The organism is Paraglaciecola chathamensis S18K6 (assembly GCA_000314955.1).
Classification (GTDB): Bacteria; Pseudomonadota; Gammaproteobacteria; order Enterobacterales; family Alteromonadaceae; genus Paraglaciecola; species Paraglaciecola chathamensis.
In genome coordinates, this window is sequence record BAEM01000034.1 from 57,672 (window position 1) to 173,014 (window position 115,343).

At 44.0% G+C, this 115,343-nt stretch carries 101 protein-coding genes (2 of these 101 cut by a window edge); 46 read left to right on the forward strand and 55 right to left on the reverse strand.

Features of this window, described 5'->3' with window-relative positions; translation table 11 throughout:
- From cyoB to GCHA_RS12870, 3 genes are all read right to left on the reverse strand, one after another.
- Positions 1-809, reverse strand: partial view of a cytochrome o ubiquinol oxidase subunit I gene (gene cyoB, locus GCHA_RS12860; protein ID WP_007988873.1) — the start only. 1,186 nt of this gene lie to the left of the window's left edge; only the first 809 of its 1,995 coding nucleotides appear in the window; the start codon lies at positions 807-809; its stop codon lies off the left edge, out of view.
- A gap of 2 nt (positions 810-811) precedes the next feature.
- Positions 812-1,720 (reverse strand): ubiquinol oxidase subunit II, encoded by a 909-nt coding sequence (gene cyoA, locus GCHA_RS12865; protein WP_007988875.1) that lies wholly within the window; start codon positions 1,718-1,720, stop codon positions 812-814.
- A 216-nt stretch (positions 1,721-1,936) separates the two neighbouring features.
- Positions 1,937-2,338: a hypothetical protein gene (locus GCHA_RS12870; RefSeq protein ID WP_007988876.1), complete on the reverse strand. Its 402-nt coding sequence runs from the start codon at positions 2,336-2,338 to the stop codon at positions 1,937-1,939.
- Between the two features lie 330 nt (positions 2,339-2,668).
- Between GCHA_RS12870 and GCHA_RS12875 the strand changes: the two genes are divergently transcribed.
- From GCHA_RS12875 to GCHA_RS22625, 9 genes are all read left to right on the forward strand, one after another.
- A complete protein-coding gene (locus tag GCHA_RS12875; RefSeq protein WP_007988877.1) occupies positions 2,669-4,108 on the forward strand; it encodes an amidohydrolase family protein in 1,440 nt (479 codons plus the stop codon).
- Between the two features lie 44 nt (positions 4,109-4,152).
- On the forward strand, positions 4,153-5,490 hold the full coding sequence (locus GCHA_RS12880; protein WP_007988878.1) for a M20 family metallopeptidase: 1,338 nt from the start codon (positions 4,153-4,155) through the stop codon (positions 5,488-5,490).
- A 163-nt stretch (positions 5,491-5,653) separates the two neighbouring features.
- Positions 5,654-6,292 carry a TetR/AcrR family transcriptional regulator gene (locus GCHA_RS12885; protein ID WP_007988879.1) on the forward strand — a complete coding sequence of 213 codons (639 nt, stop codon included), beginning with the start codon at positions 5,654-5,656 and terminating at the stop codon, positions 6,290-6,292.
- Between the two features lie 86 nt (positions 6,293-6,378).
- On the forward strand, positions 6,379-7,662 hold the full coding sequence (locus tag GCHA_RS12890; protein ID WP_007988880.1) for an NRAMP family divalent metal transporter: 1,284 nt from the start codon (positions 6,379-6,381) through the stop codon (positions 7,660-7,662).
- A gap of 133 nt (positions 7,663-7,795) precedes the next feature.
- The gene (locus GCHA_RS12895) at positions 7,796-8,206 is read left to right on the forward strand and encodes a GFA family protein (RefSeq protein ID WP_007988882.1); all 411 of its coding nucleotides are present in this window, start codon (positions 7,796-7,798) and stop codon (positions 8,204-8,206) included.
- Between the two features lie 387 nt (positions 8,207-8,593).
- Positions 8,594-9,355, forward strand: a complete 762-nt coding sequence (locus GCHA_RS12900; RefSeq protein WP_007988884.1) for a PRC-barrel domain-containing protein — start codon at positions 8,594-8,596, stop codon at positions 9,353-9,355.
- 106 nt (positions 9,356-9,461) lie between these two features.
- Positions 9,462-12,185, forward strand: a complete 2,724-nt coding sequence (gene acnA, locus GCHA_RS12905) for an aconitate hydratase AcnA (RefSeq protein WP_007988886.1) — start codon at positions 9,462-9,464, stop codon at positions 12,183-12,185.
- A 302-nt stretch (positions 12,186-12,487) separates the two neighbouring features.
- A complete protein-coding gene (locus tag GCHA_RS22620) occupies positions 12,488-12,646 on the forward strand; it encodes an entericidin A/B family lipoprotein (protein ID WP_007988888.1) in 159 nt (52 codons plus the stop codon).
- 46 nt (positions 12,647-12,692) lie between these two features.
- Positions 12,693-12,869, forward strand: a complete 177-nt coding sequence (locus tag GCHA_RS22625) for a hypothetical protein (RefSeq protein ID WP_318248972.1) — start codon at positions 12,693-12,695, stop codon at positions 12,867-12,869.
- 102 nt (positions 12,870-12,971) lie between these two features.
- On the opposite strand, the gene GCHA_RS12910 is transcribed toward GCHA_RS22625, so the two are convergent.
- The 4 genes from GCHA_RS12910 to radA all read right to left on the reverse strand — a co-directional run bounded on the left by GCHA_RS12910 (position 12,972) and on the right by radA (position 18,208).
- On the reverse strand, positions 12,972-15,062 hold the full coding sequence (locus tag GCHA_RS12910; RefSeq protein WP_007988895.1) for a putative bifunctional diguanylate cyclase/phosphodiesterase: 2,091 nt from the start codon (positions 15,060-15,062) through the stop codon (positions 12,972-12,974).
- Positions 15,062-15,592 carry a YfiR family protein gene (locus tag GCHA_RS12915; protein WP_318248973.1) on the reverse strand — a complete coding sequence of 177 codons (531 nt, stop codon included), beginning with the start codon at positions 15,590-15,592 and terminating at the stop codon, positions 15,062-15,064. The genes GCHA_RS12910 and GCHA_RS12915 overlap by 1 nt, the downstream gene beginning before the upstream one ends.
- Before the next feature lie 7 nt (positions 15,593-15,599).
- Positions 15,600-16,667 (reverse strand): transporter family protein, encoded by a 1,068-nt coding sequence (locus GCHA_RS12920; RefSeq protein WP_318248974.1) that lies wholly within the window; start codon positions 16,665-16,667, stop codon positions 15,600-15,602.
- A 176-nt stretch (positions 16,668-16,843) separates the two neighbouring features.
- Positions 16,844-18,208, reverse strand: coding sequence for a DNA repair protein RadA (gene radA / locus GCHA_RS12925; protein ID WP_007988898.1), 1,365 nt, complete (start codon positions 18,206-18,208; stop codon positions 16,844-16,846).
- Between the two features lie 276 nt (positions 18,209-18,484).
- On the opposite strand from radA, the gene GCHA_RS12930 reads away from it, so the two are divergent.
- Positions 18,485-21,013, forward strand: coding sequence for a PilZ domain-containing protein (locus GCHA_RS12930; RefSeq protein ID WP_007988899.1), 2,529 nt, complete (start codon positions 18,485-18,487; stop codon positions 21,011-21,013).
- Between the two features lie 33 nt (positions 21,014-21,046).
- Here the strand turns inward: GCHA_RS12930 and serB are convergent, their stop codons facing one another.
- Positions 21,047-22,120, reverse strand: a complete 1,074-nt coding sequence (serB, locus tag GCHA_RS12935) for a phosphoserine phosphatase SerB (RefSeq protein ID WP_007988900.1) — start codon at positions 22,118-22,120, stop codon at positions 21,047-21,049.
- 240 nt (positions 22,121-22,360) lie between these two features.
- Between serB and tsaA the strand changes: the two genes are divergently transcribed.
- The 4 genes from tsaA (at position 22,361) to GCHA_RS12955 (ending at position 27,142) form a co-directional block, all read left to right on the forward strand.
- Positions 22,361-23,083 (forward strand): tRNA (N6-threonylcarbamoyladenosine(37)-N6)-methyltransferase TrmO, encoded by a 723-nt coding sequence (gene tsaA, locus GCHA_RS12940; protein ID WP_039992504.1) that lies wholly within the window; start codon positions 22,361-22,363, stop codon positions 23,081-23,083.
- A gap of 121 nt (positions 23,084-23,204) precedes the next feature.
- Positions 23,205-24,920 (forward strand): proline--tRNA ligase, encoded by a 1,716-nt coding sequence (locus GCHA_RS12945; RefSeq protein WP_007988903.1) that lies wholly within the window; start codon positions 23,205-23,207, stop codon positions 24,918-24,920.
- Positions 24,921-25,145: 225 nt separating this feature from the next.
- A complete protein-coding gene (locus GCHA_RS12950) occupies positions 25,146-25,985 on the forward strand; it encodes an MBL fold metallo-hydrolase (protein WP_007988904.1) in 840 nt (279 codons plus the stop codon).
- Between the two features lie 20 nt (positions 25,986-26,005).
- The gene (locus GCHA_RS12955) at positions 26,006-27,142 is read left to right on the forward strand and encodes a patatin-like phospholipase family protein (RefSeq protein WP_007988905.1); all 1,137 of its coding nucleotides are present in this window, start codon (positions 26,006-26,008) and stop codon (positions 27,140-27,142) included.
- A gap of 54 nt (positions 27,143-27,196) precedes the next feature.
- Here the strand turns inward: GCHA_RS12955 and GCHA_RS12960 are convergent, their stop codons facing one another.
- The 4 genes from GCHA_RS12960 to GCHA_RS12975 all read right to left on the reverse strand — a co-directional run bounded on the left by GCHA_RS12960 (position 27,197) and on the right by GCHA_RS12975 (position 32,542).
- Positions 27,197-27,940 (reverse strand): hypothetical protein, encoded by a 744-nt coding sequence (locus GCHA_RS12960; protein WP_007988906.1) that lies wholly within the window; start codon positions 27,938-27,940, stop codon positions 27,197-27,199.
- Positions 27,941-28,053: 113 nt separating this feature from the next.
- A complete protein-coding gene (locus GCHA_RS12965; RefSeq protein ID WP_007988907.1) occupies positions 28,054-28,527 on the reverse strand; it encodes a YehS family protein in 474 nt (157 codons plus the stop codon).
- Between the two features lie 122 nt (positions 28,528-28,649).
- Entirely contained in the window at positions 28,650-30,455 is a 1,806-nt protein-coding gene (locus GCHA_RS12970) for a carboxyl transferase domain-containing protein (RefSeq protein ID WP_007988908.1), read from the reverse strand.
- A 113-nt stretch (positions 30,456-30,568) separates the two neighbouring features.
- Entirely contained in the window at positions 30,569-32,542 is a 1,974-nt protein-coding gene (locus GCHA_RS12975) for a monovalent cation:proton antiporter family protein (protein WP_007988909.1), read from the reverse strand.
- A gap of 127 nt (positions 32,543-32,669) precedes the next feature.
- On the opposite strand from GCHA_RS12975, the gene GCHA_RS12980 reads away from it, so the two are divergent.
- The 3 genes from GCHA_RS12980 (at position 32,670) to GCHA_RS12990 (ending at position 36,356) form a co-directional block, all read left to right on the forward strand.
- Positions 32,670-33,533: a GGDEF domain-containing protein gene (locus GCHA_RS12980; RefSeq protein WP_007988911.1), complete on the forward strand. Its 864-nt coding sequence runs from the start codon at positions 32,670-32,672 to the stop codon at positions 33,531-33,533.
- Positions 33,534-33,695: 162 nt separating this feature from the next.
- Positions 33,696-35,342 carry a response regulator gene (locus GCHA_RS12985; protein WP_318248976.1) on the forward strand — a complete coding sequence of 549 codons (1,647 nt, stop codon included), beginning with the start codon at positions 33,696-33,698 and terminating at the stop codon, positions 35,340-35,342.
- A 120-nt stretch (positions 35,343-35,462) separates the two neighbouring features.
- Positions 35,463-36,356 carry a LysR family transcriptional regulator gene (locus GCHA_RS12990; protein WP_007988916.1) on the forward strand — a complete coding sequence of 298 codons (894 nt, stop codon included), beginning with the start codon at positions 35,463-35,465 and terminating at the stop codon, positions 36,354-36,356.
- Positions 36,357-36,365: 9 nt separating this feature from the next.
- Here GCHA_RS12990 and GCHA_RS12995 read toward each other — a convergent pair whose 3' ends face one another.
- The 19 genes from GCHA_RS12995 to rpsB all read right to left on the reverse strand — a co-directional run bounded on the left by GCHA_RS12995 (position 36,366) and on the right by rpsB (position 57,964).
- Entirely contained in the window at positions 36,366-37,151 is a 786-nt protein-coding gene (locus GCHA_RS12995; protein ID WP_007988918.1) for a lipase family protein, read from the reverse strand.
- A gap of 102 nt (positions 37,152-37,253) precedes the next feature.
- Positions 37,254-38,654, reverse strand: coding sequence for a tRNA lysidine(34) synthetase TilS (gene tilS, locus GCHA_RS13000; RefSeq protein WP_007988919.1), 1,401 nt, complete (start codon positions 38,652-38,654; stop codon positions 37,254-37,256).
- 93 nt (positions 38,655-38,747) lie between these two features.
- Positions 38,748-39,704: an acetyl-CoA carboxylase carboxyl transferase subunit alpha gene (gene accA, locus GCHA_RS13005; protein ID WP_007988921.1), complete on the reverse strand. Its 957-nt coding sequence runs from the start codon at positions 39,702-39,704 to the stop codon at positions 38,748-38,750.
- A 48-nt stretch (positions 39,705-39,752) separates the two neighbouring features.
- Entirely contained in the window at positions 39,753-43,220 is a 3,468-nt protein-coding gene (gene dnaE, locus GCHA_RS13010) for a DNA polymerase III subunit alpha (RefSeq protein ID WP_007988923.1), read from the reverse strand.
- Positions 43,221-43,814, reverse strand: a complete 594-nt coding sequence (rnhB, locus tag GCHA_RS22820; protein ID WP_007988925.1) for a ribonuclease HII — start codon at positions 43,812-43,814, stop codon at positions 43,221-43,223.
- Positions 43,815-44,981: a lipid-A-disaccharide synthase gene (gene lpxB / locus GCHA_RS13020; protein ID WP_007988927.1), complete on the reverse strand. Its 1,167-nt coding sequence runs from the start codon at positions 44,979-44,981 to the stop codon at positions 43,815-43,817.
- Positions 44,982-44,984: 3 nt separating this feature from the next.
- The gene (gene lpxA, locus GCHA_RS13025) at positions 44,985-45,755 is read right to left on the reverse strand and encodes an acyl-ACP--UDP-N-acetylglucosamine O-acyltransferase (RefSeq protein ID WP_007988929.1); all 771 of its coding nucleotides are present in this window, start codon (positions 45,753-45,755) and stop codon (positions 44,985-44,987) included.
- Position 45,756: 1 nt separating this feature from the next.
- On the reverse strand, positions 45,757-46,203 hold the full coding sequence (gene fabZ / locus GCHA_RS13030; RefSeq protein WP_007988932.1) for a 3-hydroxyacyl-ACP dehydratase FabZ: 447 nt from the start codon (positions 46,201-46,203) through the stop codon (positions 45,757-45,759).
- Between the two features lie 42 nt (positions 46,204-46,245).
- Positions 46,246-47,280 (reverse strand): UDP-3-O-(3-hydroxymyristoyl)glucosamine N-acyltransferase, encoded by a 1,035-nt coding sequence (lpxD, locus tag GCHA_RS13035; RefSeq protein ID WP_007988934.1) that lies wholly within the window; start codon positions 47,278-47,280, stop codon positions 46,246-46,248.
- A gap of 42 nt (positions 47,281-47,322) precedes the next feature.
- Positions 47,323-47,838 (reverse strand): OmpH family outer membrane protein, encoded by a 516-nt coding sequence (locus GCHA_RS13040; RefSeq protein ID WP_007988936.1) that lies wholly within the window; start codon positions 47,836-47,838, stop codon positions 47,323-47,325.
- 54 nt (positions 47,839-47,892) lie between these two features.
- Positions 47,893-50,367 carry an outer membrane protein assembly factor BamA gene (gene bamA / locus GCHA_RS13045; RefSeq protein WP_007988938.1) on the reverse strand — a complete coding sequence of 825 codons (2,475 nt, stop codon included), beginning with the start codon at positions 50,365-50,367 and terminating at the stop codon, positions 47,893-47,895.
- 62 nt (positions 50,368-50,429) lie between these two features.
- Positions 50,430-51,782 carry a sigma E protease regulator RseP gene (gene rseP, locus GCHA_RS13050; protein WP_007988939.1) on the reverse strand — a complete coding sequence of 451 codons (1,353 nt, stop codon included), beginning with the start codon at positions 51,780-51,782 and terminating at the stop codon, positions 50,430-50,432.
- Positions 51,782-52,975: a 1-deoxy-D-xylulose-5-phosphate reductoisomerase gene (gene ispC / locus GCHA_RS13055; RefSeq protein ID WP_007988943.1), complete on the reverse strand. Its 1,194-nt coding sequence runs from the start codon at positions 52,973-52,975 to the stop codon at positions 51,782-51,784. Before ispC ends, rseP begins: the two co-directional genes overlap by 1 nt.
- Positions 52,975-53,838: a phosphatidate cytidylyltransferase gene (locus tag GCHA_RS13060; RefSeq protein WP_007988944.1), complete on the reverse strand. Its 864-nt coding sequence runs from the start codon at positions 53,836-53,838 to the stop codon at positions 52,975-52,977. Before GCHA_RS13060 ends, ispC begins: the two co-directional genes overlap by 1 nt.
- A 49-nt stretch (positions 53,839-53,887) precedes the next feature.
- Positions 53,888-54,628, reverse strand: a complete 741-nt coding sequence (gene uppS, locus GCHA_RS13065) for a polyprenyl diphosphate synthase (protein ID WP_007988945.1) — start codon at positions 54,626-54,628, stop codon at positions 53,888-53,890.
- 14 nt (positions 54,629-54,642) lie between these two features.
- Positions 54,643-55,200 carry a ribosome recycling factor gene (frr, locus tag GCHA_RS13070; protein ID WP_007988946.1) on the reverse strand — a complete coding sequence of 186 codons (558 nt, stop codon included), beginning with the start codon at positions 55,198-55,200 and terminating at the stop codon, positions 54,643-54,645.
- A 15-nt stretch (positions 55,201-55,215) separates the two neighbouring features.
- On the reverse strand, positions 55,216-55,959 hold the full coding sequence (gene pyrH / locus GCHA_RS13075) for a UMP kinase (protein WP_007988949.1): 744 nt from the start codon (positions 55,957-55,959) through the stop codon (positions 55,216-55,218).
- 268 nt (positions 55,960-56,227) lie between these two features.
- Entirely contained in the window at positions 56,228-57,100 is an 873-nt protein-coding gene (tsf, locus tag GCHA_RS13080; protein WP_007988950.1) for a translation elongation factor Ts, read from the reverse strand.
- A gap of 132 nt (positions 57,101-57,232) precedes the next feature.
- Positions 57,233-57,964 carry a 30S ribosomal protein S2 gene (gene rpsB / locus GCHA_RS13085; protein ID WP_007988952.1) on the reverse strand — a complete coding sequence of 244 codons (732 nt, stop codon included), beginning with the start codon at positions 57,962-57,964 and terminating at the stop codon, positions 57,233-57,235.
- A gap of 311 nt (positions 57,965-58,275) precedes the next feature.
- On the opposite strand from rpsB, the gene map reads away from it, so the two are divergent.
- From map to olsF, 4 genes are all read left to right on the forward strand, one after another.
- The gene (gene map / locus GCHA_RS13090) at positions 58,276-59,067 is read left to right on the forward strand and encodes a type I methionyl aminopeptidase (protein WP_007988956.1); all 792 of its coding nucleotides are present in this window, start codon (positions 58,276-58,278) and stop codon (positions 59,065-59,067) included.
- A gap of 159 nt (positions 59,068-59,226) precedes the next feature.
- Positions 59,227-61,839: a [protein-PII] uridylyltransferase gene (gene glnD, locus GCHA_RS13095; protein ID WP_007988957.1), complete on the forward strand. Its 2,613-nt coding sequence runs from the start codon at positions 59,227-59,229 to the stop codon at positions 61,837-61,839.
- A gap of 419 nt (positions 61,840-62,258) precedes the next feature.
- The gene (locus tag GCHA_RS13100; RefSeq protein ID WP_007988958.1) at positions 62,259-63,077 is read left to right on the forward strand and encodes a UDP-2,3-diacylglucosamine diphosphatase; all 819 of its coding nucleotides are present in this window, start codon (positions 62,259-62,261) and stop codon (positions 63,075-63,077) included.
- A 110-nt stretch (positions 63,078-63,187) separates the two neighbouring features.
- Positions 63,188-64,957 (forward strand): bifunctional ornithine lipid synthase OlsF, encoded by a 1,770-nt coding sequence (gene olsF, locus GCHA_RS13105; protein WP_007988959.1) that lies wholly within the window; start codon positions 63,188-63,190, stop codon positions 64,955-64,957.
- Positions 64,958-65,133: 176 nt separating this feature from the next.
- On the opposite strand, the gene GCHA_RS13110 is transcribed toward olsF, so the two are convergent.
- From GCHA_RS13110 to gloA2, 12 genes are all read right to left on the reverse strand, one after another.
- A complete protein-coding gene (locus GCHA_RS13110; RefSeq protein WP_007988960.1) occupies positions 65,134-65,424 on the reverse strand; it encodes a YebG family protein in 291 nt (96 codons plus the stop codon).
- Positions 65,425-65,571: 147 nt separating this feature from the next.
- The gene (fdx, locus tag GCHA_RS13115) at positions 65,572-65,910 is read right to left on the reverse strand and encodes an ISC system 2Fe-2S type ferredoxin (RefSeq protein WP_007988961.1); all 339 of its coding nucleotides are present in this window, start codon (positions 65,908-65,910) and stop codon (positions 65,572-65,574) included.
- 47 nt (positions 65,911-65,957) lie between these two features.
- The gene (hscA, locus tag GCHA_RS13120; RefSeq protein WP_007988962.1) at positions 65,958-67,826 is read right to left on the reverse strand and encodes a Fe-S protein assembly chaperone HscA; all 1,869 of its coding nucleotides are present in this window, start codon (positions 67,824-67,826) and stop codon (positions 65,958-65,960) included.
- Between the two features lie 21 nt (positions 67,827-67,847).
- Positions 67,848-68,375 carry a co-chaperone HscB gene (gene hscB / locus GCHA_RS13125; protein ID WP_007988963.1) on the reverse strand — a complete coding sequence of 176 codons (528 nt, stop codon included), beginning with the start codon at positions 68,373-68,375 and terminating at the stop codon, positions 67,848-67,850.
- A 131-nt stretch (positions 68,376-68,506) separates the two neighbouring features.
- Complete coding sequence (gene iscA, locus GCHA_RS13130) at positions 68,507-68,830, reverse strand: iron-sulfur cluster assembly protein IscA (protein WP_007988964.1); 324 nt, start codon at positions 68,828-68,830, stop codon at positions 68,507-68,509.
- A gap of 24 nt (positions 68,831-68,854) precedes the next feature.
- Complete coding sequence (gene iscU, locus GCHA_RS13135) at positions 68,855-69,235, reverse strand: Fe-S cluster assembly scaffold IscU (RefSeq protein WP_007988965.1); 381 nt, start codon at positions 69,233-69,235, stop codon at positions 68,855-68,857.
- Between the two features lie 63 nt (positions 69,236-69,298).
- Positions 69,299-70,522, reverse strand: a complete 1,224-nt coding sequence (locus tag GCHA_RS13140) for an IscS subfamily cysteine desulfurase (RefSeq protein ID WP_007988966.1) — start codon at positions 70,520-70,522, stop codon at positions 69,299-69,301.
- 16 nt (positions 70,523-70,538) lie between these two features.
- Positions 70,539-71,024: a Fe-S cluster assembly transcriptional regulator IscR gene (gene iscR / locus GCHA_RS13145; RefSeq protein WP_006992093.1), complete on the reverse strand. Its 486-nt coding sequence runs from the start codon at positions 71,022-71,024 to the stop codon at positions 70,539-70,541.
- Between the two features lie 125 nt (positions 71,025-71,149).
- Positions 71,150-71,953, reverse strand: a complete 804-nt coding sequence (cysE, locus tag GCHA_RS13150) for a serine O-acetyltransferase (protein ID WP_007988971.1) — start codon at positions 71,951-71,953, stop codon at positions 71,150-71,152.
- Positions 71,954-71,955: 2 nt separating this feature from the next.
- The gene (gene trmJ, locus GCHA_RS13155) at positions 71,956-72,678 is read right to left on the reverse strand and encodes a tRNA (cytosine(32)/uridine(32)-2'-O)-methyltransferase TrmJ (RefSeq protein WP_007988973.1); all 723 of its coding nucleotides are present in this window, start codon (positions 72,676-72,678) and stop codon (positions 71,956-71,958) included.
- A gap of 148 nt (positions 72,679-72,826) precedes the next feature.
- Positions 72,827-73,543: a hypothetical protein gene (locus tag GCHA_RS13160; RefSeq protein WP_007988975.1), complete on the reverse strand. Its 717-nt coding sequence runs from the start codon at positions 73,541-73,543 to the stop codon at positions 72,827-72,829.
- A 28-nt stretch (positions 73,544-73,571) separates the two neighbouring features.
- On the reverse strand, positions 73,572-73,955 hold the full coding sequence (gene gloA2, locus GCHA_RS13165) for an SMU1112c/YaeR family gloxylase I-like metalloprotein (RefSeq protein WP_007988977.1): 384 nt from the start codon (positions 73,953-73,955) through the stop codon (positions 73,572-73,574).
- Between the two features lie 199 nt (positions 73,956-74,154).
- Here gloA2 and suhB point away from each other — a divergent pair, with 199 nt between their 5' ends.
- Positions 74,155-74,934 (forward strand): inositol-1-monophosphatase, encoded by a 780-nt coding sequence (gene suhB, locus GCHA_RS13170; RefSeq protein ID WP_007988978.1) that lies wholly within the window; start codon positions 74,155-74,157, stop codon positions 74,932-74,934.
- A 255-nt stretch (positions 74,935-75,189) separates the two neighbouring features.
- Here the strand turns inward: suhB and secF are convergent, their stop codons facing one another.
- The 6 genes from secF to GCHA_RS13200 form a co-directional block, all read right to left on the reverse strand.
- Positions 75,190-76,131 carry a protein translocase subunit SecF gene (gene secF, locus GCHA_RS13175; RefSeq protein ID WP_007988982.1) on the reverse strand — a complete coding sequence of 314 codons (942 nt, stop codon included), beginning with the start codon at positions 76,129-76,131 and terminating at the stop codon, positions 75,190-75,192.
- Between the two features lie 10 nt (positions 76,132-76,141).
- Positions 76,142-77,986: a protein translocase subunit SecD gene (gene secD / locus GCHA_RS13180; protein WP_007988983.1), complete on the reverse strand. Its 1,845-nt coding sequence runs from the start codon at positions 77,984-77,986 to the stop codon at positions 76,142-76,144.
- 77 nt (positions 77,987-78,063) lie between these two features.
- Positions 78,064-78,402: a preprotein translocase subunit YajC gene (gene yajC / locus GCHA_RS13185; RefSeq protein ID WP_006992085.1), complete on the reverse strand. Its 339-nt coding sequence runs from the start codon at positions 78,400-78,402 to the stop codon at positions 78,064-78,066.
- A gap of 30 nt (positions 78,403-78,432) precedes the next feature.
- Complete coding sequence (gene tgt / locus GCHA_RS13190) at positions 78,433-79,545, reverse strand: tRNA guanosine(34) transglycosylase Tgt (protein WP_007988985.1); 1,113 nt, start codon at positions 79,543-79,545, stop codon at positions 78,433-78,435.
- A 168-nt stretch (positions 79,546-79,713) separates the two neighbouring features.
- Positions 79,714-80,766, reverse strand: a complete 1,053-nt coding sequence (gene queA, locus GCHA_RS13195) for a tRNA preQ1(34) S-adenosylmethionine ribosyltransferase-isomerase QueA (RefSeq protein ID WP_007988988.1) — start codon at positions 80,764-80,766, stop codon at positions 79,714-79,716.
- Positions 80,767-81,122: 356 nt separating this feature from the next.
- Positions 81,123-81,431 (reverse strand): DUF6471 domain-containing protein, encoded by a 309-nt coding sequence (locus GCHA_RS13200; RefSeq protein ID WP_007988990.1) that lies wholly within the window; start codon positions 81,429-81,431, stop codon positions 81,123-81,125.
- A 186-nt stretch (positions 81,432-81,617) separates the two neighbouring features.
- Here GCHA_RS13200 and GCHA_RS13205 point away from each other — a divergent pair, with 186 nt between their 5' ends.
- The 9 genes from GCHA_RS13205 to GCHA_RS13245 all read left to right on the forward strand — a co-directional run bounded on the left by GCHA_RS13205 (position 81,618) and on the right by GCHA_RS13245 (position 88,265).
- The gene (locus GCHA_RS13205; protein ID WP_007988992.1) at positions 81,618-82,007 is read left to right on the forward strand and encodes a YjfI family protein; all 390 of its coding nucleotides are present in this window, start codon (positions 81,618-81,620) and stop codon (positions 82,005-82,007) included.
- A 15-nt stretch (positions 82,008-82,022) separates the two neighbouring features.
- Entirely contained in the window at positions 82,023-82,703 is a 681-nt protein-coding gene (locus GCHA_RS13210; protein ID WP_007988994.1) for a PspA/IM30 family protein, read from the forward strand.
- 164 nt (positions 82,704-82,867) lie between these two features.
- Entirely contained in the window at positions 82,868-83,917 is a 1,050-nt protein-coding gene (locus GCHA_RS13215; RefSeq protein ID WP_039992463.1) for a potassium channel family protein, read from the forward strand.
- Position 83,918: 1 nt separating this feature from the next.
- Entirely contained in the window at positions 83,919-84,566 is a 648-nt protein-coding gene (locus GCHA_RS13220; protein WP_007989000.1) for a YjfK family protein, read from the forward strand.
- Positions 84,567-84,593: 27 nt separating this feature from the next.
- Positions 84,594-85,010, forward strand: a complete 417-nt coding sequence (locus GCHA_RS13225; RefSeq protein WP_007989002.1) for a DUF350 domain-containing protein — start codon at positions 84,594-84,596, stop codon at positions 85,008-85,010.
- Between the two features lie 8 nt (positions 85,011-85,018).
- The gene (locus tag GCHA_RS13230) at positions 85,019-85,633 is read left to right on the forward strand and encodes a DUF1190 family protein (RefSeq protein ID WP_007989004.1); all 615 of its coding nucleotides are present in this window, start codon (positions 85,019-85,021) and stop codon (positions 85,631-85,633) included.
- Between the two features lie 8 nt (positions 85,634-85,641).
- The gene (locus tag GCHA_RS13235; RefSeq protein WP_007989006.1) at positions 85,642-86,805 is read left to right on the forward strand and encodes a glutathionylspermidine synthase family protein; all 1,164 of its coding nucleotides are present in this window, start codon (positions 85,642-85,644) and stop codon (positions 86,803-86,805) included.
- A gap of 67 nt (positions 86,806-86,872) precedes the next feature.
- A complete protein-coding gene (locus GCHA_RS13240) occupies positions 86,873-87,451 on the forward strand; it encodes a rhomboid family intramembrane serine protease (protein WP_007989008.1) in 579 nt (192 codons plus the stop codon).
- Positions 87,452-87,566: 115 nt separating this feature from the next.
- Entirely contained in the window at positions 87,567-88,265 is a 699-nt protein-coding gene (locus GCHA_RS13245) for a VC0807 family protein (protein ID WP_007989010.1), read from the forward strand.
- Between the two features lie 87 nt (positions 88,266-88,352).
- Here GCHA_RS13245 and GCHA_RS13250 read toward each other — a convergent pair whose 3' ends face one another.
- Positions 88,353-89,642: an alkaline phosphatase gene (locus GCHA_RS13250; protein WP_007989012.1), complete on the reverse strand. Its 1,290-nt coding sequence runs from the start codon at positions 89,640-89,642 to the stop codon at positions 88,353-88,355.
- Between the two features lie 408 nt (positions 89,643-90,050).
- Here GCHA_RS13250 and GCHA_RS13260 point away from each other — a divergent pair, with 408 nt between their 5' ends.
- The 3 genes from GCHA_RS13260 (at position 90,051) to GCHA_RS13270 (ending at position 95,132) form a co-directional block, all read left to right on the forward strand.
- Positions 90,051-91,652 (forward strand): isocitrate lyase, encoded by a 1,602-nt coding sequence (locus GCHA_RS13260; protein ID WP_007989015.1) that lies wholly within the window; start codon positions 90,051-90,053, stop codon positions 91,650-91,652.
- 264 nt (positions 91,653-91,916) lie between these two features.
- Positions 91,917-92,861 (forward strand): LysR family transcriptional regulator, encoded by a 945-nt coding sequence (locus GCHA_RS13265; RefSeq protein WP_007989016.1) that lies wholly within the window; start codon positions 91,917-91,919, stop codon positions 92,859-92,861.
- A 99-nt stretch (positions 92,862-92,960) separates the two neighbouring features.
- Positions 92,961-95,132 carry a malate synthase G gene (locus GCHA_RS13270; RefSeq protein ID WP_007989018.1) on the forward strand — a complete coding sequence of 724 codons (2,172 nt, stop codon included), beginning with the start codon at positions 92,961-92,963 and terminating at the stop codon, positions 95,130-95,132.
- A gap of 13 nt (positions 95,133-95,145) precedes the next feature.
- Here the strand turns inward: GCHA_RS13270 and GCHA_RS13275 are convergent, their stop codons facing one another.
- The 5 genes from GCHA_RS13275 to GCHA_RS13295 form a co-directional block, all read right to left on the reverse strand.
- Complete coding sequence (locus tag GCHA_RS13275) at positions 95,146-96,282, reverse strand: nucleotidyltransferase domain-containing protein (RefSeq protein WP_039992469.1); 1,137 nt, start codon at positions 96,280-96,282, stop codon at positions 95,146-95,148.
- Positions 96,279-97,190, reverse strand: coding sequence for an HprK-related kinase A (locus GCHA_RS13280; protein WP_007989022.1), 912 nt, complete (start codon positions 97,188-97,190; stop codon positions 96,279-96,281). Before GCHA_RS13280 ends, GCHA_RS13275 begins: the two co-directional genes overlap by 4 nt.
- Positions 97,180-97,443 carry a hypothetical protein gene (locus tag GCHA_RS13285; RefSeq protein ID WP_229816524.1) on the reverse strand — a complete coding sequence of 88 codons (264 nt, stop codon included), beginning with the start codon at positions 97,441-97,443 and terminating at the stop codon, positions 97,180-97,182. Before GCHA_RS13285 ends, GCHA_RS13280 begins: the two co-directional genes overlap by 11 nt.
- A 20-nt stretch (positions 97,444-97,463) precedes the next feature.
- Positions 97,464-98,018, reverse strand: a complete 555-nt coding sequence (locus tag GCHA_RS13290; protein ID WP_229816525.1) for a hypothetical protein — start codon at positions 98,016-98,018, stop codon at positions 97,464-97,466.
- 113 nt (positions 98,019-98,131) lie between these two features.
- Complete coding sequence (locus GCHA_RS13295) at positions 98,132-98,914, reverse strand: S1 family peptidase (RefSeq protein WP_039992474.1); 783 nt, start codon at positions 98,912-98,914, stop codon at positions 98,132-98,134.
- Positions 98,915-99,025: 111 nt separating this feature from the next.
- Between GCHA_RS13295 and GCHA_RS13300 the strand changes: the two genes are divergently transcribed.
- From GCHA_RS13300 to GCHA_RS13355, 12 genes are all read left to right on the forward strand, one after another.
- A complete protein-coding gene (locus GCHA_RS13300; protein WP_007989029.1) occupies positions 99,026-100,042 on the forward strand; it encodes an NAD-dependent epimerase in 1,017 nt (338 codons plus the stop codon).
- A 10-nt stretch (positions 100,043-100,052) separates the two neighbouring features.
- Entirely contained in the window at positions 100,053-100,808 is a 756-nt protein-coding gene (locus tag GCHA_RS13305) for a YdcF family protein (protein ID WP_007989031.1), read from the forward strand.
- A gap of 89 nt (positions 100,809-100,897) precedes the next feature.
- Positions 100,898-101,737, forward strand: a complete 840-nt coding sequence (locus GCHA_RS13310; RefSeq protein ID WP_007989033.1) for a patatin-like phospholipase family protein — start codon at positions 100,898-100,900, stop codon at positions 101,735-101,737.
- Positions 101,738-101,768: 31 nt separating this feature from the next.
- The gene (locus tag GCHA_RS13315; RefSeq protein ID WP_007989036.1) at positions 101,769-102,578 is read left to right on the forward strand and encodes a PEP-CTERM/exosortase system-associated acyltransferase; all 810 of its coding nucleotides are present in this window, start codon (positions 101,769-101,771) and stop codon (positions 102,576-102,578) included.
- A 250-nt stretch (positions 102,579-102,828) separates the two neighbouring features.
- On the forward strand, positions 102,829-104,472 hold the full coding sequence (locus GCHA_RS13320) for an FAD-binding oxidoreductase (RefSeq protein WP_007989037.1): 1,644 nt from the start codon (positions 102,829-102,831) through the stop codon (positions 104,470-104,472).
- Positions 104,473-104,606: 134 nt separating this feature from the next.
- Entirely contained in the window at positions 104,607-107,363 is a 2,757-nt protein-coding gene (prsT, locus tag GCHA_RS13325; protein ID WP_007989039.1) for an XrtA/PEP-CTERM system TPR-repeat protein PrsT, read from the forward strand.
- A gap of 217 nt (positions 107,364-107,580) precedes the next feature.
- The gene (locus GCHA_RS13330; RefSeq protein WP_007989041.1) at positions 107,581-108,537 is read left to right on the forward strand and encodes a GNAT family N-acetyltransferase; all 957 of its coding nucleotides are present in this window, start codon (positions 107,581-107,583) and stop codon (positions 108,535-108,537) included.
- A gap of 6 nt (positions 108,538-108,543) precedes the next feature.
- The gene (locus tag GCHA_RS13335) at positions 108,544-111,168 is read left to right on the forward strand and encodes a hypothetical protein (RefSeq protein WP_007989042.1); all 2,625 of its coding nucleotides are present in this window, start codon (positions 108,544-108,546) and stop codon (positions 111,166-111,168) included.
- A 30-nt stretch (positions 111,169-111,198) separates the two neighbouring features.
- Complete coding sequence (locus tag GCHA_RS13340) at positions 111,199-112,155, forward strand: glycosyltransferase family 2 protein (RefSeq protein ID WP_007989044.1); 957 nt, start codon at positions 111,199-111,201, stop codon at positions 112,153-112,155.
- A 12-nt stretch (positions 112,156-112,167) separates the two neighbouring features.
- Complete coding sequence (locus GCHA_RS13345) at positions 112,168-113,283, forward strand: glycosyltransferase (protein WP_007989046.1); 1,116 nt, start codon at positions 112,168-112,170, stop codon at positions 113,281-113,283.
- A complete protein-coding gene (locus GCHA_RS13350) occupies positions 113,283-114,296 on the forward strand; it encodes a polysaccharide deacetylase family protein (RefSeq protein WP_007989048.1) in 1,014 nt (337 codons plus the stop codon). Before GCHA_RS13345 ends, GCHA_RS13350 begins: the two co-directional genes overlap by 1 nt.
- Positions 114,293-115,343 carry the 5' portion of a GNAT family N-acetyltransferase gene (locus GCHA_RS13355; protein WP_007989051.1) on the forward strand. Its footprint extends 17 nt past the window's final position, so 1,051 of the gene's 1,068 nt are visible here — the first part of the coding sequence; it begins with the start codon at positions 114,293-114,295; its stop codon lies off the right edge, out of view. Before GCHA_RS13350 ends, GCHA_RS13355 begins: the two co-directional genes overlap by 4 nt.

Below are 115,343 nucleotides of genomic sequence, written 5' to 3' on the forward strand. Positions count from 1 at the left end.
CCGTCATTGGTGAAGAAGTGGAAATCTAAGTAGCGGTCAAGTGTCAGTAAACCCAGTACGGCGGTTAAAATCGGGAACGAAGCCACAATCAAGATATTCGCCCAAGTACAAGCCCAAGTAAAAATGGGCATTTGCATCAGCTTCATGCCAGGGGCGCGCATTTTAAACACGGTGGCTAAAAAGTTAACACCGGTAAGCAATGTACCTATCCCGGATATCTGCAAAGCCCAGATATAATAATCGACCCCCACCCCGGGGCTAAAGGACATCTCCGACAATGGCGGGTAGGCTAACCAACCTGTTTTTGCGAACTCACCTAAACCTAGCGAGATATTAATCAGTACAGCACCTGCGGCAGCTAACCAAAAACTCAAGTTGTTCATGAAAGGAAAAGCCACGTCTCGCGCGCCAATTTGCAGCGGCAATACAATGTTCATCAAACCAATCATAAAAGGCATGGCCATGAAGATGATCATGATAATGCCGTGGGCGGTAAATATTTGGTCATAGTGCTCTGGGGGCAAATATCCCGCAGCGCCGTTAGTCGCCATAGCGAGTTGTGTACGCATCATTATCGCGTCAGAAAAGCCACGAATAAGCATGACCAGTGCAAGAATAATGTACATGATACCTAAGCGTTTATGATCAACTGACGTCAACCAGTTGTGCCAAAGCACACCCCACTTTTGGTATTTAGTAATAAGGCCAACAATGGCCAAGCCAATGACGCCAATTACAGCCAGCGTTACCATGATAATAGGTTCGTGGTAAGGGACGGCGTCGAGGGTAAGGTTTCCTAAAAGCGACATAATTAATCCTCCGCCTGCATATGCATTTGAGCCGAATGCTCTTGATGCTCACCATGCATATCTTGTTGTTTCATGTTGCCCATGAACTGCATCACAACATGCTGGAACATCTGACTGTCCACTGAGCCGTAGTAGCTCACGGGGTTGTTTTCACTGTGTTTTGCCAACTGAGCGTAACTATCATCGTTGAGTGTCGCTGGGCTATGCTTAACCGCACTCACCCACTTTTCAAAGTCCTGCTCGCTGTCTTTAGCGATTGCTTTAAATTTCATTCCGGTGAACCCAGCGCCACTGTAATTTGCTGAAATTCCGTCAAACTCTCCGGCTTCATTAGCAATCAAATTAAGACGCGTCGTCATACCCGCCATGGAGTATATTTGGCTACCAAGTTGAGGAATAAAAAACGAGTTCATGGTGGTGTCAGATGTGATCTTGAATTCCACTGGCACATCTTTGGGGAACACCACTTCGTTTACCGTTGCAATGCCTTGCTCTGGGTAAATGAACAACCATTTCCAGTTTAAAGACACCACTTGAATAGTGATCGGTTCGTGCTCGTGATCTAGCGGCTTGTAGGGGTCGAGCTCTTGCGTCGAATACCAGGTTAAGGTCCCTAAAATCGCGATAATCACAATGGGGATCAACCACACAACCACTTCAATTTTGGTTGAATGCGCCCACTTCGGGTCATAAATTTCATGCTCGCGCCCTTCTCGGTAACGCCAAGCAAAATACAAGGTCATGCCAATTACAGGAATAACCACCAGCAGCATTAGCACCGTTGCTACAACGATCAAATACTTTTCATCGATGCCCACCTGACCTTTCGGATCAAGCACACCACCTTCACAGCCTGACAACAACAATATGCTTGCCGTCAACGCTGAATAACCTAACTTACGGATCAACAAAGGATTTCCCCTACCCACAGTTTTCAAAGCACTGCCTTAAGTGAATCAAGCAGCATTAAACACCGGCTAAGCCGGAATTATCGGGAGAATGGGCTCAAGGTGAATAAGTGTCGAAGTCGATTATCAACAGCAACATAACGGCACATGAACGAATGCCATATAGCGTAATGAACTTGTTAGCGACTTATTGATTGACTTATTTAACGACTTGAACCGCTATGAAAACAGAGGTGGAGCACGAGAGCCGTGTGCGCTGGGCACAGGGCTGATAACAGCAGGAACAATAAATAACGGCTTAGGCTTAGCCGTCAGGTTACGTAATACATAGTCAGGTACAAGATTCAGAAGCCACAATACGTGCTTAGCAAAATACCCGCTGAGCGCTAGCAACCAAACAAAAAACGCACTACTAAGTACTTCAAAAGAGGAAAAATCGAGCGCGAGGCCGACAAATTCAGCGCCTTCGTAAATACCACCAAGGAACACACTGAAGCTACTCAATAATGCCATGGCGCCAGAGACCAAGCACAGTTTCGCTAACAGCGACGTGCTTGATATGTTCATCAACGCTTTGCTGCGCTGAATGAAATCATGAGAATGGCGGTTAATTGGCTTCAACGTTTAATCCGAGGTTAATCACAAATAAGCTATTAAAAATTGACCGCTATCGAAAGCAACTCACTATAGCAACTCAATTTTTGATGCGCGGATACTAGCAAAAGCGATTCCTAGGCACAAAGCGCAGTTGCCGCTAAATTGTAAATATTCATTATGCAAATCATACATTTACATAAACAAAACATTTTAAGATCAATAAAACAACAAATCTCATAGATTAACGTTTACGATAACAGTATGACAATTTTGTGAATCCTGATTTACAAAATGTTATTCAACGAGGTACTATGCTGCTATTACAGTCAATAACCTGAATAGATTAATCCTAAAATGCCTTATTCAAAAAAACCGCTGTTAGCCTTATCTCGCTGTACATCGTTACTCGTGCTTCTCGGTGGAATATTCAGCTCTGTTAACGCTTATGGCGTTGATGAAGAATTTATCAACTACGATCAAAACGAGATTGCCATCGTTAATGTCACCTTAATTGACGGCACAGGCGCGCCACCTAAAACAAATCAGGCGGTGCTGATAAAATCAGGGCACATTGCAGCAGTCGATTCCGCGAAAGACATTAAAATTTCACAGACCACAACTGTGATCGATGGCACAGGAAAAACGTTAATACCCGGCTTGGTGATGATGCACGAGCACATGTTTTACCCCACTGGTAATGCGCATTACACTGAAATGCTATACAGCTTTCCTCGCTTATATCTTGCTGGCGGAGCCACCACAGTGCGCACAGCCGGCACAACAGCGCCGTACGGAGACTTAAATTTGCGAGATGCCATCAACAGTGGCAAGACAATGGGGCCAGACATAGATGTGACGGCGCCCTACTTGAATGGCCCGGGGCTGCCCATTCTTAAAATTAAATCATTACGTGATGCCCAAGACGCCAAAAACATGATGCAGTACTGGGACCAAGAAGGCGTAACGTCATATAAGGCCTATATGCATATCCATCAAGACGAATTAGCGCAGGTGTTATCTTCAGCGCATCAACGCAAGCGTAAAGTCACTGGGCACTTATGTTCTATCACCTACAAAGAAGCAGCTGAGCTGGGCATTGATAACTTAGAACACGGTTTTTTCGCCGCGACCGATTTTGTTAAAGATAAAAAGAAAAACCAATGCCCTGCGGCTGAACTTCATCAATCACTGGTTGATTTAGATATCAACGCGCCTGAAGTCGAGGCATTAATTTCTTTGCTCGTTAGCAAAAACGTGGCTCTCACATCTACATTAACCGTATTTGAAACCTTTACCCAAGGCCGCCCGAAAGCTTACCCACTTGCTCTTGAAGCGCTTATTCCACAAGTACGAGAACAATATGAAACTCGCTGGCAAAAAATCGCGCAGCAAGAAAATGCCACCTGGCCTATCGTATTTAAAAAGATGATGCAGCTAGAAAAAAGGTTCGTCGAAGCGGGGGGAACATTAATGGCGGGCACAGACCCCACAGGCTATGGCGGCGTTATCGCGGGTTTCTCAAATCAAAGACAAATCGAGTTACTGGTTGAAGCGGGCTTTAGTATTCAGCAAGCGATTAAAATTGCCACATTAAATGGCGCTACGTTTTTAGAGCGAGATACTAAAATAGGCTCTATTGAGGCAGGTAAACAGGCTGATTTAGTCTTAATAGACGGTGAATTGATTAACGACACTAGTGCCATTCGCGATATGGCGGTGGTATTTAAGCACGGTGTTGGTTACAACGTAAGTAAGATTGTTCAACAAACTAAGTCTGTCGTCGGGCTTCATTAACTGCGCTTGGCGATAAGTCTATACAGCATAATAAGGAACATGACATGAAAAACACACTTCGCCCCCTTCGCCCCACTAGCATAACATTTGCTATTTGTGCTGCTATTAGCAGCCTAAGTATCAGTGCAAACGCTAACGCGAGCGACACACTCACTAAACAACTCAAAGACGTTGAAAAAAGCGTGGTCGCTTGGCGCAGAGATATCCACCAGCACCCTGAGCTTGGAAATCGAGAAACACGCACCGCAGATATTGCCGCCACGCATCTTGAAAAACTGGGTATGCAAGTAGAGCGAAACATCGGCTATACAGGCGTAGTAGGTATTTTAAAAGGTGATTTGCCCGGCCCAACCGTGATGCTTCGCGCCGACATGGACGCCCTGCCCGTGACCGAAAAAGTTGATCTACCCTTTGCCTCAACTCAAACCACAAATTATCGCGGTGTAGATGTGGGTATTATGCATGCTTGTGGTCACGATACGCATGTGGCCATGTTAATGGGTGCAGCCGAAGTACTCGCGGGTATGAAGGCAGAACTGCACGGCACTGTCATGTTTGTTTTTCAACCTGCTGAAGAAGGAGCCCCTAAAGGAGAAGAAGGCGGCGCTGAACTCATGTTAAAAGAAGGCATTTTCGACAAACACAAGCCTGACGTGGCGTTTGGCTTGCACATCACATCTGGCTTAAATACAGGGAAAATCGGCTATCGCAGTGGCCCATTTATGGCCAGCGCTGACAGTTTCGAGATTGCCATTCACGGCACGCAGACACATGGCTCAACGCCGTGGAATGGAGTAGATCCTATTTCCGCAGCAGCGCAAGTTGTCACTGGTGTAAACCACATTATCAGCCGCCAAATTGATATAACCAAAGAGCCAGCGATTGTGTCTTTCGGTAAAATTTCTGGTGGTGTGCGGAATAATATTATTCCAGAAAAAGTCGAGATGGTCGGTACGATCCGCAACTTCGACATGGATAATCGTCAGCAAATCTTTTATAAAATTAAACATACGGCCACACATATCGCCGCAGCTTCAGGGGCCACAGCTGAGGTTGAAATAAACGAAGGCTACCCAGTCACCATTAACCATCCAGATTTAACCGAACAGATGCTACCCAGCTTAAATAAGGTCGCTGGGGAAGATAATGTTTTAGTACTGCCTAAAATTACCGGCGCAGAAGATTTCTCTTTCTATGCCCTTGAAGTACCCAGCGTATTTGTATTCTTAGGTGGTACGCCACAAGGGCAAGATGCCAGCAAAGCCCCTAGCAATCACTCACCGTACTTTTTCGCTGATGAAAAAGCGTTACCGCTAGGAACAGCCACACTAACCCAATTAGCACTGGATTATATGGCCTCTCATTCAAATAACGCACAATAAACAGAGAGTCACAAAAGGCAATATAAGAATTATCTCGCAACAGTTTTCGTATGACTGGGCGGATTCTTATATTGCTGTTTTTCACCAAAAGCGGCATGATTCTGTCGCTATTTTCTATGCAAACCCGTGATGTATAAGTGATTTAAGGTTAATAAAGTTAGCTATGCCAAGCCCAAGTGTAATTCCAGCAAAACAGCTACGCAGTCAAGACACCCAGCGAAAACTGATGGCTGCCATACATCACTGCCTACAAAATAAATTTTTTGAACATATCAGCATTAAAGAGTTATGTGATCATGCTGGCGTGTCGGTGGGGACATTTTATCGGCGCTTTAAAAACAAAGAGGCATTGTTACCTTTGCTGTACCAAGATTTCGGTAGTGAACTGAACGAATGGATGACTCAGCTAGAAAGTATACAATTTGCCACTTTAACGGAAGCGGTCAGCGGGGTAACCCAGCAAACGCATCACTTTTTCGCCGCAAATCGCAGTTTATTTCGCACCATTCATCTTAATTCTCGTTTGCATACTGACATAGTGGCAGGTGACGCCTTAATCGACCGACGACACTTGTACCGTCGTATCAGTAATATTTTGCTTAGGTTTAAAGGCGACATCATCGCCACAGATAAAACATCAACTGCAAATATGGTGGTTTTCACCATGATCACCACGCTACTTGATAAAGTGCTGTACCCCGACATCACCCCATCCATTGCATGTGAGTTAGATTCTATTGCTTTGTGTGATGAACTTACGAAAATGTTGATGCTGTATCTTATTCACGGACAAAACGAATGAGCCTACGTCTGCATTTTAAACAATGGCACTAGGCAAAAAGAGCCAGCTTCTCCTACAAACATAAAAACCATTTGAGTATAGGTAGTATGAAACTAACAAAAATAATGGCCTTATTAGGCCCTGGAATCGTTTGGGCCGCCACCAGTATTGGTGTATCGCATATCGTGCAGTCAACTCGCGCTGGAGCCGACTTCGGGTTTGCCTTATTGGGCTTCATTTTATTAGCTCATGTGGTGAAGTACCCCTTTTTCTTGTTCGGCCCTAAATATTCAGGCTTAACCGGCAAGAGCTTACTCGATGGCTATCGCAGCGTAGGTAAATGGGCCTTCTATTTATTTTTAGGGTTAACTTTTATCACCATGTTTTTTGTCCAATCTGGGGTGACAATCGTCACAGCAGCCCTTGCGATGAATTTATTTGGTGATGTGTTATCACTTTCTCAGTGGGCAGCCGTAATTTTAGGAATTGTATGCGCTGTGCTCATAATAGGTCACTACAAGCTGCTCAATACACTGTTGAAATGGATGATGTTAGTGTTAGTTATTTGCAGTATCATCGCTTGGTTTGCAGCTGTAGGACGTTTAGGATTTAGCCCAGCTGAGGGTGCAGCGACCATTGAAATCGGCTCTGTGGCGGGTATCGCCTTTATTGTAGCGTTAATCGGCTGGATGCCTACCGCAATCGAAGTGTCGGTTTGGCATTCACTATGGATACTCTCAAGAGGTGCAAAGCCTGGGCCAGAAAACGCTAAAAATGCTACTTTAGACTTCAATATCGGGTATGCAGCCAGTTTATTATTAGCGATTATTTTCTTATGGTTAGGGGCATTACTCATGTTTGGCCAAGGTGAAGGCTTTGCCAATTCAGCCGCTGCCTTTGCTGGGCAATTGGTTGGCATATACAGTAATGCGTTAGGTGACTGGAGCTGGTTACTTATGGCCATTGTGACTTTTGTGGCGCTTTTTTCTTCTACGTTTGCCGTCGCCGACGGATTCCCCCAAGTATGGAAACGCGCCTATCAACTCACTCAAGCTCATGATGCGCCCTTACCTCTTGATAGTGCCAATAAATCTCAACATGCGCGCAAAGGAAACCTCGTTTATATCGCTGCTATTGGCATACTCGCCCTAGGAAGTTGGTGGATAATTTCTGACTTCAGTGCCGATATCACAGCCCTTCTCGACTTTGTGACTACCGTCTCGTTTGTGAGCGCACCTATTTACGCGTGGCTGAATTACAAGGTGATGATGGGCGCTGATGTAGACGCACAATATAATCCCCAAGGCATATTTCGTATTTACACCTTATGTTGCCTAAGCATACTCACGCTCTTTAGCGGATATTATGTTTTTTGGAAGTTTTTAGCGTAAACCATTGGGGCTAATAGGCGTTAATGAGTATTAGCGCCCGACACTAATACGCCGCAGAAAAAGCTATAAAATTCAACGCTCTGCGCGTATTTATTAATCTATTTGAAGTATGTATTTATCCAAAGGACATAAAATGAAAGTAACTGGCCGTTGCCACTGTGGGGAACTCGCTTTTAACGCTATAGTCGATCCTGAAAAAACCATGATTTGTCACTGCACCGATTGCCAAGTGTTATCGGCAACGGCTTTTCGCACCGTAGTGGTCAGTGAAATAGATGGGGTTCAGTTCACTAAAGGTAAACCTAAAGAATACGTAAAGGTGGCACAAAGCGGTAATCACCGCGCCCAAGGCTTTTGTGAGCATTGCGGCACAGGAATTTATGCATCAGCAATAGGTGACGAACCTAAAGTGTATAACCTGCGTGTTGGTGCTATCGACCAGCGTAATGAATTAGTCCCTAAACGCCAGATTTGGTCACGCTCGGCGCAACATTGGCTGGCGGATATTGGCCAACTTCCGGCTGCCGAAAAAAGCCCAAAGTAATCACTTCCAAGGGCAACGAAATCCCCCCTTTCGTTGCCCTATAGGCTCGCTCATTCGTTTGCGGGTTTACTTCAGTTTATCAAGCATAAACACACTAAATTCAAGGCGTTGCAATGCCTGTAATTATTACATCTTAAGGGTAAGAGTTACTTTTTTTGCGGTATTTATTTCACCCACACACCTTCATAAATCTGCTCAAAGGACTGCCACAGCGCTGATCCCCGCGCTTCGATGAGATGGCGTGCTCTTTGCGTAATTCAGCTACAACAGCTAATTTTAACGTTATCAAGATGATATTTATGCAAGGCTGCAGGTGCCGTTTGTCAGCTGCAAACGTGTGGTCTAAGCGGTTGTCTTGTTTTGAAAACGACGAGTAGGGAGAACATCATGCTAGCAGGCTTACGAGACATTCAACGGTTCACTATTGCCGCCACAGATGGTGACATTGGCATCATCAAAGACTTTTTATTCGATGACCGCGCATGGACGATACGGTATATGTACGTCGACACCCACAAATGGTTACCATTGGGGGAAAAAGTGCTTATTTCACCTATCTCTTTGAGAGAGATTGATACCGAAGATGAGAAGATTCACGTTGCTTTGAGCAAACAGCAAGTCAAAGACAGCCCCTCTATCGACGAAGAAAAAACAGTGTCGCGAGAGTACGAAGAAATTCTCTTTTCCTATTTAGGTTATGGATATTACTGGACAGGCCCTGGCGCGTGGGGCGAATACGCTCATCCCACAGCCTTGGTCAATCAACAAGCGCTAGAGCAAGCAAATACCAATTTGCAAGAGCACGACAAAAGCAGTGCTAATCACCTACGCTCAATTGACGAGCTACAAGGGTACGATGTTATCGCTGGGGAAGAAACCGTGGGACATGTTCACGATTTAATTCTGGATACCGAAAATTGGGAAGTCCCGATGCTTATCATTGATACCCACAATTGGTTGCCCGGTGGTAAAAAGCTGTTACTCGCCCCTAAACATATCGATGACATTAACTGGTTAGAGCAACGTGTTCATTGCACATTGCCTGCACAAGACATTGAACATTGTCCAGAGTGTGATCACGACTTATTAAACGATGAAGACTACAAACTCAAGGTCAAACAGGCGCTACAAGCAGTACCTAAGTCATAGTCATAGTCATAAGTGCACTAAACTTACCCGTGCTGGTCATTAACAGAGCACGGTTTTCGTTTCTATTTTATAAACATGCGATTTCATTTTGCAGCCGGAGAATATCATGCAGCAAGCATCCCCTTATTTAAAAACTCTAACTCTTGATGGTGAACAGTTTTCTTACTATGCCTTAGATTCACTGTCAAAAACTCACGATATCGAACGCCTACCGTTCGCCGCCAAAATACTACTTGAAAACCTACTTCGCCACAGTGCTGAAGAATTTGTGCAAGAAGACGATATCAATAAACTCGCCACTTGGGATATTAACGATAGTGCCACTACAGAAATTGCCTTTGTGCCTTCAAGGGTGGTACTTCAAGATTTCACCGGCGTGCCAGCTGTTGTCGATTTAGCTGCGATGCGTGACGCTATGGTCGATTTAGGCGGCGATCCGCAAAAGATCAATCCTTTGAAACCGGTAGAACTCGTCATCGACCACTCAGTAATGGTCGACTATTTCGCTGAAGAAGACGCCCTTGATAAAAATACCGCAATGGAAGTTCAGCGCAATAAAGAACGCTATCAATTTTTACGTTGGGGTCAGCAAGCATTTGATAACTTCAAAGTGGTACCTCCAGGTAAAGGTATAGTGCATCAAGTTAACCTAGAGTACTTAGCACGCGTGACCTTTATTGAAGAGCAAGACGATCAAACCTTACTCTACCCAGACACACTCGTGGGAACAGATTCTCACACCACTATGATCAACGGCCTAGGTATTTTAGGTTGGGGTGTTGGCGGTATTGAAGCTGAAGCCGCTATGTTAGGCCAGCCAGTAACCATGTTGATACCTGAAGTGGTTGGCATGGAAATCACCGGCAGTTTACCACCAGGCACAACAGCGACTGATTTAGTGTTAACCATCACGCAAAAATTACGTGAGTTCGGCGTTGTAGGTAAATTTGTTGAATTCTACGGTGATGGAGTTAAACACCTCACCATTGCTGATAGAGCAACCATCGCCAACATGGCACCGGAGTACGGTGCTACGTGCGGTATTTTCCCCCTGGATGAACAAACCGAAACCTATCTTCGTCTAACCGGTCGTGATAATCGCAACATCGATCTGATCAAAGCCTATGCACAAGCCCAAGGCATGTGGGGCAGCGACGCCCAAAAAACGGCAGTTTATCACGCTAATTTACATATCGATTTAGGTGACGTTGTTACCTCTATTGCTGGCCCTAAGCGTCCGCAAGATAGGATTGCGTTGTCAGATGCCGCGGCCGAATTCGATACCTGGTTATCTGAACAAGAAAAGTTGATCATCACTACAGAAGATCCAGAAAAAGGACGTTTTGAATCAGAGGGTGGCCAACAGGTTGAGAAAAACGAAGAATCTTCACAAGTCGATTACAACGGCCAAAAATTTAGTTTGAACGACGGTGCGGTGGTGATTGCTGCAATCACCAGTTGTACTAATACTTCAAATCCGTCTGTGTTGATTGCCGCTGGCCTATTAGCGAAAAAAGCAAGTGAAATGGGGCTATCCGTAAAGCCGTGGGTGAAAACCAGTTTTGCTCCTGGCTCTCAGGTGGTCACCGAGTATTTAAACAAAGCGAACCTTACCCATGAACTCGAAAATCTGGGATTTCATCTTGTCGGTTATGGCTGTACGACGTGCATTGGTAACTCAGGCCCCTTACCCGAGCCGATTAGCGCGGCTATCCGTAAAGAAAAGCTCAATGTTACCTCGGTGTTATCCGGCAATCGAAACTTTGAAGGGCGTATTCATTCTGATGTCAAAGCCAATTACCTTGCCTCACCGCCTTTAGTTATCGCATATGCATTAGCAGGAAACATGCATATAGATTTGTTAAAAGAACCGTTAGGCACAGACAAAAACGGCAAACCGGTATATCTACGAGACATTTGGCCAAGCAATGAAGAAATTCAAGCGTTAGTGACTGACGTAGTCAATAGCGAAATGTTTTCTGAGCGCTACAGCCATATATTCGAGGGAGACGAAACCTGGAATAACTTAGATGTGGTTGACAGCGAACAGTACAATTGGCCCGAATCAACCTATGTGAAAAAGCCAACCTTTTTTGACGGCATTACGCAGCAACCTGAGGCTATTGATGCGATAAGCAATGCGCGCTGCTTGTTAAAGTTAGGAGATACAGTCACCACGGATCATATATCACCTGCTGGTAGTATTGCTCCAGATGGCCCAGCGGCTCAATACCTTAGAGCCCATGGCGTAGAAGAGCATGACTTTAACTCATTTGGTTCTCGACGCGGTAATCATGAAATCATGATGCGCGGGACCTTCGCCAATGTCAGATTAAAAAATCAGTTGGCGCCGGGCACAGAAGGTGGCTGGACACGTTTTCAGCCGTCAGCCGAGCAGATGTCTGTTTTTGATGCCGCAATGAAATATCAAGAACAAGGCACGCCAAGTATTGTCATCGCTGGTAAAGAGTACGGTACAGGTAGTTCGCGAGACTGGGCGGCAAAAGGCCCATTATTACTCGGTGTTAAAGCCGTTATTGCCGAAAGTTATGAACGCATCCACCGTTCCAATTTAATTGGTATGGGGATTTTACCTTTGCAGTTTAAACCTGGCGATGATGCACAAACACTGAAGCTCGATGGCACCGAGCAATACTCTATTAGTGCGATTGAAAAAGGACAGAAAGAGGTGTGCGTGTCGGTGAAGGGCGAAAACGGGGAGTTTACTTTTGATGCTCAGATCCGCATCGATACACCGAATGAGTTCAGCTATTTTAGCGATGGCGGCATTCTGCAGTACGTTCTTCGCAGTTTAAATAAGAAAGCATAAGACTAATTATAACAGTACCCTCATTATTCAAAGCCGACCTATATAGGTCGGCTTTTTTGTGGGCGAGCACTATTTTTTGGCCCGAGAGAGATAGCATGAGCGAAATACAACGAGTGGGATACCACCCAGTAAAATTTATCTTTTCATTGAGTAGCAATTACCCAAGTCACCCCCCCTCACAACCCAAAAACCATAACCAATTGATAAATATGCATTTTTAATTAACTTTAAAGTTGGCACGAGAATCGCTTAGTTATATGTAAGTAAAGTGTAAAATCACTTAACAATAAGGAACCAAGATAATGAAAACTCAAATTATAAGTTCGTTGAAAGCCTTGATGAATTCACTGGTATTAGTCGCTATCTTAATCACCGCTTTAACCTCTTGTGCCACGATTGACGGGGCCGGACAAGATATTGAAAGCGCCGGTGAAGCTGTTCAAGACGCAGCGAACGACTGATAACTGATAGTCAACGAGTGAGTTAATGAGTGAATAGCTCGCTCACATGCGTAACCGGCTCTCACAGCTGGTGTATGAAAAGTCGATTATTTTGTCTGCTAAAGAAGACACCCGTTATGATATTCGAACAGAAGCGGAGCCTTCTCCCTATCTAGGGCGAGCGATACTGAATCCTCCTACTCGCATCACAGTGGATTTTCTCGGCTGGGAGGGGGGTAGATAACCAACATCAAAATTTGGCGCTAAATACCGACGCCCCATAAAGGTGTTAGTGATAAACGGGGAAACGCGCAGTGCTTGTTTTAATAGTCGACACAGGCGCTGTTTAAAAATTGCGTAAGTAGATTTCAATCTCATCAACAGGCAAGGGTTTACTAAAGTAATAGCCTTGAATAACGTCACACCCCATAGATTTCAGCTTTGTCACTTGATATTCATGTTCAACACACTCAGCAACAGTACTAAAACCTAGGCTTTTTCCCAAGGTAATAATAGAGCGTACAATACCCTCGTCTCGCAACAAATGCGCATCGCTATGGGGTATTTCGCTGTGAGTCCCCTCAACTAAATCGTTAATAAAAATACCGTCGATCTTCAGGGTATTAATAGGAAGATCTCGCAGATAACTCATAGACGAGTACCCTGTGCCAAAATCATCAATGGCGATTTTAACGCCCAACGCTTGAATAGCACTTAATACTTCAACCACCAATTCGGTCGATGTTATAAAGGTGTTTTCAGTAATCTCGATTTCTAAAAACTGCCCTGCAAGTCCTGTTTGAGTTAGTGCCCCTTCTATCGACTCTAGGCAATGTGGCCCCATTAAAAAAGAGGCGGGAAGATTAACGGCGACAGGTACGATTTCAATTCCGGCGCGCTGCCAATCAGCATTTTGCTGACAAGCCTGTTTTAACACCCACACGCTGATGGACTCCATTAAACCTATGTCTTCAGCAATGGGTAAAAATACCGCAGGACTGACTAACGCTTGTCCATTATTCCATCGAATTAACGCTTCTAAGCCAACCGGCTTCTGGTTGTTAACCTCGACTTTCGGCTGATATACCAAGGTAAAATGTTGCTGCGCTGAGGCTTGACGTAGTTGTGTTTCCAGTTCTAAGCGCCACACTGAGGCGTTCAACATATCTTGGTCAAAAAATCTAAACTGCCCAGGGCCTAATTCTTTCGCTTTGTACATACTTGTATCAGCGTGTTTGAGCAAGCTAGAAGCGTCTTCACCGTCTTGAGGGAAACATGCAATACCAATGCTGGTCGAGATATGAAGCTGATGCCCTGCAGCAATCAGAGGCAAGCTCAGGGCGCTGATAATCTCCTTGGCTAACCCTTCTACTGAATTTAGATCGTTTGGGTTTTGAATAACGATTACGAACTCATCTCCCCCCCAACGTCCTACGACATCGTTCTTAGTCAGTTTGTGCTGGATCTTTTTAGCCACTTCAACCAATAGTCTATCGCCCACGAAGTGGCCTAAGCTGTCATTAATGACTTTGAAGCGGTCTAAATCTAAGAACATCAACGCCAAATTCGATTTATCATCACGCGCTTTTTCGATTGCTTGGGTGATTTTTTCAGTCAGTGAGTGCCTGTTGGGTAATTGAGTAAGCGCATCAAAATTAGCGCGCTCGTAAAGTTGCTCTGTACGCAACTCTACTAACCCCTCTAGATGCTCTCGATGTGAACGCAACTTTGATTGATGGTCTTCTATAGTATCTAACATAGAGTTAATACCATTGACTAAGCGCCCAATGTCATCTTTTCTTCGATTAAAGATCCGCTGATCGTAGCGGCCCTCTTTGGCCACATAATCCACTAAATGGATTAACCGCTTAACCGGGGATTGCAAGCGTTTTTGCATGCGCCAATTCAGCAGATAAGCCAACAATGAGCCTAACAGAAACACCCACAACACCATGCGCCCATAACGATATTGCTGTGCTTGCAACGAAAGCGTGTCAGCCGACAGAACAATAAACCCGAGCAGTTCGTTATCTAGGGTGATCTGTTGGGTGAGGTAAAGGTTGTCGTTCGCAAAAAAATAACCTGGTTTTATGTCCTGAGACATCGTTTCCCGTTTTGCTCCTTGGCGAGCATAAATAGCAAAAGGTGTTTTTTGTGCATCCAATAATTGCGCGTATCTTACGGCGGGTATTTTGGCCAACGACGCCAATATAGTGTGCCCTGCTTGCTCATCATGAAAAAGTAGCGCTGAACGACTCGCTGCAGATAGCAACGAGGCATTACTGTCCATGGTTTTCACCAAGTTATCTCGATAATCATCAACGAAAGCAGAGTAAATGAGCAACGCCGCGATAGCCAATATCAATAGGTTGGTTCCAATCACCGCCATCAATTGCTTTTGGAAAAAGGAAGCTCGATTGAATTTAGCCAGAATCATTAGCGAATAATCCTTGCTAACTTAAGCAATTCAGAGCTGGCAATGACGTCAATCTTGGCTAATTGCGCTATATCGAACTCGAAACGCACCTTTTGCGCTTGGGTATAAAAGCGAATTGCAGCGTGCACTTGCTTCACATCTAAAGACTCTAGTACAACAACTGCCCGCCTTAATTGACCCAAGGATTGCTCTATAGATGACTGAAAATAAGCTAGGTGGCAAAGTGGCTCTTGAAGTGTATGACCGATAACGATCCGCACTTTATTCGCCCCCTGATTATGCCGTGCAACAAGCGCTTGCATAAATTGATAAAACGGCTCATCACTGTGCACACATAACCGAAATTCGTTTTGCGCACCGCTGTTTACCGGCCAACTCATATATTTTATAAAATTAAGGACATAAGCAGCTTTAAGCTTGCGCTCTTTAGTGACTTCCTCTTCGGCGTGTCCCGATTGTGCAAACAATACACAAAACAAAAAAATACACTTGCAGAGTTTTACTACTTTCTCTTTCATCAAGTCAGACACATTCACACTACATTAAACGCGAAAGGGTTATACCAGACTGGAAATTTTCTTTCGGCTGGGGCCCATTCAAATTCTGATAAATTGGCTTTGAAAACGAAACGCTTAACGCATATGTTTCACTGAACTTCCATCTGACACCCATTTCCGCACTGACTTTCTTGCCGCCGTATAATCTAGGATTGGTAATACTTGCCGGATAAGGAAATGCGCCAGCCAGGGTAATCTCATCATCTTGACCATGGATCGCACTTCGATACTGGTAAGCCAAACCCAAGAATGGTTTTATATTTGCTGTCGCATTAAACCGGTATGTGCCTGATAAACTATAACTATTCCCTAGCCGATAATCTCTGTCATTCTTGCCGGTACGGATCATGGCTGACATGCTAAGGCTAAAATCATGTTTGCCCATGCTCTGATAACTAAATTCAACTGGAAAATCATAGGTTCCCGAACCCAGTTGCATTGTGTAGGGCAACTGCTGATTACCTACATCCCTTGGCGTATCCCCTTTTTCATCAATCGAGCCAGTGGGTAGGCTAACGCCAGCGGTAAACCACCAAATGTCTTCAGAGGTCGCGATAAGGCGATGACTAACGGACAACACTGCGTCGCCAGACCCGTCACTATCAATGGTGAACTGGTCATAGTCAGGCACAATGCTTATATGGTCCGTACTTTGGGTAATGTAAGGTATGGAAGCATGCACACGCCAATCTGCATTAATACGATATCCCATGGAAAAAACGTGCACTTGTTGATCGATAACAGTAGGCAGTATCGGGAAATTTTCGTCGCTTCTTTGCGTACCTTGACCCTGCCACAAAACCTCACTGTCAGCGCGTTTGGCATCACCATCTAAATAACCACGAAACTCGGCAAATTTAAAATTATAAGCGAATGTCCACGGGCTCCCAGCTACCGCCTTTGCGGTATCATCCGCAATATCCATTTCGAACAACTCATTCAGGCTGAGTTCGGCAAATTCAGAAGGCGTACTCTGTGCCATACAGAGCGAGGAATAGCTCCCCGCAGTGATACACATAACGATTGAAAAAGAAGAAAGTTTATTCATATTTTTGCTAGACCACGATTTGAAAAAGATAACAACGCTATCACAGATTAATATTTGCTATCTCACTGTAATATCTACCATTTTTATTAGGTTATGGAAATTTGATTGTGGACAGGGTTACACAAGTTACCCTGCACAAACGAGGTCATTATTTTTACCACACCAAGACCAACTAATCAAAGTACTTCAAGGGCTTCACTTAGCCTTGATACCCCGATAATTTCGATTCCATTGACCTTTTGTTTTGGCACATTGGCCTTGGGTACAATTGCCCGTTTGAATCCATGTTTCGCCGCTTCGCTAATACGCTCTGAGCCATTGGGTACTGGGCGAATCTCTCCCGCTAATCCCACTTCACCAAAAGCAATCAACTGCGCATCTAAGGTCTTATTCCGAAAGCTAGAAACTATCGATAACAACAAAGCTAGATCAGCACTGGTTTCTGTCACCTTTACACCGCCTACCACGTTAGCAAATACATCCTGGTCATTCATTTGCACATCGCCATGGCGATGTAATACTGCTAACAGCATCGCCATACGGTTTTGCTCAAGGCCGACTGCGACGCGTCGCGGGTTGGCTGTTTGCGAATAATCCACCAGCGCTTGTATTTCCACTAATAGCGGGCGCGTTCCCTCCCATACTACCATTACAATACTGCCAGGCGACTGCTCTTCGCCACGACTTAAAAAGATTGCCGAAGGATTACTGACTTCTTTTAGTCCACGCTCAGTCATACCAAACACACCTAACTCATTGACTGCGCCGAAACGATTTTTCTGGCTTCGCAAAGTTCGATAGCGACTGTCGCTTTCGCCTTCTAGCATCATTGAGCAATCAATACAGTGCTCTAGCACTTTAGGGCCCGCTAAACTGCCATCTTTGGTTACATGGCCGACCAATAACATAGCAATGTGATTTTGTTTGGCGAAACGCGTTAAATAGGCCGCGCTTTCCCTGACTTGTGACACACTGCCAGGGGCAGATTGTACATCAGCGACATGCATTACCTGAATTGAGTCAATGACCATAATCTGTGGTTTTAAGCTCAACGCCAGTTTACAAATGGTTTCCACGCTGGTTTCTGCCAACATATTGAGCTTATCATTCGGCAGGTTTAAGCGCTGAGCGCGCATAGCGACCTGTTGTAGCGACTCTTCCCCTGTGACATAGAGCGCATTGCGCTCAGTTGCTAACTGGCACATCACTTGAAGCAATAGCGTACTTTTACCTGCACCAGGAGACCCACCAATTAAGATGGCACTACCTGGCACGATACCGCCACCTAGCACTCTATCTAGCTCTTTAAAACTTGATGTAAAGCGAGGTAATTCGGCAACATCGATACTATTAAGCGTTTCGATTTTTGCCCCGGTTTGACCAGCGTAACCACGTAAATTCCGTTCAGGTTGGCTGCGCGCTGGGCTGACAACAAATTCAGTAATGGTATTCCAGGCATTGCAGTCATTACATTGCCCTTGCCAGCGCGGATATTCTGCGCCACAGTCACTACAGACATAGGCAGTTTTACGTTTGGCCATGTTGCTCCAATATTTAGTTCGCGCGATTTAGTTAATACAATCTAGACAATTTAGTTCGCACGATTCAGTCAACACGATACGTGCAATTAAGGGTCTTCACGTACTGGTATTAAAATAAAAATCTCACGATTTTTAGCCAGCCAACGCGAAAAGTGCAAATAAAGCCGCCTATATTAGGGGAACCTTGCACATATTGCATTATGAAAACCTCTGCGTGTGCCGATAAGACGTTATGGCGCTCGTGTTTCACAATAAAAAATAAAGTACGTATTCACTATGAACCAAGATTTTGAACAATATCATGACATTATCGAACAGCTAAAGCCCATGATAAATGAGCCAGAGTTTGGTCAGATCCTCACGCAGGTCGCAGGTTCAGTCCCTAAGCAAAAACGCTTTTTACTTAAGATGGAACTCAAGCGTCTAGCGCGACCTTGTACCCGCTTAATTGATTTACGGGGCTATGTAGATGGCAAATGCAAACTCTATGAGTACGAGGATCAGCAGCACTTCTTAGATGACATAGCCATAGAAGTATTTGAGCGCCAAGTGCGTTCCTTTGGTGAGTATTCCGTGGGCGTATATGAAGCGGTAATGAACACTGAAAATAACTATCGCGTCATGCATAAAAAAGAGCAACAAGCGTCCCTACAACCAACGCAGCGTGAAGAAGACACCACCCCAGCCAGCCAACAATACTTAGCGCCTATTATGCCTTTTGGTGAATATGCCCAGCGCAGCGAAGAGCGCATGAATTATTCCATGAGTGTTGAGCTATTTACTGAAACGAACAAGAGTATGCTAGCAACAACCGTTGACGTATCTCTTAGCGGCTTAAAGCTTAAAATCAGTAAAGAATATAGATTTAAATCAGGCGAGCGCTTAGCTGTTCAATTTCGTGGATTGGAACACGAGTATATGCTGGACAACCGCCAGGGTGTTCAATATGTCATAGAATCGGTTGAGCGTAATGCACAAGACCAACGATTGCATTTAAAGCGGTTATTCGACACCTTAATGCCTAGCTTTGATCGTTTTCTTGAGCGCTTTATTCATGGCAACAAACGCCGTTACAAAGTGAATTTAGACAACACATTTGACGCCATACATAAGAAAACGTATGAGCAGTATTACATCCCTAATTTCACCTCGATCCCGGTTTATATCGAGTCTACAGATGATCAATTTGCCCCCCGCTATGCCTTAGCAAATGATTGTAACCGCCAAGATATTTTCTATTGGAACAATGAGATTAACGACCTGAAGTTAGGTTATTTGTTCAGCGATGCCCGCATTAAGCAATGCCTTTCCTATCCTAAGGGTTCACAAGAAACTTACCTTTATGTATTTCACCATATTAAAAATGAAAAGGTGTACTTTTACTCAGCTTCGCATGAAGAGCTGATCGCCAATGCAAGTTTGCGCGATTTATATCTGAGCTACGGTTCTCGTAAAATAAGCTGGCGCGTTTATAAACTGCAAATACAAGAGGTTGAACCGAAACAAAGCCATCGCCCTTTATCCATTGCTGACAGCATCAGTGAGTCAGTTAAGCGCCAAAATCAACCCCCAACACCGCGTCTCATGTCTCGGTTGCGCCATCTAAGTCATATCGCCTTGTTGACCAATGTGACTGACGATGCCAATACCCTTTGCTATCAAAACTTACCCTTGGAGCGCGCCAAACTGCCTAGCCTGAAAGTGTTTGGACATCCTCGTAACCGCTCACCAGAAAACATTCAAGTATTTCGATTTAAATATGCTAATCAGCGCCGTGAGTCTCGTTTCATGCTGCGCACCGCAATTCAGCTTAAAGTTGAAGATATGATCATCGAGGGGCACACAGAAGACATTTCCATTCAGGGGATTAAACTTGAGCTAAAATCATTTTTTCATAAAAGTACCGATAGTCAGGTAGAGGTCAACTTCCCGCAATTGCAAAAGGTCACTCGCAAGTATGATTTGAGCAACTTATCCTATACGGTACGCCATATATCGAATGAGCGTAATGTACTTCACCTCAGTGTGGTAAACGATGAAAATAGCACCACGACCAAAGCATTTTTTGATGAGTTAATTAAAAACAACCGCTCTAAACTCAAGGCCTACCGGGATGAAGAAGACATCCCTGGCATTGGTGAAGCGTTGCGCAACATATACGCGAATAATGTACCGAATGTGGCGTTTTTCATTCGCAAAGAAGGGGCTAAATATCTGCCTGACGCCACGGCAACATGGGCAGGACAAACGCGCCTGACTAACTTACTGAGTTTTCAAGCACCGCTGGGTGAGTTCAATTTACTGCCGTTATTCGAAGGCTTTAACGGGCCAATGGATTTTATTCAACATACCCTTAGCCACATTAAGCCCCACCAGCGCCCCGTGATGAGCGAATTGTTTGTGGCATTTAATCCGAAAAAAGAAAGTGCCTCAGAGGCAATCAAAAGCTGCTATATAGAGCAGTTTGCAAATGACGACCAACGCCGACAGTTTATTTCCCAAGCGCTTGAGCAAGGCCAGTTTATTGCACTGAAAATATTTATCGCCCGTACCGGTCGCCCCGATATAGACCGTCTGCAATCTGAAATTAACTACGTCGGTGTATACGCCGTGCACAGGGCCAAACAACTTGAAGAAAAATTATGGAACGTCAATGGTGTAGGCGATATTTTGGATATAACAGACTTGGTCATGAGTCGTTATCAATTTGATGCTTTAACCATTCACGACAACCGAGAAAGGCAACAATACCAAGCGCATAAAAGTATCGAAATTGAACAGTTATTAAATTCAGACCAACCCTAAATTGAGCGCCCAATAAGGCGCTCTGGAGATACCTTATTTACGACTGGGAGTGGCTGCTGCCAATACCCAAAGTAACGAATCTAAGCCACCGTTGCGGATAGATATATCAGCTTGGGCGCGCACTACCGGTTTGGCATGAAACGCCACCCCAAGCGCTGCGGCGTTCATCATGACTAAATCATTAGCACCATCGCCTATGGCAATGGTTTGACAGTCCGTAACATCAAATTCATTGGCCATTTCAAGCAAAGTCGCAGCTTTGACTTGAGCATCAACCACGCTCCCTGATACTTGCCCGGTCAACTTACCATCAATGATTTCAAGTTCATTGGCCACAGCACCATCAAGCTCTAGTCTATCTGCGAGATAATCTGCAAAATAGGTAAAGCCACCAGATGCAATTGCGAGCTTCCATTGATGCTGCTTCAAGAATTTTACCAAGTTGAGCACGCCAGGCATGAGTGGCAACGCTCGGCGGACTTGTTGCAATATATCTTCGTTGGCCCCTTTTAGGCAGCCAACGCGGCTGCGTAAACTCTCTTCGAAATCAAGTTTACCTTGCATAGCCTTAGCAGTAACAGTGGATACTTCGTCCCCGACGCCAGCGAGCTTGGCAATCTCATCTATGCACTCAACACTGATTACAGTACTGTCCATGTCCATCACCAATAAGCCAGGCTCATCTAGACGAGGCGCACTTGAAAACAAGCAGATTTCTACTGCATGTTCTGTAGCAATTCGCTCGAGCAGCGGCCTTAAATCTTCAGTGCTCTCGCGCTCAACACGCAATACAACGCCGGCCCCTGTTAACGGGACATCACGTAGAATTTGATAACAAAGTACATTGAGCTTATCTGAAAATGCCATAGATACAGCAAAGACCTTGGCTAGGCTGAGACCTTCAGCAAAAATAACGACACTACTGTGCTCAGCGCTTAAGTCAAACCCCTGCAAGCTAAGCTTGCTTCGCGAGAACCCTTCGTGGGCCACCGTACTGACGATGCGATCATTGATAAAATGAAACTGATTAAACGTTTGATCGGCAATTAAACGTTCCAGAAAGAGGCTAGATGCCAGTTGTTTAGAGTGCGGACTAAATTCAAACACGTATTTGACCTGAATAATAAGTAGAGGTGAATGTTACCAAAGCCAAAGGTAAATGCCACCTGCATTCATCAGCAAAGCCTATATGGGCGGTTTACGTGGTGCAGTTTACATGCGCTAATGTTTAATACTGCGGTCTTGGCGAGTTCCAGCATAACCCAGTGTGAAATTTACTTTGGCTATCTCGCTTTAGACGCTTACCATAGTCAAACATCCAAGCTGTTAACTAACCGAACTGTCACCATGCTCAAGCAACACCCTATTAGCCTGCAGCCACTAGGCGTAATTCGCACTCCATATCAGCAAAAGTTTGCAATTCCTAGGCAACCTAACTTAGTTGATGCCGCCTATGGAGAAGTCGTTTTTAGTGATACGTTCAACGATCCAAACATGCTGCGCGGAATAGAACAGTTCAGCCATTTATGGTTGTTATTTCAGTTTCATAAAACGGCAGAACAAGGTTGGTCTCCTATGGTGCGGCCTCCGCGCCTCGGTGGAAACAAAAAACAAGGTGTGTTGGCCACACGTAGCACCTTTAGGCCAAATAGTATTGGTATGTCGGTCGTTCAGTATCACAAAGTGGAGCACAAAAACGGCCAGTTAAGCCTGCACGTCAAAGGCGTAGACTTACTTGATGGCACACCAATAATCGATATAAAACCCTACGTGCCTTGGGCTGATAACATTCCCCAGGCAACGGGTGGGTTTGCTGCCCAGCCACCACCAACGATGGCGGTGTACTTTGAAAGCCAATGTGCAGAGCAATTAGCCTACTGGCAAAGCAGATACCCTATGCTGAGCAAACTTATCGAACAAGTGTTGGCGCAAGACCCGCGCCCAGCATACAAGGCCAAACAAGAAAGCGATGCTCAGTACGGTATGAGCCTATATGATCTGAACATTCGCTGGCGAGTCAGCGGACAAGCCAATTATGTAACGAGTATCGTTCAGCATGCGCCTGATTAAGAAGAGCTATAAACAGATAAAGTTTAGCAAGATTTAACGTTAAGGGACTTTAGCCTAGCCAGAGTGGCTGGTAGAATAGCCGCCGATTTCTAACCTATACCTAATTGAGAAGCTCACGCCAATGCGCACAAGCCAATATTTATTATCGACCCAAAAAGAAACACCTGCTGATGCAGAAGTCATCAGCCACCAGCTTATGCTACGCGCAGGCTTGGTTCGCAAACTAGCATCAGGACTTTACACTTGGTTACCCACTGGCTTGCGTGTACTAAACAAAGTCGCGCAGATCGTGCGCGAAGAAATGGATCGAGCTGGCTCATTAGAAATACTCATGCCTGTAGTGCAACCTGCTGATTTATGGCAAGAGTCTGGTCGTTGGGACGAATACGGCCCAGAGCTTTTACGCGTAAAAGACCGTCACTTTCGAGATTTTGTTTTAGGCCCAACTCATGAAGAAGTTGTGACCGCCTTGGTCAAAAACGAAGTGAGTAGCTATAAGCAATTACCGCTAAACGTATATCAGATTCAAACCAAATTCCGCGACGAAGTACGTCCGCGTTTTGGTGTTATGCGTGGCCGTGAATTCACCATGAAAGATGCCTACTCGTTTCACTTAAGTGACGAATGTTTAAATAAAACTTATGACGAAATGTTTGCCGCATACTGCCGCGTGTTCGAGCGTATCAATTTAGAATTCCGTCCGGTTATTGCTGACAACGGCTCTATCGGCGGAAACGCTTCCCATGAATTCCACGTACTTGCTGAGTCAGGTGAAGACGATATCGCTTTTAGTAACGCTTCAGATTACGCTGCTAACATTGAAAAAGCCGAAGCAGCAGCGCCGCAATTTGACCGCCCAGCCCCAAGCGCTGAGCTAACCAAAGTTGCCACGCCAAATGCCAAAACCATTGAGCAAGTTAGTGCACTATTAAGCGTTCCTGCACAGCAATCAGTGAAAACACTTATCGTACTGGGTGATGCAGATGATAAAGGTCAACAAGGACTGGTTGCCCTAGTACTGCGCGGCGATCATCAGTTAAACGAGCTTAAAGCAGAAAAATTAGATGGCGTTTTTGCTCCGCTTACTATGGCCAGCGAAGCACAAATTGAAGAAGCTATTGGTTGTGGAATTGGCTCAATCGGCCCTGTTGGTTTAAACATTCCTGTGATTGCAGATCACAGTGCAGCGGTGCTAGCTGATTTTGTATGTGGTGCAAATGAAAATGACGTTCACTACAGCGGTGCCAACTGGGAGCGTGACGCAAAAGAATATCAACAAGCAGACATACGTAACGTGCAAGCGGGTGATCCATCTCCTGATGGCAAGGGTACGCTTGAAATAAAACGTGGTATTGAAGTCGGCCATATATTCCAGCTTGGAAGCAAGTATTCAGAAGCGTTGAACTGTGGTGTGCTAGATGAAAACGGCAAACACCAAGTGCTTAACATGGGTTGTTATGGCATTGGGGTTTCACGTATCGTGGCCGCTGCCATTGAACAAAATCACGATAAATACGGGATTATTTGGCCTGATGCAATTGCCCCATTCAAAGTCGCTATCGTGCCTATGAACATGCACAAATCTCACCGTATTCAACAGGTTGCTGAACAGATGTACGCCCAGTTGAAAGCCGCGGGAATCGAAGTGTTATTTGATGATCGTAAAGAGCGCCCAGGCGTTATGTTCAATGACATGGAGTTAGTCGGCATACCTCACACGATAGTGATTGGTGAGCGTAACCTTGATGAACAAAAAGTAGAATATAAGAACCGCCGCAACGGTGAAAAGCAACTGATTGATATTCCTCAGATTGCAGATTTCATCGCCACCTTATAAAGCGACTTTCAGTAAGTCTAGCTAAACTGACCAACACCCTCGGCCAGTTGATAATAAAAGCGCATGGATTGCGCTTTTTTCTTGCCCGCAATATACCCGTGTATAAGATTAAGGCTTATTGAACGCGCGCATTAGTGCTAATCTTGGTAGATGCGAAAAGCGTGCTATTAACTGTGCCACTCAATCACTTTGTACAGCCCTAGCGCCTAATAAATGAGTATATTAATGGAATTGACCTTTTATGGTGTACGAGGCTCTGTGCCCACGCCTGGCGCTGAGTATGTGAAGTACGGCGGCAATACTGCATGTGTCCACATTGAATTAAACGACGGTACCGACATCATTATCGACGCAGGTACAGGCATACGGGCGTTAGGTCAAAAACTCGTTAAGAAAGATGGAGATATTCACCTTCTTTTGAGTCACAACCATTGGGATCATATTCAAGGCTTTCCTTTTTTTGCACCTATTTTTCAGCCAAAACGTAACATTCACATTACCCCAGGACAAACTACCCTAGGGGAGCACGACAATATTTTAAAGCAAATGAGTGGTAGCTACTTTCCTGTACAATTTGATACCTTGCAATCCTCTATTTTGCTAGATGTAAAAGCCGAAAACATTCAGCAATGGCACATTGGCGAAGCAAAAATTACGCGTCAAAAAATCAATCACCCGGGTGGTGGCAGCGCCTATAGTATTATCGCTGATGGTAAGAAAGTCGTGTACATTACGGATAATGAACTTTACCCACCGTACAAGAAAAGCACTGACTTTTTAGACTGGGTTGAGTTTGCCCGAGACGCCGACTTGGTGGTGCATGATGCCCAGTATATGTTAGCGGACATGCCCGGCAAAGCTGGCTGGGGTCATTCGGTAGCAGAGGAAGCAGTAAAACTGACGATGGCATGTCGAGCAAAACGCTTGGCCTTATATAGCCATGATCACTCGCGAACTGACGATAACGTTGCCGCGGTAGAAGCTCACTGCCAAGAGTTAGTTGCCATAGCAGAGGCAGATCTTGAATTATTTGCTGCCGCTGAAGGGATGTGCATCACTTTATAGAAGAATGAGTAGGACCCAAATTGACCATACATAAACGTCATCATTATGCGTTGCTTTTATCAGGTGGTGGTGCGCGCGCTGCTTATCAATTAGGCGTACTTAAATCCATTAGTACTTACCTACCTCGCAACCAAGGTATTCCGTTTCCTATTGTTTGTGGTAGTTCAGCCGGTGCGATAAATGCCACTGGGCTTGCGTGCTATGCCTCATGTTATCACTTAGGCATACGCAAATTAGAGCATGTGTGGAAGAACTTCACCACGCGTCAAGTCTATGGCAGCGGTATTCGTGATGTGTATTCCCATTTAGCGCAAAGTTATTTTCGTAGCTTTCAGTCAACCCTTAATCAAAAACAAGCCAGCAGCTTATTAAATAACGCCCCCCTTCGAAAACTCATTCGTAATCGCTTAGATTTCAAACGTATCGATAACAATGTTGCCAGGGGCTACTTACGAGCGATTAGCATAAGTGCATCGAGCTATAGCACGCACGACTCAATTAGTTACTTTCAAGGTCATCACGACATTGCGCCTTGGCACAGGCAGCAGCGCCGTGGAATAAAAACCGCGTTGCACAGTGAACATTTGATGGCGTCATCTGCTATCCCTTTAGTCTTTCCACCGGTCAAATTAGACGGCGAATTTTTGGGTGATGGCTCCGTACATCAATTATCTCCTTTAAGCCCCGCCATTCATCTGGGCGCTGAAAAAATTATGGTCATTGGTGTTGAGCAACCCGAAAAAGCCCCTAGGTTCACTCAAGTTGCTCACTACCCAAGCAGTTTAGAAATTGCCGGCCATTTGTTAGACACCATTTTCGCCGACACTTTGCGCTCTGATTTAGAACGTATGCAGCGCATTAATCAAACGCTTGAACAATTAACGCCGCAACAGCGCCTACAGAGCCCTTTAAAAACCATAGAGTGTTTAGTCATCAACCCAAGTATCTCGTTTAATGACATGGCTGCACGACACTTTCATCAAATGCCGTCGGGGATTAAATCACTTTTGCGATTAATGGGCTTGCACAACAAAGCTGACTCGTCGTTACTCAGTTATTTAATTTTTGAACAAGAGTACTGTAAGGAGCTAATTGCCCTTGGGATGAAAGATGGGCTCGCCAGAGCAGAAGAGATCCGCACTTTTCTTGGTATATGAGGGCTCCCTTATTAATATAAAAACAGACCGTGAGACAGGAAACCGTGAACAGTGTTACAAAATCACTACTTCCTTGCCGCAATCATATTGAGTTTGTTGAATTAAACTGCGATCACTGTTTAACCAGCCCTGTTTGCGCATAGTACGTAAATTTTCTGCAAGTTTAGGGGCGAGTGCATGATGTTTACGATGAATGAAATGATAGCCATAGCGTACAAGCGATGCTTCTAATTTAAAAAAATAGGTGTCTTGGCTTGCTTGGCAAATAATTTGTTTACCTTCAAGCGTGGTGGCTAAAATTGACTGCACCAAACCTTTATCAAGTAATTTAACCAACGCTTTGGCAGACGACACATACTCACAACTCAGGGCAAATTGTGTGCATATATCTTTTGCTCGCTCAAACCCTACTAGCATCGCGATTTTTTGTTTTTTTGAAAGATCGCATTGGGCTAATTGAACACAGAAAAAACCTGTATTCCCTACCCCTATTGGTTCTTCAACCCGAATAAGATTTGCATAGCGTTGGCCCACAGAGGCAAAACGATAGGCCTCTGCATCGATCTCCCCTGTGTTAACCATCGCTAAACCGCGCTTTGATGGAAGGTAAACCAAGGTAGGATCGATATCGAGATTTTCATACAAACGTTTAAACAAACGCAGCGTACTTTTTTGCGGCACGGGGCCTGCTGCTTCAGTCACATTAATCGTGAACAAATCATGATTTGTATTTGAATTTGACTGCACTTGAAGAGAAAAAAGTAGCGTCATTAAAAGTACAACGTACGTCAGTAACATAGGCTTATTCTTATTTATAGTGTGTTTAATGTAGCACGCAAAAATAAAATCAGCAGTACTTTACACTTACACTTTAATCTAATGTAAGAACAGCAAAAGCCCGCAAAAACAGGTTAATCCTTTTGGGCTTCACCCCTTAATTTTAGCTGTAACCCCTTTAAAAAGTTTCTCAAGAACTGATCCTGACACTCTCGATAATGGCGATTTCCTGGCTTACGGAACAAAGCACTTAATTCGTGCTTGGAAAGACGAAAGTCACTTTTTTGCATAATATCTAGAATATCTTCTGCTTGCAGATTAAGCGCAATTTTGAGTTTCATTAAAATAATGTTGTTGGTTAACACTCGCTCTACTGGAGCAGGTGCGCCTTCTCGCTTGCCGCGTTTTAAGTTAATCAAACCATTTAAGAACAGGGCAAATTGTAAGTCGGTAATTCGAACAAACTCTGGCTCTTCTTCTTTACGCAACCAACTATGTAGTTGGGTTGTTGTCGCTGGGTATTCTGCCTGAGCAAATACGTCGAGCATTTGCTTATCATTAAAGTCAAAAATATAGCGAATACGACGCATCACATCGTTATTAATCATTTGTTATTCCTATTTGGGCACTGGCTCAAAGTCGTCTTTGAGCGTTGAATGGCGCTATCATACCCATGTTGCCAGTAAAGCACGATCAAAACCGCCTGTTGGCGTTAAAGAATAGGCAGCTTTTATGAAAATAACGTTTGTAGGATCGCCGTTCGAGTACTTGCAGGATCAATGACGGCATCAATTTCAAGTACACTCGCCACTTCCGTGGCTTGACCGTTTGCGTATTGTTTTGCAACGAGCTTTTCAAATAACTGTTGACGCGCATGTGGATCCTCTTGCGCCGCAAGCTCTTTACTGAACCCCAATTTAACCGCTCCTTCTAATCCCATACCGCCAAACTCACCGGTTGGCCATGACAACATATATTGCGGTTTCATCGTGCTGCCACCTAACAAGGCCTGTGCGCCAAGGCCGTAGCATTTACGTATCGCCACTGCAATTAAAGGGACAGTTAGCTTAGCACCAGAGGTGAATAACGCTGACAAGCGTCGTACTGCCCCTCGTTGCTCGTGCTCCGGCCCCACCATAAAACCTGGCGTATCGCATAAGCTTATCAGTGGGATTGAGAACGCATTGCATAGGCGCATAAACTCAGCGGCTTTTTCACCGGCTTCTACATCTATCGCGCCGCCTAATACCTTACAATCGCTGGCTAAAACCCCCACCGGCTTACCTTGCATGCGCATAAAGCCAGTAATAATCGCGCCCCCAAACTGGCGCTGTAGTTCTGTAAAGCTGTCTTCATCGCCCAAGATCGCTATTGCTTTTCGTATGTCGTACACAAACCGGCGGTCATCTGGTAACACATCTCTTAGCGCAATCTGCTGAGCGTCTTTCTCAACCTGTTCTTGCGGCGAATATTCAATGGGGCCTTGAAAGTAACCTAAGCAGCGCTTTGCCAATTCTGAGGCATGAATTTCGTCATCGGCAACAATATCCACCACACCGTTCGATGCTTGTGTTTCAATGGGGCCAATGTCTTTTGCGCTCACTTTACCAAGACCGCCTCCTTCAATCATGGCGGGCCCTGCCATACCAATCCAAGACTTTTTTGTTGCTATTCGGATATCTGCCGCACCAAATAATGCCGCGTTACCGGCAAAACAATAACCGTTTGCTATCGCAATGCGTGGCACCACATCACTTAACGCTGCCCAACTGGAAAACGACGCACACTGCAGCCCCGAATTAACGATAGTGATATCAGTATCTCCTGGCCTGCCACCTCCGCCTTCGGTAAACATGATAACCGGTAGAGATTGCGCTTGGGCCACGGCCAGAATACGGTCCAACTTTTGGTGATGAAAGAACCCTTGCGTGCCAGCCAGTACGCTGTAATCATTGATCACTATGGCCGTTTTATAAGCTTGAGTTGATGCAGATGCGCCCTGTGGTCGGTTGATCTCACCTACACCTGTGATGATGCCATCGGCGGCGGTGGCCGTTTTAAGTTGTTGATAATCGCGGCGCTGCCTCTGAGCGGCAACGGCAAACTGCCCATATTCCATAAATTGCTGAACATCGCATATTTGCGCTAGGTTTTGCCGCGCACTTCTAAAACCTTGAGCTTGGCGTTTCGCTAGTTGAGTGCTTCGCACCTCATCAAGAGTCGACGCTTTGCGCTTTTCAAACTCACTTAACGCTTTATCAGTACTGGACATCACTTGTGCTTCTGTTGCTTCTGCTACTGCCAGCTGGCTTTCATCCACAATCTCAAGTAGTTTTTGCTCAACCTCTACTTCATCATCGACCTTGACCCAAACACGTTTAACCCTGCCAGTATGGCTGGCAACAACCGGCAAATCCGTGCCCATGATATGTAAGGTTAAAACAGTTTGCCCTTTGGTGACACTTTGCCCTTGCAAAACAGAGATATCAGAAACAACAGCGATGGAACTAGCAGTGATAATGGACGAATGAGACATAGTACTTCTTAAAGTTAATATAAACGTTAATATAAAAGTGAATAAAAATAGCCAGTTAACTTTGCGAAGTGCAAGTGAACTGAGAAATCCAGAGGTTTTCTTAGCTAAACGGATTAATCGCCTTCCAGTAAAAACCGCTCAGCTCGCTCAACACGCCTGGGTTTTCCGCTGATCACCAGTACATCACCTATACTTAGCACTGTGTCTGATGGAGGGCTTTCTAATTCAATATTGTCTCTACGCAGACCCTTAACCTTCACCCCCGAACGGGTAATATTCAGCTCTGTTAGAGACTTACCTACCGCAAATGCGTTATTTGCAATAACCACGGCATGCATAAATTCCAATTTGTCTTGTTTTTCATAGCTTAATTCTGTGGTTTCACCGGGGAAGAAACCATGCATGTTGCCATAGTGCCCTTTGCGCTCTTTACGCACCCGTTTCAAAATGCGTGACATTGGAATACCTGACAAATGCAACACCTGAGACACCAACATCAAGCTCCCCTCTAGAATTTCAGGTACCACCTGACTGGCACCTGCACTGTATAGTTCGCTCATACGGTAGTCTTTACGAGTGCGCACAACGATAGGTAAATCTGGATACAAACTTGAGATAAGCTGAATAACTGCCATCGCTTTATTGTGCTCGTCAAAGGTAATAAGCACGAGCTTCGCTCTTTCTATCCCCACCGCTCTGAGGATATCTTTTTGCCGAACATCACCAAAATATACCGGCTGACCGGCACTTTGACTTTCGTGTACCCGCACTGGATCGGCGTCAATCACTAAATACGGGATCGCCTCGCTTTTCAGTAGGCGGCTAACGGACTGACCGACCCGACCAAAGCCCATGATTATCACATGGTCATGCATCTGCTCGTGTTGACTGGCAAGGGTTTCACTGGCCTCTAACGCCGGAGCTGGCGCATTGACAATTCGCTTGGCAAAATCAGAGCTTCGGGTCACTAGCCAAGGCGTCATCGCCATACTTAAGATACCAATACTGAGAATAAGCGAGCCAACTTGCGTAGAAAGAATGTTGTGATCCACTGCCAGAGCGGCGATCACAAAACTAAACTCACCCATTTGGCACAACTTAAAACCTGCTGCCCATGCGTCCTCTTTTGGCACACCGAACAACCCGCCTGCTAAACGAATGATGATCACTTTAATTAGCAGCATTCCGCCTAAGCCCAATAATGCCCAGTGCCACTGTGCTAATAAATCAGTGAGATTCAGCCGCATACCTATGGTAATAAAAAACAGCCCCATCAAAATATCTCGAAACGGCCGAATGTCCGCTTCTAATTGGTATTTATATTGACTCTCACCCAGCATCATGCCGGCTAAAAATGCCCCTAGCGCCATAGACAAACCGAACGAATAAGTCAGACCAGCAGCCATTAACGCGACCAAAATAGTGGTTAATACGAAAAGCTCATCAGTGCGCGTTTGGGCAACTTCGGTAAATACCCTAGGGAGTATCCATTTACCGACAGACATCAGAATAAATACCACCACTACGCCTTTAACAATCGATAAGGAAATAGCCACACCGAGACTTTGCCCACCGTCAATGGCTAAAAGCGGTACCACGATTAATAAGGGAACTACGGCTAAATCTTGAAAAAGCAGAATACTCACTGCCATTTGCGCGCGGGACGTATTTAAAATACCCATGTCATTGGTTTGTTTGATGACAATCGCGGTCGAGGAAAGCGCCACAATACTGCCAACGATAATCGCGGCTGGTAAACCAACTCCGAGCAGCATGCTAATGCCCATAAACGCCACTGTGGTCAGTAACATCTGGCCTAAGCCTACGCCAAATACCATTTGTCGCATGGCAATCATCTTCGGCAGAGAAAACTCTAGCCCCAGAGAAAACAGAAGAAAAACCACCCCCAACTCAGCAAATGTTTGCATGTCTTCAGGGTGTTCAAATAACGCAAGTAAATCGGGACCGGCAAGAATACCGCAATACAAGTAGGCCAAAATAGGCGGCAAGTTTATGCGCTTAAACAACCACACACTTGCCACGGCGACGGCCATTAATATTACTATATTTGAAAAAATCCCATGCATTACAAGGGTTACCACCTCTTATCCGATAAAATCCATTTTTGGGCACGAATACTGCTTAGACTAAGCATTACCGTAAATCAGAGTGCTATTTATAGCGAGTTCGCCAATTTTTTGGCAGGAGTCAGTGGTGGAACAACTTAATCAGCTTTATGAACAACACGTGGGTGAAAATGTATTTAATCCAGGTCATTACGCCCCTGTTTTAAATCAACATGAACTCAGTGCTTTCTTTCAAAAATGGTTAACCACTATTGACCTGACCGTACTTAGCGAGCTATTTTTTCAGCAACTGCAAAATACGTTACCCCTGTGTGGCTTAAAAATCCAGTGTAATCACAACGACATTCACTATGGAGAGCTAGCGAAAAGTCGACATCATAAACACTTAGCTGTGCGCCAAGATGAAAAGCAAATCGCTATGATCCACTATGCATTTTCTCGTACGTTGGCCGTGCGCGAATGGCAAATCGTACAGCAGTTGCACATGTTATTTAAAAACCCGTTAAAAAACGGCCTAGAATATGAACGCATAAAACTTGCAGCGACTAGAGATAACTTAACAGCACTAAGAAACCGCAGCAGCTTTAATGACACCATGCATCGCCTATTTAGTCATGCAAAACGCCAACCCAGTCAATTTGCGCTTTTAGTTATCGACCTTGATAAGTTTAAACAAGTGAACGATCAATACGGCCATTCACATGGGGATAAAATACTTATCGCCTGCGCTGACACTATTTCAGCCAGTTTGCGTGACACGGATTTTGCCTTTCGCTACGGCGGTGACGAATTCTGTTGCCTACTCACAGACACCTGTATTAATTCCTGTGCACAAATTTCACAACGTATCCAACTGGCGTTTAAACAAAATAACTTTCTCGCTCAGCACGATATTGGCTGCAGCATCGGCAGTGCTATTTATCAACAAGGCGACACAGAACATAGCCTGTTTAAGCGCGCAGACGCCGCCATGTATCGCAATAAAAAGTAAGCCCTCTGCTCATACTTCATTAGAATACCTAGTCCCTTTCACAGCAAGTTCACTTGCTGAATAGATATCTATACTTAAAAAGTGATTGAGCTTATCCATGGTTCAATATAACGTTGTGTCATAACAACAAGATACCTATGAACACGGTTAGATGGATTTAGTGTGATTAAGATACCTCCTCAGGCTCCCATCAGTGAGCTACATGTGTTAGTCATTGATGGCCAATCTTTAGTACAAGACACCATAAAGTCAGCATTTCATGAAGTAGGCATTGAACATGTTCGCTGTGCGCAAAATGCTTTTTACGCTATCCGTCTGTGTGAACATATCCGTTTCGACATTATCTTAGTAGCATTTGACGTGCGCAGTGATAAAGACGGCTTTAACCTTTTGGAAGAAATGCGCTTTAAAGGGTTTATTGCTAAAACCACCAGCGTCATTTTTCTCAGCGCTGATACCTCCCCAGAACTGGTCAATTGCGTAATGGAGCTTCAACCCGACGATTTTTGGGTTAAGCCATTGGATAAATATCGCGTTGCCCAGCGTATTAATCATATTTTAAAGATTAAAAGCCAATTGTATCGTTTGAACTATTGCTTCGATCATCAAGAATACCCAAGCGCTATTTACCTAGCACAACGTCAACTTGAAGACGAATCACTTGCTCAATATCGACCGCAAATCAATCGCTTAATCGGTCGCTGTTTATTTAACTTGCAGGAATATGCTGACGCAGAAACGTTTTACCGAACTTTGCTCAAAGAATGTGACTACGGCTGGGTGGCAGTGGGGTTAGTCAGAACCTTATTACAGCAAGATAAGATAGTAGAAGCACAAGCGCTAGCAGATGATTTATTAGAGCGCGACGATACCCGCTTTGCTACATACGATGCCCTCACCGAATATTACATTAGCCAAGAAGACTATGAGAAAGGGTATGAGCTGATAAAAGAAGCCAGCAAGCTAGCCCCGCGTAATATTCAGCGACACCGAAAAGCATGGGATCTTGCTCGCCTTAATCACGATCCTATGGGCCAATATCTGGCCACGCAGAATATGGCAAAATATGCTAAAAACTCAATTCATGACAGTCCCGAGCTTATTCTCAATGTGATACGCGCAGGCATAGACTTAGCCAGCACGGTCTCAACCACGCAAGCGAAGAACTTGCTAGCAGAGACTGAGCGCAAACTACTCAATGTCCAACAAGAGTTTGCTCATATCAATGGCTTTAAAAATCAATTGATTGTGATCCAAGCGCGGCTATTAAGCTTGAAAGACAAAAAACAGCAAGCAGAACAATTGATGCAAGAGCAAGCTCAGGTTAACAGCTGGCATTCGGTTGAAGACAATTTAGATAAGGTCAAAGCGTTTCATGAGATTGGTCAACGAGAGCAATCATTAGCGATTCTTGAGCGTATGAAAGAACAAATCAACGGCAATGATTTTACCAACCAAGTCATGGCTGAATATTTAGAGCAAGAACAATTTGAACGTACCGAGATCCACCACAATCCCAAGGAATTGGCGGAAATGGCCTCAGTACACTACAAAAACAAACGCTTTTCTCCAGCCTATAAGCTGCTCACTCAAGCACTACAGTTATCCCCTAAAAACACCAATATTGGCCTAAGTTTGTTAAAGGTACTGACACGATTAGCCCAAGATGATGGCCTAAATGAAGAGCAAGAAAGCGGTTTAAAGCACTGCAAGACCCTATTAAAAACCGCTGACCTAAGTACGCAGCAAAAGCTGAAGCAAGCGCAATACCTTGATTCAATAAAGCAACATCAAGCGACGCGTTATTAAGCACAATGCAAAAACTCATCACGACCTAAATATGAAACCTTTCGTTTTTCAGGTTAAAGGAGATTACTATTGTGTTAACTAACGCTAATTCACCTGCGTAATTCGGATGATCTCTTTGCTATGACGATAATTTCTCAAACTGCGTCCTTAGAAATGCTGATAGCGGTCGTCGATAACGGGGGCTTTAGTGCAGCAGCTAAACAACTCGACACCCAAGTTGCTCGTGTGTCGCGCGCTATTGCTAAGCTAGAGCAAGATCTTGATTGCACCTTATTAAATCGCACCACGAGGCGCGTGGAGCTAACCCAAGAAGGGCTGTTTTTTGTTAATGAGGTACGAGTTAGTTTACAACAGCTCAATTACGCAGAATCTAGATTACGCGAACTCAAGCAAACGCCTACGGGCAACTTAAGAGTCGATGCAGCCTCTCCTTTTATGCTTCACCAATTAACCCCATTAATAGCAGGTTTTCGAGAAGCTTATCCTCTGATCGAATTGGAGTTAATTTCCAATGAAAGCATCATCGATTTAATTGAAAAACGTACGGATGTGGCTATTCGCATAGGCCAGCTAGAAGACTCGAACTTACACGCCAGGTTATTGGGAAACAGTCAGCTGCATTTAGTCGCCAGCCCAGCCTACTTACAGAGTTTATCCGCCCCGATGACCCTAGAAACCCTATCGGAATGTAGCATCATTGGCTTCGCCCATTCAGCTAATCTGAATAATTGGCCTTTAAAGCACAGGTTACCCAAACCGCTCAAACCTAATATTTTAGGCAGCAGTGGTGAAACTATTCGTCAACTTTGCTTACAAGGCAACGGTGTTGCCTTGTTGTCTGACTTTATGATCGCTAAGGACGTGCGTGAGGGCAAGTTGCTCAAAGTACTCCAAGGAAGTGTGATAAGCCCGCACCCAAGAGAGCAAATAAACGCGGTATATTATAAAAACACCGCTCTATCTTCTCGTATCAGTGCGTTTCTGGATTATATACAGGACAAACTCACACTTTAAGGGTAGACCTTAATGCTTATCAAAAAAGTCTTTGTTGCGTATGTACTTGTGCATGTAATGATAAGAAATAGGTGAGATAAGCCAGCTAGTGAGAGTTTTGTATAAACGCACAGATGGTCGTATGTTTTCGTAAATTCGTTCATTATGCAGCCAAAGATTGCGCCCCACATGTTTGAATATACCCGGCAAAGGCGGCAAAAAGGTAATAATGTCTAAATCGCAACAGATACGATAAGTTCGACGGTGAAGCGTATAATGTTTGTTAAAGCTTCTAAACCCTGTAGATGGCTGGCCAAAGGTCACAACCCTGCGCACTGGCGTATCAAAGCGTCTTTCTAGCCAATCCGCCGTCAAAATTGCCATAGCACCGCCTGATGAGTGCCCTGTTAAACTAATTCTCTTTCCATTCGCTATCAATGGCGCTAATACTTTTTCAATCTGCTGATAGATACTCAGCGCTTCATCTTCGGGCTCGGCCCCCGCAACCTTTTGGTTGAGCAACCTATCGTAACCATAGTGAATGTAATAGACGATATTGCCGAAACGCTTTCGTTTGGGAAAACAACACAAGTTCGTTAACCAATCACTCAATACTTGCGAGCCACGAAATACCACTATCACTTCTTTCTTTTTTTCTTGCCATAAAATGCGCGCTAATACATGGCCTTGGCGATTTTTGATCGCCACGTGTCCGTGCTCTGAGAAACCCAGCTCTACATGATCAAAGGTTTTTGGGTAGGCCAATTTGCATAACACTGCATAGCGTTCATATTGGTAGCGTTTGAGTTTTTTCAAGTAGCGAAAAGAGGTAGTCAGACAATGCTTGCAGGCTACTGATGTTTTATGACACTCCCGTGACTAACATGGCAGAATTGTGTTAAATCTTATTACGAAACCTTATTCACCTGAATAACTTAAGCCGTACGCGAAGTCCCCACGCGCGCGTAAATCAGCACTGTGTTGGCTAGGCAAAAACGCGCCTTTTCGTAACAAACCCACAATCCGTTCATTCTGAGAGATAACCGCAATCTGACTGCGCTCCCAAGGCGCTATATGCCACTGCTTAAACCATTGTTTGAGGGGCTTAGAGTGCGGTGAATTTTGTGGGGTAAAGCGCCGCGAAAAGCCGCCGAAAGAGAGCGTAACTTGGCCAAACTCTGGGCTATTATCTGGGCTATCAATAGCCAAGAATGACTTACTGCCTCCCCAATCTTGTGCCCTAACAAGCTCAACACATCCTAACGACAGAGGGAGTTCGTATTTCTTCGATAAGCTTAGTATTGTGCTATACGACTTAACGTCTTTGGGTACAGTAATCACATACAAGGCGTCTTCAAACCGCCTGAACTGCCAGCTTTGCCACTGAATAATTGGGTTTGCATCTTGAGCTGAAAGCAATAACTCATTGCTCAACTGGGTCAATATTGCTTGGCTTGGGCTTAGAATATTCTGCTCATCTAGCCACAAACGCACTACTTGTAACCGCCAAGCCTCTGTCAGCGCCAAAAGCCCCTTAACACATAAGGTATTATTGGGTTTTCGCAACGGCTGTAACTTTTCTAGGGACACCTCATCTAACAAGGCTTGCTGCTCGGCACAAAGCTTGGCACTGCGTGATACCGACTGTGCAATATGCGGCCAACGCTCATTGAGCAAAGGCGCGACATCACGGCGAATAAAGTTGCGCTCAAAATCAGTATTTTGATTAGACTCATCTTCTTGCCACACAAGCGACTGCTCTTTAGCATAGTGCTGAATTTGCTGCTGGCTAATATCCAACAAGGGTCTAAAAAAGTGCACATTGTGCTGCGAGGCATCCAGTTTAGCACTGGTAAAATAAGCACCCATTCCGCTCAACCCTTTTGGGCCCGCGCCTCTTTTTAGTTGTAGCAACACGGTTTCTAATTGATCGTCTTGATGCTGAGCAAGCATGATGGTGCTGTCTGTGGGCGCCATTTCAACTAGTTTGGCATAACGCGCTTCTCGCGCTTGGGCTTCAATCCCTTTGCCATTTGAAAAATCTAGTGCCACCTTGGCGCTTGCGAACTCTACATTGAGAGCATCGCATACGTCGGCGCAATGCTGTTGCCACAAATCGGCATTCTCACTCAAACCATGATGAATGTAGATAGCGCTGAGTGTAAAGGGTGTTTTTTTTGCCTGCTGTAATCTCCACAGTGCATGCAGTAGCACGTGTGAATCAATGCCAGCACTGTAAGCGACAACAAAATGTCGTGAGGGTAAAAGAGATGGGGTAAGCCCAGATATTTGCCGTTCTAGATGTTCAAGTAAAGACATAGCTGCCAGCGGAGTTGCGATAACGTTAGCGCATTAACATACAAGTCAACGCGCTAAACGTGCGCTGCCTAGATTACAGGCAGCGAATTAATTTTAACAGTAACCAAACGACATGAGTCGCTCATAACGTTGATCGAGTAGTTCATCAACAGACAAGCTTCTTAGCTGTGCAAGTTGCTGTTTAATTGTCGCCTTTAAGTTCGCTGCAGCGATGTCGTGATCGCGATGAGCGCCACCTAGGGGCTCTTCAACGATCGTATTAATCAAGCCTAATTCTTTAATTTGCCCTGCAGCTACACCCATAGCTTCAGCAGCTTGAGGCGCTTTTTCAGCGCTTTTCCAAAGAATAGATGCACAGCCCTCAGGTGAGATAACAGAATAGGTACTGTATTGCATCATATTAACGCGATCGCCTACACCTATGGCTAACGCTCCACCAGACCCACCTTCGCCGATAACCGTGCAAATAATAGGTACTTTAAGTCCAGCCATGACTTTTAGATTGCGCGCAATAGCTTCACTTTGACCACGTTCTTCCGCGCCTACGCCAGGGTAGGCTCCTGGTGTATCGATAAAGGTAATGATCGGCAAGTTAAAACGCTCGGCCATTTCCATCAAACGTAAGGCTTTGCGGTACCCTTCAGGTTTTGGCATACCAAAGTTACGTTTTACTTTCTCTTTGGTATCACGACCTTTTTGGTGACCAATCACCATAATAGGTTGCTCGTCTAGCATCGCCAAACCACCGATAATCGCTTTGTCATCGGCAAACGCACGATCACCCGCTAACTCATCAAATTCGCTGAAAATACGCGGGATATAATCCAAGGTATAAGGACGCATAGGATGACGAGCAAGTTGAGAAACTTGCCATGCGCCTAAATCGGCGAATATTTTCTTGCTCATTTCCGCGCTTTTTTCGCGCAGCTTTGTGATTTCTTCCTCGATACTAATATCGAATTCACCGCCTTGATTAACCAAACGCAATCCCTCAATCTTCGCTTCAAGATCGGCAATTGGTTTTTCGAAATCCAAAAAGTTCAAGCTCATTCCACACCTAATTTGTTTATTCGTGAACAGATGTAATATCTGTCAAAATCAATGAAACACCAGCTCAACATGCTCTTTACCGAACTGCTGCTGTAATTCAAAAAGTAACTGGTCCTCAGGGGTTACATACCACTGGGCACCTAAAGCCAATGTCACCTCTGCATCCGGATGTACAACATGGGCTTGTACCGGACAGCTGCCACCTTGATAAGGCGTTAATATTGCTTGCAGTTTAGCGAGTGTTGATGCATTACACCAGCTCGAATCAAACTGCATGCTTAACCATTTTGCGTTCTTTTCCCTCGCCTGGACTATGTCCATGGCATCGCGGGCGCCTATTGTATTGCCCCCAGAAAATTCATCAAAGCTGACCTGTCCACTTACCACCAATATTCGGTCAGATTGCAGTATTTCCTCGTATTGTTCAAACAAATCGGGGAAAAAACGTACATCTATCCTAGCACTTTTATCATCCAATGTGACAATACCCCAGCGCCGTCCTCTTTTATTAGTCATGACGCGTACGCCCAGTACTAATCCTACCGCGTAGGACACGACATCTTTATTAGTCGGTTTCAGATCAACCAAGCGGCCGGTGCAGTAGTGTCTAATCTCTTGCAAATATTGATTAATTGGATGACCGGTTAAATATAAACCTAAGGTATCTTTTTCACCGTCCAACCATACTTTTTCTGGCCAAGGCGGCACTTTAACGAAGGCTTGCTCTACTTGCTCAGGCTCAGTGGTTAATAGACCAAACATATCACTTTGCCCATGAGACTCAGCTTTAGCGTGCTGATCCGCAGCGGCAATGGCTTCAGGCAATGTCGCCATAATTGATGCGCGGTGAGGGCCAAGGTTATCTAATGCCCCAGCGTAGACGAGCTTTTCAAGCACTCGCTTGTTTATACGCTTAGTATCTACTTTGGCGCAGAAATCGAACAAGTCTGTGAATTTTTCGTGATTCTCCCGCGCTTCAATGATGGCCGCAATAGGTCCTTCACCGACGCCTTTTATCGCGCCTATGCCGTAAACAATTCGCCCTTCGCTATCAACAGTGAACTTATAACTACCAGCGTTCACATCTGGAGGTAGCAAGGTGATGCCCATCCGCTGACATTCATCCACTAAGGTGACGATTTTGTCCGTGTTATCCATATCAGCTGACATTACCGCCGCCATGAACTCAGCAGGGTAATGTGTTTTCAACCAAAGTGTTTGGTAAGAAACTAACGCATATGCGGCAGAGTGAGATTTGTTGAAACCATAGCCCGCAAACTTCTCAACCAGATCAAAGATCTTTATCGCCAATTCTGGATCAATGTTATTATTTTTCGCGCCTGTCTCAAATGACTCACGCTGCTTGGCCATCTCTTCGGGTTTCTTCTTACCCATAGCTCGGCGCAGCAAATCCGCGCCACCTAGGCTGTAACCAGACATTTCCTGCGCAATTTGCATAACTTGCTCTTGGTACAGGATGATGCCGTAAGTAGGCTCAAGAATTTCTTTCAAGCATTCATGTTGGTAAGTCGCATCTGGATAGGAAATGGCTTCTCGGCCATGTTTACGGTCAATAAAGTTATCAACCATGCCTGATTGCAAAGGGCCTGGTCTAAACAGCGCCACCAATGCGATGATATCTTCGAAACTATCTGGGCGAAGTCGCTTGATCAAATCCTTCATACCACGGGACTCTAACTGGAATACCGCGGTGGTTTCTGAGCGTTGCAGTAACTTAAACGACTTTTTGTCATCCATTGGTATCGCCAGAATATCAATATCAATTCCCTTGCCACTGGAAATCATATCGATGGCCCATTGAATAATCGTCAACGTACGCAAACCCAAGAAATCGAACTTAACTAAACCAGCGGTTTCAACGTCATTTTTATCAAATTGGGTAACCGGGTTTTTGCCCTCATCATCACAATAAAGCGGAGCGAAATCGGTAATTTTATCCGGGGCGATAACCACACCACCGGCGTGTTTACCTGCATTTCGTGTTACCCCTTCAAGAATACGCGCCATGTCGATCAGATCTTTTACTTCTTCGTCATAAGCGTAAAGCTCAGGGAGACGCGGCTCTTCTTCAAACGCTTTGGTTAGTGTCATGCCCGGTGTAGGGGGGATAAGCTTAGAGATGCGATCAACAAAGCCATAAGGATGACCTAACACACGCCCTACATCACGCACTACGGCTTTTGCTGCCATGGTACCAAAGGTAATAATTTGCGATACCGCGTCACGGCCGTACATTTCGGCAACGTGATCGATAACCTCGTCTCGTCTGTCCATACAGAAATCAACATCGAAATCCGGCATTGATACCCGTTCTGGGTTCAAGAATCGCTCGAATAGCAAATCGAATTCAAGAGGATCCAAGTCGGTTATCCCCAAGGCGTATGCAACCAATGACCCTGCGCCTGACCCACGGCCAGGACCAACAGGAATACCGTTGTCTTTACTCCATTGGATAAATTCCATTACGATCAAGAAGTAACCTGGGAACCCCATTTGGTTGATAACCACCAACTCTACTTTTAAACGCTCGTCGTATTCAGGGCGTTTGGCGAGTCGCTCTTCTTCATCTGGAAATAAAAAGGCTAATCGCTTTTCCAATCCCTCTTCAGAGACCTTAACCAAGAAATCAGCAATCGACATATCCCCGGTAGGGAAATCCGGCAAAAAGTAAGTGCCCAATAACACTGACACATTGCATCGTTTAGCAATCTCGACGGTGTTTTCGATCGCCTGAGGAATGTCGGCAAATAGCTCACACATTTCCTCACTGCTGCGCATGTATTGTTGTTCACTGTATAATTTGGGCCGCCTAGGATCGTTCAGCGTGTAACCATCGTGAATAGCCACACGAATTTCATGGGCCTCAAAGTTATCAGGGGAGATAAAACACACTTCGTTGGTGGCGACCACAGGTAAATTATGCTGCCCTGCCCACTCAACGGCTCGGTGAATGTAATCCTCTTCACCGACGCGCGCTGTGCGTGTTAACTCTAAATAGAAACGATCAGGAAAATGCTCTTGGTAAAATGCAGTGGCTTTTTCGGCTAGCCCCACATTACCTTTGGTGAGGTATACGCCTAAGTCGCCCATGCGACCACCCGACAGAATAATCACGCCTTCACTGTGTTCGGCTAACCATTCTTGGTCTATCACCGCCTTGTCTTGCACACTTCCGCGTAAATAGGCTTTGGAAATGAGCAAGGTGATATTTTTATAGCCTTTGTTATTGGCCGCCAAAAGCGTTAGCCGAAAAACATGATCTTCAAGTGCTGATGATTGCACCCAAAAATCGGTTCCTATTATCGGTTTGATGCCATTTGCATGCGCTTGCTCGTAAAACTTCACCAAGCCACACATGTTCATTTGGTCTGTCAAGGCAACAGCGGGCATATTTAATGATTTCACTTGGGAAATCAGTGGCTTGACTTTATTCAAACCATCCAGCATGGAGTAATCACTGTGCACTCTTAAGTGTACAAATTTACAATCAGACATTTAGTTTCCTGCCAACTGTCCACCGCGTTGCACTAATGATAATTGCACGGGTTTAAAGCTCATTCGATACTCAGGTAAAGGGCCAAATTCAGCCAGTTTTTCAAGGTGTGCTTTGGTTGGGTAGCCTTTATGTTGGCCAAATCCATATTCAGGGTATTTCTCATGCAAAGCAGTCATTTCTGCGTCTCTAGTGACTTTGGCAATAATCGAGGCGGCTGATATTTCAGCATATAAGCTGTCCCCTTTAACCACAGCTTCACATGCGTAGTTCCACTTTGGGCAACGATTACCGTCTACCCGCACAAAGGTAGGTTGAGTCGCTAGCCCCTGCACTGCCCGCGTCATAGCAAGCATGGTGGCATGTAAGATATTCAACTCATCAATTTCTTCTGGGGATGCTCTACCTACGCTCACAGAAAGCGCATTTTGCATAATGAGATCAAACAAGGCTAAGCGTTTCTTCTCGGATATTTTTTTCGAATCGGCTAGCCCAGCGATCGGCTTAGAAGGGTCGAGAATAACCGCTGCCGTCACCACATCCCCCACTAGAGGACCGCGGCCTACTTCGTCGACACCTGCTATTAACTGAGTCATTTAGTTACTCTCTTGATTAGGTTCAATCAGTGCCAAGACAGCTCTGGCCGCTTGGGCATCGGCGTCTTGCTTGAGCACTTCGTGAAGCTGAGTAAAACGCGCGACGAGTGCGGTTTTATCTTCGTCACTCTGGGTAAAATAATGTAATAATTTTTTGGCAATATTTTGCGGGTTAACGTCTTCTTGCAGTAGTTCTGGTACTAGCTCTTCGTCCGCAAGAATATTTGGCAATGCGAAATATTTAGCGATATATAGGCGCTTCATCATCTGATGTGTCAACCAGCTCATGCGGTAAGCAACCACCATAGGCCGCTTACATAACATCGCTTCTAATGTGGCGGTGCCTGACGCTAATAACACTGCATCAGAGGCTGTCATCACCTCACGGGCATGGCCAATCACCACTCGATAATTAACATTTACCGTGTGCTCTCGCATATAGTCTTCGACTTGGCGTTTTCGTTCTTTATTCACCACAGGAATGAGTACAGATAAATCACTCACTTCTTTGGCTAGCAATTCTGCGCTTTGCATGAATATATCAAGCAACAAGTTCACTTCACTATGACGACTACCGGGCAGCAATGCGAGCACGCGCTCTTCTGTGCGAACTTTCAGTGCCCTACGAGCAGCTTCTTTGTCAGGCGCTATCGCAATGCTGTCAGCCATGGTATGACCTACAAACTGACATGGAATGTTGTGTTTATCGTAAACCTGCTTCTCAAAAGGAAACAAGCTTAGTACCAGATCCGTTGCTTTAGCAATCTTGAAGACCCGCTTTTCGCGCCATGCCCAAACCGTAGGGCTGACGTAGTGTACGGTTTTAATACCCGCGTTTTTAAGAGGAAGTTCTAGGCGTAAATTGAAATCAGGGGCATCAACACCGATAAAAATATCTGGCGGGTTAGCGATAAAATGCTGGTATAAACTTTTACGTACAAACAATAATCTGCGTATACGCGACAACACTTCAACAAGGCCCATTACGGACAACTCTTCCATGTCGAAAATTGTTGTGCAGCCTTGCGCTTGCATGCGGGGACCGGCTATCCCCTCAAACGTTGCATTAGGGTATTGCTGTTTGATCTTACTGATTAAACCAGCGGCTAGTATATCGCCGGATGTTTCACCGGCGACAATTCCTACTCTGATGTTTTTTTCGCTCATGGCTTAGCGCACGATACCTCGTGAAGAGGTCGCCACAAAATCCGCCATCATTTTAACTTCAGGCGTGGTTACTGCCATTTCATTTAGTAACTCTACGGCTTCGTCTGCGCGATGGCCGTTACGGTATAATACTTTATATGCACGGCGTAATTGCATGATTACGTCTTTATCAAAACCACGGCGTTTCAGGCCTTCGCTATTGATTCCATGAGGTGTGCTTTTATCACCACCAATCATGACATATGGCGGTACGTCACGCAGTACAATGGCTCCACCTGCGACAAAACTGTGTGAACCGATATGACAAAACTGATGGAACGCAGTCATACCGCCCAAAATCACATGGTCGCCAACGTGTACGTGGCCCGCTAATGTGGCATTATTTGCCAAAATACTGTTGTCACCCACGACGCAATCATGGGCAACATGGGCATAGGCCATAAACAAATTATTTGAGCCGATTTGGGTTAAACCTTTGTCTTGGGTTGTACCACGATGAACAGTCACAGATTCGCGAAAGACGTTGTTGTCGCCTACGACGAGGCGGGTCAGCTCGCCCGCATATTTCTTGTCTTGGCAATCTTCACCAATGGAGCCAAATTGGAAAAAACGATTGTTTTTCCCAATGACAGTATGGCCTTTAACCACCACATGAGATTCAAGCACAGTTCCTGCGCCAATCTCAACATTAGCGTCGATAAGGCAGTAAGGACCAATTTTTACACCCTCGGCGATAATCGCCGATGGATGAATAATAGCTGTAGAATGTATCACGTTATAATTTCCGCATTGCACACATGAATTCGGCTTCACAAACGTCTTTACCGTCTACGCTGCCAACCCCATGAAATTTCCAGATACCACGGCGCTCTTTGATTAGTCGCACATTCATATCTAAACGGTCACCAGGAACAACAGGTTGCTTAAAGCGCGCTTTGTCGATACCAGCATACAAGTATAAGTCGTCGCTGTTTCCTGCTGTTTTAAACCCTAAAACGCCAGCTGCCTGTGCTAACGCTTCTAAAATTAATACCCCTGGAAAAATAGGTTTACCCGGAAAATGCCCCGTAAAACACGGCTCATTGAAGGTGATATTTTTATAGGCTGTGATCGATTCACCTAAAGTGTAGTCAGTAACGCGATCAAGTAATAAAAATGGGTAACGGTGGGGTAAAAGCTCAAGAATCTCTTCAATTCCAAGCTGATTGATATTATTAACCAACAGGTTATCTCCTCAATAAAGTCACCTAATTGGCGAGGCGACTTATTTTAAATGCGATTTTTCGAGTGTTTTGACACGCTGATTGAGGGTGCTAAGGTTACGCAACGCCACTGCATTTTTTCGCCACTCTCGGTTTTCAATAGCGGGCATTCCGGAAGAGTAAACGCCAGGTTTGTCTATGGCCTTGGTGACCATACTCATACCCGTAATATAAACGTTATCACAAATTTCCATATGTCCGTTAATTGCCACCATGCCACCAATCGTACAATTGCGGCCAATAGTAACACTTCCGGCGACAACTGTGCATCCAGCGATAGCTGTGTTCTCACCTATAATCACATTGTGCGCCACTTGGCATTGATTATCGATAATTACACCATCACCTATTATGGTGTCATCAAGTGCACCACGGTCTATCGTACTACTGGCTCCTACCTCGACACGGTCTCCTAAGATAACCGTACCTAATTGCGGTATTTTTACCCAACGGCCTTTGTCATTTGCATAACCAAAGCCATCAGCACCAATAACAGTAGCAGACTGAATCAAACAATCTTGCCCCAGTACAACGCGATGATACAGAGTGACATTTGCCCACAGCTTAGTATTGGTGCCAACACTTACGTCTTTACCAATAAAACAGCCGGGGCCAATTTGTACGTTATCTGCTAGCTTAACACCCGATTCAATAACGGCATGCGCGCCAATACTAACGTTTTCACCCAATTCAACACCATCAGCAATCACCGCTAAAGGTGAAATGCCGTCGGCCGAACGAGGAGTAGAGTCAAGTAATTGTGCTGCGAGTGCAAACCCAACATAGGGATTGTCCATCACTAATGCTGAGCACTGACAATGCGATAAATCTTCAGATTTTAAAATAACGGCCGAAGCGGCCGTTTTTTCAAGCTGGCTACGATACCGACTATTCGACAAAAATGAAATCTGACCATTGCCCGCAGATGCCAAAGTAGACAGTGAATGAATTTTAGTATCAGCACTATCGTTTTGGGCTAAATGTAACGTGGCACCAATTTTATCAGCTAATTGCTGCAAGCTAACTATTTGCTTCAAAGCCAGACCTTTTTATCGATTTTATTTACAGTCCTAATGGACCTATTTAACTTTACTAACCTGCTCTAATACTTTCTTAGAGATATCGTCTTCTGGGTTAATAAATGCAACAGCATTGGCGTTTAAAATAACGTCATACTTTTCTTTTGCTGCAACAACGTCAATTGACTGCTTGATGAAACCTAGCAATTTATTTTGCTCTTCTTTCAAACGGCCTTGTACTTCTTGTTGAAGAGGCTGAGCTTTGGCTGCGTACTCTTCACGAAGCGCATTAATTTTGCCTTCAAGTTCAGTTTTCTCTTTGCTGCTCATCGTCGCAGCATCACGTTGATTTTTCTCGATGTAATACTTAATGTCTTTTTCTAAGCGGCTTACTTCTTCAGTTTGGTCTTTAAACTCCGCCGCTAAGTCCTGCTGAATTGTGGCAGCTTGAGGCATAGATTGGAAAATACCTTGTACGTTAACTGCACCGATTTTCTGTTCTGCCATAGCTGCACTACTGAATGCTGCTGCGCTAATTAACGCCCCTGCTACAAGACTTTTCGTAAATGTTTTCAAAAGATACTCCTGATTTTTAATCGTTATTTTTCTCAGCACTAAACAATACTGGATTTAGAATGTTTGACCAATGTTAAAAGAGAAAAACTTCGTGTCATCCCCTTCTCTTGATTCAATCGCTTTAGAGAAGCTGAATACCATAGGTCCCATAGGCGACAACCATTGTACAGAAAGACCACCTGAAGCTCTATACAACTTATAATCACTGTAATCTTCCAGTGGATCATTGTTAAATTGTTGATTAAGCGTTAGATCTTTATACCGGTCATACCTAAATTCAGTATCCCAAACGTTACCCACATCAATGAACAAGCTTGTGCGTACTGAGTTATCGAAGTCAGCTTCCACAAACGGAGTCGGCACGATGAGTTCCACTCCCCCTAAGATCATGGCGTTACCGCCCAATGAGCGAGATGAAATTGTTACTGTGTCATTTTCTGGGCTACCGTAAATAATATTGCCATCGATGTCGCGAATAGCCGAAGGTGTCAACTGAACACCACGAGGGCCTACAGTATTATTTTCGAAACCACGTAATGAATCATTACCACCTGCACCAAAGTTTTGGTTAAACGGTAGAATCTGGTCAACCCCATTGGCTGTACCATAACCGTTACCATAACCTAACTTCAAGCGAGCCAAGAACGACCAGCGTTGATTGCGTGATAATGGGAAATAAAATTTAGTATCCACTTCAGTTTTGAAATAATTCACGTCCGAGTTCGGCGTTGTGATGCTGAATGATGCTCGTTGCGATGAGCCTGCAGTCGGGAATACACCACGGTTCAACGTAGAACGTATCCAAGCAACTGATGCTAAGAAGCTGTCATATTTGATAGAATCATCAGGGTTGCTTTCGTCAACAAACTGATTATAAAAGCGCGTTGTTTGCTCATACGAGGTACTTTGGAACAACTCTACATTACTATAGGTTAAACCGAAGTTGATGCGATTAAACTCATCAATAGGGTAACCAACGTTGGCCCCCACAGAGTATTGCTTAGAGTTATATTGAATGAAACCTGCGCTTTCACCATCAAACTCACTGTAGCCAACTGAGCCACCTAAGCTAATACCATCGATAGTGAAATAAGGGTCGGTATAAGAAACTTGGGCACTTTTTTGATAAGAAGTCGTGCTTAAATTAAGTGCGATTCGTTTACCTGTACCAAGGAAGTTATCTTGCTGAATACCCGCTTGAAGGCTCAATTTGGTTCTATCGCCATAGCCGATACCCGCATTAAACGAGCCAGATGCTTGTTCTTTAACACTGAAATTAACGTCTACTTTGTCGTCTTCACCAGGCAAGCGGACCGTTTCGAAATCAACTGATTCCATATAGGTCAAACGAGAAAGTGCATTCTTAGATGACTCAAGCGTCGCATTTGATAACCACGCCCCTTCCATTTGTGTAACAGACTGACGTAATACTTCATCAGCGGTACCAATATTCCCTTCGAAGTTAATGCGTCTAACGTAAATTCGCTTACCCGGGTCAACCGACAAGGTCAACTTAACGGTTTTATCTTCTTCATTGATATCAGGAATTGTTGTAACGCTAGGGTAAGCATAACCAAATCGACCAAAATACTTGCTAATGAATTCTTCTGTGTAGGTCACTTCAGCTTGGTTATATAACTCACCTGGGGTAATAGGCAGAACGAGTTTTAGGTACTCTTCATGGCCTAATAACTCGCCCACTAATTCCACTTCGGAAACTTTATATTGCTCACCTTCATCGATATTTAATGTGACGTAGATACCTGACTTTTCGGGAGTCATTGACACCTGCGTTGAGTCAATATCGAATTTTAAATACCCGCGGTCTTTATAGTAACTGGTGACCGTTTCCATATCACCGGTTAATGTTTGTTTCTGATAGCGCGTTTCCGACATGAAATCCCACCAAGGCGCATCGAATTTTAATTCCATTTGCTCAAATAAGGTGGCGTCATCGAAAATGGTGTTGCCGACGATGTTTATTTGCTCAATTTTAGCAGCGTCGCCCTCTTCAAAGAGTAGTTTCAGATCAACACGGTTTCTCGGTAACGGCGTAATGATTGCGCTCACATCAGCATTATATTTACCAATACTGTAGTAGAAATCTTTCAGGCCATTTTCAATAGAGGTCAACACGGTTTTATCCAGTGGTTCACCCAAGCGAATATTGCTGCCGTCTAAACTTTCTTGAAGCTGCTCATCTTTAATGTCGTCATTGCCTTCAAGAATAATATTACTGATGGTTGGACGCTCTTTAACTTTGACCACCAACACGTCACCATCGCGCAACACTTCGATACTCTCAAAGTGTGTCGATGCATAGAGGGAGCGAATGGCTTGTGCAATACGGAAGCTGTTCATTTCGTCGCCGACTTTGACCGGCAAGTAGGTTAATGCCGCTCCGAGGGCCACACGCTGGAGACCTTCGATTTTAATATCAGAGACGACAAATTCACTTTCTTGGGCCGACTTTGCCATACCGGCAACGGATAACATCAATCCTGCAGCAACTAACTGTTTAAACTTCATTTATTAACATTCTTCCTAAGCGCACATATGTTTGTGCTTTTGACCAAACTGGCCGATAAAAATTATAAACGCGTAATGTCGTTAATAATGGCGATACTCATAAACAGGAGTAACAAAACACCACCTATTTTAAAACCAATCTCTTGTACAGAGTCCGGCACCGGTCGACCGCGTAAAAGCTCTATAAAATAATAGAGTAAGTGGCCGCCATCAAGCACCGGAATGGGTAAAAGGTTAATAATCCCCAAATTGACGCTAATTAACGCTAAAAAGCTCAGAAAATATACTATTCCTGAGCTCGCACTCATCCCAGCACCCTGGGCAATGGAAATCGGTCCACTGAGATTTTTAACTGATACATCACCGGTAATGAGCTTTCCTAGCATCTCGACACTCAACGTCATCAACCGCCAAGTTTTGTCGCTGGCTTGAACGATAGCGTCGAACAAACCATATTGGTGTGTAAATAAAACCCCTTTCGGCCATGGCGCTAGCGTTGGGCTTACCCCTAAATACCCAATTTCATTTTCACCATCTTGGCGTGAGCCTAACATGCCGTTTAACCTAACAACACGTTCATCTCGCAACACCTCGATAGCAATATCTGCATTGGGACGCTTTGCAACATAGCTCACTATTTGTTCCCAATTTTCCATGGGAGTTCCATCTACTTGCTGAATTTTATCTCCAACCTGCAATCCTAGCTGCTCCGCCGCCGATTTTTCGGCTACCAAACCAACAACATTCAGGATTTCAGGACGATAAACAGACAAGCCTAAACTATCGATTGCAGAGTCTTCATCCGGATTAAACTGCCAAGTGCTTAAATTTAACACTTTAGTTTGTTCAACTGGGCTATTTGGCAAGGTAACGGTGAGCGGCAGCGTATCATTACCAATATATGAAATCAGCTCAAGATTAACCGCTTGCCAATCAATGGTCTCTCGCTCTCCCACCCGCTTGATAACCGAGCCTTGAACGACTCCTGCTTGTCCGGCAATGCTATCGGATTGTATGTCCCCGATCATAGGCTTAATCGTTTGCACGCCTATCAGGTACATTACGAATAAAGCGAAAATAGCAAAAATAAAATTCGTCAGTGGCCCGGCGGCAATGATAGCGATTCGTTTGAGCACATGTTGGCGGTTAAAGGCGTGGGGTAAATCCTCTTCAGCGACGTCATCGACGCGCTCATCAAGCATTTTGACATAACCACCTAATGGGATCGCGGCAATAACGTACTCGGTGCCTAACTTATCCGTGCGTCGCCACAGCGCTTTGCCAAAACCAACAGAAAAACGCTCTACCTTAACGCCGCAGCGTCTGGCAACCCAAAAATGGCCCCACTCATGCACCGCGACTAAAATACCCAGCGCGATAACAAACGACGCTAAACTCCATAAAAAGCCCAACATCAGCTTGCCTCTCGTGAATAAGATGAAGTGAGCTGCTGTGCTTTGCTACGACATTCCTGATCCCAAGCAACGACCGCTTCAATATCATTAAGCTGACAACCGGCCATTTGTGCTAGGCACTCTTGATTAACTTGAGCAATTTGAGTGAAGCCAATTTGACCAGCTAAAAAAGCCGCCACAGCCACTTCATTGGCCGCATTCAATGCCGTTGTGGCGTATTGACCAGCATTTGATGCCTCGATGGCTAAATATAAATTGGGGTAACGTGCTTGCTCAGGTTCGCCAAAACTAAACTGGCTAACGGTTTGAAAATCTAGTGGTTTCACACCAGAATCGATTCGCTTGGGAAATGCAAGACCATGAGCAATGGGCGTTCGCATGTCAGGATTACCCATCTGGGCCAATACCGAACCGTCACAGTATTGCACCATGGAATGGATAATACTTTGTGGGTGCAATACCACTTTTATATCACTACTTTGCAGGCCAAATAACCAACGGGCTTCAATAAACTCTAAGCCCTTGTTCATCATAGTGGCTGAATCGACCGATATTTTTTGCCCCATATCCCAATTAGGATGAGCACATGCTTCAGCAGGCGTCATATTACATAATGAGGTTAATGGCGTTTCACGAAACGGCCCGCCCGAACCGGTCAATAAAATACTGCTGATGCCACTCGCGCTTAAATCGCCATACTGATAATCGTGAGGTAGACATTGAAAGATTGCATTGTGCTCACTATCAATAGGCAGAATCGTAGCGCTGTGCTCTTTCGCCGCGTTAATAAACAACTCGCCGGACATCACTAAGGATTCTTTGTTCGCTAGTAATACTTTTTTACCCGCTTTGACCGCTGCAATCGTAGGTAGTAGACCTGCCCCGCCCACAATCGCCGCCATAACAACGTCCACCTCATCGGCACTAGCCACATCGGCTAAGGCTTCAGCACCGGTTAACAACTCGGCTTTTATTTCGGCGTCAATAAGGGCTTGTTTAGCTTGCTGATAAGCCCGCGTATCAGACAACACAACATATTTAGGCTGACACAACCTTGCTTGCTCAATGAGCTTGTCTATCTGACTATGGGCAGTTATTGCGAAAACGCGGTATTCGCTGGGGTGACGCAACACCACATCAAGCGTACTTTGTCCAATTGACCCTGTGGCCCCTAATATACAAATATTTTGCATTAAGCCATCCAAGATACGTAGCAAAAGGCGAACACAGGAAAGGCCGCCGTCAGGCTGTCTATGCGGTCCAAAATGCCGCCATGCCCAGGAAGTATGTTGCCGCTATCTTTAATACCAGCACAGCGTTTGAGCATACTTTCGTTCAAATCACCTAATGCTGATACGGCAACGGTTAAACCGCCTATAAGTATGTTTATCCAGATACGGCTGGGATCCACGGCGTAATGAAGCGCTGCGAATGCGATGATTAATGACGATGCGCCTACGCCCCCCATTAAACCTTCAAAGGTTTTGCCAGGAGACACTCTAGGGCGTAATTTCGTACGGCCAAATTTCACCCCGACGAAAAACGCACCTATATCCGCAGCCCATACAATGCCAAGTACGTAAAAAATAAGTGAGGCACCGTAAAAGCTATCAACATCGTACAAACTGGTTCGTAACGATACAATCGCAACCCAGGTGGGTATTAAGGTAAGTAAACCAAAAATGCCTTGAATGCCGCGGCGCGTGCGCCAAAATGAGCTAAAACGAGGATACGCAATAATCATTAATAACGAGATAAACCACCACAAAGCGGCTATACCCAATATGTAATGATAGAGACTGTTTAATTGTCCTTGGTACCATATACTTTCAACATCAATAGCAAAGGTGAAGTAGCTACAAATAGCCACCACAATAAACGTATAAACGGCTTTAGTTTGGCGGGTAACGAAGCCAGACATGTTAGCCCATTCCCATGCACCTAGCCCAAGCACACCAATCATGGCAATTTCGAAGCCAAGCATTGGTAAAAATAAAATTGAACACAGTACGAGTGGTGCTAACACAAGCGCTGTTAGTATACGTTCTCTCAACATAGTGAGCCCTCAGAAACGGAAGTGGAGATAACTGCAAGCAGAACTGTCATTAACTGACCTGTTCGCCCGTCATCCCGTAGCGACGTTGCCTATCTGCAAAGTTATCGATGGCAAGTTGAAATGCATCTTCGTTGAAATCCGGCCAATAAGTATCGGTAAAATACAATTCTGCATAGGCTACTTGCCACAACAAAAAGTTACTAATACGCGTTTCACCACCGGTACGAATAAGTAGGTCAAGTTCAGGCAAATCTGAACAGCATGTATAACGATTTAGCATGGCTTCATCGATTTGTTCACTTTCGAGTGAACCTTCTTTTACCTGCTCAGCTAACGCTTTGGTTGCGTTGAGAATATCCCAGCGACCACCGTAATTTGCAGCAATGTTAAGGATTAACCCATCATTGTTTGCGGTTAACGTTTCAGCGTCCTTGATCTGTTCAACCAATTTTTTATCAAAACGACTGGTATCACCTATCACACGAAGTTTAACGTTATTTTTGTGCAGTTTTTTTACTTCACTGCTCAATACCATTTTAAACAGCTCCATCAGAACACCCACTTCTTCTTGAGGACGATTCCAATTTTCACTGCTAAAAGCGAATAACGTTAATACTTTAATCTTGTTTTTAAGAGAGAAAGACACAGAAGCACGAACCCCTTTGACACCAGCGCGGTGACCAAATGTTCGAATTTTGCCTTTCTTTTTGGCCCAGCGACCGTTGCCATCCATGATGATAGCAACGTGCTGAGGTACGAGTTTACTGGTCGATTGTGATTCTGAATTCATTTATCAGGCAACCACTATACTTCCATTAACTCTGTTTCTTTTGCTGCCAAGATTTCATCGATTTGTTTGACAAATTCATCGGTCAGCTTCTGGATAGCGTCTTCGCCGCGATGGGCATCATCTTCGCTGATTTCTTTTTCTTTCAATAACTCTTTAATGTCACCGTTAGCATCGCGACGGATATTTCGCACGGCAACGCGGCCGCCTTCTGCTTCGTTGCGTACTACGCGGATCAAATCTTTACGGCGCTCTTCAGTCAAAGCAGGCATAGGAATACGAATAACCGTACCCGCACTCATTGGGTTTAACCCCAAATCTGATTGCATAATTGCTTTTTCTACGGCTTGTGCGGCGCTTTTATCAAATACCGTTAACGCTAGCGTGCGCGAGTCTTCAGCAATCACGTTAGCCAATTGCTTTAAAGGTGTAGGCGCGCCGTAGTAAGGCACCATAATGCTGTCTAACAAGCTTGGGTGAGCACGGCCAGTACGAATTTTGGTAAATTGACCGCGTAACGCGACAACGCTTTTTTCCATGCGCTGACGCGCGTCTACATTGATTTCATCAATCATAAAATGTCTTCCTAATTAGTTATCTTGTTTTTCTGGATGGCAAATTACGGTACCAACATCTTCACCAAGCACCACTGCACGTAAGCAGCCAGGCGTATTCATATTAAAAACGCGAATAGGGATATTATGATCCCGCGCTAGGGTAAATGCCGCTAGATCCATCACTTTTAATTCTTTGTCTAGCACTTCAGAGTAAGACAGCTTCTTGTATAACACAGCATCTGGGTTTTTCGCTGGATCTGAATCAAACACGCCGTCCACTTTAGTGCCCTTAAGCACAGCATCGGCCTCAATCTCAATTCCGCGTAAACACGCAGCAGAATCAGTTGTAAAAAACGGATTACCGGTTCCCGCAGCAAAGATAACGACGCGACCTGATTTCAACAAACTAATCGCTTCAGCCCAGTTGTAAGCGTCACATACGCCGTTAAGGGGAATGGCTGACATTAAACGGGCATTCACAAATGCTCGATGTAGTGCATCGCGCATGGCTAAACCGTTCATTACCGTCGCTAGCATACCCATGTGATCGCCAACTACGCGATTCATGCCTGCTTTAGCTAGGCCTTCGCCACGGAATAGGTTACCGCCGCCTATCACTAAGCCAACTTCAATACCCAGTTCAACCAATTCTTTTATCTCTTGGGCCATACGCTCAAGAACTTTTGGATCAATACCAAAGCCTTCTTCGCCCATTAAGGCTTCGCCACTTAGCTTTAGTAAAATTCTACGATAGGCATGTTTAGGTGTTGTACTCATCGGCAGGCTGTTCCTTATTTAACGAATAATGGGGGTCAATAACACTCGGTATAACGTTGTACATCATGGCGTACAGGCATTATCTAAGTAATTCTTAAGCACTAATAGTTCAACGCTGGGCGCGAAACTTAGGTGCTAAGGACTCAGATGTACTGAATTTCACAGTATGTGCCGTTATACAGCTTGGTCCACATATAAAAAGGCACCTCTAAATTGAGGTGCCAATAGTTTATATGACATTAGCTTTACGCAAAAGCAAATGGCGCAATTATTTCTTAGCAGCGGCCATTTGTGCAGCTACTTCAGCAGCAAAGTCTTCTTCTTTCTTCTCAATACCTTCACCTACTTCGAAACGTACGAAGTTGATTACGTCAGCATTTTTTGCTTTAAGCAATTGTGCAACTGAAGTAGAAGGATCTTTGATGAAAGCTTGGCCAGTTAGGCTCACTTCAGAAGTGAACTTGTTCATACGACCTGAAACCATCTTCTCAGCAATCTCAGCAGGCTTGCCTGACTGCATTGCGATATCAAGTTGAATTTCTTTTTCTTTGGCAACAACTTCTTCAGGTACGTCAGTAGGCTTAACGAACTGAGGGTTTGCTGCAGCTACGTGCATAGCGATGTCTTTAGCTAGCTCTTCGTCGCCACCTTGAAGGATAGCGATAACGCCGATACGGCCGCCATGAACGTAAGCGCCAAGGTTATCACCTTCAACAGAGATAACACGACGCGGAGAAATGTTTTCGCCGATTTTAGCAACCAAAGTGTCACGTGCTTCGCTTACTTTAACGCCATCTACAGTTGCATCATTTAGTGCTTCGATATCGTTAAGTTTGTTTGCAGAAGCCACTTCGATTAGTTTGCTACCGAATGCGATGAAGCCTTCGTCACGAGCAACGAAGTCAGTTTCACTGTTCAATTCGATCATTGTTGCTACGCCGTTAGCAACTTTGGTCAAGATAACGCCTTCAGCGGCGATACGACCTGCTTTTTTAGCCGCTTTAGCTTGACCGTTTTTACGCATGTTTTCGATTGCAAGCTCGATGTCACCATTAGCTTCAACCAGTGCATTTTTACAATCTAACATACCTGCAGCGGTACGTTCGCGTAATTCTTTAACTAGGGCTGCTGTCACTGCCATTGTCGTTTCCTCAGCAATATAATGTACTAAAATTAGGATTAAAAAACAGGGGCATCAGCCCCTGTTAAATTTTCATGTCATGCACATTCGTGCATCAACAGACTGACTCAATAGGTAGATTAAAGTAGCTGATTACTCAGCAGCTTCAACAAACTCACCTTCTTCAGCCTGTACTTCAATGTTCTTCTCACGACCTTCGATAACGGCGTCAGCAGCAGAGTTCAAGTAAAGTTGAACTGCACGGATCGCATCATCGTTACCAGGAATGATGTAATCAACACCATCTGGGTTTGAGTTTGTGTCGACGATAGAAACAACTGGAATACCAAGGTTACGCGCTTCGGTAATCGCAATGTGCTCGTGATCAGCATCAACAACGAAAAGACAATCAGGAAGACCGCCCATGTTTTTGATCCCGCCCAAGCTGTTTTCTAGCTTAGCCATTTCGCGTTGCAACATAAGCACTTCTTTCTTAGTGATTTTGTCGAACGTACCGTCTTGGCTTTGTTGCTCTAGATCTTTCAAGCGCTTGATTGACTGACGAACTGTTTTCCAGTTAGTCAACATGCCGCCCAACCAACGCTTGTTTACGTAGAATTGGTCACATTTGATTGCTGCTTCACGAACTGAATCACTTGCTGCACGCTTAGTACCAACAAAAAGGATTTTACCTTTCTTAGAAGCAACGCTGCTGATGTAGTTCAACGCATTGTTGAATAACGGAACCGTTTTTTCTAAGTTAATGATGTGAACTTTATTACGAGCGCCAAAGATGAAAGGTTTCATTTTTGGGTTCCAGTAACGAGTTTGGTGACCGAAGTGAACGCCTGCTTGAAGCATATCGCGCATTGATACATTTGCCATTATATTAGTTTCCTTAATATGGGGTTAGGCCTCCATACATCCCAGGTCTCGATCTGTGCAGACGAATCTTGCACAAACACCCCGAAAACTGTGTCGATGTATGTGTGTTATTAAATATAAGTTAGTCGCTGTAAATAACCGTTTTATGACAACCTCAGAAGAACTTATCATTGAACACTTGTTTCAGCGGGGCGCTTTATATCACGGCGACAAGGGAAATTCAAGTTTACGTATAGATGCTATACACCAGCGCCTTGAAAAGTTAAGATACGGACACATTAATGAACACCCGAAAAAATTAGGACATTGCTTTGCCAGCTACTATAAAAACCGCACAAGAAATTGAAAAAATGCGAGTTGCCGGGCGACTTGCCGCCGATGTATTACAAATGATCGGTCCCCATGTCAAAAAAGGCGTGACCACAGATGAACTCAATCAGCTTTGTCACGATTATATTGTTAATGAACAACAAGCCATCCCTGCCCCGTTGAATTACGGTAACCCGCCGTTCCCTAAGTCTATTTGTACTTCGGTTAACCATGTGATTTGCCACGGTATTCCTGCAGATAAGAAATTGAAGGAAGGTGATAGTGTCAATATTGATGTCACTGTGATCAAAGACGGCTACCACGGTGATACATCAAAAATGTTTGTGGTTGGCAAGCCAAGTATTCTAACCGAACGACTTATTCGTGTTACCCAAGAAGCCCTTTACATTGGTATTAAAATGGTAAAACCGGGAATGCGTTTGGGTGACATAGGTCATGCAATTCAACAACATGCTGAAGGGCATAACTATTCAATTGTTCGTGAATATTGTGGCCACGGTATCGGCGCTAACTTCCATGAAGAACCACAAGTGGTGCATTATGGTCGCCCTAACACGGGTGAAGTATTAGAAGCTGGTATGTGTTTTACCATCGAACCCATGGTCAATGCAGGTAAACGTTACTCAAAAGTGTTACCTGATGATTGGACCGTTGTTACCAAAGATCGCAGTCTGAGCGCTCAGTGGGAACATACCTTATTGGTGACTGAAACTGGGGTTGAAATTCTTACCCTTAGAGACGACGAAGACATTGAACGGGTCATTAATCATTAAGCACTCTTCATAATGTATCCATCTAAGCTTATGATAAATAATTAATTCTTACCTGAATTAGTTATTTGTCATAAGACATCAAATAACGCAGTCTTAAGAGTGTAAATTTATAAGTAAATCGCCACACTATCGCCACAATATTGAATAAAGGATCGTATCTTGTCTTTGCAAACCTTAATAAATCAAGTCCAACTTATTCAATCCACTGACGACATTCCTGCATTTAAAGCCTGCATCAGTGACAGTTACGACTGGCTAGAGAATGAATTCACCCGCGTTGATGTAGACAGTCTTGTACTGGGTCGTGCTGAGTTTGTTGATGCTCTGTTGAGCCATGCCTGGCAGTTACTCGATTTACATAAAGAAACCAAGATTGCCTTGGTTGCGGTAGGTGGATATGGTCGTGGTCAACTGCAACCTTATTCCGACATCGATCTGCTTTTACTAAGCCCAAGTGCGTTAAATCAATCTCAGCAAAATACTATTGGTCAATTCATCACTTTTTTGTGGGACATTGGCCTAGATATCGGGCAATCGGTACGCACCATAAAAGAAACCGTTTCTCTCGCCCGTAGCGACGTCACCATAGCAACAAACCTAGTTGAAGCAAGGCTGTTGACAGGAAATCAAGACACTTTTCTTTCGTTAAATAAAAAACTGCATGGTCGTGGCAATTGGACCAGTAAAGATTTTTTTATCGCCAAGTCCAAAGAGCAACAAATACGCCATTCAAAATTCAAAGGTACCTCATATAACCTTGAACCCAACGTGAAAGAAAGCCCAGGTTGCCTGCGCGATATTCAAAATATTGGCTGGATTGCAAAGAAACACTTCAAGGTAATGAAAGGCACCGAACTGGTTCAGCGCGGATACTTCACCGAGCAAGAATTTGAAGAGTTGCTCGAATGTCGCTCTAATTTATGGCGCATACGCTTCGCGCTTCATCTGCAAGCACAACGCAGTGAAAACCGCTTATTGTTTGACTATCAAAATGATGTTGCCAGCCGCCTAGGTTACGGTGACGACGGTAAAGCATCCGTTGAGCGCATGATGAAATCATTTTTCAGAACGGTTAGGCGTATCAGTGAGTTAAATGAAATGTTACTGCAACGCTTTGGCCATGATGTGTTGCATATCAAAGTCAAAAATCGCGTCATCATCAATCCTAGTTTTGAAATTGCAGACGGTTTACTCGCCACCAGACATGATAATGTGTTTAATGAGCCAGAAGACATACTTCAATGCCTATTGCTCATCGCCGATACGCCGCAAATTGAAGGATTACACTCCAGTGTGCTGAGTCAGTTGCGCTTGGCGCGTCGCAAATTTCATAGTCAGTATTATTGCGAAAACCCGCGCTGTCGTACCTTGTTTATTGAGCTGATGCAGCATCCTGACTTCTTCGGTTTAGGCTGGGATATCATGCATAAGCACGGTATTTTGCAATCTTACCTGCCCCAGTGGGATCACATAGTGGGCATGATGCAATTTGATTTATTCCATGCCTATACCGTAGATGAACATACACATCGTTTAGTGAAAAATGTTTATCAATACAGCCAAGGAAACTCTGGTTTCCCACGTTGTAGCCGTATTGTACGTAACCTAGACAAACCTGAACTGCTGTATATCGCCTCTATCTTTCATGATATCGGCAAGGGCCGAAATGGTGATCACTCTAAACTTGGCGCCCAAGATGTCGCAGAATTCTGCACTATGCACGGCATCAATGATAAAGACGCCGAGCTAATAGCTTGGTTGGTGGAAAGCCATCTGATGATGTCTGTTATTGCCCAGCGCCGTGATATTTACGATCCTGACGTAATAAACGAATTTGCAGGAAACGTGCGCACCCACAACCACCTGAATCATCTTTACGTACTCACCTTAGCGGATATTCGCGCTACGAACGACAACCTATGGAATGATTGGAAGGCGACTCTATTACGTGAACTATATTTGCTCACGCAAAAAGCCCTAGATAACGGCTTAGAATGCAAAGTAGCGTTACAAGATCGAATCGATGAGCACCAGACTAAAGCTAAACGACTACTGGTAAACCGTGGTGTTAATGAAAGCCAAGTAGAACAGTTTTGGAAACGCTTAACGGATGATTATTTTGTGCGCTTCAAGCCCGACCAGATCGCCTGGCATGCCGGTGTTATTCTCGCGGCTCACCCTATGACAGATGATTTCTTGTTAGTTGAAGCCAATGAGCATACCGCTAAGTCGGGTACTGAGTTATTAGTTTACGGTAAAGACAAAATTAATTTGTTTGCTCAGGTGGCCTCCGTGCTTGATAGCAGAAACTGCTCTATTCATGATGCACAAATAATGAAAACCAATGATGGTTACGTTTTTGATAGCTTTATCGTATTAGAGCAATCCGGCGATAGAATTGACTCAACAAGTCGTTTAAGCAGTTTAAAAGAAGCAGTTACCAACCAACTCAACAAGCCAGGGGAAGAGCACCAGAATAGACGTAAAATGTCACGTCAAATGAAACAATTAGACGTTCCCACCAAAGTACGCTTTTACTCTAACCAACCTGACGAGACACTGGTCGAACTTGAAGCGTTAGATGCACCTGGGCTTCTGGCTAAGGTAGGTAACCTATTAGTAGAAATGGAGTTTTCCCTAAGAATGGCGAAAATCGCAACTATAGGTGAACGCGCAGAGGATTTATTCATTATCAGCAATAATGAAGACAAAGCCCTGACCCAAAACCAACAAGTTGAACTTAAAAAGCGCTTATCCGAAACCCTAGACTAATTTGCGATTATTCGAGGTAAGGCCCAATGACAGTGGGCTTCTTGCTGCATAAGCAGAGTAATACCAATCCGCATTAATAAGTGATCGTCTCAGAATGCGTCCAGCGGTTTTTGATTAAGGCGTCACTATGTAGTAATGGTTGTTCCCTTTCAAATAGTGAGAACGCAGAGCAAAAGCCGCTGGGGCATTCCTTGCAGGCGAGTTTTAAAAGGGCTTACACTGCGTTGCATGACTTCGAAAGAGAACAACTATTCATTCAGTCATCCGCCTTGTTTAAGCCCTTTTAAACTCTCGCTGAGTCATCACTTATTAACGTGGAATGGTATAAGAGCTCACTGTCATCATATTTTCAAATTACCGTCACCTTACTGTAAAGCCCTGCTTTTAGCCTAAGCGCTAAACAGCTAAAGGGTTGAAACATGAATAACGCACTGGTTTATCGAGCGCATTACCGCACAGTTTGGTTATCTGATATTCATTTAGGCAGTAAAGACTGTAAAGCAGAATACCTACTCGACTTTTTAAACCACTCGACCATTGAGACCTTGTATTTGGTCGGCGACATCATTGATATGTGGGCGATGAGCAAGCAGTTTCGCTGGCCTGAAACCCACAATCAGGTGCTGCACAAACTCATGTCTTTATCCAAAGAAGAGACTCGCGTTATCTTCTTACCCGGCAACCATGACGCGCCTCTACAAAAATATGACGGCATCACGTTTGGTGAAATAGAAATCGCCCGGGAGACGGTTCACACCACGGCCGATGGTAAAAAGCTATTAGTACTTCACGGCGATCAGTTCGATCAAGAAGTGTGTTTTGGCCCCTTGCAATCTTGGATAGGTGATAAGGCGTACGATCTACTGTTATTTATTAATCGTTGGTATAACCGTATTCGAGCCGCGCTTAAATTCCCCTATTGGTCATTGGCAGGCTACTTAAAAAGTCATATAAAAGAAGCCAATAAAGCAATTCAACGTTATAAAAATGCCTGTATTAACCGCGCTACCGAAATGGACTTAGACGGTGTTATTTGTGGCCACATACATCACCCTGAAGTGGCCAATATTAATGGCAAGACCTATTACAACGATGGTGACTGGATAGAAAACTGCTCGGCGCTCACCGAATTACCAAACGGCGAAATGAAGTTGATTTACTGGACGCAAACCGCTCATGCCAGCAATTTGTTTAATTTAAGAATGAGCAAAACAAAGAATCAAAACAAAGCTGCCTAGTGACGCAATAGCAGCTTATTTCTTGTAATCAAAATGCCACGTAACTGGCACCAAAGCGTCATATAGCCCAGCTAACATTGGCCCGAATTTAGCAATATACGGCGAGTTATATGTTCACGGTTAATGACGTTTTACACAAGCACTACCCCAAAGTAGCCGAAAAGCCTTGGTTGTTTAAATCTGCCGGTTTTGTGCTACGCCACTTGCTTCATGAGCGCGAAATGAATGAGTTTGCTCAAAGCTACCCACACCACCAAGGACTTGAGTTTGTTGAACAGGTACTCGAGTACTTTAATATTAGCTACTCGGTTCGTGATAACGAGCGTGAACATATTCAAAGCCAAGGCCGTTTGGTCATCATTGCCAATCACCCTATCGGCTCACTCGATGCCCTCGCCTTAATCAAACTGGTCAGCGAAATCAGAACAGATGTAAAAGTTGTCGCCAATCAAATGTTGATGACCATCGACCCACTTCATTGCATGCTATTACCGGTAAACAATATGAATGGGGGCACAGCGAAAGATCATATTCATAATATTCAACAACACCTAGAACAAGAAGGCGCATTGTTGATATTCCCGGCAGGTGAAGTGTCGCGATTACGCCCTCAAGGTGTGCGTGATACGCACTGGAACAGCGGCTTTTTACGCATTGCCCGTCAAGCAAAAGCACCTATTTTACCTGTGTTTATCGATGCGAAAAACTCGCCGCTCTTTTACGGTGTGTCCATGCTGTATAAGCCGTTAGCGGCGATGCTTCTGGTCACAGAAATGTTCAAGCAAAAGCGCAAACACTTACCTATGCGGGTCGGTGAAGTCATCCCGTTTGAATCTTATGCTAACGATAAAATCAATCGCCTGCAGCAGGTACGCTTACTCAAAAAACACCTGTATCGCATCGGTATGGGCAAGCAAGGCATTTTTGCTACACAAAAAGCGATCGCCATGCCAGAAAACCGCACCGAGTTGAGCCGGGCGATAAAACGCGATTGCGAGCACTTAGGTGAAACCACCGATGGTAAGGCAATTTACTTATACCAATACAACGGTAGCTCGCCTATCATGCGCGAAATCGGCCGTTTACGTGAAATCGCATTTCGCGCTGTGGGCGAAGGTAGCAACCGCCGCCGAGACATTGACCAATACGACGCCCACTACTTCCACCTGATTTTATGGGATGCAGATGACCTAGAAATTGCAGGCGCTTATCGCTTTGGTGATGCAAAAAAATTGTTAGCACAAACCGGGGTTGAGGGCTTGTATTCGGCGACTTTGTTTAACTATACCGACGCAATGCAACCGTATTTTGAAAAAGGTTTAGAGCTGGGCCGTAGCTTTGTACAGCCCAGATATTGGGGTAAACGTAGTCTCGATTACTTGTGGTATGGCATAGGCGCGTTCTTGCAGCGCCACCCAGACTACCGATACTTATTTGGGCCTGTGTCACTAAGTGACACCTACCCAAAAGCAGCGAAAGACTTACTGGTGCAATTCTACCGCTTGTACTTTACTCATACCGACACCATCGCCACGTCAAAAACCCCTTATCATTTGGCAGGCGACTTACCTCAAACCTTCAGCGGTGGAGATTACAAAAAAGATTTTACCTTGCTCAAACATTTACTCGCTAATATGGGGGTTGCTGTCCCTACCCTTTATAAGCAATACACTGAAACCTACGATGATGGTGGTATTCACTTTCTTGACTTTAATATTGATGCTGACTTTGGTGATTGTATAGACGGCCTAGTGTTAGCTGATATTCATAAGCTTAAAGCTAAGAAAAAAGCCCGATATATGCCGCAAAATGCAGGTAAAGAAGATGTAACGCAGGTCGCAGAAAAGACTAAAAAAGTAACCCTTAAGAAGGCGAGTTAATCGCAACCACTTTAAGGTTTAGGGTCTAGTGATTAATGTAGTGAACGTGAAAAGGCTATCTTTGGATAGCCTTTTTTGGTTTACATTAACTTTGGTGTTCATGGTGAAAACACTCTGTACAGCATCTGGTTTAAGCTAATTGTCTATAGTACTGTCTCTGTTCTATGCAGACTCAATTAGGCTTTCTTTTTGCCTAGAGCTACCACCTCAGCCTTTTCGTCGGACAATACATTTTTCGCTTCAGCACCTTTGAACATCTTGCCCACGGCATCTTTGTTTTTAGACAGCATGATGGCCAAATCTTCTAATACGTCAGCATCGAACTTCATTCCTTTAGCTTCAATGTATTCCGCTAAGTTGTCCGCTACTTCTAGCATCTTATCGTATTTATCGGCTTCTTTTTTATCTGCGGTCACAAACTTTTCAACCCCTTTATGCTCAACGACGTATCTGGTAATAATGGCCATATTTGTATCCTCAATTGCGTGTCTGTACAAAATATAACACAACACCTGTTTTTATGTACAGTTCATTTAATTATTAGCTTATCTCTTTACAGACATAAAAAAACCAGCACTTGGCTGGTTTTTTTTGATTTTGCTTAGCATTAACGCTTAATGCCCTTCACTCACCTGATTAACAGTGTAGCGCGGTATTTCAACTACGAGATCTTCGTCTTTAATAACCGCTTGGCAGCCCAAACGTGAATCAGGCTCAAGCCCCCAGGCTTTGTCGAGCAGGTCGTCTTCTAACTCATCGCTTTCATCAAGCGACTCAAAACCTTCACGCACAATCACGTGGCACGTGGTACATGCGCAAGACTTCTCGCAAGCATGCTCAATACCAATACCATTTTTTAAAGCGACGTCGAGTACGGTTGTACCTTCTGGCGCTTCTAACACGGCTCCGTCTGGACAAAGCTCAGCGTGGGGTAAAAAAATCACTTGTGGCATCTGTAGTTTCCTTAAATCGAAAAATTATGTTCTGACGCAATATAAAATTAAATACTGTCAACCGTATGGCCGGCTAACGCCTTTTTGATCGAATGATCCATACGTTTTTCAGCGAATATTTGACTCGCTGCATCTGCGGCGCTAATGGCTTTTTTGATGGCGTCAATATCATCGTTTTTACCTGCTGTATCAAGTACCGCTAAGCTGGCTTGAATAGTTTCAATCTCAGCAGCGCTCAATAACTCTGCGCCATCAGCATTCAGCGCAGCTTGCAGGGCTTCATGGACTCTTGCCGCTTCGACTTGCTGCTCTTTGAGCATACGAGCTTGCATATCACCTGTGGCGTTTTGCATCGACGCTTTGAGCATGTCGCTTATTTGTGATTCGTCGAGACCATAAGATGGCTTAACCTGAATCTCAGCTTGCACGCCACTGGACTTTTCCATCGCCATCACATTTAGCAACCCATCGGCATCCACTTGGAATGTAACCCGAATATGCGCCGCGCCCGCAGCCATCGGCGGAATACCATGCAAAGTAAATTTTGCCAACGAACGACAGTCATCAACCAGTTCACGTTCGCCTTGCAGCACATGGATCATCATCGCCGTTTGACCATCTTTAAACGTGGTAAATTCTTGGGCTTTGGCCACAGGGATCGTGGTATTGCGATGAATAACTTTCTCTACTAGGCCACCCATGGTTTCTAAGCCAAGCGATAATGGCAATACATCCAATAACAACATTTCACCGTCAGGCTTATTACCCACTAAGATGTCAGCCTGAATAGAGGCACCAATCGCCACGACTTTATCTGGGTCAATAGACGTCAAAGGATCACGGCCGAAGAAGGCGCCAACCTGCTCGCGCACACAAGGTACTCGAGTCGAACCACCGACCATCACTACTTCCAGTACTTCGTCTTTCTCTAGCTCAGAATCTTTTAGCGCTCTGCGACAGGCGCGAAGGGTATTCTTCACCAAGCCAGCGATCAACTCTTCAAACGCAGCTCTACTAAGCGATAAGCTACGCTCATTTTGCTCATCATCAGTAAACTCTACAGTCACCGAATCTTCGTCACTCAAGCTTTCTTTAGCAAATTTAGCCTTATCAAGTAACACTCTATGTAAACGTTTAGATAAAGTGCCTTCAAGGCCAAGTTGTTGCCGGAAATAGGTAACGATAGCGTGATCGAAATCATCTCCACCTAACGCTGAATCACCACCGGTGGCAAGGACTTCGAATACCCCCTTACTCAGGCGCAAAATAGAAATATCAAATGTACCACCGCCTAAATCATATACTGCGATCACACCTTCTTGAGCTGAATCCAAGCCATAGGCTATCGCAGCTGCAGTGGGCTCGTTTAATAAACGCAGTACTTTTAAGCCGGCTAATTGGGCGGCATCTTTAGTTCCTTGACGCTGAGCATCATCAAAATAGGCAGGAACTGTCACCACAGCGCCACTTAACTCTTCGCCTAAGCTTTGCTCTGCCCGTAAACGCAGGGCGATTAGAATTTCGGATGACACCTCGACTGGGTTCACCTGACGCCCTACTACATTTAACAGTGGCGAGTTAGGATTTGATTCATCAAAATCGTAGGGTAAATCTGGATAGCTACGACGGATGTCACTCAGGCTTCGACCTAAAAAGCGTTTAACCGAAACAATCGTATTGGTGGGATCTAGACTCGCGTCATGCTTGGCCTGTTCGCCCACAATAACGCTATCAGCTGCATATTTCACCACTGATGGTAGCAGGTGCTGTTTGTTGCCATCGCCCAGTGTTTCTGCCTGACCGCTGCGCACAGTCGCTACTAAGGAATTTGTTGTACCTAAATCGATACCCACAGCAAGCTTACGCTGATGCGGAGCTGCGCTTAGGCCTGGTTCTGCGATTTGGAGTAATGCCATTATAAAAACCGTTTAGTTATTTCAAAAGTCGCTTAATGCGTCTTCTTTGAGTTCAATTTCGTGCCGTAACTTAAATAAAAATTTTAGTTTACGTACCAGGTTTGCCGCGTTTTCATTTGACTCATCATCAGATTGCTCAAGTAATGCACCAAGCTCGCTCAACAAACGCTTAATGTCTGCCGCCACATCTTCATCCAAAGATTCAAGTGCACTGAGAGGATCGTCAGCGTGTTGCGCATCGTCTAATTGTTCACGCCATTCCATCTGCTGCATTAAAAAGGCGCCGTCTTGCATGGTTTTTTGCTCGTGCTGTAATTCTACACCACGCAGCTCTAACATATGCTCGGCCCGGCTCAGCGGTGTTTTTAACACCTGATATCCATCATTTACTTGAGCGTTTTTTTGCAATGCGATTAGTTTGTCGCGTTCACTCGCGGTAGCAAATTTATCTGGATGAGTGAGCTTTTGTAATTGCTGATACGTCGCTGCAAGCCCTGCTTTGTCGATTTCAAATGAAGGCGTTAGGTTGAATAGCGCAAAATAATTCATAACAATTAGCGTCTTTTGATGTTGGATCATACTAATGCAAACCGCGAAGCGGAATTACATCGTGATAAACGTTAGCGTTAGCTAATAAAAAGCAGGCTTGTTAGCCTGCTTCTTTAAGCCACGTATTGTCTTTATACGTTGAAACTCTCACCGCAGCCGCATTCGCCGTTTGCGTTAGGGTTATTAAACTGGAACCCTTCATTGAGACCTTCTTTAGCAAAGTCCAATTCAGTACCGTCCAAGTACACCAAGCTCTTGCCGTCAATAATGACTTTAACGCCATTATCTTCAAAAACATGGTCATCTTCGTTTAACTCGTCGACAAATTCCAACACATAGGCTAAACCAGAACAACCAGTGGTTTTGACTCCCAAGCGCAAGCCTAGCCCTGAGCCTCTGTTTTGCAGAAAGCTAGTAGCGCGTTGTGCCGCAGCCTCAGAAATTTTAATTCCCACTTTGGTCTCCTCTTCGTTTAACGTTTACAGGTGTTTCTTTTTGTAATCTTCAACTGCTGCTTTAATGGCATCTTCCGCCAAAATTGAGCAGTGAATTTTTACTGGTGGCAATGCCAACTCTTCAGCAATGTCGGTATTTGAAATCTTAACCGCATCGTCAATTGATTTGCCTTTAACCCATTCTGTTACTAATGAGCTAGACGCAATCGCTGAGCCACAACCGTACGTTTTGAATTTCGCATCTTCGATAATACCAGTTGCACCGATTTTCAATTGCAATTTCATGACGTCACCACATGCTGGTGCGCCAACCATACCGGTTGCGATACTAGGGTCGTTTTTGTCAAAGCCACCCACGTTACGTGGATTTTCGTAGTGATCGATTACTTTTTCGCTGTAAGCCATGGTGGTTACCTCATTTGTGAAGGCGTTTTCGCCTTACTGTCAATTCTATAATTTGTTCAAATACTAGTGGTGAGCCCACTCAACCGTATTCAAATCAATGCCTTCTTTGTACATATCCCACAAAGGAGACATATCACGTAATTTGTCGATTGCGTTACGTACTACACTGACCACATGATCAATTTCTGCTTCAGTGGTGAAACGGCCGATTGTGAAACGAATTGAGCTATGGGCTAACTCATCGTTCAAGCCTAGTGCGCGAAGTACATATGAAGGCTCTAAGCTGGCAGAAGTACAAGCAGAACCTGACGATACAGCCATATCTTTAAGGGCCATAATCAAAGATTCACCTTCAACGAAAGCAAAACTCACATTTAGGTTTGCTGCTACGCGCTGCTCTATGTCACCGTTAATATAAACAGCTTCAATGTCTTTAATGCCGTCCCACAAACGATTACGAAGCATTAAGATACGTTCATTTTCAGTGGCCATTTCTTCTTGAGCGATACGGAAAGCTTCACCCATACCAACAATTTGATGCGTTGCCATGGTACCAGAACGCATACCACGCTCATGACCGCCACCGTGCATTTGCGCTTCAAGGCGAACACGAGGCTTACGGCTAACGTAAAGTGCGCCAATCCCTTTAGGGCCATATGATTTATGGGCTGAGAAAGACATCATGTCTACTTTCAGCGCTTGTAAATCGATTGCAACTTTACCTGTGCTTTGCGCAGCATCAACATGGAACAACACTTTGCGCTCGCGGCATACTTCGCCGATCGCAGCGATGTCTTGAATCACACCAATTTCGTTGTTTACGTGCATAACACTGGCAAGAATGGTGTCAGGGCGGATAGCCGCAGTGAATTTTTCGATATCAACCAAGCCATTTGGCTCAGGATCTAAATAAGTGACTTCAAACCCTTCACGTTCTAACTGACGGCAGGTATCAAGTACGGCTTTATGCTCAGTTTTCACTGTAATGAGGTGCTTACCTTTTTTACCGTAAAAATGTGCAGCGCCTTTAATTGCAAGGTTATTTGATTCTGTCGCGCCAGAGGTGAAAACAATTTCACGAGGATCGGCATTGATCAAATCAGCAATTTGATTACGGGCAACGTCGACTGCTTCTTCTGCTACCCAACCGAAACGGTGAGAACGAGACGCAGGGTTACCAAAGTTGCCTTCGTTGGTTAAACATTCCGCCATCTTGGCAGCAACGCGAGGATCAACCGGAGTGGTTGATGAATAATCTAAATAAATTGGTAACTTAATGTCGCTCATTGTTTACTCCGCTTATTTACTGCAAGCTCACTTCGATTTCGTTGCCAGCAATATAATTAAGATGTTTCGTTTTATCTTGTCTGTCTGCTACTAATTTCACGTCGTGCTGTGCCATCAGCTCCCCAAGGGTAATACCATCGAGAAAAAGGCTGATACGCTCGCTTAAATCCTGCCACAAACTGTGCGTTAAACAGCGCTCACCGCCTTGGCAATCTGACTGACCTTGACAACGCGTTGCGTCAACTGACTCATCTACCGCTCGGATGACTTCACCAATAGGTATATCACTGGGTTGGCGACCCAACTTATAACCGCCACCAGGCCCACGAACACTGTCTACCAATTTTTCTCTACGCAGACGTGAAAAAAGTTGCTCTAAATAAGATAACGATATTTCTTGGCGCTCAGATATATCGGCTAACGACACGGGACCACGCTGTGAATGTAATGCTACATCCAACATTGCTGTAACAGCGTAACGACCTTTAGAAGTTAATTTCATTCTGAACACCTAGCTAAAAACTTGCAGCTATTGTCCCAAACCCGACTATTTTAGTCAAGTATTTATCCTACTGTTTTACTCAAGTATTACTGACGTTCGACTGTGCGTCTCTGATAGCGCTAACGTTAGATTTGTGGGTCGAAAGAGGCTTTCGCTGATTCTTTCTCCGCAGTCGTTAAATGATCGCCAAAACTATCAATTTCAAGGGTAGGTAATGATTTACCACAAACACTGCCTCCCATGTTATTGATCTCTTTGCACATTTCCTCAACCTTGGTGTCAATAAGGTGAACATGATCAAGCATTAGCCCAATCGCGTTAGCGACCGGGTCGGGGTTTTCATCTGAAATTGCATAGGCATCAAAGCCGTATTTACGGGCAATTTTAGCTCTGTGGCCGTTTTGTTCCTTGCTGGCGCTAGGCATAACGATACGCCCAGGAATTCCCACTACGGTCGCGCCTTCAGGCGCGTCTTTTACCACCACTGAGTTAGAGCCGACTTTAACCCCTTTATGCATGGTGATAGGCCCGAGAATTTTAGCCCCTGCTCCAATAACGACATTATCTTCTAGCGTCGGGTGGCGCTTGCCTGCGCTCCACGATGTACCACCAAGGGTGACACCGTGATAAAGGGTCACGTTATCGCCAATTTCTGCTGTTTCTCCTATCACGACGCCCATACCGTGATCGATAAAGAAACGACGCCCAAGTTTTGCCCCTGGGTGAATCTCAACCCCTGTTGCCCAACGAGAAAATGTTGATAAGCTGCGCGCTAGCCAGCGCCAATTTGCTTTCCACAACCGATGGCTTAAACGATGAAACCAAATAGCATGTAGCCCAGGGTAATTCGTTAACACTTCAAACGTATTACGCGCCGCTGGGTCACGATGGAATACACTTTGAATATCTTCTTTAATGCGCTCAAACATAATTATTTGTTTTCTTTGCTGGTCTTTTCGATGGATGCCAAAATGCCACGCAGTATGTTCAGCTCTTGGGTTTCAGGACGAGCGCGATTAAACAAGCGGCGTAACTTGGTCATGACCATACCTGGATGTTTCGGAATGATAAAATTCGTTTTGAATAGGGTTTGTTCCAAATGGCTATAAAAACCTTCTAGATCTTCTGCCAGCGGGTATTCTTCTTGTACGCTTTCTCGGCGAGTTTCATTCAGATGAGCCATGCGAATTTCGTAACAAAGTGTCTGTACCGCAGCCGCCAAATTCAAAGAGCTGTATTCAGGATTAGCAGGAATACACACGTGAAAGTGGCATTGCTGCAATTCATCGTTACTTAGCCCGTTATTCTCTCGCCCAAAAACTAACGCCACAGGATATTTTGGTACTTCTGATACTAATTTTTCGCCGCAACCACGGGGCTCTAACATTGGCCAAGATAGCGTACGTGACCGTGCGCTAGTACCTACCACTAAACCACAGTCCGCTACTGCTTCTGCCAAGGTAGAGACTATTTTTGCATTAGCCAGTACGTCACCCGCACCAGCCGCTAAGGCACTGGCCTTACCATCAGGAGGAGACACTGGGTCAACCAGCACTAACTGACTCAAGCCCATGGTTTTCATGGCTCTCGCTGTTGAACCAATATTGCCCGTATGGGATGTGTTAACCAGTACGATTTTAATATTTTCTAGCATAGCAAGGAATTATCTGACGTTTTGCGGATTTTAGGGCGCGGATAATAGCACATTTTGCGCACGAAAGTAGTATTGGCGCGGCCCGTACCCTGATGTAGTTACTACAAATTATGTGCGCGTTAACGTTGATGCCGAGTTCACCCTTGAATTAAGGCACCCTACCTTTATAAAACTGGCATAAATGAAAACGTTCGTAATCACTTAAAGGCTTAAGGTAGGTGTTCTCCACTGCTACTCCAAACTCAATTTCATCTTGCACCTGTGCCTCAAACGACGCAACCCAAGGATGGCTTTTCGGGCCACTCAACTGAACATAAGGATATTGAGTTACCTTCCAAAAACCTGAAAGCAGCGTTTCTTGTTTGTTATCAAAGGTATTAGCATCACTGTTTTCTTGAGGCGCGCTAACCAGGGTGTAAGTTTTGTCTAAATTTAGCAGCAACTGCACTTCTACATCACACGCTTTACTATAGTAGCGACCAACAAGTCCTTCATAGGACATCAATGCCCCCACATCTAGGCCTTCAGGAATTAAAAACAACCCTATAGAATCACGAGTGAAAGAATGATTATTACTAAAAAGAGGCACCTCACTTTCAACCGAATACCCTAATTTCGCCGTGCTTTGCGTTAAGCGTGTTAACTCACTCTGTTCGGGCAGCATTAGTGAGTAAACTAGGCTATTTCTTCTAATCGAAATAGGAAAAGTAAGCTGATTAACATCAACATCAAAATCATCTTTTTTTAATTGCTCGGATATTCTGTTTACCTCTGATTCTGAAAGGTACTTAGCGTACAAATGTACTTGGGTATGACCACAACCTGATAACCCCAAAAATATACCGCACAACAAAATCCATCTCATTTCCCATTCCTTATTGATTAAATACAATTTACCCTTGGTAAAGCTCTAGCGGCAAACCGTCAGGGTCGGCAAAAAAGGTAAATTGTTTTCCGGTATATTCGTCCGTTCTAATCGCCTCAACGTCAACACCTTTACCTGTCAAAAGTGCGACGGTTGCTTCCACATCATCTACAACAAACGCTAAGTGGCGTAAGCCTTGCGCTTCTGGACGACTGGGGCGCGCAGGTGCTCCGGGAAACGAGAAAAGCTCAATTTGTCCACCATCGGGTAGTGCTAAATCTAGTTTGTACGAGTCTCGAGGGGCACGGTAATTTTCGGCAATAACCCTAAACCCGAGTATTTCAGTGTAAAAGTGTTTCGAGCGCGCATAGTCGCTGCAGATAACGGCAACGTGATGAATTCGTTTTAACATTAGGTACGCTTAATCTGTTATTAAAAATAAGTAAACTGTGGCATGTACGCTAACATAGTTTGTGATAAATCCAGATTATGATTGCGAATATTCTGTGGTTTGATACACTGCGCGGCGATTTTTTGTTCACCTGTTACCTAAACCGTAACGGATGACAAATCCTTATCTTAACGTTCTTTTAAAAATTGGTGGTTTTACTATGCATCCTATGCTGAATATAGCAGTGCGCGCGGCGCGTTCTGCGGGCAACGTCATTGCCCGTGGTTTTGAAAATCAATCTGAACTAATGATTGAAGCCAAAGGCAGTAACGACTTCGTAACCCGAGTCGACAAAGAAGCCGAGCAAGCAATTATTCGCAAAATCCAGCAATCTTACCCTGATCACTGTTTTGTCGGTGAAGAAGGTGGCGTAGTAGAAGGTAGCAACACTGATTATAAATGGATCATTGACCCGCTAGACGGCACCACCAATTTTATTAAGGGTATTCCCCACTTTGCAGTATCTATCGCACTTATGCATAAAGGTCGTTTAGACCAAGCTGTTGTGTTCGATCCGATTCGCGGCGAACTATTTACTGCAAGTAAAGGCGCGGGTGCTCAATTAAACGGTTTCCGTATCCGCGCAAGTAAAGCCAAAGAGCTAAACCAAACAATCTTGGCAACAGCATTACCGTACAAGAACAAAGACACCTTGCCCACTTACCTTGAAAGCTTCCGCAATATCTTTTTTCAAGCCGGTGACGTACGTCGCAGTGGTTCAGCTGCCCTTGACTTGGCTTATGTTGCTGCTGGTCGCTATGACGGATACTGGGAAAGTGGGTTAAAGCCGTGGGACATCGCTGCAGGTGAGCTACTTGTGCGTGAAGCAGGCGGCTTGGTCACCGACTTTAAAGGTAATAACGATCCGATGCACAACGGTGACATCGTGGCCGGTAGCGCTAAAGTAGTGCAAACCTTGGTGAAAAACTTAAAAGGCTAAGTAGCCAAAAGCGCCGAACTGTGTGGCGTAAAACGTATAGCCCAGAAACATAGTGTAAAGTGAGCCCTTTTGGCTCGCTTTTTTTATGTGTGGCGTTTCGATTTAAAACCCGCTTTTCGTTAGAAGGCGCCTGCGGATTAAAACAAATGCGCCCAAGTCAAACAATGACTCTCGGCCATTAAAAAAGCCGCTTGATGGTTAATCAAACGGCTCTTGATGTACAACTCTGGTTACCCTTATGGGTAATCTGATTTGCTACAGCATTGACTCTTGGTCAGCACCTTCTTTCTCAATCTCAGTTGGCATCAAGTCTTCACGGCTTACACCTAACCATAGCGCCACTAAGCTGGCGACATAAATAGATGAATACGTACCGATAATAACGCCGAACAGTAGCGCCGTAGCGAAACCGTGGATCGTTGCCCCACCCAAGAAGAACAATGACATCAATACCAATATCGTCGTTAGAGACGTAATAATGGTACGGTTCAACGTTTGAGTCAGTGAAATGTTGATGATTTCTTCTGTTTCTGAATTACGTATTTTACGAAAGTTCTCACGGATCCTATCTGATACCACGATCGTATCGTTTAAGGAGTAACCAATAACAGCAAGAACAGCAGCCAATACCGTTAAATCGAATTCTAGTTGTAAAACCGAGAATAAACCTAGGGTAATAATGACGTCGTGGGCTAGCGCCACAACTGAGCCCAAAGCAAAACGCCATTCGAATCGCATTGCTACGTAAACCAAAATACAAAGCAAGGAAACCAACATGGCTAACCCGCCCTGCTCGGCAAGCTCATCACCAATATTTGGCCCAACAAAAGCGATGCCGCGTTTTTCAACGCTTGGATCGGCTGCTTGTAACGCGGCGACAACGCGGTCGCCAATTTCGACGTTTTTAACGCCTTCCATCGGCGCAATACGTATTAGTATGTCTTGGCTGCTACCGTAGTTTTGCACCGTCGGTTCAATAAAACCGGCCTGGGTTAACTCAGCACGCACTTCATCAAGGTTAGCGACACTTTGATAGCGCATTTCAATTTGTGTTCCGCCAGTGAAATCCAAGCCCCAGTTCAGCTGGTTAACCCCAAGGGAAACCAAAGAACCGATGACCAATATTGCGGAAAATATCGCTGCCGGAACGCGTAACGACATAAAGCCAACTGTGTTTTTCATGTTTAACAATTGCATGTCAGCGCTCCTATATAGATAGTTTTTTCAAAGGCTTACCACCACACCATGCATTTACAACAGCACGGGTAACAAAAATTGCGGTAAACATGGAAGTGGCGATACCAATCATCAGCGTGATCGAAAAGCCTTTAATCGGACCTGTGCCCACGGCAAATAAAATCAGGCCTGCGATGAAAGTGGTGATGTTGGCATCAAGTATGGTTGAGAATGCACTGTCGTAACCATGATGTATTGCCTGTTGCGGACTACGTCCTTCACGTAGCTCTTCACGAATACGCTCGAATATCAGTACGTTCGCATCAACCGCCATACCGACCGTTAGTACGATACCCGCCATACCAGGAAGGGATAACGTGGCCCCAGGGATCATCGACATAATACCGACTATCATCACTAAGTTGAGGGTCAGGGCAAGGTTTGCCACTACGCCAAATGCTTTATAATAAATCAGCATAAAGATAAGTACCGCGACAAAGCCCCAAATAATGGCTTGGGTACCAAGTGCAATATTCTCTTTACCTAAGCTTGGCCCAACGGTGCGTTCTTCCACGATTTGAATGGGTGCAATAAGTGCACCTGCGCGTAGTAAGAGTGAAAGGTTGTGCGCTTCTTGGGGCGAATCTAATCCAGTTATACGAAAGCTACTACCCAAACGAGCCTGAATTGTTGCGATACTGATCACTTCTCGCTTCGCTTCAAAAATCAGCTTGTCGTTAGCGTCTCGCTCACCGGTTGATTTGTATTCGATAAAGACGGTTGCCATCGGCTTGCCAATACTGTCCTTGGTAAACTGTGACATCTTGCTGCCGCCCTTTGAATCAAGGGAGATATTAACCTGAGGAATACCGTATTCATCAGCGCTAGAGTTAGCATCGATGATGTGATTACCGGTTAAGATGATTTTCTTTTTAAGCAATTGTGGCTGACCTTGTTGGTCAAGCACTAATTCAGACCCCGCTGGTACGCGCCCTGCAACAGCATCACGCACGTCATGGTCTAAATCTACCGAGCGAAACTCTAACGTTGCTGTCGCGTTTAGAATTTCTTTCGCTCGTGCAGTATCCTGGATACCTGGTAATTGCACGGCAATACGGTCAACCCCTTGCTTTTGAACACTTGGCTCAGCAACACCTAACTGGTTAACACGGTTACGAATAATAGTAATGTTCTGTTTAACCGCATAGTCGCGCGTCTCGGCCAGTTTCTGCTCAGACATACTGACAACAATTTTAAGGTCGTTTTTCTCAGTGAACACTAAGTCACGATTGCGGTTGCGTAAGAAAAACTCTGCTTTATCTAACGTGTCTTGATCGCGGAAGAATATTTCCACCCCGCCTTCAACTTGGCGTACAGTACGGTAACGAATGCCCTCTTCACGCAGCGCACTTCTGAAATCAGAGACCATGTCCTCAAATGACTTGTTCACTGCTGAGTTCATGTCCACTTCCATTAAAAAGTGTACACCACCGCGTAAATCTAATCCGAGTTTCATTGGCGCACCACCAATGGCTTCAAGCCAAGCTGGGGTGTCTGGGGCTAAGTTCATAGCAACATAGTAATCGTCACCTAAAGCGCGTTGTAAGGTTTCTCGGGCGATTAGCTGACTGTCGGAATTGGTTAAGCGAACTAAAATTTGTTCATTATCTAACGCGATATTTTTTGCTTCTATGTTTTCGCTAGATAAGGTTTCAGTGACCTTATTTAACAGTGACTCATCGACACTGGCATTACGGCCGGCAGAGATTTGAACGGCGTAGTCTTCACCGTACAAATTTGGCGTAGCGTATAGAGCACACATACCGACTATAAAAATCAGTACAAGATACTTCCATAACGGAGTTTGGTTTAACACGTGAAAATCCTTCCATTTTGAATGTCGTAAACATAAATAAAGCGGGCAATCGCCCGCTTTATTTAAGGTAACTCATTTTAAATCGCTTTCATTGTGCCTTTTGGCAACACAGCTGAGATAGCAGATTTTTGTACAACGATGTTGGTTGTATCGTTAAGTGCAATCTCAAGAAAATCCTTCTCTTCTGACACTTTCACTATGCGACCTACCATGCCGCCTTGCGTCAAGACTTCATCGCCTTTACTCAACGAGCTAACCAAATTTTTATGCTCTTTTACACGCTTTGCTTGAGGGCGGTATAACATAAAATAAAAAATCAATCCGAATACGCCAAGCATAATTAGCATTTCGAAACCGCCGCCTGTTGCACCACCTGGTGCTGCCTGTGCATGTGCATCAGAGATAAATAAGCTCATAAATTCCCCATAGTTTGTTAAGTTTTGTCGTTATAGCGCCGGTACCGGCATATCTTTTTGTGCGTAGAAATCCGCAACGAATTCATCTAATTTTTGCTCAGCAATCGCATCTCGTAAACCTTGCATAACACGCTGGTAATACCGCAAGTTATGAATAGTATTTAAGCGCGCGCCTAATATTTCGTTACATTTGTCCAAGTGATGTAGATATGACCGAGAATAATTTTTACAAGTGTAACAGTCACATTTATCGTCTAGTGGACCCGTATCGGTTTTATGCGCTGCATTACGAATTTTTACGATGCCGCTCGTGACGAAAAGATGTCCGTTTCGAGCATTACGCGTTGGCATAACACAATCGAACATGTCCACTCCACGGCGCACACCTTCGACTAAATCTTCTGGCTTGCCCACGCCCATCAAATAACGTGGTTTGTGTGCTGGGATTTTATCTGTGGTGTGATCCAAAATACGGATCATATCCTCTTTAGGCTCACCGACAGATAAACCACCAATGGCATAGCCGTCGAAGCCGATTTCTTCCAAGCCCTGCAAGGAGACATCTCGTAACCCTTCGTACATACCACCTTGTATGATACCGAATAGTGCAGAGGGGTTATCTCCGTGCTCAACTTTACTGCGTTTGGCCCAGCGCAACGATAATTCCATTGATTGACGCGCTTCGCTCTCGGTAGCCGGGTGCGGAGTACATTCGTCAAAGATCATCACGATGTCAGACCCCAAATCACGCTGCACTTGCATGGATTTCTCTGGCGTCAGTAAGATTTTTTCACCATTGATTGGCGAGCGGAAAGTAACACCTTCTTCAGTTATTTTGCGCAAGTCACCTAAGCTAAATACCTGAAAACCGCCTGAATCGGTCAGAATAGGCTTTTGCCAATGCATAAAATCGTGCAAATCACCGTGCTGTTTGATGATTTCGGTACCAGGGCGAAGCATTAAATGAAAGGTATTGCCGAGGCAAATATGCGCACCAGTGTCATCAAGCTCTTCTGGCGTCATGCCCTTAACCGTACCGTATGTGCCCACAGGCATAAACGCTGGCGTTTCAACTACGCCTCGGTCAAATTTAAGACGGCCTCGGCGCGCTTTTCCGTCTGTGTTGTCTAATTCAAATTGCATAAATACTTCCTGCTGGTAAGGCTTGCCCACCAGCGTTTTCTCGTCTTAGGTGATTTTCAATGCCTAACAAGCGAGTTGCTGACAAAAAGTGGCCGGATTATATACGAATTGCATGAATGAATAAAAACTAATAACGCACTAATTACTCACTATGCTTCTTCTTGCAGGTTAATCTCTATTCGCAGGCTGATTTTTTTCGATAAACATCGCATCACCATAACTAAAAAAGCGGTATTGCTGAGCAATCGCTTCTTGGTACGCGCTCATGACATTTTCTTTACCAGCAAAGGCACTGACCAACATAATGAGCGTTGATTCAGACAAGTGAAAATTGGTCAACATGGCATCGACTACCTGAAATTGATAGCCAGGGTAGATAAATATATCCGTATCACTGAAAAAAGGCGCAAGCTCAGTGCCGTTGCTCGACGCTGCTTTCGCTGCAGATTCTAACGATCTAACTGAGGTGGTTCCTACCGCGATAACGCGTTTACCCGCTGCTTTGGTTTTTGCGATAGCATCAATCACATTTTGCGGCACTTCTGCATACTCAGAGTGCATTTGATGCTCAAGAATATTGTCAACGCGCACAGGCTGAAAGGTACCTGCGCCCACATGCAAGGTCACAAATTCGGTACTCACCCCTTTGTCTTTTAATTTCTGTAAAATCGCATCATCAAAGTGTAACCCGGCCGTAGGAGCGGCGACCGCACCGGGCTTTTCATTATAAACGGTTTGATAACGTTCCTTGTCAGACTCTTCATCAGGGCGGTCAATATAGGGAGGTAAAGGCATGTGGCCATATTGCTCGAGGATCTCAAGGATCGGCTCAGGGTTAAGCAGCTTTAGTTTGAATAAAGCGTCTTGGCGACCCACCATTTCCATTTCGACTTTGTCTTCAAGCAGCAATTGACTGCCCTCTTTGGGTGATTTACTAGCACGCACATGCGCTAACACATGATGCTCGTCAACAATACGTTCAATCAGCACTTCTACTTTACCACCCGACGCTTTTTGGCCTAACAAGCGAGCAGGAATGACGCGAGTATTGTTAAAAATCAGCAAGTCGCCTGGATTGATCAAGTCAACAACGTCGGTAAATTGCAAATGCGATAAGCCTGTTTTGGCTAAATGCATTAGTCGACTAGCCGTTCGCTCTTTGGTGGGGTAACGCGCTATCAGGGCTTCAGGTAAATCAAACTGGAATTCAGAAACTTTCATATATCATCCTGGGAAATTAGCCCGTTATTTTACGTATATTAATTGATACCTGCAATTGCCTTGGCATACTCAAGTTGCCTTGTCACTTGGCTTTATGCGGCTAAAATGACGTCAACAGTTTATATATTATTGACGTTTCTCCTAACTGTTACTTTGCCCAGCGACTCTTGCGTTGGGCTTTTTTTTGTCTGCGATTTTTACCTATTCAGAGCATAACTGTATTGCTTAGCGCTAAATTGCGTCACGCTACGTTGCGTCGCGCTACATAAAGCAGCATTTTTTCGCACAAAATATTGTTGTATAGAACTGTGCGTTACAAAAAGGGGCTAGGCAGACATAGACAAATTATTGCATCGCTACTGAGATAGATCTTGCCCCATGTCGCTGAACATATCCACGATATCGTCACGCTCAATGCGACGCATATTAAGCACATACATGATTTGTAACAACAAATCAGCGCCCAAAATGCCTTTATTAACTTTGTTACGTAGGTTGTCTGCGCTTTGATTCACCCCAATTGAGACTAGGCGTTCACTAAGATCCTGATATTTAACACCACGCTTAGACATTTCTGCTTTTAGTAAGCGCTGGACAACTTGACGCCAATCCGCAGAGGCACTATTTGTCTGTTTTGCTGTCAGACCATCCGAATGATTTTGCATAACTATACCCACGCTATAAATGTGACGTATAATTTACATTAGTGATAAATAAATATCAAATGTTGAAAATAATATTTGACTAATTGTTTTTTAACTGACTACACTAAGCCCGAGTTTCGCTGAAGAGCTCAATGAAATATTGAGCCATATACGAATGACGGTCATTAGCCATACAGGAGAGTAGCCATGACATGGGATCTTAATCAACTTGAGGCCCTTTTTAGTGACAACCAAGATCTCGTTGTTACCCGTGAAGAGAATTGCTTATTAATTGCTAATGGTGACGGCGTAGATGCCTGGCTAGCGATAAGCGGAGAGCAAATCATTGTTGAGTCTTTACTTTTCTCGGTAAATGAAGTGAAAGACAAAACAGCGTTAAATGAAGAGATTTTAAAAACTCATATGATTTTCCCATTGACCACAGTAGGAATTTCTAACGTGGCAGGCGATGAATATTACACCGCTTTTGGCTCGTTGAGTTCACAATCGAAACCCGAGAGCGTGATGATCGAAGTGCAAACCCTATTTCAAAATGTAGAAGCATTTTTAGATGCTTATGCAGAACATTTACTTTAATCGAGGAGTGACATTATGTCGGTTTGGAGAAAATTAGTAACTGCCGTTAAAGGTGGTGCAACAGAAGCAGCACAGACAGTTGTAGACAGCCAAGCAATTCGCATCCTTGAGCAAGAGATCCGTGAAGCAAAAGACGAACTGCGTAAATCTGACCATGCACGCACGCAAATACTTGCCAAGTGTAAACTTTCTCAGCAGAAGGTCGCCAGCTTACAATCTTCTATCGAGCAATACGAAGAGCACGCCCGTAAAGCAATCGATTCTGATCGTCAGTTAGCGCTTGATTGTGCGCAAAAAGTCAGTGACTTAAAGGCAGAACAAGAAGGCGAGCAAAAGTATTTAGATCAATTCAAGCAATCAGAGAAGCAGTTAGCTAGCAACATCAGCCAAGCTAAAGCCAATTTACGTCGCTTAGAGCAGCAGGTTGATATGGTAAAGGCCACTGAGTCTGTGCAAAAAGCACAGGTCGCGGTCTCTTCACGTCACTTAGGCGCCAACAGTAAAATGAAGACGGCAACTGAATCGTTGCAGCGTATTCAGGACAAACAAACTTTGCGTGATGCAGAATTGCAAGCCGCTCAGGAATTGGCGACTGAAGAGTCAAGCGACGATTTAGAAAAACGTTTGGCACAAGCAGGTATCAAAGGTGGACAAACGTCTGCTGATGATGAGTTAAGCCGCATTCTAGGCAAGTAAGCCTCGATAATTTTGAATGGCCAGTCAGCGGTTGCTGACGGGCCATTTTGTTATTTGGCGACTTAGTTTATGCCACTGGATTTCACAAAGGAATCCGTTACATTGGCTAATGGCTTGGGATATGAAAGAATATGTCGAAATAACAATAACCTGAAATTAACGCCATGTTTATAAAAATACGTAGAATGCTGTCTCAGTATTTTGCTGAAATGCGTTGGTATACCCTATTAATCGCGTTAAGTTTTTACACCATTTCAAGTTGGTGCTTAATGGCCCTTGCTGGCGAAGACGCATTAACAAACACCACAGATTTTGTTTATTGGTTGGTGGTAACGGGTTCAACCGTGGGTTACGGAGACTTATCGCCAACAACGACTGCGGGTAAATACATAGTCTCTTTGTATGTTATCCCTGTTGGCCTAAGCTTTTTTGCACTTGTTATTGGTCGCGTGGCTTCATGGGTGTCATTTCAGTGGTTAAAAGGAGTAAAGGGTTTGCAAAGTTTATCGGTATCTAATCATATTCTGGTACTTGGGTGGAACGAACAACGCACCCTTAGATTATTAGATTTATTATTGCGTGAGCGTGACGCAGTAGATGAACGCCCCACCATAGTGTTATGTGTTCGGGCTGACATTACTAACCCCATGCCGGACAAAATTGAGTTCGTTAAAGTCAATAGCTTTAGCAATGACAAAGACATGGATAGAGCATGTATAGCCGATGCAAAAGTTGTATTGATGGACAACCCTGAAGACGATTTAACCATGACCACGGCGTTATATTGCAGTCAGCGTAACCCGAGTGCACAAATGGTGGCTTATTTCACCGATGAAACATTAGCCAACCTGCTTCAGCGGCATTGTCCGAATGTTGAATGCACTCCAAGCGTAGCAATAGAAATGTTGGCAAAGTCAGCGTTTGATCCAGGTTCAAGCGTGCTACATCACGACTTACTTAGTGTGGCCGAAGGTCAAGCGCAGTATTCAGACACCCTCCCCCTTGATATGCCTTCTATGCCGGTGGGCTTGGCATTTAATCAATTGAAGTCTCGTTATAATGCCACTCTCATCGGTACGTCTAAAAGCCACGACAAGTTAAACATACAAGTTAATCCCGACTTAGACGAGCAACTATCGCCAGGTGACAAAGTGTTTTATATCGCCGAGTCGAGGATCAAACATATCGAGTGGCAACGTTTTTCTGAGGAATAATATGTTCAGTAAATTATTTGGTAAAAAAGACACCACTAAAACCCCAAAAGCGCCTGAAATTATGGGGCTTTATTTAGGTGGATCATTTCAGATTGATCCCTTAAAACTCAAGCTTATAGAGCCAAGCCTTATTATCAACGCCCCGGCCAGTTCACATATTATTCAGGCCGTTGGTGAGGTCGACTTGGACTCAGGGGGCAAGATTCTACGTTTTTACACTGATGATGATGCGTTTTTGCAGGTTGTTTTAGATGGCGGCATGACAGAAAACCACATTACAGATGTCAAGTTATGGTATTTCTATGAAACCAAAACCGTTGGCTCAGATGCTCAGTGGCAAGACCTGCTAAAAAAGGACATATCTCAAGCCGAGTATTCCCTTGAAGGCCACACTTACCAGCGTGTTTGGGATGCCGTAGGTGATGTGTCTCCTGCTGTCGCGATGACCGAAAAAACTTATGAAGAAGATGGTGATGTCAGTGAAACTGACCAGTTCGTCATGCTTTACGAGCGTGAGCTAGATAACAGCGACATTGAAGCGCTGTTGGTAAGCGGTGAAGAAAAACTAGTAGGGCAAAATCTTGATCGCTGCTTAGTCATCAGCAGCGGCTTTAATATAGCGCAAGCCGACATCTCTATAAACGGCTAACGGTTCCCAATAAATAAAGGAAAAATGATGGAAACAATACTCAATTCAATTTCTGGGCTCGGCCACTTCGTTGCCTATTTCGCTGTATCAATCGTACTACTATTTGTATTCAAAATTGTCTATGCGTTTGTTACACCCCATGATGAATGGAAGTTAGTCAAACAAGAGAAAAACCTTGCTGCAGCCATCGGCTTTGGTGGTGCAATTATTGGTTTTGCTCTGGCGTTATCAAGCGCAGTGGCAAACTCTGCATCATTGCTAGATTTTATCGTATGGGGCGTGGTGGCAATAGTTGCCCAAGTGGTGGCGTTTTTGCTTTTACGTTTTACGTTTATGCCGAAAATTGCCGAACGCATCATTAATAATGAAATATCCGCAGGTACTATTCTAGCCGCCATTTCGGTTGCGGTAGGTTTGCTAAATGCCGCCTGCATGACTTACTAGGAGGCCATATGACTCAGCGTAAACGCTCATCAAATATCAACCTAGCGAGTATGCGTAAAGGATTTTCAGTCAAACCTTTGGCACTAGGTATTGCAGCAGTAATGCTTAGTCGTTGCGGTGAAGAAACTGAAAAAGCCACTGTGTATACCTCAGTAGACGATTGTACCAATCAAAATCCAGGGCAAGAAGAACTGTGTAAGACCGCCTACCAAGACGCGTTAGATGAAGCCCAGCGAACTGGCCCTAAATACGCATCACGACAAATATGTGAAGAAGAGTTTGGCGCGAATCAGTGCAATTATACGCGCACCGAGAGCGGTTCATTCTTTATGCCCTTTATGGCAGGTTACATGTTGAGTAACCTACTCTCTCCTAGGGGATATAACACTCAACCTATGTTTACCTCCTATTCGCCCTACTCGTCTTATCGACACCGTTGGATGGGCGCTGATGGCAGCGATTATGGAGACTACCGCCGCCGCAACATGAACGTCAGCAAAAAAGCGTTCAAATCTAAGCCCAGTGTATCGAAAACCATGAGCCGTGGTGGGTTTGGTAGCAGTGTACGCGCTAAGTCAAGCTGGGGCAGCTCTAGTAGAAAGTCCAGTGGTTGGGGTGGCTAACGCGTTTTATGTTTCGTATTCCTATACAGCAACGCCCCAATTGGCAACGTAAAGCCGCTGATTTCGGCTTCAAATTCCATACTATGCACGGGGAGCCCTATTGGGACGAAACAGCTTATTACCAATTTACGCTTAACCAAATAGAAAACGACATAGAACAGCCCACTGCTGATATTCACCAAATGTGTTTGGCAGTGGTCGAACGCGTGGTTCATGATGAAGCCCTACTGGCGCGTTTTCAGATACCTGAAACATTTTGGCTGCCTATTGCAGATTCATGGAAGAGTCGTGACCCAAGCTTATATTCGCGTTTGGATTTTAGTTACGATGGCAGCGGGCCAGCAAAGCTATATGAAAATAACGCAGATACGCCGACTTCCTTGTATGAAAGTGGGTTTTGGCAGTGGCTATGGTTAGAAGAGCAAGTCAACAAAGGGTTAGTGCATAAAAAAGCCGACCAATTTAATTCTCTCCAAGAAAAGCTTGTTATCCGATTGGGCGAAATAGCTCATCACTATCAATTAGATTTCATGCATTTTGCGTGTTGCAAAGACACAGACGAAGATAGAGGTACGGTGCAGTACTTGCAAGACTGCGCCAGAGAAGCCGGGATCGCAGATTACTTTGTCTATATGGAAGATATTGGATTAAGTGAAAGTGCTGCGTTTACCGATCATGACGACCAAATCATCGAAACGTTATTTAAACTTTACCCATGGGAATTTATGCAGCGTGAAGATTTTGCCCAGCATATTCAGTCCTCTGGTACTCACTGGGTTGAGCCACTGTGGAAATCGGTTTTATCTAATAAAGCGCTGATGCCCATGTTATGGAAAATGTTTCCCGGCCATCCTAATTTGCTCGCGTCATACTTTGAAGACGAACTGCACCTAGCAAACGAAACTCAGCTGGTAAAAAAACCCATATTTTCTCGCGAAGGCGCCAATATCAGTATTATTGAAAACGGAAAAACGGTGCTTGAAGCTCAAGGACCGTATGGTGAAGAAGGGTTTATTTATCAAGCCTATTCGCCATTGCCAAAATTTGGAGATAATCACACCTTGATTGGTTCTTGGTTGGTTGACGATCAACCAGCAGGTATATCAGTAAGGGAAGATACCTCCCTTATTACTCAAGATATGTCGCGTTATTTACCGCATATTATTTTGTGACAATTTGACATCTCATTTTCTATTCATTTAAGTCAAAATACTGTTATCACTTAATCAACGCAGTTTTATGAATAGCAAAAACTTCACATCGCGCACTTCTTCTGGTTTAAGCCAACAGTTAAAAATTGTTGGCTGCATTTTCGTTTTAATCACTGCCATCGAAATAATTAACCTCCTAACTGGGCGGGCATTAAACCATTTCGGTAATATTCCGCGCTATATCCCAGGACTTATTGGTGTTTTAACTGGGCCGTTTTTACACGGGAGTTTAAGCCATTACCTATCGAACATTATCCCATTGTGTGTGCTGAGTTTTCTGATGTTGCAATACGGCAATAAACGATTTTTCGGCGTCACATTTTTTTGCATCATACTAACCGGATTATTGGTGTGGTTATTTGGCCGCTCTGCCAGTCATATTGGCGCTAGCAGTGTGATATACAGTTATTTTGGCTTTCTTTTATTAGCTGGCTTTTTAAGCCGAAAGTTCAAGTTGATCATCATATCTTTGCTGGTGGCTTTTTTTTACGGTGGCCTAATATTCGGGGTGCTGCCCGCAAGAACCTTTGTATCTTGGGAAGGGCATCTATTTGGCTTTATCTCTGGTTTGATTGCCGCAAGATTGTGGGCTAAAAACGTGCCGTAACAAGTCAAAAACGAGTGATAACGCTTTATCCTTAAATTAACTAAATGTAGTGCTAGAGCGTGAAGTACAACTTCCCTATAATGCATGAGCAGTTTATAAACTAATCAAGGCCCCAATGAGTAATCAAGCCCCTAAAAAGCAAAACGGATTTTTTGGAAATCTGGCATTTAACATCGTTATTCCCGTGGTGATCATGAGCAACTTAAGCTCTGACCAGTACCTAGGCCCTGCATGGAGTATTGTGGCGGCACTTATATTTCCCATCGGGTATGGGCTTTGGGATCTAAAAGAATCAGGCAAAGTAAACGCCTTCTCTGTGTTAGGGATTGTCAGCGTAATTTTAACTGGCGGTATTAGCCTATTGGAACTTCCTGCGGAATATATCGCGATAAAAGAAGCTGCCATTCCGGCAGTTATCGGTATCGCAGTATTGATAACTCAGCGCACGACTAAGCCCCTATTAAAGGTCCTTGTACTCAATGAGCAAATTGTCAATTGGGATAACTTATCTCAAGCTCTCGAAGCAAAAGGGACCACCAGTGATTTTGAAGGTAAAATGGCGATCAGTTCTTATATCGTTGCCGGTTCGTTCTTCTTATCCTCAGTATTAAATTATGTGTTGGCGAAAGTGATTTTAGTTAGCCCGCCAGGAACAACAGAGTACACAGAAGAATTAGGGCGCATGACGGCCTTAAGTTACCCAGTGATTGTTATTCCCAGCATGATAATGTTAATGGGTGCCCTGTGGTACTTGTTCGCGCAAATCAAAAAGCTAACCGGTGAGGATTTAGAGAACTTCCTCGCGCAGCAATAAGCAACGAAAACTAATTCAGTACTGAAAAAAAACCGCTGACAACATACATTGTCAGCGGTTTTTTATTACATCATTCGCTAATCCTAACTACTTTCTACCTAGCAAACTAAAGATATTATCCGCGACTTGTGTGTTGTTTAACATTCCACGAAACATTTCACTACCTGGACCTTTAGCAAAAACTGGCACATCCACGCCTGTGTGGCCGCCTGTTGTCCAGCCAGTGTTGGTGCGCACATCTAATAAAGTTTTCACCGTTTGATAAGCTATTTCTTCATCTTGCGTGTCAATTGCTTCTATTTTGGATTTTTCTTCTTCATTGAGCGAGAAGCCCAGTAACTCTGCTGCTAATGCACTTTTCTTTTCAGCAGACATTAGCTGTTTAGCAATGGCGTATGGAGACGCTTGCAAATTATCGAGCCATTGAGGCTCCCAGCGATAAATTTTATTTGCGCCAATGGTGAAGCCACCCGTGCTGTGATCAGCGGTCAATACCAGTAAGGTATCAGGATGGGCATCAACATACTGCTCTAACCATGTCATGGTCTGTGCTAAGTCTTGCATTTCGGACATGGCGGCGCCAACGTCATTCGAATGCCCAGCCCAATCTATTTGACTGGCTTCAACAAGTAGAAAGAAACCTTGGTCATTTTCAAGATGTTCCACTGCAGCTTGCGTAAGCGTTTTTAAACGCTGCTTAGGGGGCATATCTAACGCCCAGTTTAAGCCTTGCTCTGCAAACAATCCTAATAAGGGCTGTTTGCTATTGGCTGTTTTCAAGTGTGCAATGTTATCAACGTACTGATAACCAGCCTTTTTGAATTCTGCCACCAAGTTACGGTCGTCACGTATGAAGTAGTCCCAACCACCACCGAGCATGACATCTAATACAAAGTGATCATTAATCTTTTCATCAAAGTAACTATCAGCGATTTGATCGTAGTTTTTCCGGCTTTCGTTGTGGGCCGAATAGCCTGCAGGTGTAGCATGGTTAATCTGTGAAGTCACAGCAACGCCCGTTTTCATTCCCTGCTCTTTCGCCCACTCAAGCACGGTAGAAACTGGTTTTTTATCCACATTAACGGCAATGGCGCCATTATATGATTTCACACCTGTAGCTAACGCAGTTGCGCCAGCGGCTGAGTCAGTCACATAACCTGAGATTCGAGCGGGATAGGTACTTGCCATCCCCACTAACATACGGTCAAAAACAGTTTGCTCTACGTCTAGGGTGTTTTTGTCATCAGCGAAATAACGATATGCCGTCGTATACGCAGGCCCCATTCCGTCACCAACAACCATAATCACATTTTTAGGCTCTTGCGCTACGACTCCCAAACTAAGAGCTGATAGCAAAATGGTATTCACAAACTTCATTTCATTCCTATATTTGCTTGTTATTCAAACGCTTGATTATACGCAGCCTTTTATGACATGGCGTACTACCAAGCATGTTTTTTTTAATACCGCGGCGTTTTTTTGTCGCAAAATATTTGCGAAGTTCACAGCGGGCAAAAAACAAGACGTGCATCCCACATATACCTCTCTCGACACTTTTATCGTTCCAGCAGCTTTATATATATGCTGATTAATATAACCGGCCACCACTCATCCCTTGAAATTCAAAGCGCGCCAATATTCATTCATAAAATAAATGACGAAAATCAATATCATTTTCTTTCGTTATTGAAATTCTGTTAGTAGGATTCAGTCATCGGTTAGCAGCAACATTCGGTTTACAAACCCGCTAATCAAATTTTACTTTCAAACATAAGGAACATCGTCATGTCTAACTATACAAATGACATTCAAGCTGCCCAAACCTTAACAGGCGAAAATAACCAAACGTGGAATGCAATCAACCCTGAATACGTTGCACGAATGAAAGCACAAAACCGCTTCAAGACAGGCTTAGACATTGCGAAATACACTGCGGGTATCATGCGTAAAGATATGGCTGACTATGACAATGATTCAAGCTCATATACCCAGTCTCTAGGTTGCTGGCACGGGTTCATCGGCCAACAAAAAATGCTAGCCATTAAGAAGCATCACGGTACCACTGATAAGCGTTATTTGTATTTATCAGGTTGGATGGTCGCGGCGCTGCGTTCTGAGTTTGGCCCACTACCAGACCAATCTATGCACGAAAAAACGTCAGTACCCGCTTTAATAGAAGAACTTTATACCTTCTTGCGCCAAGCTGACGCGAAAGAGTTAGGCGAATTATTCACAGCCCTTGATAAAGCAAAAGAAGCAGGCGAAAGCACGCAAGAGATTCAAGACAAAATTGATAACTACCAAACTCACGTAGTACCTATTATTGCTGATATTGATGCCGGTTTTGGTAACGAAGAAGCAACTTACTTACTTGCTAAAAAGATGATCGAAGCCGGTGCATGTTGTATTCAAATCGAGAACCAAGTGTCTGATGCGAAACAATGTGGCCACCAAGACGGCAAGGTAACCGTACCTCATGAAGATTTCTTGTGTAAAATCAATGCAGTACGTTACGCTTTCCTTGAGCTAGGTGTAGATGATGGTGTGATTGTTGCCCGTACTGATTCTCTAGGTGCAGGCCTGACGCAAAAAATCCCTGTGTCTCAATCACCTGACGACTTAGCGGCTCAATACAATGCCTTTTTAGAAACCTCAGAAGTGTCTTCTGTTGATGATCTAAAAGACGGTGACTCTGTGTTGAAACTAGATGGCAAACTTGTTAAGCCAGTTCGTTTACCGAATGGGTTGTACAAGTTCAAAGAAAACACTGGTTTCGACCGTGTGGTACTTGACTGTATCACCTCACTACAAAATGGTGCTGACTTACTGTGGATTGAAACAGAAAAACCTCACGTTCAGCAAATTGGTGAAATGGTAAGTGCCATTCGTAAAGAAGTACCAGACGCGAAGCTAGTTTATAACAATTCGCCTTCTTTCAACTGGACGCTTAACTTCCGTCAGCAAGTATTTGACGCATGGTCTGAGCAAGGTAAAGATGTAGCTGACTACAACCGTGATGAATTGATGTCTGCACGTTACGACGCCTCTGAACTGGCTCAAGAAGCAGACGAAAAAGTACGCACATTCCAAGCTGATGCAGCACGTGAAGCAGGTATCTTCCATCACTTGATCACACTACCAACTTACCATACGGCAGCACTTTCAACTGATAACCTAGCGAAAGGTTACTTCGGTGAGGAAGGTATGTTGGCATACGTTAAAGGTGTTCAACGTAAAGAGCTACGTGAAGGGTTAGCTTGTGTGAAACACCAAGCAATGGCCGGCTCTAACTTAGGTGATGATCACAAAGAATATTTCTCTGGTGAGCAAGCGCTTAAGGCATCAGGTAAAGACAACACTATGAACCAGTTCGACGTGGCCGTATAACGTTTAAGGCTTCATTTTATGAAAATAGCAGGGTCACCTGCTATTTTTTTGCCTGTCTGATAGCATTCACTTGTAAAATATATTTAGCCCTAACATCATTATATGATATTGAAATTTCGTTATATTCTATAGCCTAAACCAGCTAAAAATTAAAATTATCCATAAAATACAAAAGCTTAAATTTTTTCATAAACCCTCTGGTATCTTTTTCTCATCTAAGTACAATCTGATAATACAATAAAAAACAAGAAGTGCATTAATAGTATGAATATTTCAAAAGTGGACCTTAATTTATTGGTGTACCTGGATGTCCTTTTACGCGAAGGCAGCGTAACCCGCGCCGCGAACCAACTGAGTATCACCCAGCCAGCCATGAGCAATGGCTTGAAACGCTTACGTGATCTATTTAAAGATCCATTACTGGTGCGTACCAGTGATGGCATGACTCCGACTAAGCGTGCCTTAGAACTTCAACCGGTTATACGCGACGTGTTATCCAAACTTGAAGCATCTATTCAACCCGAAACAGACTTTGTGCCAGAAACCAGCAAACGTACGTTCAGGATTATGGCCAGCGATTACGCCGAATCAACTTTGCTGCTTGAGGTTATTCGCCAACTCGCTAAAGTCGCGCCCAATATTACCTTGGACATGATCACCCCAAGTGACGTGACCTTTCATGATGTTGAGCAAGGTAAAGTAGACATGGCAATCAATCGCTTTGAAGAATTACCGCTGTCCTTTCATCAAAAAGTAGTGTGGTACGATCGCTTTGCCTGTGTTGTTAGCAGTAACAATCCCATCGTGGAGAACTTTACTCTACAAAATTATATCGACAGTAAGCACATATGGGTCAGTAAAACCGGCTTTGGTGTAGGTGTAGGGATAGATCCAAATGAAGTCCAAAAGCTTGGATGGGTGGATGCTGAGTTAACTAAAATCGGCCAAAAACGCGATATAAGAGTGTTTACTCGTCACTATCACGTTGCGCTGCAATTGGCTAAAGTGCAAAACCTTGTGGCGACGCTTCCTAGTAAAGCCGCAGCGCTTTATGAGAATGATCCAAACATAGTAATTTTAGACCCGCCTTTTGATATTCCCCCTATCGGCCTAAAAATGGCTTGGAGCGCTTTGTTGCATCACGATGCTGGGCATATTTGGCTACGACGATTGATCACTGATGTAGGTGAAGCATTGTCCGCTCAGTAGTACATTCATACAATTTATAGCTGAGATAGAAACCATAAATTAAACAAAGTAAGCTTTACTTCGTAGACTGGGTTCATAGCCTTACAAATGGAGTAGATCATGCAAGCATACATTCAACGTGAACAATTACAGGTAGCAAAAGAACTTGCTACCTTCATCGAAGATCACGCTCTACCAGGCAGTGAAGTGTCCCCAGCAGATTTTTGGGCTAGTTTTAGTAACATTCTCGCCCAGCTCACCCCTGTGAATGACGCATTGTTGGCTAAACGAGATTCACTGCAAACAAAAATCGATGAGTATTGCCAGACACATTCACCTCTTGAGCCCAGCGCTTATAAAACCTTTCTACAAGACATAGGCTATTTAGAAACGCCACCAGCGGACTTTTCGATTACCACTGAGCAGGTTGATGATGAAGTGGCGGCTATGGCCGGTCCACAGCTCGTTGTGCCTATTAATAACGCGCGCTTTGCACTTAATGCTGCGAATGCTCGGTGGGGGAGCTTATATGACGCGGTCTACGGTACAGATGTTATTCCTGAAGATAACGGAGCGACACGTACCAAGGAATACAATCCGACACGAGGCCAAAAGGTAATAGACTACGCAAGAAAGTGGCTAGATGTTATCGCCCCACTGACAAACGGCTCACATACAAGCAGCCAAGGATACGATATTACATCAGGTCAGTTAGTGATCACCCTTAATGATAAACGCACTGCTACCCTGACAAACCCTAGTCAGTTCGTTGGTTTTAGTGGCGATAAAAACAGTCCTAGCGCAATCTTATTAGTCCACAACGGTTTACATATAGAACTTCAGTTTGATCGCTCACATCAGATTGGCCAACGTGATCCCTCAGGCATGAAAGATATTCTTGTGGAATCGGCGTTGACCACCATCATGGATTGCGAAGATTCAGTTGCCGCCGTAGATGCCGAAGATAAAACTCTGGTTTATCAAAACTGGTTAGGGTTAATAAAAGGCACCCTTGAGGTGAACCTTAATAAGCCAGGTAGCTCATCCATAAGACGCTTAAACGCAGATCGCCACTACACATCAGTTGACGGACAACCTAAAACATTAAATGGCCGCAGCATGATGTTTGTGCGTAATGTGGGTCATTTAATGACGAACGACTCGATATTGTTTCAAGACAAACCCATCTATGAAGGGATCATGGATGCAATTATTACCAGCCTAATCGCTAAGCACGATTTACTCGGAAATGGCGCGTACCGAAACAGTAAGGCAGGCAGCATCTACATCGTTAAGCCTAAAATGCACGGCTCGGAAGAAGTCGCCTTCGCTGACACCCTGTTTAGCCGAGTTGAGGATGCACTTTCATTACCGAAAAATACCTTGAAGATGGGTATTATGGATGAAGAGCGTCGCACTAGTGTTAATTTAAAAGCCTGTATTCATGCGGCTAAAGCTCGCGCAGTGTTTATTAATACCGGCTTTTTGGATAGAACTGGTGATGAAATTCATACTTCCATGCATTTAGGGCCATTTGCGTTAAAAGCTGAAATCAAGCAACAGCCTTGGTTAACTGCCTATGAGTTAGCCAACGTGAAAATTGGTGTAGACGCCGGTATGTCTGGCAAGGCACAAATAGGTAAAGGTATGTGGCCTATACCAGATAATATGGCGGATATGATGCAAAGTAAGACTAACCATCCGCAATCTGGTGCAAATACCGCATGGGTTCCCTCGCCTACTGCCGCAACGCTGCATGCTTTACATTATCATCAAATAGACGTATTCAAATTACGCCAACCTATTGTAACAAATGACTTTGATGGGCTAGACGACATTCTCACAGTACCATTGTTAGAAAACCGTTCAGCTCTTAATGAGCAAGACATACAACGGGAGTTAGACAACAATGTGCAGGGAATTCTAGGTTATGTGGTGCGCTGGGTACATCAAGGAATTGGGTGCTCGAAGGTACCCGACATTAATGATGTTGGGCTAATGGAAGACAGAGCGACTCTAAGGATTTCTAGTCAGCATATTGCTAACTGGCTGTTGCACGGTTTGATTAACGAAACACAAATCAATGACTCTATGTTGCGCATGGCTAAACTAGTAGATGAACAAAATCGTTCAGATAAGGAATACATCCCTATGATGCCTGATCCTATCGAATCGATTGCCTTTCAAGCGGCTCAAGAGCTTATATTACAAGGAACGGCTCAACCAAATGGTTACACCGAACCGGTTTTGCACGCTAAGCGCAGAGAAATGAAAGAGAAACTCGCTAACTAAAAATACTGTCAACCTACGGGCCTGGTGGTGCGTTATTTTTCGCGCTATCAGGCTTGTTTACGCCTTTACCTGCCACCCACTTCAACACATTTCTGTAGCCTTTGGCAGCTGTATGCATAAGCAAAATATGCACTGGCATCTTTATCCAATGCCCTCTCACCAACGCCATCATATTTGCCAGCGTTAACCCTGGTACATCACATAACTTATGATGAGGTTGAAGCACTCTTTTATACACCCAGTCATATACCACTAACTTAGGGCGTGACGGTAACCAGACTTGGCTTTTTTGCAACACTGTTGAAGGAACCGGAGTATCAAAAAGTGACGTTGTGTAACGCAATGCTAGGGCGAGCTCTAAACCGAAACCTGTCTTTTGCGCCAATATAAACAGCGCATCCCAAAACGTTTGTTGCGTGCCGAACTCGCTAAATAGTAGGTGTAAATCTGATAAATCCCGAAAACCATGGTGGTATTCTTCTTGATAAAACAAATGTACGGCACTGTGTAAGATCATAGCCTCTGGCGCTAATACGCGAGCACCGCAGGCTAGCGAGCGAGCTCCTTCGGTAAAATCAGTTATCTCTGGTGCCTTGCCACTGATAATTGGCACGAGATTATGGTGTAGATCTAATATTGTGCCTCGCCCTGAGTGCTTCAAAGGCGGAATTTCGTGGGCCCACTGACGATAATACATATCATCGTAGTCGTCATTTGGTTGACTAAACCAAGCGTAAACGCTTAGGCGCGCTTCAATCTCGCGTAGGTTCCCTTTTGACACTAACATATCAATATCTGAAAAAACTCGGCCTATGCCCGCGTCACACCCGGATAACGTATAAGCTGCGCCTTTTAGATAGTAGACATCTTCATGATGAAATTTGGTTAATATACGTTTGAATTCAGTCGCTTCGAACTGCACTTGCTGAGCTAATAATTTAGCATGATATTTAGCTGAAATAAGATGTGTTCTAGCGTATTCGGGTAGCGAATCGCCGTCAGTATCGAGGGCGTAAGCCATCCTAGGTAACACGGATGCGTCACGCGCTATTCTTATTAAGTATTCCCAATCTAATAGCGAAATAGACTGAGGTACATCACCCGACAGTAGTTTAACTAAATGGACAGTGTATTTGGCTGTCGTGCTCATGCTGAAAACTGCCCTTCATTCAAAAACGCCAGTACCTCAGCTAAATCGTTATAGTGTATTTCCACTGCAGTGGTATTCTCGACTAACCTTTGCAATGCTAGAAAACCGTCTGCGCCTAATACAAAGTCGTTAAATGCATTGTCTGACAGCGCTTGAAAAGCATCAGCTTTGGTTAAGCTGTAAATGTCTAACGAAACATCAGGTGTGTATTTGGGTAACACAACAGCCATCACCTTCACTGTTTGCTTAATATTATCAACACTTGCAATAGGCGGCTTCACATGAGCCACATCACCTTTATTGGTATCTCTGGCAATATTTGAAATAGACACATCTGGGAACCAAGATTTCACCAAATCTATTGAGTTATTCTTCAAACAAATGGGGCGAACAAAGGGGTGAACTAGGCCTGTCTCTAAATTAATAACCGTCATTTCGTCTGAGAGTAAACGCCAACCGGTATGGGCCAAATAAGCCGTTAATGTGCTCTTACCTGAGCCAGGTGGCGCGGGGAAAATAATCGCTTTACCGTCTTTTTCCAGCACTGCACCATGAAGTAAAAGGTATTTGTGCATATGTGACGCCATGCACCAGTTCATCCCCCACTCTAACACCGGATACGCTTGTGAACGCGGTAGAGGTAGAAATGGCACGAAGTCATCGAGTAAGAAGTGGATCTGCGGTTTATACCAGCGCCTCAAGGATTTAGGTGATTGCACGGCAACTCGAAAATCCGCAGGAGATGCTTCATCAAGTAATTCATAGTCACCATATAGCTGGTAAAACACGCGCTGCACATCGGGCAAGGCCGATTGAACGCCAAATGCTGCCACGCCTAGATCAATATTGATATCTCCTGCTATCAATCTCGCAGCGGCTTCAGATGCCGATATATCTCTAAGCCTCAAGTGATTCCACCTTATCAATGATACGCTCAGTTAACAGGTGCTTAATTGATTGCTCTATTTCATCTAATGAATAATCAGGTAGCGCTGCGCGCATTTGTTCTTCGCTGAAATACGAACCTAGTCGATATTGCTCGATAAAGGCGTGAAACTGATAATTTAACCGAAGGGTATTCCCTGTGATAGGCACAAACACAAAAACGCCAGACGAATCGCTGGCGTTATAGAATAAAACATTTGAGTTAATTGTGTACAAATGAAACTGCAAAAAATCGATTATTGCGTGTACGTCTGGCTCAATGCATCCAAAAGCGCACCTTGATTTTTCATCGCTTCATCTTCAAGCATAGTTGCGTACATTGCAGGCGTTACACCTGACGACAACGGATATTTACCATACAGAGCGTTTAAATATCCGGCAACTAAGTTCTTATCGACATCAGAACCTTTAGCTAAAATTTTCCACAAATTAGACCCAGAGCCCACTTCACTGCCTGTCGGTGAATAGCTAAAAATGCTATTCCACTTTATAGCTTTGAGTTCATCTTTAAATCCTCTGTTATTCCGTGCAGTAGACTTCCAAGACGCAGGAGCAAGCCCGGAAATAGACGTCGTTTCGCAGGCTTGTGATAAATTTCCTGACAGATTACCTGAAACCGTACAACCATTGGCCGTGGTCGCCCAAGTTGATTTAGCCGGAAGACTAACAATTAATGCTGCAGCGGATCCTTTAACTAGAAACTTACGTCGGTTTGAAACAGCTTCTTTGCTATTCTCTGGTTTATTGTCGACGACATTCATTATTTTTAATACTCCATTTGTAACGCTCATCAGCCAAACCAAGCAATACCTAGGCCACTATGTAACCATTTGATTTTTATATATATAATAAGCTCTGTTTAAAAAACTGTAAATTTTAGTGACAGCGTTTATGTAACTGCGATTTAGTTTACGTCAAAGCCTTTCTTATTGCTCAGCATTCTCAAATATTTAACGGGAATAGCATAGCTTATGCCGCTTGGTTTTTCTAATACTGCTTCTTTCGTTTCCTTAATAAAGACTTTATTTATGATGCCTACAACATCACCTGTTTCTGCGTCATATATAGCGCTGCCACTATTACCTGGATAGGCTGTCATATCTAATTGGTAAATCATAAACGGGCTTTCTAAGCGATTACGCATGGTCATGGTTAAATTCCGCGCATTTGCACTTGGTATCACATCTGGTGTCAACGCAGCGATCATTCCCTTATGAGTTGCAGGGTATAAGCCTAGAATTGAGCCAATCGGAAACCCTGTCATCAATATATCCTGTCCATCTTCAGCATAGGTGTCGGAACCAAGTTTGAGTGCAGGTAAGGTATCGCGAATTTTTAATATAGCGAGATCGTGTACTGGGTCTTTTGCTACAATTTCAGCCTTATGAATTTTAGGCTGGCGCCCCGTTCCTGAAAATATAATATGATACTGAACAATTTGTGGGTCTAGCGGTTCTGATACCACATGGTAGTTAGTAGCGATTAATGTTCCGTCTCCAAATACAAAGCCGCTTCCTCGTAACTGATGGCTAACGGCCGACATAGCATCGTACAAACCCACTCCCACCACTGATGGCTTAATACGCTTTACGAGATTTGTTTTAGGTGAGGCGTTGGCTGTTGCCAAAAATGTTATACAAGAAAAAACAACACAAATGATTTTATAAATAGAATTTTTCGTTATCATAATAAGCTACTTACTATTTCGTAGGGCTAATGTGAAAATAAACGTTGTCACAACAATAGTCTAACGTGATTAATACCTTAGGGTTATACACAAAATATCAGGATTAATGAAATGAAAGTATTAGTCACAGGCGCAGCTGGGTTTATCGGTTATCACGTTTGTCAGGTGTTATTAACACGAGGCGATGAGGTTGTTGGTATTGATAATATCAATGATTACTATGATGTTAATTTAAAACACGGTCGTTTAAATGAGTTGGCGGCGCACTCAAACAGCAAAAACTTCAATTTTATCAAATTGGATATTGCTCAGCGCAGTGAAATGGAAGCTTTGTTCGCTGAGCACAAATTTGACAAAGTAGTACATTTGGCAGCGCAAGCAGGTGTGCGTTATTCCATAGAGAATCCCCACGCCTATATCGACAGCAACATAGTGGGCTTTACCAATATTTTGGAAGGTTGCCGACACAATGCAGTGCAACACTTGGTGTACGCATCATCAAGTTCTGTATATGGTGCCAATGAATCAATGCCTTTCTCGGTATCTGACAACGTGGATCATCCAGTGTCGCTTTACGCGGCAAGTAAAAAAGCCAATGAATTGATGGCGCACACTTACAGTCATTTGTACGACTTACCCACCACTGGGCTGCGCTTCTTTACCGTTTATGGGCCATGGGGCCGCCCAGATATGGCCTTGTTTAAATTTACCAAAGCAATTTTGGAAGATGATCCCATTCAAGTTTACAACTTCGGAAATCATAGACGAGACTTTACCTATATTGACGATATTGTCAGTGGTGTTATCTCAACACTAGATCACAATGCTCAAAGAAACTCTCAGTGGCAAGGTAAAACACCTGATCCTAGCAGTAGTAAAGCACCGTGGCGCGTTTATAACATCGGCGCACAAACTCCAGTCAACTTGCTTGATTTTATCACGACCTTAGAAGCTGCATTAGGCAAAGAGGCCGTCAAAGAACTATTGCCAATGCAACCAGGTGATGTGCCAGATACATTTGCCAATGTTCAAGCACTGGTTGACGATGTGGGTTATCAACCAACGACACAACTAAAAGAAGGCATTACGAATTTCGTAAATTGGTATAAAGACTTTTATAACCTTTAAAGGAAGCGAAATGCTGCAATTTTTAGCGAACAGTTTGAGCTCGCCCATGGTTCATGGGCCGTTACTGTTTCTTATATTGCAGCTACTTTCTCGTATTGTCCCCAAGGGCAAGCGAGTTTATCAATGGCTTTCTTGTCTACCTATTCTTTGGGTATTTTTTTGCAGCTTGGTTTATCCAAGTGTTTTACTCATTAAACCATTGGAAGACCAATACCCTACCGTCAAAGTATCATCAAAACTGTGGCAAAACGCCGATGCTATTGTTGTATTAGCCTGTAATCATTTTGATGACGAAGGCTTACCCTTCGTCAGTAGGTGGCCACAGTGCACAATGCAGCGTAATTTGCACGCTGCTTTGATGTACAAAGAAAAACACCTTCCGATTCATTTAGCTGCTGGTATTCTTAACGAGTTAGACTCAGCTTCGCAAGCGCACTACAACAAAACATTTTTAATGACATTAGGTGTTAGCCCTAACGACATCTATACCCATCCTCAGGGCCATGATACTGAGTCCGAAGTAGACGCTTTAGCACCGCATCTAAAAAATAAATACGTTGCATTAGTCACCTCTGCTAGCCACTTACCTCGAGCTGTACAATACTTTGAGTTGCATGGTATTAAGGTTTTACCTATCCCTGTGGAGCACTTAAGTAGAAAAAATGTGTCATTCACTATAGGGTTACCAAACGCATTTAGTTTATATCGCAGTGAACGCGCTATTCATGAGTACTTAGGTCTAATATACCAGCGATATTTTAAGTGATAAAACAGTTAATATAATGTGAAAATCGCGCACATATAATTGATTCGCGTGCTCATTAAGTTCAGCAAAGGAAAAGCAAGGGACTAAAAATGAAGTCAATAGTGCCCATTTTTTCAGGTGGTGGAACTCGGTTAACAGTTCACATCGGTGTGTTTGACGCACTACAAAAGCTCGACATCCATTTTCAGCACATGGTAGGTGTATCCGGTGGCTCAATTGTCGCTGCACTATTTTGCTGTGGTGTACCTTTAGCTGACATAAAACACTTGGCGATGACAACAGACTTCAAAAAATTTAAGGGTTTTTCGTTGTTTAGATTGTTACGACAAGGAGGGTTAAGCTCCGGCGATCAATTTGAAGCCTGGATGGACAAACATCTTAAAGGGCAAACATTTTCTGACATCGAAAAAGACTTACATATTTTAGCTACAGACGTAAATGGTGGCGGCCCTGTGGTCTTTAGTCGCAAAACGAGCCCTGACTTAAAGATATCGAAAGCGGTGCGCTTTTCTATGTCTATACCACTATTTTTCAGCTTTCAAGCCTATAAACACCACGTGCTTGTTGATGGTGCTATTCTATCTGAAGATGCGTTATATCAAGACTGGGCAGGTGATGGTTCACCCGTTATGTGCTTTAAGCTAAAAAGTGAACACGTGACTGACTCGAGCTTCAAAAAAAGTTGGCTGCCATTACGCCAATATGTGATGATGCTAATTAGAACCTTCATGACGGCAATGTCGCGAGAGTACGTACATGCAGAGTATTGGCGGAATACTATTATCATTAATACGGGGAAATTATCTCCCGTTGATTTTAATATTACCCCTTTGCAAAAAGAGGAGTTGTACAATATCGGGTTTAAAACCGCTTTTGAATTTGTGCCTAAACGAATGCAGTTTTATACCGATACACAACTAAGGAACTAGATGTGGACTACCGTTTTAAAGATCAAAGCCTATGAAGCAATTTAGAAAATACGCTGACCTGCCTATTATCGGGCCAGTGGTAAAAAAATTAATGAACGTTGTGGTGAGCCAAAAAGCGAACCAAATTTCTAAGCATTTTGCCGAATACCTTAGTCCGGTCGTAGCGCTTAGTGATGAGCTGCGTAATGAATCTTATAAAATTAGACACAAGGTATACTGCGAAGAGTTGAAGTTCGAAGATTTACGTCCTGACGAGATGGAAACAGATCAATTCGACAGTCACTCTACCCATTGCTTAATCAAACACATTCCTACTGGCGAATATGCTGGCACCGTTCGAATAGTTCGTTCGACCAGTGAAGAACAGTTGTTACCCATTGAAAAGTACTGTATCAGCTCAATTGCTGACGACGCTGTGCACCCAAGCGACTTTCCGCGAAGTGAAATATGTGAAATATCACGCTTAGCTGTTCCCGCTCAGTTTCGAAAACGTGCGACGGATAAATTTAAAGGGTCAGCAACAGGTGCGATTAACGAACACATATATTCAGAACGAGAGTTACGGTGCTTCCCTTTTATTGCTGTGGGCCTTTACCTATGTGCCGCGTCTACTTCTCGAAAGCATGACATTAAACACTGTTTTGTCATGATGGAACCCAGGTTAGCTCGCAGCTTACGTTTTGTAGGCATTCCCTTTCAACAAGTGGGCCCAGTGGTCGAATATCACGGAAAACGCGCTCCGTATTACATCAGTCGCCATTTATTAATGAGCGGCCTGACGCCAGGATTTAAGCGCATGCTTAAAAACATTGAAAAGAAAGTCGCTACGCAGTTTAGATAAGGACATAACACCTCAGGTAAACGGTTTATATTAAAAGTGAGTATATTGCTGCTTGCGCATTATAGCGCTCGCTATTAGGCCGATAAACCAAACGACACCCCGCATCTATGCCAGCATTGTCATGTAGATTTGTGGAAATCTTTCTACTTGACAATAAAGATTCATTTCCCAGAGAATTTTGCGTTTACTCACGGTACCGCCACTTTGTATAGTATATTCACCATGCTAAATGTTTAACCTAGGAATGAAAATGGTCGTAAAGGAACTTATCCAAACAGCTTTAACTAAAAATGAAGCTTGTGTATTTGACGAAGTTCACGCCTCCCAAGAGTATGGAAAAACCACATTTTCCAGCAATGTGAGCATTGATTGTGCTGTGCAAATCCTCAACGAATCAGCCATTCCCAAGTTACTTAAGTTAGCAAATGAACACCAATTTTATCTTTACCCGATCAGTACTGGAAATAACTGGGGTTATGGCTCAATCCAAAGTACGCCAATTGACGGACCTAGAGTGGTGGTTGACTTAGGCCAGCTAAACGCGATTATTCCAAATAATAAAAAAGCAGGTTTAATCACCGTTCAACCTGGTGTCACCCAGCAAGATTTGTACGATTTTTTGCAGCAAAATGATTGGCCTTTCATGGTGCCAGTTACAGGTGCAGGTCCAAATTGTAGCATTTTAGCCAATGCCCTTGAGCGAGGATATGGCATCACCCCTCGAACTGATCACTTTGCGGCAGTGAATGCGTTAAAAGCATACCTTCCTCATCCTGACTTATGTCATTCGAAATTTGAATCTGCGGTATCAGCACTCGATAGCTCCTCAAATGACTACATTGATAAAACGTTTAAATGGGGCTTAGGCCCTTATATTGATGGCCTTTTTACCCAAAGTAATTTTGGAATAGTCACGGAAATGACCATTCGCCTAGCGCCTAAACCTGCGCATTTTAGTGCGTTTTATTTGCAAGTATTTGACGCCAACAATTTCAGCGAGGCAGTCACACTTATCGAGGAAACCTTATTAGAGTCCGAAGGTATCATTGGCTCCATCAACCTAATGGATCGCCGCAGACTCGTATCTATGGTGGCTCAAAATCCTAATGGTCAATCCCAGCATACAGTGATGACTGATGCACAAATTGAAACGATAGCCAAGGACCAGCGCTTACCCCAATGGATGATAGTGGGAACCATATATGGTTCTAAAAAGGTCGTAGCTGCCACTCAAGCGCAATTCAAGAAACGTGCTAAACACATAGGCCAGCTCAACTTCTCAAACAGCTGGTTAATTAATTTTGCCAAATTTATTGCTGACTTGCCCCTTCCCTCTCTTGCTGCTATTGATAAAATAAGAGCCCAACTACGTACCTTGGACGAAGGTATCGATATCATGCTCGGGAAACCAAACCAAGTAGCGCTTCCCCTTGCGTATTGGCGAAACCCGCGAGTTGCAGCAAATAAAGAACAACGTTTATTGCCGGATAAAGACAGGTGCGGTTTACTCTGGTATGCGCCATTGATAAAGATGTCGCCACAAGTATTGTCAGATTTTGTTGCTTTCGTTAGACAAACCACTCCCAAATACGGAATTGAGCCCCTAGTCACGTTTACAAATCTGAAACATGACTGCATCGATTCCACTGTTCCTTTGGTGTTCGATTTAGAGAACCCAGAAGCTGTCGCCGCTGCACATCAATGCCTCGAAGAATTATTCACTGAAGGCTGTAAAAAAGGGTATGTCCCTTATCGAATAAATACCCATCAACAAGCAAAATTGTCAGCCGACGGAATTTTTTGGCAAACCACGAAGGTCTTAAAGCAAGCCATTGACCCAAATGGCATTTTGGCTCCGAATAGATATAATCCCCAAGCTCAAAACAGAGATTAAAAACTCATGGTTTTACGCGCTCATATTGTTCCTAATATGATTATGCAATAAAGTGGTCAACGTAATTCGCCTCAGCTTGGCCAAAACAGCGCATAAACACAGCGCAGTATTAAGAATCAACTAATGGAGTTAGTATGCGTATTAAACTTTTATCATACCTTGTCGCGGTTTCAGCCTTTACGTTAGTCGGTTGCGATTCTAAATCTGCAGAAGAATACATCGCAGCTGCGAAAGTGCAGTATCAAAAAAATGACACGCAAGCCGCTATTATTGATTTAAAAAATGCTATTGCGCTAGCTCCTAAGAACAAAGAAGCCCGTGCCAACCTTGGGAAATATTACCTAGGGGCCGGTTCATTTGTTGAATCTGAGAAAGAGTTACGTAGAGCAATAGAGTTAGGGGAGGCAAAAGAAAGTGTTTATCCTGATTTAGTTAAAGCGATCTACTATCAAAATGATTTTGACCGCTTAATTTTATTAACGAAAGATTTCAGCAGTTCCGATCCTCAGGTACAGAGTAGCGTTGCTTTATTTTCATTTCTTGCGGCCTTGAAACAGACCAATAGTGAAACTGATTTGAGTAACGACTTTTCGCTTATGCTGGGTGACGACAAGATACTGGCGCAAGTTTACTATGAATTTTCACAAGGCAACCTTGAGGAAGCGGATCAATTATTAACCCGTTTTCAAAACCCACAGCAAAACCATATTGAAAAACTCATCGTCACAGGCTTATTAAAAGCGCAATTAAAACAGTATTCACCTGCCATTAGCGCGTTGGAACAAGTGGTCAACTTGTCTCCTGAATATTATGTGATTCAATTCCAACTAGCCGATATATTGATCAATGCGCAAGAATATGCAAAAGCCAGAACGCTAACCGATCAGTTATTAAAAATAAACGCTAGAAGTGCATACGCCAACTTACTGATGGCAAAGATCGAATTACACGATGAAAACTATAAAAAGGCATTTGATGCGGCTGAAATTGCTGTACAAAACGGTATCGACAGTACCCAAAGTAACTTATTGGCTGGCGTCAGTGCGTATAAAATAGAACGCACTGAAAGTGCTTATAAATACTTATCGAAGGCGTCAAAAGGTCTACCACACGACCACATGGCAAATCGATTGTTAGTCGACGTGAAAATAAGGCTAGGTGAAACAGAGAATCTTGCTGAAATGCTTGAAGGTATTTCAGGCCAAGACGCACAAAAATCATCTCTGTTAGAAAGTGCCGCCATGTTGAAATTTAGAGAAGGTGATTTGGAAGGCTCTAAAAGTTTATTTTCTCAAGCAAAAGAAGGAGCACCCGACAACGCAGTCACATTGCTACGTGAAGGGTTGGTAAAACTTTCCTCGGGTGATCAATCGGGTATTGAAAGTTTAGAGTCGGCTGTGGAGCTTGACAACACACTAAATGAAGCATGGAGTTTATTAGCACAAGCGCATATGCAAGCCAATGAACCTCAAAAAGCACTCGCAGTGGCGAAACGCTGGCAAGCGGTCAATGAAGTCGACGGGTTGGTATTAGAATCGTATATCTATCAGCAGCTTAATGATGATACACAAGCAAGAGGCCTGCTCGACAAAGCGCTTTCTATGGAGCCTGATAATTTTGCTGCCATGCGTTTTCTTATGCTTTTGAATGCTCGGGAAAAACGTTTTTCTGAAGCTCGAGAGTTAGCTGAAAAGTTAATAAAAACATCTGATAATCTAGACGGTAAATATCAGCTTGTACTGACGCTGATAAATATTGCCATCGCGCAAAATGACATGGCTTCAGTAGAATCTTTATTTAAATCTTTGCTAAACGAGCACAAAGATGAAGAAACAAGCTATACCCTACAATTGAAGGTCGGCCTTGCCACTTTGTACAATTATCAAGGGGAGTACCAAAAATCCCTCGAATTACTTGAACCACTAGATGATTCAAAAGACTTTTTTGTATTATCTGCATTGGGGGAAACGTATTCAGGAATGAATGATTTCAACAATGCAAAAGCGACCTTTCAACGCTTAATAGACGTTTTTCCTCGCGATACCAGAAGTTGGGTTCAATATGTAAATTTGCTTAACAAGTTTAACCTTCAACGCGACGCGGTAGATTCTGCCGCTCGTGCTGAGCTCGCGATCCCTAATGATCCCCGCCTAACCGTGCTTAGCATAAGAGCGCTTATTCGCTCGAAAGCCATAGAAAAAGCCCAACAAAAAATGAAGGCGATGGAGGCGAAAGGTAACAGCTCTCCTATGTTTACCCTATTTGAGGGTGAAATTGCACTGTTTAACAAAGATTATGAAACCGCTAGCAACTTACTGACACAATACTACAATGACTACCCCTCATGGGATTCAGCAGTACCATTGGCAAATGCCTTAGCGATGCAAGACAACGCTGAATTAGGTGGAAAATATCTAGTCCAACAAACTGCCAAAAGTCACTCTAAATTGCGTAAAATTCATTATATTGCAGAATATTATGCGAAAAATGGCGAACAAGACGCAGCAAGCGAATATTATCAAGCACTATTGGAACTCATTCCTGAAGACTTTGTTACCTTGAATAATTACGCCAATCTGGCGATCGCACAAGGCAATACCGGTAAAGCGGTCGAACTTGCACAAAAGGCATTAAAAATTCAGCCTAATTCTCCATATGCCATGGATACACTTGGGTGGGCATTATTTCATGAAAATAAATATTCTGACGCACTCACTTATATTAAAAAGGCTCATGCTGAATTGCCCAAAAACAATGAAGTTACCCTTCATCTCATTGAATTACTAATAGCGACAGGGAGTAAGGATAAAGCGAATGGACTCATTAATAGATTCAAGCCCAGCAACGATGCAGAAAAAAGCACGCTAGCTCGTTTAAGCGCAAATATTTAATTTATGACTAGTTACAGACCTAGCAAATATTGTTTGCTGGGTCTGTTGTGTTTAATTCACACGAGTAAACCGTATCTATACCGTTACACACTATCCTCTTGAAGATACTGCTCGGCATCAGGCGCTGTGGGAATGTCTCTATGATCGTTCTGATGCCAGTGTTTTTCTGAGCTGGTCTTGGATCCAAGCTTGGCTAGACTCTGCAAGCAGCTTACCCATGGTAATAGCAGCATATCAAGGTAGCGATTGTGTTGGATTGGCATTGGCTGCTCAGCGCAAAACGCCCTCCTCCACTGGATGTAAAATCAAGCAATTGTGGCTACATCGAAGTGGCGAGCAGGCAATAGATCAAGTGTGGATTGAGCACAACGACTTCCTTGTGCAGCGAGACAACAAAGCCCAAATCCGTTTAGCTATGTTTGAATACCTGTATGCGCAAAAAACACTGTGGCAGGAGCTCTATTTTGGTCTAGCGGAGTCCAGTGTAATCGGTACGCTTACGGCGAAGTCGACTTTTTATAGAGAGGTTATAAGCTCACCAGATTTTGAAGTGGATTTGCTTAACAAAAGTCATTTAAATGATTATCTCGCCGATTTATCCAAAAATACCCGTTCTCAAATTAGACGAACTGAAAAAATCCTTTCTCAAACAGGCGATTTGATTCTAGCTTTAGCAGAAAACGACACTCAGAAAAAACAGTTTTTGGATGATATAGCGCAGCTACACAAAGAGAAGTGGCGAAATACTGAGTTTGGTAGCGGGTTTGATAACCCTATTTTTGAACGCTTTCATCAACAATTAATATTTGAAGAAAAAGAAACAAATAAAACCCGTATTTATTGTCTCATGCTCGACAAAAAGCCAATGGCATACATATATATTTTGATTCATGATAAGACTTGGTATTTTTATCTGTCAGCGATGAAAAGCCATCATGATAATCGTGTAAAAGTAGGGTTACTCGCGCATGCGTATATTATTCAACAAGCCATATCTGAGGGTGTAGCAAAATACAGTTTTCTAGCAGGTGAAGCTCGTTACAAGCGCTCACTATCGAATCAGCCTGAAGCAAGCCAGAAACTGATCTGCTTTTATCAACCAACCCTATTTATGCGTACAAGAGAATTCGTTCGAAGTGCAAAAAGCGTATTAAAAAATTTACTGAGACATTGATAGACAATGATAACCTATGCCAACAGCGCCGACAGAATCCCGATTAACTTAACCAATACGCCCCTTGATGGTATGGTTAAAACGAGTGTTCCTCTAGCCAAAGGGCTGCTTTACGATATTCACCAAAGCCTATTGATGGCAAACGGTCAAGTCATCGACTGCGGAGCAAAAGTGTTAGCGACCTGGCCAGACAAAAGCGTTAAATGGCTACATTTGTCTTTCACTGCCCCCTCTAGTGATGATGGCGAAAGTGATGATGACGAGCTCACTCTTACTTTAGAGAAAAAAGCAGATGCCAACTTAATCAGCAGGCTTAGTGGTTTTCATTATGAGTCTAACAATTCTCAAACTACTGTTTCTAACTCACATTACACATTTACACTTAATCACGAAAATGGCCAGTTTTCCATAACACCTTCAGCAAACGAGAACTGTGATGCCAACCCGATAACAGGTGAGTTAACATTACTTGATGCGAGTGAACAAGAATGTGCTATTTCCTCTTGTAGAGTATCAAGTATCACTACACCAAATCTGTTAGACGCATCTATTTTCACTTTGTCATTGCAGGTTATGGTCAACTACAAAACTGCGGTTAACGTTAGTAAATCAGGTATTTCGTCTCGTTTTGAGTTTCACTTTGATTCAGCACAAAGTGACATTCAATTAGATATCACCCTACACAATTCAAAAGCTGCTGTACACACAGGTGGCAGCTGGGATCTTGGCGATCCAAATTCATTTCAATTTTCAGAATTCAGCTTATCACTACACAGTTCAGAAGACTTGCAAGGCACTTCATCACTCAGCTATCAGCTAGACAGAAATGCGCATTGGCAAACACCGCAAGAACTGCCAACGTCTATCTTTCAACACTCAAGTGGTGGAAAAAATTGGCAAAGCCCAGTACACCTAGATCACCAGCAGAAAATTCCGTTTGATGTAAAAGGCTATATTGTTGAGCAACAAGGTAAGCAAATTTTCAGCGGAGAGAGAGCGGCACCGCAGATCAGTTGGGTGAACGGGCTCAATCTCGCCGTAGCCGACTTTTGGCAAAAATTTCCTTCCGCGATCACGATATATCCACAGACTATTTGTCTTGGCTTATTCCCCAAACAAGATAACAAACAATATGAGCTACAAGGTGGGGAAAAAAGCACGCACTCAATATACTTTGGTGTTAAAAATGCGCCTAATGGCGCATACTTTTTCACTGATGGTAACTATGCCAAGCCACACATTAGTCAATATGCCCATACCGACATACCACTGTACACTGAATTTCAGCAGGTTAATGGTGAACTGCAATCATTGATAAATAACGGTTTACATTCACAACGCAATTTTTTTGAAAAACGCGAAATGCTAGATGAATATGGTTGGCGGAATTTTGGTGATATATATGCTGACCATGAAACGGCAGAACACCAGGATGATTCGATTTTCGTTTCACACTATAACAACCAGTACGATCCAATTTATGGTTTCTTGCGGCAATTTATACTAAGCAATGACCAACAGTGGTTTACGCTAGCCGACGATCTAGCCAAGCATGTTATGGATATCGACATTTATCATACCAAGGACGATAAAGACGAATACAATGGCGGGCTTTTTTGGCATACCGACCACTATTTACAAGCATTCACCTCAAGCCATCGTTCTTACTCAAAACACCAAGGTAAAGGTGCATATCAAGATCATGCCGGAGGTGGTGGCCCAGGAGGGCAGCACTGTTACACATCAGGTTTAACCCTGTACTATTTGTTGACCGGAAACCAACGCGCAAAAGAAGCTGTTTTAACGCTAACCAATTGGATTACTTATGTATATGAAGGTGGCAACACTTGTTTTGAGCTTTTACTCGCACTCAAAAACCGTCATGTCCCGGGGTTAAAGAACCACTTCAACGGACAATACCCGCTCGACCGAGGAACGGCTAATTATATTAATGCTCTTTTAGACAGTTATGTCTTAACGACTGACGATACGCTTCTACGTAGGGTTGAACATATCATTCAACATACAGTGCACCCAAACGAAGATATAACACTGCGCAACCTAGAAAACATTGAAGAAACGTGGTTTTACACGGTTTTCCTGCAATCAGTCGTGCGATACTTAGACATTAAGCGTGCTAATAATGAGCTTAATCAGGAATTTTACTATGCACGAGATTGCCTGATGCATTTCGCCCACTGGATGCACAACCACGAATATATGTATCTAGATAAGCCCGATATTCTTGAGTATCCGAATGACACTTGGACCGCCCAAGACTTACGCAAAGCACATGTGCTTAGTGCTGCATACTATTACGCAAACAAAACCGACAATGCACTCTTGGAAAAGGCAAAGTACTTCGAACATGAAGTGGCAACGCGCTTAGCGCTCAGTGATACCAAGACGTACACACGTATTATGGTTCTGCTGATGCAAAATGATGGCCCCACACATTATTACGAGAACCTACCACTTGAACAAACATTCGTAACGGTAAACCCTAACTGGGCGAAACCTAAAGGTGAAAGCAACTCAGTCATTGGCCAAGTATTCACAGCGTTTTGTAAGCGTTTACTAGCACTTTCAATAAGCAATGAAGTAAACTGGCTCAAAAAAAGGCTAGGATAGCCAATGGCACTTTTAGGATCGCTTAACTAGATGCACGTATCATTTATCATTCCCCATAAAGGGCGGTTTGAAATGCTTATTCAAACCATCGAATCGGTTGCCAAACAGGCATTCGATTTAACTCAAATTGAAGTCATTGTTGTCAGTCAGACGCCTGAGGCCTTGAACCAAACTTTAAACGAAAATGCTAAGCTAACGATAAAGACCTACTTGCGCCCTGAGAGCGAGACGATTTCGGCCCTGAGAAACTACGGTGAAACACAGGCGAGTGGTAAGTACTTAGCCTTTCTTGATGCAGACATAGATTTGTCGACCAACTGGATTGAGCAAATGCTACACACTTTGCAAAACGATCCAAATAGAATTATTTCCAGTGCGATGCAGGTATGCAAAGAGAACGCCCCCCCGTTGGAAAAAATTCGCACCAGTTTAAGTAATGCTGAGCTAGATACTGAAGTGGCTTTTTTACCAGGTAGAAACCTATTTCTAACGCGTGAAGCGTTTCATCGCATCGATGGGTTTCCCGAGCACCTACTGACCTGCGAAGACTATTACTTTACTGATAAAGCAGCGCAGCTAGGAACGTTATTTTACACCTCATCTGCAAATTATATTCATTTAGGTGAAGACAAAACCTTAAAAGGTATGTTTGACAAAGAGATATGGCGCGGACAGTCGAATTTAAAATCCATTGAGGGCCGCCGAATTCCGCTTAGGGAATGGCCGAGCTTTGTGGTGCCCCCAGCGATATTTTTATGCCTTTTTTGTAGTCTCATAGCACTGTGCTTTGGCCAAGCTGCAGCCGCAATTATCTTTCTAACGTTGGCTTTAATCCCTTTGCTTGCCTATACATCTCGACTCTATAAACTAGATAAATTGCACGTTTCTTTTTTACACGTTCTTGCCTTTTACACTGTGTACTTCCCAGCTAGGGCCATTGGTACATTTGCTGGCATATTCAAATCCATTCGCACTAAAAATATTTAAGGCATTTAATTCATGAAAACAAAGCGTAAAGTTCTTCAATTTATTTGCCCAACAGGTTTTTACGGTGCAGAGCGTTGGGTACTTGCCTTAGCGAAACATTTAGACCCCGAAACAACAGCATGTGATTTAGCAGTCACCATGGAGCCTGGACAAAAACCGCTAGAGCTTGTTAACGAGTATAGAAAGCTGAACTTGCCAACCCATATCATTGACATGAAAAATAAGTTCGATTTGGGCGCAGTAGATAGGTTAGCGACACTCATTCGCGAACAAAATATCGATATCATCCACACCCACGGCTATAAATCAGACATTATTGGCGTACTGGCTGCACGGCGGGCAAACATTCAATGTGTAGTGACCCCTCACGGGTTTGAAAACGCAAAAGATTTCAAATTAAAAACATTTATTTGGTTAGGCTGTCAGTCGATGCGCTTTGCCCACAAAGTAGTGCCTCTTTCGCAACAGCTCATGCAAGACGTATTGCGTATTGGCGTAAAACCACACAAAACACTGTATATACAAAACGGCGTTGATTTATCTGAGGTCGAAGCGGAACCTGTCCCCACTCGCGCTGAGCCAAACAAAAAGCGCATTGGCTTTGTAGGGCAAATGATTAGCCGGAAGAACATTCGCGATATTCTCGATATTTTTGAGGTGTTGCACAAGGAGCACCCAGATACAGAGTTAATTCTGCTTGGTGATGGGGACGCCAGGCAAGAGCTGGAACTTCACAGCCAATCATTAGCGAGCCAAGACGCCATCCAATTTCTAGGTTTTCGCGATGACAGATTAAGCCTTTTAAAGTCATTTGACTTATTCGTTATGACATCCACTCTTGAAGGTATCCCTAGATGTCTCATGGAAGCCACTGCTGCCAGCATTCCGGTGGCCGCTTATGATATCGCCGGTATAGATCAATTAATTAGCCATGAAGAAACAGGATTACTTGCCCCGTTAGGTGACAAGCAAACCCTAAAAACCTATTGGGAAAAGCTGTTATACAACCAAGCATTTGCTTCACAAATGGCTGAAAACGCGAAAAAATTCGTATACGATAACTACTCGGCTCAGCGTATGGCAGCCCAATACAGTGATTTGTTTGAAGAAATGACAAAGGATAGTTAATGCAACAAAGCAAATCGAAGCCCATTATTTTCATATTATCTATAGATACCGAAGAAGAGTGGGATTGGTCAGGTGCGTTTCCGCAGCACAATGCTGACGTGAATAACGTTGCGTTGCTGCCCTCTTTTCATAAACATTTGGCCGCCCTCGGGCTTCGCCCTACATATCTTGTAGATTATGCGGTCGCGGACTGCCCCACTGCAGCATCAACCATGCGAGAGATTATTGCCAAGGAAAATTGCGAAATTGGTGCTCATTTACATCCCTGGTGTAATCCGCCTTATTTTGGACCGGCGACAGATGAGAGCTCGCATGTTGTGAACTTGCCAAAAGAACACGTATCTCAAAAACTCAATTTGTTAATGCAGCGCATTGAAGAGCAGTTTTCAGTTAAAGCAAAATCTTTTCGTACTGGGCGCTGGGGAATTGATTCAACCGTTATCAAGTTATTAGCCGAAGCAGGCATTACCGTCGACTCTAGTGTGTACCCGTTTTACAGTAACGATTACTTCAGCTGCATTGGGGCGCCGTCGCTTCCATACTGGCCGGATTTAGCGTCTCCCCTTGAAACATCTAGCCAAAGAGATCTTTTTGAATTACCGGTAACCGTTGGTTTCAACCGTCCTAACTTCTCTATGTGGAACGACATACACAGTAAGTTTGCGACACCTCCCTACAGTTGGACGCGTTTTAACGGTATCGCATGGCATACGAACTTTTTACGCAAACAGTATTTATGCCCCGAACTATCGGCGCCTAAAGATATGCTTTCTCTATGTGAAACGGTCATAAATAAAGACTATCCAGTACTGCACATGTACATGCACATGCACAGCTCAAGCTTGCTAGATAACAATAACAGCTTATTGGGCAACCGAAACGCCTACGAGTTTATCTGTGAATCCATCAGTGAGGTCGTTAAAACCTTGAGTGAAAAATACGCACTAGACTTTTGTACTTTGTCCGAGGCTGCAATCAAATTACAGCAGCAAACGGAGCAAGAAAACACATGACGATACAAGTTCGCTTCGTCAAACAAACCGAACACTTAATTTGGAATGAATACGTCAAAGCCCATCCAAACGCCACGCCTTATCATCATTTCGGCTGGTTGCAGAGCGTTGAACAAGCTTATCAGCACAAAAATATTGGCGCCATAGCATTCGAAAATGGGCGCGTGGTGGGCGTGTTACCTAGCATAGAAATGCGTAGGCCTCTGCTACGGCCGTTCATTTGTGCACTTCCTTATTGCGATCTAGGATTTGTCTTAGCAAATGACAGCGCAATAGTAGATAAGCTATTAGCTTTTATGCGTGAACATTTAGCGCATATAAATGGCCAGTCTCTGGCGCTTAGAGACTATATAAATGAGCCTGCTTCTGATACTCAAATGGAAGGCCAAAAAGTCCGCATGCTGCTACCTTTGCCCTCGAGCAGTGACGAACTACTAAGTGGATTTAAATCAAAGTTACGCAGCCAAATTCGTAAGTCAGAAAAGAATGGCTTACGTTATGAAATTCATAGAAATGGTTCAGGGTTAAATGATTTTTACCACATTTTTGCAATAAATATGCGCAAGTTAGGATCACCAGTGCACAGCAAAAAGTGGTTTGAGCGTATATTTGAAAACTATAAAGAAAACAGTATATTATCCGTGGTTTACAGTGAGAACGTCCCCGTAGGTGCTGGCATCACTTTGTCATCAGGAGGGGTCACTTGTATTCCTTGGGCATCGACGGTTGCAGAATATAATAGGCTCGCTCCCAACATGATGTTGTATTGGTCACTGTTAAAAGAAGCCTGTGATAATAATATGCAGTGTTTTGATTTTGGCCGTTCGACATTTAACGAGGGTACCTATCGCTTTAAGGCGCAGTGGGGAGCAGCACCGCAATTGCTAAATTGGTATGATGCGGCAAGCGAATCTAGGCAAGACTTCACCAATCAGGAAAACGACGAGTGCGAAAACGCACCACAGGGTAAAATAAGGCCCATGGTTGAAAAAGTCTGGGCGAAATTACCTTTGAATGTAACGACCACTCTGGGTCCTAAAATTCGTA

Bases quoted from the DNA above. Each gene is read 5' to 3' on its own strand.
- GCHA_RS13160 (WP_007988975.1), bottom strand. From the start codon at position 73,543: ATGAGATGGATTTTGTTGTGCGGTATATTTTTGGGGTTATCAGGTTGT.
- uppS (WP_007988945.1), bottom strand. From the start codon at position 54,628: ATGAATTCAGAATCACAATCGACCAGTAAACTCGTACCTCAGCACGTT.
- GCHA_RS12910 (WP_007988895.1), bottom strand. From the start codon at position 15,062: ATGATTCTGGCTAAATTCAATCGAGCTTCCTTTTTCCAAAAGCAATTG.
- GCHA_RS13315 (WP_007989036.1), top strand. From the start codon at position 101,769: ATGAAGCAATTTAGAAAATACGCTGACCTGCCTATTATCGGGCCAGTG.
- GCHA_RS12875 (WP_007988877.1), top strand. From the start codon at position 2,669: ATGCCTTATTCAAAAAAACCGCTGTTAGCCTTATCTCGCTGTACATCG.
- GCHA_RS13305 (WP_007989031.1), top strand. From the start codon at position 100,053: ATGCTGCAATTTTTAGCGAACAGTTTGAGCTCGCCCATGGTTCATGGG.
- GCHA_RS13210 (WP_007988994.1), top strand. From the start codon at position 82,023: ATGTCGGTTTGGAGAAAATTAGTAACTGCCGTTAAAGGTGGTGCAACA.
- GCHA_RS13230 (WP_007989004.1), top strand. From the start codon at position 85,019: ATGACTCAGCGTAAACGCTCATCAAATATCAACCTAGCGAGTATGCGT.
- GCHA_RS13200 (WP_007988990.1), bottom strand. From the start codon at position 81,431: ATGCAAAATCATTCGGATGGTCTGACAGCAAAACAGACAAATAGTGCC.
- prsT (WP_007989039.1), top strand. From the start codon at position 104,607: ATGCGTATTAAACTTTTATCATACCTTGTCGCGGTTTCAGCCTTTACG.
- GCHA_RS13300 (WP_007989029.1), top strand. From the start codon at position 99,026: ATGAAAGTATTAGTCACAGGCGCAGCTGGGTTTATCGGTTATCACGTT.
- hscB (WP_007988963.1), bottom strand. From the start codon at position 68,375: ATGAATTATTTTGCGCTATTCAACCTAACGCCTTCATTTGAAATCGAC.
- GCHA_RS22625 (WP_318248972.1), top strand. From the start codon at position 12,693: ATGCGTAACCGGCTCTCACAGCTGGTGTATGAAAAGTCGATTATTTTG.
- GCHA_RS13060 (WP_007988944.1), bottom strand. From the start codon at position 53,838: ATGTTGAGAGAACGTATACTAACAGCGCTTGTGTTAGCACCACTCGTA.
- GCHA_RS13350 (WP_007989048.1), top strand. From the start codon at position 113,283: ATGCAACAAAGCAAATCGAAGCCCATTATTTTCATATTATCTATAGAT.
- GCHA_RS13215 (WP_039992463.1), top strand. From the start codon at position 82,868: ATGTTTATAAAAATACGTAGAATGCTGTCTCAGTATTTTGCTGAAATG.
- tsf (WP_007988950.1), bottom strand. From the start codon at position 57,100: ATGGCAGTGACAGCAGCCCTAGTTAAAGAATTACGCGAACGTACCGCT.
- GCHA_RS12975 (WP_007988909.1), bottom strand. From the start codon at position 32,542: ATGCATGGGATTTTTTCAAATATAGTAATATTAATGGCCGTCGCCGTG.
- GCHA_RS13335 (WP_007989042.1), top strand. From the start codon at position 108,544: ATGATAACCTATGCCAACAGCGCCGACAGAATCCCGATTAACTTAACC.
- GCHA_RS13330 (WP_007989041.1), top strand. From the start codon at position 107,581: ATGGTAATAGCAGCATATCAAGGTAGCGATTGTGTTGGATTGGCATTG.
- tgt (WP_007988985.1), bottom strand. From the start codon at position 79,545: ATGCAATTTGAATTAGACAACACAGACGGAAAAGCGCGCCGAGGCCGT.
- GCHA_RS12960 (WP_007988906.1), bottom strand. From the start codon at position 27,940: ATGTTACTGACGTACGTTGTACTTTTAATGACGCTACTTTTTTCTCTT.
- tilS (WP_007988919.1), bottom strand. From the start codon at position 38,654: ATGTCTTTACTTGAACATCTAGAACGGCAAATATCTGGGCTTACCCCA.
- cysE (WP_007988971.1), bottom strand. From the start codon at position 71,953: ATGTTTGAGCGCATTAAAGAAGATATTCAAAGTGTATTCCATCGTGAC.
- GCHA_RS13140 (WP_007988966.1), bottom strand. From the start codon at position 70,522: ATGAGCGACATTAAGTTACCAATTTATTTAGATTATTCATCAACCACT.
- secF (WP_007988982.1), bottom strand. From the start codon at position 76,131: ATGCAATTGTTAAACATGAAAAACACAGTTGGCTTTATGTCGTTACGC.
- olsF (WP_007988959.1), top strand. From the start codon at position 63,188: ATGTTCACGGTTAATGACGTTTTACACAAGCACTACCCCAAAGTAGCC.
- tsaA (WP_039992504.1), top strand. From the start codon at position 22,361: ATGCTCAAGCAACACCCTATTAGCCTGCAGCCACTAGGCGTAATTCGC.
- GCHA_RS12885 (WP_007988879.1), top strand. From the start codon at position 5,654: ATGCCAAGCCCAAGTGTAATTCCAGCAAAACAGCTACGCAGTCAAGAC.
- acnA (WP_007988886.1), top strand. From the start codon at position 9,462: ATGCAGCAAGCATCCCCTTATTTAAAAACTCTAACTCTTGATGGTGAA.
- queA (WP_007988988.1), bottom strand. From the start codon at position 80,766: ATGAAAGTTTCTGAATTCCAGTTTGATTTACCTGAAGCCCTGATAGCG.
- rseP (WP_007988939.1), bottom strand. From the start codon at position 51,782: ATGTTGGGCTTTTTATGGAGTTTAGCGTCGTTTGTTATCGCGCTGGGT.
- rpsB (WP_007988952.1), bottom strand. From the start codon at position 57,964: ATGGCAAATGTATCAATGCGCGATATGCTTCAAGCAGGCGTTCACTTC.
- GCHA_RS13345 (WP_007989046.1), top strand. From the start codon at position 112,168: ATGAAAACAAAGCGTAAAGTTCTTCAATTTATTTGCCCAACAGGTTTT.
- GCHA_RS13295 (WP_039992474.1), bottom strand. From the start codon at position 98,914: ATGATAACGAAAAATTCTATTTATAAAATCATTTGTGTTGTTTTTTCT.
- GCHA_RS12945 (WP_007988903.1), top strand. From the start codon at position 23,205: ATGCGCACAAGCCAATATTTATTATCGACCCAAAAAGAAACACCTGCT.
- ispC (WP_007988943.1), bottom strand. From the start codon at position 52,975: ATGCAAAATATTTGTATATTAGGGGCCACAGGGTCAATTGGACAAAGT.
- GCHA_RS13100 (WP_007988958.1), top strand. From the start codon at position 62,259: ATGAATAACGCACTGGTTTATCGAGCGCATTACCGCACAGTTTGGTTA.
- GCHA_RS12920 (WP_318248974.1), bottom strand. From the start codon at position 16,667: ATGAATAAACTTTCTTCTTTTTCAATCGTTATGTGTATCACTGCGGGG.
- GCHA_RS12930 (WP_007988899.1), top strand. From the start codon at position 18,485: ATGAACCAAGATTTTGAACAATATCATGACATTATCGAACAGCTAAAG.
- GCHA_RS13250 (WP_007989012.1), bottom strand. From the start codon at position 89,642: ATGAAGTTTGTGAATACCATTTTGCTATCAGCTCTTAGTTTGGGAGTC.
- GCHA_RS13320 (WP_007989037.1), top strand. From the start codon at position 102,829: ATGGTCGTAAAGGAACTTATCCAAACAGCTTTAACTAAAAATGAAGCT.
- GCHA_RS13290 (WP_229816525.1), bottom strand. From the start codon at position 98,018: ATGAGCGTTACAAATGGAGTATTAAAAATAATGAATGTCGTCGACAAT.
- yajC (WP_006992085.1), bottom strand. From the start codon at position 78,402: ATGAGCTTATTTATCTCTGATGCACATGCACAGGCAGCACCAGGTGGT.
- GCHA_RS12990 (WP_007988916.1), top strand. From the start codon at position 35,463: ATGACGATAATTTCTCAAACTGCGTCCTTAGAAATGCTGATAGCGGTC.
- iscU (WP_007988965.1), bottom strand. From the start codon at position 69,235: ATGGCTTACAGCGAAAAAGTAATCGATCACTACGAAAATCCACGTAAC.
- trmJ (WP_007988973.1), bottom strand. From the start codon at position 72,678: ATGCTAGAAAATATTAAAATCGTACTGGTTAACACATCCCATACGGGC.
- rnhB (WP_007988925.1), bottom strand. From the start codon at position 43,814: ATGACTCAGTTAATAGCAGGTGTCGACGAAGTAGGCCGCGGTCCTCTA.
- dnaE (WP_007988923.1), bottom strand. From the start codon at position 43,220: ATGTCTGATTGTAAATTTGTACACTTAAGAGTGCACAGTGATTACTCC.
- GCHA_RS12965 (WP_007988907.1), bottom strand. From the start codon at position 28,527: ATGATTAATAACGATGTGATGCGTCGTATTCGCTATATTTTTGACTTT.
- GCHA_RS12900 (WP_007988884.1), top strand. From the start codon at position 8,594: ATGCTAGCAGGCTTACGAGACATTCAACGGTTCACTATTGCCGCCACA.
- GCHA_RS13235 (WP_007989006.1), top strand. From the start codon at position 85,642: ATGTTTCGTATTCCTATACAGCAACGCCCCAATTGGCAACGTAAAGCC.
- GCHA_RS12950 (WP_007988904.1), top strand. From the start codon at position 25,146: ATGGAATTGACCTTTTATGGTGTACGAGGCTCTGTGCCCACGCCTGGC.
- GCHA_RS12890 (WP_007988880.1), top strand. From the start codon at position 6,379: ATGAAACTAACAAAAATAATGGCCTTATTAGGCCCTGGAATCGTTTGG.
- GCHA_RS12970 (WP_007988908.1), bottom strand. From the start codon at position 30,455: ATGTCTCATTCGTCCATTATCACTGCTAGTTCCATCGCTGTTGTTTCT.
- GCHA_RS13260 (WP_007989015.1), top strand. From the start codon at position 90,051: ATGTCTAACTATACAAATGACATTCAAGCTGCCCAAACCTTAACAGGC.
- lpxB (WP_007988927.1), bottom strand. From the start codon at position 44,981: ATGAGCGAAAAAAACATCAGAGTAGGAATTGTCGCCGGTGAAACATCC.
- bamA (WP_007988938.1), bottom strand. From the start codon at position 50,367: ATGAAGTTTAAACAGTTAGTTGCTGCAGGATTGATGTTATCCGTTGCC.
- GCHA_RS13275 (WP_039992469.1), bottom strand. From the start codon at position 96,282: ATGAGCACGACAGCCAAATACACTGTCCATTTAGTTAAACTACTGTCG.
- iscR (WP_006992093.1), bottom strand. From the start codon at position 71,024: ATGAAATTAACTTCTAAAGGTCGTTACGCTGTTACAGCAATGTTGGAT.
- GCHA_RS12880 (WP_007988878.1), top strand. From the start codon at position 4,153: ATGAAAAACACACTTCGCCCCCTTCGCCCCACTAGCATAACATTTGCT.
- GCHA_RS13220 (WP_007989000.1), top strand. From the start codon at position 83,919: ATGTTCAGTAAATTATTTGGTAAAAAAGACACCACTAAAACCCCAAAA.
- GCHA_RS13205 (WP_007988992.1), top strand. From the start codon at position 81,618: ATGACATGGGATCTTAATCAACTTGAGGCCCTTTTTAGTGACAACCAA.
- GCHA_RS12895 (WP_007988882.1), top strand. From the start codon at position 7,796: ATGAAAGTAACTGGCCGTTGCCACTGTGGGGAACTCGCTTTTAACGCT.
- GCHA_RS13110 (WP_007988960.1), bottom strand. From the start codon at position 65,424: ATGGCCATTATTACCAGATACGTCGTTGAGCATAAAGGGGTTGAAAAG.
- GCHA_RS22620 (WP_007988888.1), top strand. From the start codon at position 12,488: ATGAAAACTCAAATTATAAGTTCGTTGAAAGCCTTGATGAATTCACTG.
- GCHA_RS13245 (WP_007989010.1), top strand. From the start codon at position 87,567: ATGAGTAATCAAGCCCCTAAAAAGCAAAACGGATTTTTTGGAAATCTG.
- accA (WP_007988921.1), bottom strand. From the start codon at position 39,704: ATGAGCTTGAACTTTTTGGATTTCGAAAAACCAATTGCCGATCTTGAA.
- fdx (WP_007988961.1), bottom strand. From the start codon at position 65,910: ATGCCACAAGTGATTTTTTTACCCCACGCTGAGCTTTGTCCAGACGGA.
- GCHA_RS13340 (WP_007989044.1), top strand. From the start codon at position 111,199: ATGCACGTATCATTTATCATTCCCCATAAAGGGCGGTTTGAAATGCTT.
- GCHA_RS13265 (WP_007989016.1), top strand. From the start codon at position 91,917: ATGAATATTTCAAAAGTGGACCTTAATTTATTGGTGTACCTGGATGTC.
- suhB (WP_007988978.1), top strand. From the start codon at position 74,155: ATGCATCCTATGCTGAATATAGCAGTGCGCGCGGCGCGTTCTGCGGGC.
- hscA (WP_007988962.1), bottom strand. From the start codon at position 67,826: ATGGCATTACTCCAAATCGCAGAACCAGGCCTAAGCGCAGCTCCGCAT.
- radA (WP_007988898.1), bottom strand. From the start codon at position 18,208: ATGGCCAAACGTAAAACTGCCTATGTCTGTAGTGACTGTGGCGCAGAA.
- GCHA_RS13270 (WP_007989018.1), top strand. From the start codon at position 92,961: ATGCAAGCATACATTCAACGTGAACAATTACAGGTAGCAAAAGAACTT.
- GCHA_RS13225 (WP_007989002.1), top strand. From the start codon at position 84,594: ATGGAAACAATACTCAATTCAATTTCTGGGCTCGGCCACTTCGTTGCC.
- GCHA_RS13310 (WP_007989033.1), top strand. From the start codon at position 100,898: ATGAAGTCAATAGTGCCCATTTTTTCAGGTGGTGGAACTCGGTTAACA.
- frr (WP_007988946.1), bottom strand. From the start codon at position 55,200: ATGATTGATGAAATCAATGTAGACGCGCGTCAGCGCATGGAAAAAAGC.
- gloA2 (WP_007988977.1), bottom strand. From the start codon at position 73,955: ATGTTAAAACGAATTCATCACGTTGCCGTTATCTGCAGCGACTATGCG.
- GCHA_RS13240 (WP_007989008.1), top strand. From the start codon at position 86,873: ATGAATAGCAAAAACTTCACATCGCGCACTTCTTCTGGTTTAAGCCAA.
- pyrH (WP_007988949.1), bottom strand. From the start codon at position 55,959: ATGAGTACAACACCTAAACATGCCTATCGTAGAATTTTACTAAAGCTA.